Raw genomic sequence first — 115,343 nt, forward strand, 5'->3', positions numbered from 1 at the left:
TTGACACCGCCAAACCGGGCAGGTTGGCAGAGCCCGCCGACGCGGCGAGGGACCCAGAACCAACACCCCGCATGGTCCGGTCGGACACGACGAACCACGTGGCCGGCCGCGCTGGCCCGTCACCAACCCGGGCAAGCACAAGGGCCGGCCGCGCGGGCCGGCCCTTCGCGTGTCGTTCAGGCCTAAGCGGTCGCCACGCCTCCGTTGTCGCCGCCGGGCTGGACCGAGATGGCGCCCGACAGCACCGCCTGTGCCTCCGGGTGGCCTGCGGCCGCTGCGGCCTCGAACCACGGGAGGGCCGCCTCTGTCTTCCCGCTCTGCTGGAGCAGGACGGCGGAGTTCCACATCGCTGGGACGTGGCCGGCGTTGGCGGCGGCTAGGAATAGGCGTTCGGCGTCGATGAGGGCGCCGGTTTGGGCTGCTACGACGCCGAGTGCGTAGGCGCCTGAGGGGTCGCCGGCGTTCATTGCGCGCTGGAAGGCTTCTGCGGCTCCCTGCTGGTCGCCGGTCGCCAGGAGGACCTGGCCGTAGACGACCTCTGCGCCGGGGGCGTCGGATTCGCGGCCGCGTTCGGCTGCTGAGAGTGCCTCCTCGACCTCGCCGCGGGCTAGGGATAGGAGGGCGAAGTTCACCTGGGCGTGGCCGTCGCCGTCTTCGGCGCCGCGCTTGAAGCAGTCCATCGCTTCCTCGACCTCGCCCTGCATCAGGAGGACGTTGCCCAGGTTGTTCACCGCTCGGACTTCGCCGGCCTCGACTGCCTTGCGGTACCACTCGGCGGCTTGGGCCAGGTCGCCGCGGCGTTGGGCCAGGACGCCGATGTTCGCCATCGCTGAGCCGACTTCGGCTTCGGCGCCGCGGCGGTACCAGAACTCGGCCTCGGCCGGGTTGTCCCAGTGGTTCATGCGTCCCAGGTTCACCGCGGCTTCTGACGAGCCCAGGGCGACCGCCTGGCTCAGCCAGGCCACTGCGGCGTCGTTCTCGCCGCGGACCGCCAGGAGGGTGCCCAGGTTGTTCGCGGCCTCGGCTTCGCCGAGTTCGGCCGCTGCCGCGTACCAGCGGACTGCCTGGTCGAAGTCGTCACGGGCCTGATACACCAGGCCCAGGCCGAACATCGCTGCGCGGGTGCCGCCGGCGGCCGCCGGGGCGAACACCGCCTCGGCCGCCTCCAGGTTTCCGGCCTCGAAGGCCAGGAACCCCGCGGCCACCACCGGGTCGGCGTCGAACGCCGCGGAGGGCGCCTGCGTCTCCAGTTCCGTCACCGCATCGGCGCCACCGACCTGGAGCCCGTCGGCCTCTTCCGCCCCGCCGCCGAACTGCTGCTCTACCTCGGCCACGCTAGCCTCTCCCAAAATTCGAGCCACTATCCCCACCCGGCGACCCTCGCCGAGGAACCAGCAAAGAAAATCACACCGGCCGACAACCGGACGACAACGGGAGTATCCGGCACTACCCCCGCCGCACGCCAGTCACCACACCGGATCAAGTTCGGACCGCGGCCGTGCGGCGGGCCGCGCGCGTCCGACCTGGACCTTCGCCGAGCCCGGCGACGGCGCCGGTTCCGTTGCCTCAAGTACCGGCGCGTCACGCGCCGGACATCAGCCGGCCGTATCCGGGAAACCCGCGCGACATGCCTCGGTCGGCGCGCGCCGGCGCCGGGTGCCGCCGACCCTCACCGAGCGCCCTCGGCGGCGGCCCGAACCAGCGCTCTGACCTGCGCCGTTACCCCGCAAGAGTGCCAACCTGTCGTGTCGCACGACGAAGACCGTCAGGTCGTGGATGATATGCGCATGCGTTCCCCCGTCACGCTCCACGGCAACCTGTGCCGCCTGGAGCTCATGCGACCGGACCACATCGACGGTTTGCTGTTCGCGGCCACCGCCGACCGGTCCACGTACGACTTCACCTACGTGCCGCGCGACCACGACGCAGTCGTCCGGTACGTGGCCCTGGCGACCTCGGACTTCGCCGCCGGTGTCGCCGTCCCCTTCACCACCATCGCGATCGATCCGCTGACCGGCGAGGAACGCATCGTGGGCACCTCCCGCCTGCGCGAACTCGAATACTGGCGGGCCGGGGTCTGGCCGCCCCGGCACGGGCACGTCAATCCGGACGGCCGCCCGGACGCCGCCGAGATCGGCTCCACCTGGCTGCATCCCTCGGCCCAGCGCACCGGCATCAACACCGAGGCCAAGCTGATGATGCTCACCTACGCCTTCGAGACCTGGGACGTGCACCGCGTCAGCCTCAAGACCGACGTGCGCAACACCCGCAGCCGGGCCGCGATCAGCGCCCTGGGCGCGCAGTTCGAGGGCATCAAGCGGGCGCACTTCCCGGCCGCCGACGGAGGCGTGCGCGACAGCGCCCTGTTCTCCATCGTCCGCGCCGAGTGGCCGGCCGCCAAGGCCAACCTGGAGGCCCGCCTCCAGCGCTACCTGGACCGCGCCACCACCGCGGCCCTGGAGCCGACGCTGGAGCCGGCCCCGGCGGTCACGACCGTCGAGCCGCACCTGGTCGAACCGCTGCCGCTGGACACCACCGTCGAGACCGCCCCGGTCGCCCCGGTAGTACAAGCGCCAGCCATTCCGGCGGCTTAGAGCTCGACGCACCAGTAGCACGACCGGCGAGCCTCACAGAGGTCCGTCGGCCGGACAGCGGGCCTCAGACAGGCTCGTAGACGACCACCGACCACCCATCCGGCCCGGTCACCGAGAACCGCACCTCATGCGGACCGGCGACCGGGCCGGCGACGTCGTAGCCAGCTGCCGCCAGCCGCTCGGCGGTGCCCGCCGCGTCCGCGACCTTCACCATCACCTGCGCCGCCCCCGACGACTCGGCCCCGGAGGCCAGAGCCAGGCGCGCGCCGCCCAGGTCGAACTGGGCCCAGCGCTCGCCGTCCACGAAGGTCGGCTCGATGCCCAGCACCGCTGCCAGGAACCGCACGCCGTCCTCCAGCCGCGCCGCCGGGAACACCGACGCCACGCTCAGGGCCTTCTCGTCCGCCATCCCATTCTCCCTCTCTGACGGTGCGTCAGGTTAGCCGAACCGGCGTCACTTCGGAGCCCCCGGAATCCCGAGATAGTGCGCCCAGTACAGCCACCCGACGAAGGTCACGCTGTCGATCAGCCCGTGCGCCACCACCAGCGGCATCACCCGGCCCCAGCGCCGGTAGGCGCGGCAGAAGATCAACCCCATGACGAAGTTCCCGACGAACCCGCCGAAACCCTGGTAAAGGTGATACGACCCGCGCACCAGCGAGGACATGATCTCCGACCTGGTCCGGGAGAACCCCAGCTGCTCGAACCGGCGCAGCAGGTACCCCAGGACCACGACCTCCTCGGTGACCCCGTTCCGGAACGCGTCCAGCAGCAGGACCGGCACCCGCCACCACACGTCCGGCAGCGTGGTCGGGATCACCGTCGCGTTGAGGTTGAGGGCGTGCGCGACCACGTAAAGCCCCAGCCCCGCCGAGCCGATCCCGGCCGCCACCACCGCGCCGCGGGCCCAGTCCCGCCAGCCGCCGGCCAGGTCGAACCCGAGCGTGCGCAGCGAGGCGTTGTCCCGCAGCAGCAGGTACGCCACCAGCGCCACGATCGCGACGCTGAACCCGAGGTCGAGCACCTGGTAGGTGAAGTCCAGCCAGGGCCGCGAGGACTGCGAGGCGTTCAGCCCGGCCGCCTGCTGGTTCAGCGCCTGCTTCGCGGTCAGCTTCGCGATGATCGACACGAAGGAGTACACCGCGGACTGGCCGAACGACAGCGCCAGCACCACCAGGACCTCGAACCGCACCAGCGTCCGCCACCGCGCCTCGGACACCGGCCCGCCCCCCGTGGGCGCCACGCCCTCGTCCACCACCGCCACGCCGGCTCCTCACCCTCGTCCGCTGCGTCGTCTTCGACTGACGTAACGCATCATCGCAGCCGAACCGCTGAACGAGTCCGAACGGACCTGAACGGACCTGATCGGGCCGACGGGCGTGATCGGTAGACCTGACGTCACCGCGCACGGACCCACCGTTACCTTCAAGTAACAAAGTGGGCGCGGACAACCGGTAAAACCCGCTGTCTCTTGTCCGCCGGTTCACGGCCGAACTACTGTTCCGCAGCAGCGGCGCATATGCGGACGCACACCCCTTGACTAAAGCTCTGACCACGGGCTTGACCACACCGAAAGATCCGATGAAAGGCGCACCGATGCGGCGGCGGCGAACCGATCCGGACCCGGGCTCAGCCCGGCGTCCAGGTATGCGCCGGCGCGCCGGTGAGCATCAGGTCCGCATAGGCGATCGTCAGCCGCTCCAGGGCCGTGGCCCGCTCCACGCCCTCGCCGTCGACCAGCCGGTGGAACTCCCCGGACAGCCAGGTCGCCCCGTTGCGTCCGGTGACGCAGCGGCCCTCGATGATCCCCAGGAACTCGTCCCGGTCGCGCGGATCGATGCCCAGGGCGTCCAGCCCGCGCCGCGCCGCCGGCAGCAGCTCGGTGAGCACCAGCTCCCGCACCGGAACCGGGCCGCTGTACCGGTCCCGGCGCCAGGCGAGCTCGGCGGCCAGGCCGAAGCGCGCCGCATGGTGCAGGTTGCGCGCGGCGTCGTCGAAGTCCAGGTGCCCCCACACCGGGTCGGGGTCGTCCATCATCGCCGTCACGCAGCCGTAGAAGAACGCGGCGTTGGCCAGCACGTCCACGACCGTCGGGCCGGCCGGCAGCACCCGGTTCTCCACCCGCAGGTGCGGCTTGCCGCGGGCCACGTCGTAGATCGGCCGGTTCCAGCGGTACACCGTGCCGTTGTGCAGCTTGAGCTCCGGCAGATGCGGAATCCCGCCCTCGGCCAGCACCTTCTCGGGATCCTCGTCGGAGGACACCGGCAGCAGCGCCGTGAAGTACCGCAGGTTCTCCTCGAACAGGTCCAGCGGCGAGGAGATCCAGCGCTCCCCGAACCACACCCGCGGCCGCACGCCCTGCGCCGCCAGCTCCTCCACCCGGAAGTCGGTGGCCTGCTCGAACAGCGGGATCCGGGTCTCGGCCCACAGCTCCCGGCCGAACAGGAACGGCGAGTTCGCCCCGAGCGCCACCTGCACCCCGGCCAGGGCCTGCGCGGCGTTCCAGGCGGGAGCGAAGGTCTCCGGCGAGACCTGCAGGTGGAACTGCACCGAGGTGTTGCAGGCCTCCGGCATGATCGAGGCGAACGTGGTGCGCAGCCGCTCCACGCCGTCGATCTGGACCAGGAAGTCCTCGCCGCGGACCTGCGCTATCTCGTCGTTGAGCAGGAAGTAGCGGTCCTCGGCGGAGAAGTTCTCGACCACCATGTGCGCCTCGTCCAGGGTCGGCAGGATGCCGATCATCAGGATCCTGGCGCCGGCGGCGCGCGCCTGGCGGTCGGCGTAGGCCAGCGAGGTGCGCAGCTCCTCGGCCAGCTCGGAGAACACCGTGCCGACCAGCTTGTGCGGGGCGATGTTCACCTCCAGGTTGAACTGCCCCAGCTCGGTCTGGAAGTCGGGGCTGGCGATGCGCGCGAGCACGTCCTCGTTCACCATCACCGGCCGGCCGATCGGGTCCACCAGGTCCAGCTCCAGCTCCACGCCCATCAGCGTGCGGCCGCGCTCGAACCGGTCCTCGGCGAGCATGCGGCGGAACACTTCGAAGCCTGCGCGCAACCGTTCCCGGAATCTCGTCCGATCCGCCCCGGTGAATTCGGTCGCGACCACACGCTCGCCCACAGGCGCGCCCCTTTGCCGTCCAGGCCCGCAGTAGTAGCGCGGGACGCCGTCATCACACCGACATACCAACTCAGAAACTCAGACTACTGTCGGACATTCAGCAACGAAAGGGATCGTGACCCCCGTGGCAGGCAGGCACCGGTCCTATGAGGGCCCCAGCAACTCCTCCCGCGGCCGCGGGGGCGGCTCCGGCGGATCGTCGTTCCCGACCGGGCTCGTGGCGCTCGGGGCGGCGCTCGTGCTGGCCGCCGGCGGCGGATACGTGCTCTACACCAAGAAGCACAGCTCCACGAGCAACGCCGGCAGCGGTAACACCCCGCCGGCCTCCAGCAGCTCGTGCGGGACGCCGACCACGCTGAACGTGGACGCCAACCCCGACGTCTACACCGCGGTCAAGGCGGTCGCCGACGCGATGGCGGACCCCTGTGTGCACGTCAACGTCACCAGCGCCGAGGCCTCGGCCGTGGAGGCGTACCTGGCCGGCACCGCCAAGGGCGGCGACGTCACCAGCGCGCCGGACGTGTGGATCCCGGACAGCAGCATGTGGATCGACGTCGCGCACGGCAACGGCGTGAAGACGCTCGCGGCCAACCCCACGCCGATCGCGACCAGCCCGCTGGTGATCGGCATGCCCAAGCCGGTGGCCGCCGCGAACGGCTGGCCCGCCAAGCCGTTCGGCTGGAGCGACCTGCTCGCCAACTTCAAGAGCAACAAGCTCCAGAGCGCCGTTCCGGACCCCACCACCTCAGGGCCCGGTCTCGCCGCGATCACCATGCTGCGCGCCGCCGTCCTGGGCCCGGCCGGGGCCGACAAGACCAAGCAGGCGCAGGCTCTGCAGAACCTCACGCTGGTCTACCGGGTCATGAGCACCTCGGTGTCCAGCTCGATGAGCGCGCTGCTCACCAGCCTGCCGTCGGACGGCGCGACCGCCGCGGGCGCCGGCGGCGTGGCGGCCTTCCCGTCCACCGAGCAGAAGATCGCCGCCTACAACACGGCCAGCCCGGCCACCCCGCTGGTCGCCCTGTATCCCGCGGATCCGGGTCTGGGCACGATGATGATGGACTATCCGTACACCGCCAGCGCCAACCTGGACGCCGCGCACGCCAAGGCCGCGGCCGACTTCCAGAGCGTGCTGCAGAGCCCCGCGGCCGTCAACACCCTGCAGAAGGCGGGGTTCCGCGACCCGAAGGGCGCCGCGGCCGGCATCCTGACCGCCGCGAACGGCGTCAACCCGGCCGTGCCCGCGCTGGCCCCGGCCGACTCCACGCACACCGCGGCCGGCACCGCGCTGTCGGTGTGGAACGTGACCAGCGAGCAGACCCGCGGCCTGGTGGTCATGGACATCTCCGGCTCGATGGGGATGGCCGTGGCCGGCCAGGTCGACCCGAACACCCAGGCCCCGCTGACCCGGCTGCAGATCACGGCCGCGGCCTGCCTGGCCGGGCTGCCGCTGTTCGGCGACAGCTCCCAGCTGGGCCTGTGGACGTTCACCACCAAGGACACCGCCGACGGCGGCGGCACGGTGCACAACGAACTGGTCCCGATGGGCCCGCTGTCGGCGCCGGTGGGCAATTACCCGAACCGGCGCGCGGCGCTGAACGCGGCGCTGCAGCAGCTCGCGATCCAGCCGGGCAGCCGCAACGGGCTCTACGACACCATCCTGGACGCCTACAAGACGGTGCTGACCGGCTGGACGCCCAACGAGTCCAACGCGATCGTGGTGTTCACCGACGGCAAGGACGACGGCCTGAACTCGATGACCGCCGACCAGCTCATCGCCAAGCTCAACGCGCTCAAGACCGCCAACCCGAACCACCCGGTCCGGGTCATGATCGTGGCGCTGGGCAGCGGCGTGGACCTCACCACCCTGTCGAGGATCACCGCGGCCTCGAACGGCCAGGCGCTGCACGCCGACACGCCGGCGGACATCGGCTCGGCGGTCATCGCCGGCTTCGCGGGCCGACTGTCGGACCATTGAGCCACCCGATGAGCCACCGGATGAGCCATCCGGGGACACGCCGGGTGTCCGTCAGATAACCCAGGATCACCCTTAGGGAAGCCGTCCCTAAGAGCAAACACCGACCAGTAGAAAGCTCAAAGAGAGCTCAGAGCGACGAACCGCTGACAGCTCGGTCGCGTCTAGTCAGTAGTGACTACGTGACCGGGCCTCGGCGCCACACCAGAGCACTACATTCCCCGAATGCCCGAGTCACCTCGCCGGATTTCCCTGCGCTGAGCCGTGTGACGCGCGACACTAGGAGCACTGGTTCAGACCACAGGTACCAACCAAGGTTCAGACCACACCACGGCGGCCCCGCCGCAAGGCCGCCCCGAGAACGAAGAAGAACCACCATGACGACGATGACCGCCTCCCGACCCGGCTCCGCGCACGCGTGCCACCACCACCCCTGCTGTCCCGGCGCCGCCGCCAGCGACCGGGACGCCGCGCTGGTCGTGGTCGCGCACCCCGAGCAGGGCTGGTCGCTGCTGTGCAACGGGATCGTGCTGTTCGACGACACCGGCGAGCTGCTCCCCGACGGCCAGGCGATCGCGCCGCACCGCCCGACGGACCGCTTCGCGGCCTGAGGCCGCGTCGATCCACAGCGCGTTCCCGCTCGACCCATAGTTCGTTTCCGCGCACCACAGCTCGCCACAGCTCGCCACAGCTCGCCACAGCTCGCCACAGAGCAAGGACCTCCTCGGGGACATCCGGGTCCGGCCAGAGTCGGACCCGCAGCGCCCCCGATCGAGATCACACACCCTTCGAGGCCGCGCCGGGGCTCGACGCGCCGATCGCTCGCCCCGTGGATCGCTCGCCCCGTGGATCAGTGAACCGCCCACCCCTGGGGAACAATCGGGGGCATGGGGCGTGGGGCGGATCCTGTCGAGGTGGTACGGACCGAGGGCGCCCTCCGTTTCGCCTTCCTGGTCGGCAACGAGGGCTTCGCAGGACCCGAGCCCACCGAGCACGGACTCTCCTATCAGCGCGCTGACCTCCGCGTCGAGATCGGTTTCCACCATTCCAGCGGCCGCGATCTGGACGTCGCGACACGGCTCGTCGTGCGGTGCGAAGCCGGGTCGAGGCCTCGGAGCGTCGCGCTGGAGGCGGCCTACGTCACTTGCGGATTGGGATCGGCTCAGGACGTCCCGGGCGCCGCGCAGACGCTTCGCGCCCTGTCGAAACACCTCGCCGCGCAGGCCGTGGCATTGCGGAAGCTGATGGCAGTCCTGACGCCGGACCGCTCGCGAGAGGTGCTGTGCGCTTTGCGCCGCACCCGCACCGACCTTCAGCTGGCCCATCAGGCGGCGGACCGCGCCGACGCCATCGCGATGCGCCACTTCACCGCCGGCGACATGGCCTGGCAGCGGGCCAAGGCCGACGGCAGCCCCGTCACCGCCGCCGACCACGAGGTCGAACACACCGTTCGCACGCTGATCAACGAGGCCCGCCCCACGGACGCCTTCCTCGGCGAGGAGTTCGGCGCGCACGGCCGGTCCCGTCGGCGCTGGATCGTCGACCCGATCGACGGCACGGCCAGTTTCCTGGCCGGCGAGCCCGAGTGGGGCACGCTGATAGCCCTGGCCGACGGCGGCGTCGTGGTGCTCGGCATGGTCTCCGCGCCGGCCTGTGGGAGGCGATGGTGGGCCGCTCCCGGAGGCGGGGCCTGGACTGCCGCTCTGCCGACGGACTCGCCGCCCTCGTCGCCCTCGTCGCCCTCGTCGCCCTCGTCGCCCTCCAGGCTTGCCGTCACAGCCGCCACCAGCCTTCAGGACGCCGCCATCGGCATCTGGCCTCCGCCCGCGCGGCTGAGCGCTGACGACCGGCGGCTCGCCGCGGTCCTGGTCGCACAGGCCCGGACCACAGTTCCGGCGGTGGACTGGGACGGCCCGAACGCTTCTGCCTCCTCGGCCACCGTCCGCAAGCCGTCGACCGGGTCCGGGACCTGTCACGGTGCGCTGCTCGTCGCCACCGGCCGGCTCGACGCCTTCCTGCTCGTGGGCGCAGGACCCTGGGACGTCGCGGCCCTCGTGCCGATCGTCCGGGAAGCCGGCGGCGCCTACAGCGAGCTGTCAGAGGGCCGGGGCGGCGACACCATGACCGCGTTGTTCTCCGCCCCGAGCATTCATCAGCAGATCTTGGACATCGCAAACAGCTGCTGAAGGCGCTTGATGTGCGCGATGTTCCCCAGGTAGTAGCGGTCGTGGCCCTCGGCGACGTGCTGCGAGAACGCCGGATGGCCTGCGGCTGCCTGGCTGCGCATGAAGCCGACCAGGTGCTCCAGCCGGGCGATCGCGGTGTCGAGCAAGACGGCCCGATCGCGCGCGCCGAGGCCGTAGGCGTCGACGAACAGCGCCAAGCGCCGGGCCTGCTCCTCGGGCGGCGCGCCGTCCTCGACGAGTTGGACGAAGCGGTAGGCCGCGTAGGCGACGTCCCAGACGCGTGGCGCGGGGTGCGCGGTGTCGAAGTCGATGAACGCCACCGGACGGCCGTCGCGGAAGACGGTGTTGTAGGGCGCCACGTCTCCGTGGCAGATCACCTCGGACGGCTCGCGGGGCTCGAAATACCAAGTGGCTCCGGCCGGCGGGACGAAGCCGGCGGTCGCGTCGTGCAGGCCGCGCAGCAGGGCTCCGACCTCGGCCAACGCTTCGTCGGAGACGACGGCCTCGGAGCCCGGGACATCGCCGGGCACGAAATCGAGGATCTCGCGTCCTCCGGCGTCGAAGCCATGGGCTCGGGGCGCTCCGTGGAAGCTCTTGGCGGCCAGGTGCTCCAGCACGGCGTGCACGACCGGCGTCCACTCCCCCGCCGGCCGGTGGACGCGGTCACCGATGCGCAGGATGGTGTTCACGCCGCCTGTCATCGGTTCGCCGGTCATTCGAAGATCGTGCCACACCGCTGGGGCTCGACCCGGCGAGCTAGCGGCCACGAACAAAAAGATTCGCTTCGCCGCCGCGGTTCGCTATTCTCAGCACCATGTTCCACACCTCATGTGCGTAAGGACCCATGTCGACCGCCGCGGCCACCGGCCGTGACGCGGTCCGTCGGTGTCCCTGCACATGATCTCCCGGTGAGGAACCACTCCCTTGTCTTCGTACCTGGCGGTACTCCGCCTGCCCTTTGCCGCGCGCACTTTCGCCACGGCTCTCATTGGACGGCTGTCCTACGGCACGGTCGTCCTGTCCCTGACCCTCGCTCTGGCGTCCGGCCGCGGCTCGGTCGGCCGCGCCGGTGCGGTGGTGGCAGTCTTCGCGCTGTCGGTCGCGGCCCTGGCACCGGTACGTGCCCGGCTGATCGACCGCCACGGCATCCGCCCGACCCTGCTCCCCCTGGCGCTGACGTACGCCGGCGCGCTGCTGGGCCTGACCGCCGCCACCTGGCGTCCCGGCGCCCCGCTGTGGCTCCTGGAGGCCCTGGCCCTCGCGGCCGGTGCCACGGCTCCCCCGCTCGGCCCGACGATGCGCACCCTGTGGCGCACGATGTGCGGCGACGACCAGGCGCTGACGCAGCGCGCGTTCAGCCTGGACACCGTCGCCGAGGAGGTGATCGGCGTCAGCGGGCCGCTGCTGGTCGGGGGGCTGATCCTGGTCGCGGACCCGGCGTTCGGCGTGCTGCTGAGCGCGGTGCTGGTCGCCGTCGGGACGGTGGCGCTGATGACGTCCCCCGTGATCAGTACGGTCGCGGCACAGACCACTGCCACCAGCCCCACCAACCCCGCCGAGCCCGCTGGCGCGTCGCGGATCAGCCGGGCCGGCCGGCGCCGAGGCGACGAGCGCCGCACCCTGTCCCGCATCGCGGAGCCCGTCTTCGCCGCCACCGGCCTGGGCCTGGGCTTGGGCGCACAGAGCCTGGCCATCGTGGCGTTCGCGATGCGGCACCACCAACCGTCGGCGATCGCCTGGGCCGACGCCGGCATGTCCGTCGGCAGCATCCTCGGCGGCCTCGCCTACGGCACCGTCGCCTGGCGCGTCCCCAACCGCACCCGCCTGCCCCTGCTGACCGCCGCCCTCGGCCTGAGCGTGGCTGTAGCAGCCCTGGCCCCGAACGTCTGGGTCCTGACCGCTATCACCACCGCCTCAGGCGTCTTCGTCTCCCCCCTGATGACCTGCACCTACCTCGTCGCCGACGAACTAGCCACCACCCACACCCGCACCAGCGCCGGCATGTGGGTCAACAACGCCTTCAACGCCGGCTCCTCCGCCGGCTACGCGGCGATGGGCCCAGCCCTGGCCCGCCTCCCCCTCTCCGCCTGCTTCACCATCGCCGCCGCCCCCGTCCTGCTAGCCGCCACCCTCACCCGCGCCTGGCGCGCCCGAAGCACCGCCGCACAGCCACTCGACGCGCTCGAACCGAACAGCGACGCCGTGCCCCTGGCCGCCTAACGCACGTCGGAGGCCCGCACGCCCACACCAAAACGCCCCGCAGACCACGAACTCGGTCTGCGGGGCGCCAAGGGTTCGCCTTACGGGAACGCCACCGCGCTCACCGAACCAGCCTCAAGCCATCAGTCTCAAGCCATCAGCCCTCAAAAGCCTCCGGCGCCGGGCAAGAACACACCAGGTTCCGGTCCCCATAGGCACCGTCGATGCGTCGCACCGGCGGCCAGTACTTGTCCGCCGGGTTCACGCCGGCCGGGAACACCGCCTCGGCGCGCTCGTAGCCGTGCTTCCAGTCGCCGACCAGGGTGGCGGCGGTGTGCGGGGCCTGGCGGAGCGGGTTGTCTTCGCGGTCCAGGTCGCCGGCGGCGACGCGGTCGATCTCGCCCTTGATGGCGAGCATCGCGTCGCAGAAGCGGTCCAGCTCGGCCAGGTCCTCGCTCTCGGTGGGCTCGATCATCAGGGTGCCGGCCACCGGGAAGGACATCGTCGGGGCGTGGAAGCCGTAGTCGATCAGGCGCTTGGCCACGTCGTCGACGGTGACGCCGGTGTCCTTGGTGATCTGGCGCAGGTCGATGATGCACTCGTGCGCGACCAGGCCGTTCGGGCCGGTGTAGAGCACCGGGTAGTGCTCCGACAGGCGCTTGGCCACGTAGTTCGCCGCGAGGATCGCGTGCTGCGTCGCGCTGCGCAGGCCCTCGGCGCCCATCAGGCGGATGTACGCCCACGGGATCGGCAGGATGCCCGCCGAGCCCCACGGCGCCGCCGAGACCGGGCCGACGCCGCCACCCTCGGGACGCGGCCCCGCGATCGGGTGCAGGGGGTGATTCGGCAGGTACGGCGCCAGGTGCGCGCGGACGCCGACCGGGCCGACGCCCGGGCCGCCACCGCCATGCGGGATGCAGAAGGTCTTGTGCAGGTTCAGGTGCGAGACGTCGCCGCCGAAGGAGCCGGGCTTGGCCAGGCCGACCATGGCGTTCAGGTTCGCGCCGTCCACGTAGACCTGGCCGCCGGCGGCGTGCACCAGGTCGCAGATCTCGGTGACCTCCTCCTCGAACACGCCGTGCGTCGAGGGGTAGGTGATCATCAGCACGCTGAGCTGGTCGCGGTGCTTCTCGATCTTCGCCTTCAGGTCGGTGACGTCGACCGAGCCGTCCTCGCGGGCCGCCACGACCACCACGCGCATGCCGGCCATCACCGCGGAGGCGGCGTTGGTGCCGTGCGCCGAGGACGGGATCAGGCACACGTCGCGCTGCTCCTGCCCCTGGTCGCGGTGGTAGGCGCGCACGGCCAGCAGCCCGGCCAGCTCGCCCTGCGAGCCGGCGTTCGGCTGCACCGACACCCGCGCGTAGCCGGTGACCTCGGCCAGCCAGCCCTCCAGCTGCCCGATCAGCGACAGGTAGCCCGAGGCCTGGTCCAGCGGCGCGAAGGGGTGGATGGCCCCGAACTCCGGCCAGGTGATCGGCTCCATCTCGGTGGTCGCGTTCAGCTTCATCGTGCACGAGCCGAGCGGGATCATCGACCGGTCCAGCGCGATGTCGCGGTCGGCGAGCTTGCGCAGGTAGCGCAGCATCGCGGTCTCGGAGCGGTGCGCGTGGAAGACCGGGTGGGTCAGGAACGCGGTGCCGCGCACGTGCTCGCCGAGCGCGTCCTCGGTGCCGCGGTCGAGCTCGTGGACGCCCGAAGCCTCCTTACCGGTGACGCCGAAGGCCGACCACACGGCCCGCAGGTCGGCCCAGTCGGTGGTCTCGTCGCAGGACACGCCGACGGTGTCCTCGTCGACCAGCCGCAGGTTCACGCCCGCGGACAGCGCCGCGCGCCACACCTCGGCGGCCCGGCCCGGCACCCGCACCGTCAGGGTGTCGAAGAACGCGGTCGGCACGACCTCGACCCCGGCCTCGCGCAGCCCCGCGGCCAGCACCGCGGTGTAGCGGTGGGTGCGGCGGGCGATCGCGGTCAGGCCCTCGGGGCCGTGGTACACCGCGTACATCCCGGCGATCACGGCCAGCAGCACCTGCGCGGTACAGATGTTGGACGTCGCCTTCTCGCGGCGGATGTGCTGCTCGCGGGTCTGCAACGCGAGCCGCAGCGCCTGCTGACCGTCGACGTCCACGGACACCCCGACCAGGCGTCCGGGCAGCGAGCGGGACAGGTTCTCGCGCACCGCCATGTAGCCGGCGTGCGGGCCGCCGAAGCCCAGCGGCACGCCGAAGCGCTGCGTGGAGCCGACCGCGATGTCGGCGCCGGCCTCGCCGGGCGAGGTGAGCAGGGTCAGGGACAGGATGTCGGCGGCCACCGCGACCAGCGCGCCGCGCGCGTGCGCGGCCGCGGCGATCGCCTTGAGGTCGCGGACCTGGCCGGAGGCGCCGGGGTACTGCACCAGCACGCCATAGAACTCACCCTCGGGCAGAACGACGTCTGCCCCGCCGGACGACAAGTCGGCGAGCGCCAGCTCGATGCCCAGCGGCTCGGCGCGGGTCTGCAGCACGGCCAGGGTCTGCGGGAAGACGTCGGCGTCGACCAGGAAGCGGTGCGACTTGGACTTGGTGGACCGGCGGGCCAGGGTCATGGCCTCGGCGGCGGCGGTGGCCTCGTCCAGCAGGGAGGCGTTGGCCACCGGCAGCCCGGCCAGGTCGGCGACCACGGTCTGGAAGTTGAGCAGCGCCTCCAGCCGGCCCTGGGAGATCTCCGGCTGGTAGGGGGTGTAGGCGGTGTACCAGGCCGGGTTCTCCAACACGTTGCGCAGGATCACCGGCGGGGTGAAGGTGCCGTGGTAGCCCAGGCCGATCATGGGGCGGAAGACGCGGTTGCGGCCGGCGATGTCGCGCAGCTCGGTCAGCACCTCGGACTCCGAGCGCGCCGGCGGCAGGTTGAGGCGCTCGGTGAGGCGGATGGAGCCGGGCACGGCGGCCTCGGTCAGGGCGTCGAGCGAGTCGTAGCCGAGCAGGGAGAGCATGCGGCCGGCGGCCTCGGGGTCCGGGCCGATGTGCCGGTCGGCGAACGGGGAGCTCTGCTCCAGCTCGACCAGCGTGGGGCGCGCGGCGGCGGGGGCGGAAGTCGCGGCGGTGGTGGCGGTGGCAGCGGTGGTGGCGTGGGAGTCCTGGCCGGTCGCGGGCTGGGCCGGCACCGAACCACCGGAACCGGCGGCGGAGTCGTCTCCGGCCGCGCCGTGCAGATCCGTGAGCACTGCGGTCACTGTTGTGGCCTCTCAGGCGGACGCTCTTAGACGTCGGGTGGTGGATTCGCGCCTCCCGCGGATCCGGCCTCCCCCTCTGTCATGGAACCTGAGAGTTTCACCGGGGACGGGCAGTCCTGCCGCGCCCACGGTTTACACCTTCGGTGAGGGCTTCCCTGCTGCTCGGCCCTGCTTTCCAGAGTTGCCTGCTCGAACGGTCCGTTTGCCTGAGAGTTTCCGGGGAGGGTTGCTCCTTCGGCGCCCCACGGGGGGTCTCTCCCGTCCGAGGTAGTCGGCAGTTACGACGGTATCAGCGCCACCACCGCCTGTTCTAATCCCGTTAACCGTTTGCCGTAGCCCCCCGCCGGTGGTGGGCTGGCCCGGTGACCTCCCCCACCCCGGACAAGGACCTGCTCGCAACCTTCGACGTGCGCATGCGGGCCGCCGCCGAACCCGACGAACCCGGAGCCCGCGTCGAGAGAGTCGGCGGCATCGTCCGCCAGCTAGGCGCACGCCCCACGGACTGGCACGGAGTCCTCTACAGCGACCTGGACGCCACCACCGCCGACGCCGCGATCCAAGAACAGATCGCCTACTTCCGCACCCTCGGCGCCGACTTCGAATGGAAGCACTACCACCACGACGGACCCGCCGACCTGGACACGCGCCTGAGCGCCGCCGGCTTCGTCGCCGACGACCCCGAGACCCTGTTCGTGGCGGAGATCACACAGCTGTCCGCCGCCGGCCTGACGGTCACCCTCCCCGACGGCGTCACCCTCCGCCCGGTCACCACCGAATCCGACGCCGACCTGGTCGCCGAAGCCGCCGAAGCAGCCTTCGGCAGCGGCGGCGACCGAGCCCGCGCCCGCACCCTGGCCCGCCTGGCCGACGACCCGGAGACGGTCTGGACCTGGCTCGCCATGGCCGGCGACCGCCCGGTGAGCGCCGCCCGCATGCTCCTCCACCCCGGCACCGGCTTCGCCAGCCTCTGGGGCGGCGGCACCGCCCCGGACTGGCGCGGCCGCGGCATCTACCGCGCGCTGGTGGCACGACGGATGGAGGTGGCTATGGAGCTGGGGTGCGATTACCTGCAGGTGGACGCCTCGGACATGAGTCGGCCGATACTGGAGCGGCTTGGGTTCCGGGCTTTGAGCGTTACGACGCCTTACGAGTATCGGTTCTGACGCGCAGGCCAGACGTGGTAGGGGACGACGAGACACGGCTGGCCACGTTCAAGTCCGCAGTGGAGTCGCGCGCCGCCAGCATCGCCGAGGATCTGGAGCGGACCGGTAAGAGTCTGTTGTCCACTAGGTTTCCCCGACTCGCGGAGCGGGCGTTCGATGGAGCAGCCGACATCCACGCACGTTTCTGGGACGCGCAAGCCGAAGACCGCTGTACCTTCTTGACGCTGGTTGCCGTCCTCGGGTTCGCCGCCTACCTGCTGCATCTGCCGCGCAGTCCGGGAGCCACTCGCAGCGAGGGTCTCTTTGTGACAATCCAGAACTTCGTGAACCCGATAAGCTTTCGTGCTGCTCATTCGCAGGTGGTTCCGCCTGTGACGGCGAAGGGATCCGGATCCGCCGGTCTCTCCGGTCGGATTCGAGACGAAGCAGCCGAGCCGTTCGTCAACAACGACATAAGAATCCGCGGCTCGTCCCCGAAGTGATCGGCGCGCTCCCCGGTGTCCTTGAAGCCGAAATTCTCGTAGAGCCGGCGGGCTATCTTGTTCCTTGGGTCGACCAGCAGCCGGACCACATTCATGTCGTAGTCATCCAGACGATCGATGGTCGCCTTCAACAGAAGCTGTCCCCAGCCGAGTCGTCGGCGATCGGGATGAACGGCCATCCCGATGATCCACCCCACGGCCGGGTCCGCGGCGCGACTGTTGATCGAGTAACCCCAGATATCCTCGTCGTCCTCCGCCAGCATCCACAAGCCGTCCGACGGATCGAACATCACGTCGAGAGTGTTGCGCGGCAGGGCTTTGGCATCGAACGCGATCTTCTCCAACTCGGCGATCCTGCGCAGGTCATTCTTCTTGACGCCGCGCAGCCGCGGAGGGGGAAGCTCGTTCACGAAGTCTCTCCTCCAGGAGTCCTCATCCAGTGCCCAAACGATCTCCTCTCCGGGTGTACCCGATTCAGGCTTGCCGAAAGCGTCAGACGGGTTACTCCCGTCGGGATCTCGCGACGATGAGAGCTAAGACGCACGTCACGCGCCCCCTGAGGACCGCGCCGTTTTTGAAGGTGACTCACGGTCACGCGACCGGTAGAAGCAGGGTCAGTATCTTGCGACGCTCCCCGTCACCGAGGTCGCCGTCCTTCCACTGACCGGTGTCCTGGAAGCCGGCACGGATGTACATCTCGTACGCCGGCTTGTTGTGCGGCTTGACCGTAAGCTTGATCGTGCTGATCCCCTTGTTCTGCAATTCCAGGATGGACTCGTCCAGCAGTCGCAGGCCGATGTGCAGCCCCCGCCGCTCGGGATGTACTCCCAGCGCCAGGATCCACCCGACCTCGGGGTCGTCGGTGGCACGGACACTGAGCGAGTAGCCCCAGATGCCCTCCCTGTCGTCCGCCACCAGCCAGGTCACCCCCGTCGGACCGAAGAGCTGCATCAGAGTGCGTCCGTTAAAGCCCGTGCCCTCGAAGACGAGATCTTCGAGTTCTGCGATTCGCGGCAGATCCTGCTCGCGCGCATTCCGTACTGACAGCTGATCCCCCACCCCGTCCCCTGACTATCGAAGGAGCGCTATAGAACCTCCTTAAGCAGGGTCTCCTCGATGGCTTTTCGTGTCAACAGCGAAACTTTGTCCCTCACCCGAGTCAAAGTTGTCTGCCATTCCCAAGACAGTTGGGCCGCGTCTTCCAGCGCGTCCCAGAACCAGCGCATCGCATGGGGCAGGTGCGCCTTCGGGTTCCAGACATGCCCGAGATAGCTCAGCGCCGCGTCAAGTTCGCGCTCCGCGCTGAGCCCCGTCCGCGAGGAGCGGTCGAAGGCATTCTTCAGGGCGACCAGCAGCCAGTGGTGCAGTGCGAGAATCTCGCACATTTCCATGAAATCCGGCAACAACTCCGACGGCGTGGACATCTGGACCCGGAAGACGCCGTCGTCACCGGCCTCGACGTGGCCGTCCAGTTCGACGTCGTCCTGAATGTGCGCCGCCCACAGCAGCTTGTGGGTCTGGGTCTTGAGCCGGGCCTGTTTGTCGATCTGCGGCGCCTCCTCCAGGAGCGACATCACGTGCGCGCCGGTGTTGCCGAGGTCCAGAAGGGACTTCCCCGGCCGGTCCTGCAGGAATCCCGTCACGATGTCGGCGGGGTGGGCCTTGTTGATCGCCTCAGCGACCCCGGTGCGGGCCATGTAGTGGGACCAAGGCATGCGTCTTTTCGACGCGCCCAACAAGACGTCCACACGTGCCGAGCCTTGCAGGAAGTGCCCGGCGGTGAGGACCGCACGGGCCCGCGCGGTTCCGATGATCCTCGGTTGGGAACCGGAGCCTACGGACAGCCGGCAGTCCAAGCCGAAGTACAGATCAGGAGACACCACCTGCTCCACGGGATACTGCCGCCAGTCTGCTCGGACGCCGGGAACCAACGCCAGCGCCTGCCGGGCGGCATCCAAGGGAAGCGGCTCTGAGGTATTCAGCAGTCCGGTCGTCACCGCCCCGAGGACAACCTGCGGCTGGTGCGGCGGCGACGCATCAGATCGCGTCATCACTTCCCGCCCGGCAGGAAATGATGGCTCATCCGCTCGGAAACGATGGCCGGCATCGCAATGTTCTCCTGCTGCGCGCGTCCGTCCAGCTTGGCCACGACGTCCTGCTCGTAGAGGAAATGGTCGACGATGGTCCGCACCGCGGTCTCAATGGGCAGGAAGTTCTGCGGCATGATGCTCAGCGATTCATATGCGTAGAACGGCATGGCGTTGGGGTTCACCTTGATGATGTCGGGGAACTGGCTCCACTCCGCCTTCCACTCACCGTCGAAGTCGGTGACCTCCAACGCCGGGACGCCGTCCTTACGCAACAGTCCGAGCCGTACGAGCTGCCAGACCGCAGCCAGAAACGGGCAGGAGTACTGCCGCCGGCTCAGAACATCCTCGCGGTCCGCTCCCGGTTCCGCGTCGTCCCGCCACAGTTCGACGTCGACATAGATCGAGTGGTTGCGCTTGCCGTACTCCAGCGGCGCCTCCCAGGTGTGGGCCTCCATCGTGTTCAGGACGGTGGCCTCACGCGCGGGTCTGCCGTTGGAGAGCCATCCAGAGGTGATGGCAGGCGGACGGGCACCAGTGTCCTGATCCGGTTCTGGCTCTTCCAGCAGCCTAGTGGCCAGCAACTCGGCGACCGGGAAACCATCCTTGCGGCGCGCGCAGGCGGATTCCCTGGCGACATAGTCGATGGTGACTCCCGCTCGCCTCGACAGGCGCAGAAGCTTCTCCATGATCTCGGGGGCGTCCGGCCAGGACTGAAAGTAGTCGTCGATGAGATAGCACGTGCTGACGCGCGGCTTGCTACGCCCGGAGGCCGCCGACGCCTTGGCTGCTTCCAACCATGGTCTCAGTCGCTCGAACTGGGCAAGGATCGGCTCTTCGCCGTTCTCAAGGTCTTCCATATAAAAATGGCCGACCTCGACCGACAGATGAGAAAGCGACAGTTCCTTCGCCGTCGTGCCGCGATGGTGTTCGCGAAAGACCGGCTCTGGCGGCTCCCCGGCGCGGGACGGCGTATATATCACCATTTAGAAGCCTTCCCAGGCATGGTTGTCGATCACCTTTTGGGCCAGTTTGTCGAACGCGTCGGTCGTCGCCTGTTTGGCCAGGTTGCGCTTGACGTCCACATCCATGATCACCTGCTCTCGCCAGAGCAGCATGGGTTCCAGCGGCGTGGTGCCGGCGAGCAGGTCCTGCCCAAGGTGGCGCGACTTCGCCAGGCCTTTGAGGATGTCGTCGCTCTCGCGGAGCCAGGCTTCCTGTTCGGGCGCGGCTTTGTTGCCGAAGGCCGTGGCGTCGGGCACGGCGGTGCGGACGGTCCGGACCAGACCCGTGAATTCCGGCACGGTGAATCCCGCGTTGACCGCGCAAGAAACGATCCCGTTCTTTTCGAACAGGAGCCCGCTGGCCGCGATCACGTGTTGAGTGGTCCAGCGGTGGAACAGCAGCCACCGCACCGGATCGGCACTGCGCAGGCGGACGTTCGGGGAAATCGCCTGCAAAGACATGTCGAGCGCCGACGACCGTCCAGCGCTCAGGTCCACGATGCAGACATCGAATTCCCTCTCGACCTGATCGAAGAACGCTATAGCCCTTTTGATGTGCGGCTTCGTCAGAGCGAACTCCGCACCGCCCATGTCCCCGGGATACAACATCAGTCTACCCGAGCCCGGCGGCCGCGTCTTCATATCAGCGCGTTCTGTGGCAGCCCTGATATCCACACGCATCGGCTTTGCGACTCTACCGAGGATATAAGAGTGCAGACCGTCCTCGACAGTGCCGCGCTCCAGGCTGGAAATCTCGAAGATCGCGCCGGCGGTGGGCGATCCGAAGTCAAAATCCAGATAAGCCACGTCATAGCCCTGCAAGGACAGCCTGTAGGCCAGATTGCAGCTGGTCACCGACCGACCGGTGCCGCCCTTGTCGGACGAGGCGAAAACCATCATGTCAGCGGCTCCGTCCGGCATCGAGGCGAGCCACTTCCAGCGCGTCCAGCAGTCGCAGCGCGCGCTCGGCCAAGGAGATCGCGGTGCTCGTACGGCGTCTACTGAGCTCGCGGGCACGCCCGATAAGGGTTCCGATCTCCTCCAGGCGGTCGCGCAGTGCCGTCTTCTCGAAGACGTTCGACCGCAGGAGCTCCTGGTTGTAGACGTGGTCTGCCTCGTTGAGGAGCCTGAGTAGGTGGTCGTACATGACCGGACTGCGCGGCGGGGCCTGCTCGAACGCGATCGCGGTGGCGACCAGCGCGTCGACCACGCGCTCGGTGATGTACCACGACGGCTGGTCGAACCTGACGCCCTGTATGCCGGGGAAGGTACTGAGATCGTCCCAGAGCTCGATCGGGTCGCCGTTACGCGTCATGCGCCGCTCGTAGAGGTGGTCCATCGCCGACTCCGCGAGGGTCATGAGCGCCTCACGGGCCTCAACGTCGTCGGTCAGCTGCACGGCTTGGAGCGACCGTTTGATGATCAGCGGCGCGTAGTCCGCGGTGTACAACACGAGCGCGGTGCCGACGGCCTCGTCGCTGCCGCCAAGGCCCTGCGGCACACCCGGGTAGTGCAGCGCGAGCGCGTCGTCGCCCTCGCACATCCGGCGGGTGATCCGGCCACGTTGCGCCAACTCCTGGAGGATGCCCACCGCTTTGCGCAGGTCGGCGTCTGTGGCGGTTCTCGCGATCAGGTCCTGGATCAGCACCGACATGACCAGGAGGGAATAGTAGTCGGACTCCTGGCCGTCACTGGTGCGCCAGGGGATGTCTTCCAGCGGCCACTTCTCCGAGTCGAAGCGGGCGACGGTCGACCAGTACCGCTGCGTCAGCTCCCACCGCAGGGACAACGCATCGGCGAGACCGCGCTGGCCGTCGTCCATAACATTCAGGGCCGCGGCACGACGCGAGGTGAAGTCGACGATGCTGTCGAGCGCGTTCACGGTGAAGTACAGCCAGGGCCGGGACTGTGCGTAGCCAGTCTTCTGGGAGATCCTGAGTCCCCTGGCGTAGTCCTCCTCGATCGGCTTCGAACCGTTGGCGATACCCCAGGTCCACCCGCACTCGAAGAGCTGGTCCTTCTCAGGCTTCACGTCGTCGGACAGACCGAGGCGCAGGGAGGTGGTGATCTGGGTGCGCAGGCGCTCGAAGCGTTCGGCCAATCGCCTCGTCATCTCGGCGTCGGTGGTGTCCCCTTGCCGGAGCATTTCGATGATGGCGCGGCCCGGCTCGGAGTCGGCGATCACCGAGTTGATGACGAAACTGCGCAGCATGCCGATCATCGCCGCAGTCAGCCGCCGCGAGGCCCGACGTTGCAGGTCACGGAGATTCTCCCGGTGCTTGGCCTGAATCTCCAATTCCATGCGGGAGTCCACGAAGAACAGCAGCGACAGGCACAAGGTGATCGACATCGAATACGCGTCGACGACCTCAAGTTCCCTGGTCGCCTCGTCCGTCGGCACCTCGGCACCCGGGTCCAGAGCCTGGAGATAGCTGCCGGCCCCGAACCGGGGTTCGCCGTCCTCGTCGGTGTGGTTCTTGAAGTACTGGAGCGCGATCTCGACCAGCGTACGAGGGATCCGGGTCGCCTCACCCAGCGGACGCAGCGCGGCGGCGACGTCGGCCTGCGTCTCGTCGGAATCGTGCACGGCGAACGTCCCGATCTGGGTCATCGGCCAGAACAGGCACAGCAGCTGCTCGGCGTCGGCGATGGGATTGGACTTCGCACGGCCGCCCCAAACCCACTCGCCGTCGACGTAGCAGTACTCCAGCATGTAGCGCCAGATATCCAGAATCTGCTTCCGTGGTTCGATCCGCACCGCGGCCTCCCAGCCGAGAAGATCACCATGTCAGAGCTCTGTTTCCTGGTCACCATGCTATCCGCGCACGCCGCGGCCCCACGCGACTCGCCAGAATCCCGCCACCTGGATGTATCAGAACTCATCATCGTGGGTATGGGCTCTGGCTGGCAGACAACGCGGTGCTGATCCCGCATGCGACATGGGACCGAGCACGCGCAATCGGGGCAGGTCAGGGCAGGGGCGGAAGCTTTGAGAACGAACCCACGACAACACATCCTGGACACGTGGCGGGCTTTCGCGCGCGCGACGTTCAGCAGCGGGGAGTGGGCCTGGGGTGGTCGCTACGCCTCCAACAGCATCAGCGACGCCGAGCAGATCCTCGTCCTGCTCTACCCCGCCACCGAAGTCCCCGGCTTCCGCCTGGACCGTCCGGACGCCATCGAGGACGACATGCTCGCGGTGCTCAGGCCCATGGGCAGCGGCCTGGACATCCCGATGCGGTTGTTGGAGGCGCTGGAGACCTATATCGCGCGCTACACCAACGAGGACGGCCCGACGTTCAGCGGCGGTTCCTACCTGCTGACCGAGGAGCCGGGCGCCGAGGTGAAGCCCGAGCAGATGGACTTCGACGTCACCGAGTCGTACTCGATCTCCGTCACGCTCTGTCTGTCGGCGAAGGGCTTCCTGCGCGAATTCCAGCGCACGGTCGAGCGGCGCGACCTGCAGAGCCGGATCGACACCGCCATCCTGGCCATGGACACCCGCCTGACCGCGGCCATGGTGGGCCTGCTGCGCTCCTTCGTGGTCAACGTCCTGGACCCCGAGTCCACCGCCGAGGCCGTCCTGCTGCGCACGGTCAGCCAGGGCCGGGTGGTGGGCCGCACGCTGACCCAGGACCTGCGCGACCAGCTGCAGCCGGTGCGCGACAAGCTCCCGGAGCTGACCTTCGGTCTGCCGGCGGAGAACGAGCGGATGCTGCGCGACTACCCGGAGCGCTTCTTCGAGTGTGGTTGGGCCTGGGGGGTGGCGCAGGACGCCACCGACATCGAACTGCCGGCCGCCGAAGGCGTGAACCAGCCGCACGGCGTCGCCGAATCCCGTCCGGTCCTGCACTTCACAGTCAACGCCCTCGACGGTCTGTCCGACCTCTTCTCCGTCCGCACCACCCGCCAGGGGCTGTTGACGTCCGAGCAGCAGTCCCTGCGTGAGGCCTTGAGTCTGCGCTGGGGTCTGGCCCTGCAGTACTGGGCCACGATCGCGACCTTCGGCTCCGGCCCCCGCTGGCCGATCGAGGACGTGCCGTGGCAGTCCACCGACGGCCAGAGCTCGCCCTACTTCACCGAGCTGGTGCTCTCCATCGTCGCGTTGTCCCAGCAGGGCGGCGGCAACACCGGCACCATCGGGAAGAGCGTCGCGGTGCTGGAGGAACTGGGCCAGCGCGGTCTGGTCAGCCGGCGGGCGGCGGAGGACGACCGCGGTGTCCTGTTGCACGAACCCGGCGTCCTGATGGCCTTGAAGGGATCGGAGAAGGAAGGGCCGGCGCTGGCCTGGTCCTACAACGGCTTCGCCGCCACGCTGGGCAAGACCGCGCTGCGGGTCGCCAGGGTCAGCACCAGCCGGCGCAACCGGGCCCGCCTCATCGAGATCACGGACGCGGTGGTGGAGCACCTGCTCGCCCGACGGCACCAGCAGCCCGACGGGCTGTGGGACCACCCCGCCAACGTCTACCCCGGCGTCGCGACCGCGCCGGCAACGCCCGCCTGGGACATGACCGAGCGCGCCATCGAGGTCTTCGTCGCCGCCGCGAACCTGATCAGCGCCGCGCCGCTGGCCGACCAGGGTCAGGTCGACGAGGCCAACGCCAAGATCGCCGAAGCCCGGCACATCCTGGACCAGGAGCGGCTGACCACGCCGACGGCCGGCGGCTCCCAGGAACAGAAACTGCTGCGGGAGGCCGAGCAGTCGCTGAACCGGGCCGACCGGCTGATAGCCGAGCGGCCGGCCACCGCCTCGGCGCTGGCCGACAAGGTGCTCAGAGACCTGGACCAACTGGCCTTCGCCCGCCAGGCAGCGAGCAGGAGCGCATGACGTGCTGATATTCGCCACCTCCGACAAGGGAGGCACGGGGCGTTCGGTGACCAGTTGCAACATGGCCTACCGACGGGCGTTGCAAGGTGAGACGGTCGCCTATCTCGACTTCGACTTCGGATCGCCGACCGCCGGCGCGATCTTCGACGTCCCCAAGGCCGAGCGCGGCGTGGACGCCTCGGGTCTGCACTCGTACTTCACCAAGCACACCGAGGCCCAGCAGCTGGACACGGCCCTGCACTCCGACAGCGACACGCTGCGCGACCTGCCGCGCATCTCCGGAGCCGGCCGCCTGGTCCTGCTGCCCGGCGACAAGGACGGCGGGGAGTTCTCGATCAGCGCCGAGATGCCGGCCCGCTGCGCGCAGCTGTTCCTGAAGTTGGACCGGGAGTTCGACCTGTGCATCGTGGACCTGTCCGCGGGCCGCTCGTACGCCGTCGACCTGGTCCTGGAGGCCACCGCCCGGCCCGAACTCAAGGCCCTGACCAGCCGCTGGCTGGTCTTCCACCGCTGGACCAAGCAGCACATCCTGGCCGCGCACGGCCTGGTGTTCGGCGAGAAGGGGCTGCTCAAGGCCGGCGAGCGCCGTGGCCACGACCCCCTGAGACTGAACAACTCCGTTCGCTACGTCCGCACCGCCGTCGTGGACCTGGGAGTGGATCAGGAGTCGGTGACCCGCCCGGCGCAGGGCGCCTGGCTGCGCCGCTACGACCAGAGGCTGCGCGAGCAGGCCGACAAGCTCCGCATGGGCCGGGCCCGTCTGGCCGGGCAGATCCCCTACGACCCGATGCTCCAGTGGAGCGAGCAGGTGATCGACGACTCCGACGTCAGCGGACTGAAGATCGCCAACCAGGCCACCGTGCAGGCCTTCGAGGACCTCGCCGCGAAACTGTCGGACGAGAGATTCTGGGAAGGACTGTGACGGCCGTGGACGTGAGATACGACGAGGTGACCCAGAGCACGAAGGTGGAAGCGGTGCCGCTGGGTCACCTCTCGATCGAGACCGGGCACCTGTATCTGGACGACTTCGCCGACGGCGACCGCAAGATCGCCCGGCAGCTGGAGCAGGCCGCACCGTGGCTGGAGGCGGCGGGCAAGCGGATCCACAGGCGGTTCGGCCGCAACGCCCGCATCAGCACCTGCTTCCTGGTCGACGACTACACGCCGTCGAGTTCGAGCCTGGACCAGCCCAAGCCCTCGGAGGTGGTCGACATCGTCACCGCCGCCGCCGACCAGGCCGGATTCCGGATCGACTACCTGGCGCGGGAGGCCGGATGCGCGATCGCCTGCGAGCGGCCGCACTCCGGGCCGCGCGACCGGAGCGCGCTGGCGGACATCGTCGCCGGGCTGATCGTGGAGGAGGCCGCGGTCGGTGCCAACGGCTCCCGGCCGCCGACGGCCCAGACCGGCTGGCTGTCCAACGGCGAACGCTCCCCCGCCGTCGCGGTGGCGATGGATGCTCCGGACTGGGATCCGCCTGAGGAGTTCGGGAAGTACAAGCACTCGGTGTTCGTCGACATCGAGCTGTGGAGCGTCGACAAGTCCGTGCCGCAAGCCGAACGGCAGTACTCGTGTTCACTGCTTTCGGCGGTGTGGCAACTGCTGCGGCTGGGCCTGTTGCGCAACGCCGGTAAAGCGGTGGCCAAACCGTACCGGTTCGGATCCAACGAGGCCCTGCCGGAGCTGTGGTCGCAGCTGCCGAGCATCACCCAGCTGACGCCGGACGCGGCCCCGTTCGCCGCGTATCAGGTGCTCTCCCTACTCCCGCCGCACTTCCGGGCGGCCGAACACGCCGCCGAGATCATCGTCGACCACCTGCGGTTCGACGGAAAGGTCCTGAAGCAGACCGCCGACCGGGCCCGGGATGAGACGAATCCGGTCACATTACCCGACAATCCCGTCGGTCGGGTGAGCCACTTGTTCTTCGATGACGTCCATGTCACGCACAACGACTGATCGGGACCGGAGCCCGGCCGTCCACGACGACGGCACGCAGCCCTGGTTGGGCTTCGGCGAGGTGCGCACGTGCCTGATCCAGAACCTGGGCACGCTGTCCCCCTCGGCGAGCGTCGCCCTGATGCAGCTCACCCCGGGCTCCCCGGTGAGCAAGGTGGACCGGCCGGTCCGCCGCGTCGTCTCCCCGGAGCAGGTCACCGGCGTGGACTGTCGGCTGCACGTGGCCCGCGAGGGCCGGGGCCGGGCCATCGGCACGGTCCTGAGCCACGCGGTGGTCACCAACGGCCGGATCCTGCAGGGCACCGCGCATGTGGCGCTCACCGAGGCGACCTCCAAGGAACGCCGCGAGTGGCGGCACTACCTGCGGCACCAGGGTGTCGTGGAGGTCCTGGGCTCGCCGAGCCCGCACAACGTCATCGACGGCTACCTGGCCGACATCTCGCCGGCCCGCGGCCTGGACCTGGCCTCGATCAGCGACCGCGTCATCGACGACGTGCAGCAGAGCGACACCCTGAACCACACCACCGCGCTGCGGGCCGGCACCGCCGTGGTCCGGTGGGCCGCGACCCTGACGCCGGACGCCAAGCCGACGGTCGGCATAGCCAAGAGCGACCTGCCGAACTTCCACGTCATCCGGCTGACCGGCGCGCCGGAGGATCTCCCGACCCTGATCCGCTTCTGCGAGGAGTTCGCCCTGCACGAATGGCTGCTGACCACCGTGCAGGACGTCATCGTGCCCCGGGCCGAGACCGACATCGCCCGGGACCGCGACCCGCTGGACTCTCTCCTGTTCGCTCTTAACGAGTTGGTTCCACTTTGGATGCCGCCCACTCACCTCAACCCGGATATGAAGGCGTTGTGGGAAGCTATGGAGAGCCGGACACACTACACGCGGTTGTTCGAGCGTCAGGTCGCGCGGATCCGCGACCTCAGGGACCAGGTGAAGATCAGGCCGCCCCGGCGCTTCTAGGGGCGAGACGCTTGCGAACCAGGCGTGAGCCGAGCCACGGACACTGAAAAGAGTGACATCCCTACGCAGCGGTGCCGCGTGCCGGTAGCATGCCCTTGAAGGTGTGGTCCCATACCCTCTATCAGCGACCTGTAAACGTCCGACTTCAGACGAGGTGTGCGTGACCACCAACTCCGCGACGCATAGTTCTGTCGATCGCAACGTAAAGCTGCGTCCCGTCGCGGAGGACGACCTGGCCGCCCTTGAGATCCTCGACAAAGAGGTCTTCAAGGACGTGGCCTACTCGATGGTCTATCTGAGGTCGCTGTTCGTTCTGTTCAACAAGACTTGGCTGGTCGCGGAATACGAAGGCGACCTGGCCGGCTACGCCCTGGTGTGTCCGAACTCGGACAACACGCAGGCCTGGCTGATGGGCCTGGCGGTCAGCGAGCGGTACCAGGGCAGGGGCCTGGGGCGGCAGCTGATGCAGGGGGCGATGGAGCTGATGATGGAGGCAAAGGTCTCCGACGCCTACATCACTGTGCGGCCCGACAACAAAGCCGCCTACCACCTTTACCAGAGGTTCGGGTTCATCCAGCAGGGCGACGAGCGGCCGGACTACTACGGGACCGGCGAGCCCCGCAAGGTGCTGCACCGGTCGCTGGCGTCGAACCCCTACCCCGCTAGTCCCGGACGAGGAACGCGAAGAAGATTGACATCGAGATGGTTCCGACGTAGCTCTCGATGATCAGAAAAACCTGCGCCGCGCCGCTGAAGTTGGGGTCCAGGTCGCCGAACGTCAGCGGGTTCAGGAAGTCGATCAGGCACCCGTGTAACGACTTCACGTACCCGGGCCCACCGGACAGCCACACCACAAAGCTGAACACCGCCAGCGTGACGGCCATCCACCCCAGCATCCGGAACGGACGGTATCCGTACCCGCAGATGCCGTCGTAGATCCCTTCGAAGAAGCGCTGGAAGCCGCCGGGACGCGCCATGTGCTGGGCCCGGCGCCAGTTCAGCAGCGCGCGCTCACGCCGTGACTTCTGCTGGAGCGGCAGATACAGGTCGGCCGCGCTCTGATATGCCAGTGCCGCATGCCCCGGCATGCCGAGCGCTATGAACTCCTTGCCCATGGCGTCGAAGTGTTCGGCCAGGTGACTGTTCTGCGAGCGGCTGATGCGGAACTGGCCCCGGCGCTCGGTCTCCGTGGCGAGGAAGGAGCGGATCACGGCGGCGCGGCGGGTCTCGGGGTCACCGCTGGTGATCTTGCGCCACTCGTAGTACTCCTTGTCCAGGGCCAAGGCCCCCCTGCGCTCGCGCGGCGGGGGGACCTTGCTGTCGAAGGCGTAGACCAGGTCCGGCAGGTAGCTGTCGAGGAGTTCCAGAAGTTCCTCCTCGCTGTACTCCCCTTCCTCGGTGCGGTCGCGATATCTCAGTTCGTATTCGGCTATCGCGTCGATCAGGGACTCGACACCTGGGGAATTCGCGGTCGGCACATCGAAATTTTAATGACGATCCGGTAGCACGTCGATGACCTTCTCCTGGACAGCCAGGGTCCTTACCTGATTCTCAGGCCCCGAGATCACCGGTCCCGGCCCCCGGATCACCCGATCCCGGCCTCCTCGGCCGCCTCCACCGCCGTCCGCACGATCCCGATCCGCGTCTCCAGGTCGCCGAAGGCCGCCGCCACGCTCAGCGTGGTCACCCCGGCCTCCTTGTACGCCACCATGCGCTCGGCGATGCGCTCCTTCGGGCCGATCAGGCTGGTGCGGTCGATGAACTCGAACGGGACCGCCGCGGCGGCGCCGGCGTAGTCCTTGGCCAGGTACTTCTGCTGGACCTCGTCGGCTTCCTTCTCGTAGCCCATGCGGCAGGCGAGCTGGTTGTAGAAGTTCTGTTCCTTGCTGCCCATGCCGCCGATGTACAGGGCCGCGTACCAGCGGACCAGGTCCGCGCACAGCTGGACGTCGTCGCCGATCACGGTGGGGACGGTCGGGGCGATGTCGAAGCCGTCCAGGCCGGTCTTGCCGGCCTTGGCGCGGCCGGCCCTGATGTGTTCCAGGTGCTCGCCGGCGTGCTCGGGGCTGAAGAAGACCGGGAGCCAGCCGTCGCCGATCTCGCCGGTCAGCTCCAGGTTCTTCGGGCCGATCGCGGCCAGGTAGACCGGGATGGTCTCGCGGACCGGGTGGACGGTGAGCTTCACCGGCTTGCCGGGGCCGCCGGGCAGGGGCAGCGTGTAGTGCTTGCCGTCGTAGGTGAGGCGTTCGCGGGTCAGGGCCTTGCGGACGATGGCCACGTACTCGCGGGTGCGGCCCAGGGGCGCGGCGAAGGGGACGCCGTGCCAGCCCTCGGAGACCTGCGGGCCGGACACGCCCAGGCCCAGGCGGAAGCGGCCGTTCGACAGGGTGTCCAGGGTGGCGGCGGTCATCGCGGTCATGGCCGGGGTGCGGGCCGGGATCTGGAAGACCGCGGCGCCCACGTCCATCCGCTCGGTGTGGGCGGCGATCCAGGTCAGGACAGTCGCGGCGTCGCTGCCGTAGGCCTCGGCGGCCCAGCACACCGCGTACCCCAGCCGGTCGGCCTCCTTGGCCACCTGCAGGCTCTCGGCGTCGTTGCCCGCGCCCCAATAGCCCATGTTCACGCCGAGCTTCATCGCCCACTCCTGTCCGCTGGACCACCCGCCGGTGGCATGGTTCAGCCAGATTCGCCCCGGCACCCGCGATCGCGGCGCCGTCGCCGGTGATATTACTCGCCAGTAGGAAGCGGCGCGATGGTGACGCCGCCCACGCGGTGTCCCCGGCAACCGATAGCGTCACCTGTCATGGAGCAGCGACACCTGGGGCGGACGGGACTGCGGGTGTCCCGGCTGGGGCTGGGCACGATGACCTGGGGGCGGGACACCGACGAGCACGAGGCCGCCGACCAGCTCAAGACTTTCCTGGACGCCGGCGGCACGCTGATCGACACCGCCGACGTCTACGGGGACGGCGACGCCGAGTACATCGTCGGCCGCATGGTCGAGGGCATCCGCTCCGACGTGGTCATCGCCACCAAGGCGGTCAGCGTGCCGTTCGGCCCGCGCCGCTTCGACGCCTCCCGCCGCCACCTGCTGAACGCCCTGGACGGCTCGCTCAAGCGCCTGGGCACCGACTACGTCGACCTGTGGCAGCTGCACGCCTACGACGCCGCCACCCCGCTGGAGGAGACGCTGGCCGCGCTGGACGCCGCGGTGTCCTCCGGCAAAGCCCGCTACGTCGGCGTGTGCAACTACACCGGCTGGCAGCTGGCGCGCGCCGCGACCTGGCAGTCCGCCGACTTCAGCCGGGCGCCGATCGCCTCGGCGCAGATGGAGTACTCGCTGCTGCAGCGCGGAATCGAGCGCGAGGTGCAGCCGGCCGCCGTGGACCTGGGCATCGGGCTGCTCCCCTGGTCGCCGCTGGGCCGCGGGGTGCTGACCGGCAAGTACCGCGCCGGGGTGCCGGCCGACTCCCGGGCCGCCTCGGCGATGTTCGCGCCGTTCGTCGAGCCCTATCTGGACGGCCCCGGCGACGGCATCGTGGACGCGGTGATCATCGCCTCCGACGGCCTGGGGGTGGCACCGCTGGAGGTGGCGCTGGCCTGGGTGCGCGACCGGCCCGGCGTCACCGCCCCGATCGTCGGCCCGCGCACCGTGGCGCAGCTGCGCGGCTGCTTGAACGCCGAGCAGCTCACCCTGCCCCGCGAGATCAGCGAGGCGCTCGACGACGTCTCCGAGCCCGACATCGGGTACCCGGAGCACACCTGGCAACCGGCCCGCCCGCGGCTGGTCAACCAGCACACGCACAATCAGTGACAGCGCACTACCGCAGATACGGATGGAACGAGAAGTGACGATGACCGAACCGGACGCACCGTCCCTGGACCAGCTCCTGGCCTCCGCCGGGGCGCCGGGCGACCTGGCCCCGCGGGTGGCCGCGACGCTCGGCGAGCAGGCCGCGGCCCGGCTGGCCGCCGACCCGTGGCTGATCCTGTCGGTGCCCGGCGTGCGCCCCGAGGCCGCCGACGGCTTCGCGCGCAGCGTGCTCGGCGGCACCGCGGGCCCGCAGGACCCGCGGCGGGCGCGGGCGGTGCTGGCCTGGCTGCTGGACCGCGCGGCCCTGGACGGGCACACCGCGCAGCCGGCCGACGTGCTGTGCTCGGCGCTGAGCACGCTCGGCTTCGGCGACCCGGCCGGGGCGCTGCAGGCGGCGCTGGAGGAGGGCGACATGCTCGCGTTCTCCAACGCGGTCGAGGAGGAGGACGAGGAAGGCGACGGCGCCGGTCCCGCCGAGGAGCCCGGCGGCGCCTCCGGTCTGATGATCAGTCGGGAGCGCTACGCCTTCGCCGAGGAGGGCGTCGGCGAGGCGGTCCAGCGGCTGCTGGCCACGCCCGAGCCGCTCGGCGAGGACTGGGAGCGGCTGGACACCACCGGCGACCGCATCCACAGCGAGCTGCGCGACACCGTCGGGGCCTACGGCCTGACGCTGGTCGCGACCGCGCCGGGGATCGCCAAGACGGCGCAGATCGCCGGGTTCGCCGAGGCCGCGGCGGCGGCCGGGGTGCCGGTGGCGATAATCGGTGGGAACGCGGCCAGCGTGCGGACGCTGAACCGCGAGCTCGGCGGGACCGAGCTGACGGTGCTTTCGGTGCGGGAGTACCTGGCCTCGCTCGGGCGCGGGGAGGCTGCCGTTCCCGAACAGCGGGACGCGTCGGATGAAGAAGCCGCAGCCACCGAGTCGACGGTGGAGACGCCCGAGTCTGAGACCCCGGGTTCTGACACCACAGAGCCGGCGACTGAGACTGAGGCGGAAGCCGAAACCGCCGAACCCCCCGCCGTCGAGTTCGCCGACCCCCAGCCCGGCCTGGTCGTCGTCTCCGCGGCCCACCAGATCGACGCCGAGGACTTGGCCGCCCTGCTCGACGCGGTCCCCGAGGGCATGCGTGTGCTGCTGGCCGGCGACCCCGCCGAGCCCGGCCCGGCCGGCCCCGGCCAGCCGTTCCGCGACCTGATCGAGACCCGCTCGGACGCGCTCCTGGCGTACACCGCCGACGGCCGCGTCCCCCGCGTACGCGCCGCCGATTCCGAGCCGCATCCGTTGACGGACTTGCGATTCTCACTGCGTGAGGGCGAGCTGCCGCCGCCGGAGAACGACCCGGAGAAGCGGCTGGTGATCGTGCCGGTCCGCGACGCCTCGGAGGCCGTGGCGCGCGCCGTGCAGCTGGCCGCCGACTCGATCCCGCGCACCTTCGGCATGACCCCGGACGACATCCAGGTGGTAACCATCCGCGCCACCGGCGAGGCCGGCGCCGAGACGGTGACCCGGGCGCTGCGCGAGCGGCTGGGCACCGAGCAGGTCAGGGCCCTGACCGCGCGCGAGGCGATGGGCGGCACGTGGCCGGCGGCCGTGGTGGTGCTGGACGGCCCGTCCTCCGGCAGCCTGACCCGGGCCCTGGTCTACGGCCTGTGCGGGCTGGCCGAGCGGCACCTGTCGATCGTGCACGGCGCGGGCTCGGCGCTGCCGCAGGCCGTGGCGAACGTCCCGGACCGGCCGCGGCACACCCGGTTGCCGGCCGTCCTGCGGGACCTGTAGCCGCCGACGAAAGACCGGACAAAGGAACCGCGCCGGACCCAAGGGAGGGATCCGGCGCGGTTCTGCTATTCCGAGTGCGTACCCGCCTCAGCCGGTGACGGAGTCCATCGCCGGCAGGTAGCCGCCGGACTGGCCGGCGGACGTCGGGTGGTAGGACTCGGTGACGTCGCTGACGCTCACCGAGTGCAGCCACTCGTTGAAGAAGTCGCACAGTTCGTGGCCGGAGAAGTTGCCGCGCACGTCGGCGTAGGAGTCGCCGGCGTTCTGCGCCGCGGTCTGGATGACGCTGTCGAGCGTGTCGGCGGCGTTGTTCAGCGCGGTCCGGTCCGTGGTGGACAGGCCCGGGCAGAACCAGGAGTTGCCCAGGTCGTAGAGCTCGGGGTAGCCCATCACGACGACCTGCGCGTTGGGCGCGGCGTTGGCGATCGCGGAGAAGGTGTTCGCCAGCTTGCCCGGCAGCGTCGACCTGGCCGCCGCGGTGGCGGTGTTGATGGCGCTCAGGCAGGCGCTGTCGGACTGCAGGACGCAGGTCTGCATCACCGAGGAGAAGCCGACGTCGTTGCCGCCGATGGTGATCGACACCAGGTTGGTCGACGAGCTCAGCGCCGAGATCTGGTTGTTCAGCACGTCCGTGGTGGTGGCGCCGGAGCAGGCCACCGAGGTGTAACTGGCCGGGCTGTGGGCGTTGGCCCACAGCTGCGAGTACGCGAGCGTGCTGCGCAGGCAGTTGCCGGAGGACGAGATGTACGAACCGGAACCGACGCCGGAGGAGTAGGAGTCACCGAGCGCGACGTAGTTCACGCCGCTCGCGGCCGCGGCGTTGGTCGCCAACACGGTGGTGAAGGCGGTCGTCACCGCGGCCAGGACGAGCAGCGTCCGCTTGAGCACGGGGCGTCGCGTCCGCGTCCGCTTGTGGGGACGAGGGAGCACAGGAAACCTCCATGTGGGGGTGGATGGGGGTGCGCTGCGGAAGAGAATGGCACCCCATCAGGACCCTGTGAAGGCCAAGTTACCAACGAGTTTTGACGAGCGGGTAACTTCTTGGTTGGCAGGTCAGGACGTTTCGACGCAATCACGTCATCCCAGCCTGGGAATCAACCCCGTGATCCGGCTCCGCACCCGTCGCGTCAACTGCTCCACCTCGGCCACCCGCAGCGCCTTGGCTGCCAAAACGTAGACAACGACCAGAGCCGTGCCCCCGGCCGCGGCGGCCAGCATCGAGCCGGGGCGCGCGGTCCCGGCGAGCGCCCCCACGTCCTGCGCCACGGCGTAGGCGAGCACCCCGGCCACGGTCGCGGCCAGCAGCAGCCGGCGGTAGACCTGTGACACGCCCTTGCCGGGCACCGCCGCGGCCACCGAGTTCGCCGCCGAGGGTGACGCCGAGGACCCTGCCGACCCGGCCAGCCGGAGCCGCAGCCAGCGCACGGACCAGGCCAGCCCGATCGCCGAGGACAGCCCGGAACCGGCGGCCATCACCACGACCGGCCAGCGGGTGCCGCTCAAGGCCGCGGTGGCGCCGATGGCGATCGCGGCGTTCACCGTGCCGGTGATCAGGCCGATGGTGAACGGGGTCCGGGTGTCCCCGAAGGCGTAGAACCCGCGCAGGATCACGTACTGCGCGGAGAACGGGATCAGGCCGAGGCCGAACGCGGCGAGCATGTGGCCGATCCCGTGGGCCTGCGGCACGCTGGTCTGGCCGTAGCCGAACAGCACCACGGCGAACTGCGGGCCCAACGCCAGGAACGCGAAGGCGCACGGCACGATCGCCGCCCCCGAGACGCGCAGTCCGAGCGAGAGGTCGCGGCGCACCGCGGCCGGGTCGTCGTCGGCGGCCGCACGGCTCATCCGCGGCAGCAGCATGGTCAGCAGCGACACGGTGATGACCGACTGCGGCAGGATCCAGACCTGCTGGGCCTTGGAGTACGCGGCGTAGCCGACGGCGTCGTGCTTGTAGGCCTCGTCCACGGCGGTTGCCAGGTGCATCACCAGGATGTTGACCGCCTGCCCGACCAGCATGTACGCCAGCGTCCACTTCGCGGGAGCGGCGGCCTGCCCGAGTCCCGCGCCGCGCCAGTCGAAGCGGGGCCGGTAGCGCACCCCTGATCCGGCCAGGAACAGCACCACGACGGCCGCCTGCACCACGACCCCGGCGGTCGTCCCGACGCCGATGAACGTGCTCTGCGAGGCGCTGAGCGTGGGCCCGCCGTCAGGACCGGTCTTCGTCCCGCCGCCGACCGCGATGAACCCGGCGAACACCGCGACCACCACGAGGTTGTTCAGCACCGGCGCCCACGCGGTCGGCCCGAACCGGCCCCGCGCCCCGAGCACCTGGCCCACGACCGCGAAGACGCCGTAGAAGAAGATCTGCGGCATGCAGTAGCGCGCGAACGACGTGGCCAGCTCCCGGTGCGCGGAGTCCAGCCCGTCGGCCGAGGCCGCGACGATCCACGGCGCCGCGACGGTGGCCACCGCGGTGACCGCGAGCAGCGCGCAGAACACCAGCGTCAGCAGCCGGTTGATGTAGGCGGCGCCGCCGTCGGGGTCGCGCCGCATAGCCATGACCAGCTGCGGCATGAAGACCGCGTTCAGGGCGCCGCCGATGATCAGGAAGTAGATCATGTTCGGCAGGGTGTTGCCGACGGTGAAGGTGGTCGCCAGCACCCCGGACCCGAGCGCCGCGGCCTGCAGGAGCTGAGCGAGCATGCCGCCGACGCGGGAGACGACGGTCGCGGTGGCCATCGCGGTGGTGGAGCGCGCGCCGCTGGCGGCTTTGGTACGCCGGGGCAGGTCCGCGGTGACTCCAGCGGCTTGCTTTTCCGCTTCGGGCGCCTCAGCGGCCGGCCACCACAGGTCTTCCGCCAGAAGATCCAAGCGGTCCGCGCTAACCTGCCCCAGCACCGCCGGACCCTGCACCGGCCCGCGCCGCAACGGCATCAGCTCGGTGAGCCGGTTCGAATCGGTGATGACACGCAGCATCCCGGTGTCCCAGTCCCCTGGGACCGCCGGGACTTCGAACCGTCCCGCGTTGACAGCCGCGGCATGCGCGTAGTGGCGTGGGTCTGCCTCGGATTCGTTCACCGTACCTACTTACTCCTGCGGATACCGCTGAAGCACCTTTCCCTTCAGATCCGCGATGAGGTAGCCGCTGCGGTAGTCGTCGCCGAGGTAGACCTTCATGCTCAGAGTGTGATCGATGATGTCGGACTCGACGATCACGTAGTGGTACTTCGGGTTCTTCACGTTCAGCGAGCTGTCGGCGTCCTTGAGTAGCGCGGGCAGCGCGTCCCAGTTCACCGTCGTCGGGTCCAGGGCCGGCTCGCCCTGGTCCAGGGTGCTGCCGGTCATCGAGAAGGAGGCCCGGCCGTTGTTGAAGGAGTACGTGTCGTAGACGGTCGAGTCCGTCTTCTTGACCACGTCGAAGCTCGCGTGGTCGTCGTAGACGGTCATCGACACCACGCGGTTGCCGCCGCTGACCGCGAAGATCTTGCCGATCACCCCGCGCACGCCGGCCGGGGTCAGCAGCTGCCCCGTCGCGGTCGAGGAGCCGCTGTCGGCCGAGCCCTGCGATGAGGTCTGCGCCGAGGTCGGCCCGGACGGCGGCGTCGAGGAGCCGTCGGCCTGCACGTTCGGGAACGACGGCATCGAGAACGTCGGGGCGTTGTTCGCCGCCCCGTTACCGCCCTGCTGGTTGGCGTGGCTCTCGGCGCGCGTCGTGGCCCAGACCGAGAAGCCCATCACGCCCAGGACGGCGACCGTGGAGATGGTCGACAGCCGAAGCGCCTTCGAACGGTACTTCGCCGCCGCCTCGGCGCTCGCGCCGTCGCGGTAGGAGGAGCCGTTCCCATACGGATTGATCGGCGGGCGGCCGGGCGGGCCGCCCGGTATCTGGTCGGTGATCGGGACCTGGCCGGTGCCGCCGAGTTGCTGGGTCTGCGGCCACGCGTCGTAGCCCGGGGAGCCCGCGTAGCCTGCCGGGTAGCCGTGAGAGCCCGGCGCGGCCACGTTGCCGGTGCCCGACATGCCACCGGACACACCGCCCGGCATCCCGCCGTACATCCCGGCGCCGCCCGGCATCCGCGGCCCCGGAATCGGCGCCTGGAAAGCGGTCACGTTCTGCCCGGCCTCGACCTGCGCCAGCATCGCGTCCAGCTGCTCGGCCGACGGCCGCCGCGACGGGTCCGGCACCAGCAGCGCGGTCAGCACCGGGGCCATCGCGCCGGCGCGGAACGGCGGCGGGACGTACCCCTCGGAGACCGCCGCGATGGTCGCGATCGTCGTCTCCCGGCTGAGCGGGTTGCGGCCCTCCAGGCCGACGTACAGCATCAGCCCCAGCGACCACAGGTCCGAGGACGGGTTGCCCTCCACGCCGTGCACCCGCTCGGGCGCCATGTACTCCGGCGAGCCGATCAGCATCCCGGTCGCGGTGAGCCCCGGCGAGGCCTCCAGCGCGGCGATGCCGAAGTCGGTGAGCACCGGCGTGCCGTTCTCGCGCAGCAGCACGTTGGCCGGCTTCACGTCCCGGTGCTGGATCCCGGCCGCGTGCGCGGCCCGCAGCGCGCCCAGCACGCCCCGCCCGATGCGCAGCGCCTCGGGCACCGTCAGCAGCCGCTCGTCCAGCAGCGAGTCCAGCGACCCGCCGGTCACCAGCTCCATCACCAGCCAGGGGTGCGCCAGCTCGCGGGAGTCGACGATGTGGAAGATCGTGACGACGTTCGGGTGCTGCAACCGCGCCAGCGCCTGCGCCTCGCGCAGCACGCGCTCGCGCACCACGCGCTGCTCGGCCGGATCACTGCCGTGCACCGACGCGTCCGGCGTACGCACCTCCTTCAACGCCACCTCGCGCTGAAGCATCAGGTCGCGTGCCCGCCACACCAACCCCATACCGCCGCCGCCGAGCCGCTGCAGCAGCTCAAAGCGCCCGTCGATCACGTATCCGCCCTGGTCCCCACCGGTCATGTGCGGAAGTCTAGGGTCCGGGGCGGACAGTCCTTGTGGGTCTAAACATCGTCACCAAACCGAGATATACCGCCGCCAGTCCGCGAATTCGGGATGTATGCGAGCATGCGAACAGCCGGCCTCCCATCGGCGCGTCAGGCGTTCATAGCCTTCAAGCGCCCACAGGTTCGAGGCCGGCTGTTCGCACAGGGACCGTGCTAGACGACCTCGATCCCGTCGATCTCGTCCTCCGACCCGTCCTCGGCGAACGTATCGAAGTACTCGTCGTCCTCCTCGTCGCCGATCACGTCGAAGCGGCAGACGATCCGCTCCGGGTCGGCGTCGGAGAACGGGTCCTCGAACCACTGCTCGTCGGCGACCGCCTCGGGGTCGGTGGCCAGGACCCAGGTGGTGCCGTCGCCCGGGAGCAGGCCGAGCTCGTCGGAGCGGTTGTGGATCTCGTCGGGATCGAACACGTCGAACAGCGCCGCCAGGGAGCCCGCGACCGTGCTGATGTCCACCTCCGGGTCGACCGCGCCGGCGGCCAGCCCGCGGGCCGCGCCCAGCAGCCGCCCGGGGTGCTCGATCTGGTAGTCGCGGCGGATCAGCACACTGATCGCCTCCGGGTTGTCCGGGTCCGCGGCCACCTCGGCGTACTGGCTCGGGATCTCGAACGGCGTGACCTCGTTGTACGAGTCGTACAGCGCGTCGTCGTAGGACTCGGCGGCGGCGGCCATGGCCAGGAAGGCCGTGCGCACGGCTGGGTCGCTCTCGTCCGACCGGCCTTCCACCGCGGCCAGGTGGGCGTCGATCGCGGCTTTGAGGGCGTCGGCGGCCGAGCGGACGTCGGCGGCGGTGGGGGCGGTCGGTTCAGACATGAGGTAGACGGTATCCGGTCTTGGCCGTGTCGGCTCGCAATACCCGCGTGCGCGCTGGCAAGAAGGCATGCACTTGTCAGCCCCATGGACGACACGGCGAGGGCTCGGTAGCGTCGCTGCAGGCGAGGCGGTCGCCCGGCCGCCGGCGAAGCACAGGGGGCGCACATGCGCGCGTACCACGTCACCATCGGCGCATACGAGTTCGCGGCCACCGAAGAAGGCCCGCAGACCGGCCCCCCGGTGGTACTGCTGCACGGGTTCCCGCAGACCTCGGCCAGTTGGCAGGCGACCAGCAGGCTGCTGGCCGCCGAAGGCCTGCGCACCATCGCCCTGGACCAGCGCGGCTACTCCCCCGGCGCGCGCCCGGCCGAGGTCGCCGAATACCACGTCGACCGGCTCGTCGAGGACGTCGTCGGCCTGCTGGACGCCCTGCACCTGCCCAGCGCGCACCTGGTCGGGCACGACTGGGGCGCGATCGTCGCCTGGCACGCCGCGGTCGCGCACCCGGACCGTTTCAGGACGTTGACCGCCGTCTCGGTGCCGCACCTGCGCGGCTTCTACAAGGTCCTGGCCGCCGACACCCCCGAAGGCGAGGAACAGCGGCAGCGCTCGGCGTACGTGCAGCTGTTCCGCATGGAGGAAAAGGCGGAGGACGTGCTGCTGGCGAACAGCGCCCGCGCGCTGCACGACCTGTTCTCCCCGCTGCCGGAATCGGCGGTCCTGCCGCACTACGCGGCCCTGAGCCAGCGTCCGACGCTGACCGCCGCGCTGAACTGGTACCGCGCGATCGACGCCAAGCAGTCGGCGACGCTGGGGAACGTGCGGATCCCGACGACGTTCGTGTGGTCCACCGGGGACATCGCGATCGGCCGCGCCGTCGCCGAGGGCTGCGCGCGGAACGTCTCGGGCCCGTACCGCTTCGTGGAACTGGAGGGCGTCAGCCACTGGATCCCGGATCAGGCGCCGGTGGAGTTGGCGCGCGCCGTGGTCGAGCGCGTTCGCTCTGTGGAGAACTGAGAGCAAACGCCGCGCGAAGCGTGAATCCGGTCACAAACCCGTGCCTTGATTCGAGAATCGGTGGTGCGGCTTGGAAAACTGATGACCGTATGACTACGCCGACGAATGAGAACCGAGACACCGACCGCGCCGAAGGCACCGACAGCACCGCCCCCGAGGGGCGGCACAGACTCGACCTGTCGGTCACCAAGATCGCGGCCAGTGCCTGCGCCGCCGCCCTGGCCGCCGCGGTGGGTTCGCAACTCGGCGTGGCCGGCACGATCGCCGGCGCCGCGGTCGCCAGCGCCGTGGCGACGTCGGCCGGCGCACTGATCGGACACTCGTTGGAGCGTGGGAAGACCGCAGCCCGCAAGGCGATGCCGGCGCTGGATCCGGAACAGCTGGAGACCGCGATCCTGTCGCGAGCGCGCGGCGCGCGGGCTGAGCGGGTCGAGCGTGCTGAGCGGGCGGCGCGGGTCGCGGCGCCTGCACGGATCCATGAGCCGGCGGCATTGACCCGGGTCGACGAGACGCTGCTGATCCGACCGCTGACGGATCGGGCGGTCGCCGACCACGGGCTGGACGAGACGGTCGTGCTCGATCGCGGGACGCACGCCGCGACCGGCCCGTACGGCCCGATCGCACAGACCGTCCCGCTGCCGAGGATCACCACCGACCCGACCGACCCGAGCGACCCGACCGACCTGACCAACCCGAGCGACGCGGCGCGCACGTGGAAGGACCGCCTCCCGGGCCGCAAGCCGCTGATCGCGGCGGCGGTGGCGAGCTTCCTGATCGGCACCGGCGCGGTCACGGCGCTGGAGGTCGCTCGCAAGGGCGAGTTCCCCGGCTACCACAGCAACGTGTTCAGCAACGACCCCGGCCAGAGCGGCGGCTCGCACAACCAGCCGGCGCCGGAGAACCCCGGCGGGAACGGCTCGCACGAGGGCTCGACGCCGTCGCAGAAGCCGGACTCGTCGTCGAGCTCGTCGGGGTCCGGCAGCCAGACGCCGAGCACCACGCCCTCGACGCCGTCCACCTCCGGCTCGACGCCGAGCACGCCGAGCACACCCTCGACAACTCCGTCGACCGGCCCCACGGGGCCCTCGACCGCGCCGACGTCGCCGCCGACCAGCAACCCGAACCCGACGACGGCGCCGAGCAGCTCGGGCGCTTCGACGCCGGGCCAGTCGGCGACGGGGCTGGGGAAGGCCACGCCGAGCGGCGGGCCGACGGGCTGAGGCGCTCCCCTACCAGGGAGTTAGGCGGCCTGCGTCACGCCTCCGGAGTCGGCAGCCCGGCGGCCAGCACCTCCGCGACATGCCACACCCGGCGCTCGGCCACGGCCTGCTCGACCTGCGTCCGGCAGCTGAACCCGTCGGCGATGAGCAGCGTGTCGGCCGAGGCCGCGCGGATCGCCGGCAGCAGGCTCAGCTCGGCGACCGCCATCGACACCTCGTAGTGACCGTCGGTGACCCCGAAGTCCCCGGCCAGCCCGCAGCAGCCGGACACCACGCGTGCGTCCACCCCGGCGCGCGCCAGCAGATCCACCTCCGCCTCGCCGGTCGCGCCGCTCGCGTACTGGTGGCAGTGGATCTGGATCAGGGCCTTGTGGCCGCTCCACGGCGAGGCCGGCGGACGCCAGTCGGGCGCGTGCACCGCCAGGAACTGCGCCGGGCCGGTCACCAACTCCGCGGCGCGCGCCGCCAACGGATGCGACGGCAGCAGCTCGGTCAGCTCCTCCCGCAACGCCGCGGCGCAGCTTGGCTCGGGCACGATGATCGGCAACCCGGCCTCCACGGCAGGGCCCATAGCCTCCAGCGTCCGCGCCAGCACGCGCCGCGCCATGCCGAGCTGCCCGGTCGAGATCCACGTGAGGCCGCAGCACCCGGTACGCGGAGGCAGCAGAACGCGGAAGCCCGCCGAGCGGAGAACGGCGATCAGCGCCTCGCCGACCGACGGAGTGAAGTTCTCGGTGAACGTGTCGGCCCAGAGCACGACCGTCGGCGTGCCGGACAGCTCCCACAACGCGGACGCCGACCAGGCTCCGGCCTGGCCGGACGGGGCAACGCCGGCCGACACCCCAGGACCAAACGAGTTCGGCCCGCCGACAGCCAAGGAATCCGCCGCAGCCGCACCGACGCCCGCCTTCGAACCCACCGGCGCACCGGCACCATCCGAGCCCGGCCCGCCGGCCAAAGAACCCGCACCCGCGCCACCCGCACCCCGCCCGACAACACCCGACTGCCGCCCCGCACCATCCGAGCCCGGTCCGCCGGCCAAAGAACCCGCCGCCGCACCCGCACCATCCACACCCAGCCCGACGTCAACCGGCACTCCCGCAAGCTGCCCCGCGACATCCGGCCCCACCCCACCACCCGGCTTGAACCCCGCCGGACCGCCCGCCGTCACCGCCGCGGCCCCCGCCCCACCCGACCGCCGCCCGGCCCCACCAACCGCCGCCGCGGCATCCGCCACCCGTCGCGAAAAAGACCGCGCCGCGAACCGCGGCAACGCCCGCTCCGCCGCGATCCCCCCGGCCCGCTTCAGCACCGGCGCCAGCCGCGACCCCAGCACCCGGTTCACCACCCGCGGCGCGAACCCGGCCAGCCGCGCCCACACCGGCAGCCAGCCCAGCGAGTAGTGCGCCGCCGGCCGCAGCCGCCCGCGGTAGTGCTGGTACAGCACCTCCGTCTTGTACGCGGCCATGTCCACCCCGACCGGGCAGTCCGTCTTGCAGCCCTTGCACCCCAGGCACAGGTCCAGCGCGTCCAGCACCTCCGGCGCCCCGTAGCCGCCGCGCACACTCCGGCCGTCCAGCATCTCCTGCAGCACCCTGGCACGCCCGCGCGTCGAGTCCTTCTCGTCCCCGGTCGCCCGGAACGACGGGCACATCACCCCGCCGGCCGCGCTCCGGCACTTGCCCACCCCCACGCACCGCCGCACCGCGCGCCCGAAGTCCCCGTCGTCGGCCAGCAGCGCCAGCTCCGGCGGCGCCTCCTGCACCACCCCCGGCGCGCGCAGGTCGGCGGTGAAATCGCGCGGCGCCACCAGGATCCCGGGGTTCAGCACCCCGGCCGGGTCGAACGCCGCCTTGCACTCGGCGAACGCCTCCAGCAACTCAGCGCTGTACATCGCCGCCAGCAGTGCCGACCGCGCCTGCCCGTCCCCGTGCTCGCCGGACACGGACCCGCCGTGCGTGACCACCAACGCCGTCGCCGCCGCCGTGAACTCCGCGAACTGCTGCCGCCCGGAGACGGTCTGCAGGTCGTGGTCGATCCGCACGTGCAGACACCCCTCCCCGAAGTGCCCGAACACCGTCCCCTTGCGCCCGGCGCTGTGCATCAGCGCCTCGAACCCGCGCAGGTAGTCCGCCAACCGCTCCGGCGGCACCGCGGCGTCCTCGAACCCCGGCCACGCCTCGGCGCCCTCCGAGGTCCGCGTCGCCAGCCCCGCGCCGTCCTCCCGGATCCGCCACAGCTCCCGCTGCTCGCCGTCGGCGACGACCACCCGCGTGGCGTGCGCCCCCTCCAGGTCCGCGACGATCGCCGCCGCCTGGTCCGCCGTCGTCTCGATGAACAGCCATCCCCCGCCCGACGGCAGCGAGGACGGCAGCGGCCGCTTGCGCCGCGCCGCCCACACATCGGCCAGCTCCGCCCCCAGCCCCTCGATCGCCGAGGGCTGATGCGGCAGGACCCACGGCACGTCGGCCGCCGCCGTGACCATGTCCGGATACGCGGCCACCACCAGCACCCGCTCCCGCAGCACCGGGACCAGCCGCACCTCGGCCGCGAGCACCACCGCGAGCGTCCCCTCGGAGCCGACGAGCGCCTTGGCGACGTCGAACCCGTTCTCCGGCAGCAGATGTTGCAACGCGTAGCCCGACACCTGCCGCGGGAACCGGCCCAGCTCGCGCCGAATGGCCTCGCCGTGCCGCCGGACCAGCGCCCGCAGCCGCTCGTCGAGCGCTGCGACCCCGCTCGTCCCCCGCCGCGCCGTCGTGCGCGTGCCGTCCGCGAGCAGCAGCTCCAGCGCCAGCACGTTGTCCGCCGTCGTCCCGAACGCCAGCGACCGGGCCCCGCAGGCGTTGTTCCCGACCATCCCGCCGATCGTGCACCGCGAGGCCGTCGAAGGATCCGGCCCGAACCGCAGCCCGTGCGGAGCCGCCTGCGCCTGCAGCGCGTCCAGCACCACCCCCGGCTCCACCCGCGCGGTGCGCGTGCCCGGATCCAGCTCCAGAACCCGCCCGAAGTGCCGCGAGCAGTCCAGCACCAGCCCCTCGCCGATGGCGTTCCCGGCCACCGACGTGCCGCCGCCACGCAGCGTCACCGGCACGCCGTGCTCGGCGCAGATCCGGACCGCCGCCGCGACCTGTCCGGCGTCGCGCGGGAATCCCACGCCGCGCGGCACGTGCCGGTGGTTGGAGGCGTCGGCGCTGTACTCGGCCCGCCGCCGGGCGCCGAACCCGACGTCCAGCCCGGCGTCCGCCAGGGCCTGCCGCCACCGGCGTTCGGCCAGGTCGGAGGCACGGTTCGGGCCGGGCGCGGAGGACTTCGCCAAGGAAGATCGGTCAGGCACGCTCCCCAACGTAGCGCCCCGCCCCGCGACCGGGTGTGAGCCGCCGCATTCCGGGGGCGGAACCGGTCCCGGGCGAGTACGTTCGGAGACGAAAAACCCCGCAAACCCCGTCAGGCCGATCATGGCCGGGTTGAAGGAGGCTCCGCGATGAAGATGACAGAGTACGTCCCCGGGACGCCGTGTTGGGTGGACCTGGGGACCTCGGACCTGGACGGCGCCGCGACCTTCTACGGCGGCCTGTTCGGCTGGACCGCGCAGGTCGCCGAGGACCCCGCGGCCGGCGGCTACACCCTGTTCCTGCTCAACGGCGAACAGGTGGCCGGCGCCATGAAGACCATGTCCGCCGAGCAGCCGGTGGCCTGGAGCACCTACGTGGCGGTGACCGACGCCGACGCCACGATGGCCAAGGCCCAAGCCGCCGGCGCCCAGACGATCATGCCCGCGATGGACGTCACCGACGTCGGCCGCATGGCCTTGTTCGCCGACCCCACCGGCGCCGTCCTGGGCCTGTGGCAGCCGCGGTCGATGCGCGGTGCCGGCCTGGTCAACGAGCCCGGCACCCTGACCTGGGACGAGCTGAACACCCGCGACGCCGACACCGCCAAGGCGTTCTACACCGCGACCTTCGGCTGGGGCGCCGTGACCACCCCGATGGACGGAATGGAGTACACCGAGTTCCAGGTCGACGGCCGCACCGTCGCCGGCCTGATGGTGATGGACGACGAGCACTTCCCGAAGGAGACGCCCCCGCACTGGGCCGTGTACTTCGGCGTCGCCGACTGCGACGCCTCGGTGGCGAAGGTCGGCGAGCTCGGCGGCAAGGTCGTGGTACCCACGACGCCGATCCCGCCGGGACGGTTCGCGGTCTGCCAGGACCCGCAGGGCGGATTCTTCTCGCTGTTCGAGCCGAGCGGGGACCAGCCGGCTGAGGACGCGGCCAGCTGAGGTCTTCTGAGGACTTCTGAGGTCTTCTGAGGTCTTCTTGGGTCCGGTCAGGTGCGTGAGCACGCATCGGACGGGACCCTTGGCGTTTCACGCCCCCCGCGCCACCTCAGACGTCGGCGCCGCCCGACACCAGCAGGTCTTCGGCACGCAGGGAGGGCGCGGACTCGTCCACGATCAGCCCGTCCCGCAGGAAGACGATGCGGTCGGCCCAGCCCGCGTGCCGCGACTCGTGCGTGACCAGAACCCCGGCAGCGCCCTCGTCACAGCGCTTGCGCAGCAGCCGCAGCACCGCCTCCCCGGTCTCGGAGTCCAGCGCGCCGGTCGGCTCGTCGGTGAGGATCAGGCGGCGCGCGCCGATCAGGGCCCTGGCGATGGCGACACGCTGCTGCTGACCGCCGGACATCTCGTCCGGGAAGCGGTCGGCCTCGGCGCGCAGGCCGACTTCTTCGAGGGCTGCGAGGGCTTCCTGGCGGGCCTTGCGCGCCGACAGCCCGTCCAGCTCACGCGGCAGCGCCACGTTCTCGGCGGCCGTCAGCGCCGGGATCAGGTTGTAGTCCTGGAAGACGTAGCCGACTGAGCGCCGACGGATCGCAGCGAGCTGCGCCTTGCTCTGCGAGGCCAGGGTGGTGCCCTCGATACGCACCTCGCCGGTCGTCGGCATGTCGAGGCCGCCGGCCAGCGACAGCAGCGTCGACTTGCCCGAGCCCGAAGGCCCCATCACGGCCACCAGCTCGCCGGGCGCCACGGCCAGGTCGACGCCGCGCAGCGCGTGAACCTCAGCAGCCCCCTTGCCATGGACGCGTGTGACGGCGCGTAGTTCCAGTACCGGATCAGACTTCGTATCCCCGCTCATCGTGCTGTGCCCTCCCTGGTGGCTGCCTGCATCGAGGGTCGGACCGCCGGCTCGTGACGGCTGCCCGGCGTTCAACCTACCGGGACGCCCTAGCACCGCGCCTCGAAGCTGTCTCGGCCGGGGCCGTCTCCGCCGCGCTGGTGCGCCAGGAGATGCGGGGGCGCGCTGTCGCTGGCACGATCGCGGCGATCGTCGCTTCCGTCGCGCTCGGTTGGCTCGGGGCGACGCGGAGGTGGTCTACCCTCGCGGGGTGACCGGCCGACCTCGCACGCTTCGGACCGCGGCGGTGATCAGCGCTTCCGCCGCGCTGTTCGCCCTGTCCGCATGCGGCGGCACCAAGGCCTCGCCAGCTCCTACCAGCACCGATGGCGCCACCTCGGGTACGTCGGCGTCCGAGGCCCCCGCCGACTCGGCAGCGCTCGAACGGGTCGTCCCCGAACCGTCCGGCATTACGGCGGCCGCCGGGAGCTTCACCCTCACGGGTGCTACTGCGATCCATGCCTCCCCCAGCGCCGAACCGGTCGTGGCCGACCTCGCGGCGTACCTCAAGCAGCAGACCGGCCTGGCGCCGCAGACCACGCAGAGCGCCGACGCCCCGATCCAGCTCGTCCTTCAGTCCACCGGCGGTGACGCATCCCTGGGCGCCGAGGGCTACACACTCGCCATCACCGCGGCTTCGGTCACGCTCACCGCCGCCACCGACGCAGGACTCTTCCACGGCGTCCAGACCATCCGTCAGCTGCTCGTCGGCGCCAAGCTCCAGGCCGGCACGATCACCGACCACCCGCGCTTCGCGTATCGGGGCGTGATGCTGGACGTCGCGCGCCACTTCTACGGCGTGGCCGACGTGAAGGCCTACATCGACGCCGCCGCGCTGTACAAGGTCAACGAGTTCCACCTGCACCTGAGCGACGACCAGGGCTGGCGGTTCGTCGTGCCGGGCTGGCCGAAGCTGGCCACGGTCGGCGGCGCCACGCAGGTCGGCGGCGGTCCCGGTGGGTACTACACGGCGGCGGAGCTGAAGGAGATCGTCGACTACGCGGCGTCGCGGTACATGACGGTGATTCCGGAGATCGACATGCCCGGCCACGTCGGCGCGGCCGTGTCCGCGTACCCGACGCTGGCCTGCGACGGCCGCCACCACGGTCCCGTGACCACGGCGGCCCCCGGCTACGACGCACTGTGCACGACGAGTGAGTCAACATACAGATTTGTCGATTCAGCGACCAAGGCCGCAGCCGACGCCACCCCCGGCCCCTACCTCCACCTAGGCGGCGACGAGGCGCAGGCCCTGAACCTGACGCAGTACGACAGCTTCGTCCAGCGTGCGCAGAACCTCGTCGCCACCTACGGCCGCACACCGATCGCCTGGGCCGAGGCCGGCACCGCACCCCTGCTCCCCCAGACGGTGCTGGAGTACTGGAACACGGCGCAGCCGCAACCGTACGTCACGCAGGCCGCCGACAAGGGCACCAAGCTGATCATGGCCCCCGGCAACCACGCCTACCTGGACCAGCAGCCGACCCCAGACTTCCCCCTCGGCCTGCACTGGGCCGGCTACACCCCGGTGTCGAAGGCCTACGCCTGGGACCCGGTGACGGTCCTGCCCGGCATCGCGCCGTCATCAGTACTCGGCGTCGAAGCGCCGCTCTGGAGCGAGACCGTGAAGAACCTGAAGGACGCCGAAACCCTCGCCTTCCCCCGCCTCCCAGCCATCGCCGAAATCGGCTGGTCCACCCCGAACACCCACAACTGGCCGAAGTTCGCCCAGCGGCTCGCGGACCAAGCGCCGCTGTGGGACAAGCTGGGCATCGCCTACTACAAGTCGCCCGAGGTGCCATGGGACCAGAGCTGAGGCTGCCGGCCGACCATGCTTGCCGACGGATTCGCGCCGCACACGCCTGCCTGCCGGCCCTAGCCACGGCTCGCGCACCGGACGAACCGCTGGCCGCCACATCTGCCAGCAGATGTGCACCGCGCTCGCCCGCCGACTCTCGCCTACCGCCAGCGCGCCGGTCTTGAGCTCCGACTCGGGCGCCAGCCGCCTCCGCAAGCTCGAAATCCGCGCGGCTCTCGCCCGCCGGCTTTTGGCTATTACTTGCCGGCCGGCCCCGGCCCCGGCTGTGGCTCGGGCTAGCAAACGCAGGCGCTTGCCACCGCTGCCAGCTCGAAATCCGCGCGGCCCTCGCCCCCGGCTTTTGGCTACTGCTTACCGGCCGGCCCGGCCCCCGGCTGCGGCCCGGACTAGCAAACGCAGGCGGCCGCCGCCTCCGCCAGCTCGAAACTCGCGCGGCTCTCGCGCGCCGGCTTTTGACTGCTACTTGCCGGCTGGCCCCGGCTGCGGCTCGGGCCAGCAAACGCAGGCGGCCGCCACCCCTGCCAGCTTGTAGGTTTCGCGCCGCGCTGGCCGCCAGCTTTGGTTTTGCCTGCTTGCAGGCCCCGGCCCCCGCTCCCATGCAAGGCGAGCCGCCTGCCGCCCCGTCTACCTGAGGGTTCGCGCTGCGCCGGCCTCCGCATCGCCGTTGCCCGCATTCCCCCAGTTTCCCCGATAGTCGCGCGCAAGGCCAGTTATCTCCAGGCATTCCGCCGCCGCCCAAAGGATCTACGCATTCCGCACGATGCAGAGCTCGAACATACCCGGTATCCCTTGACCCCATGATCTGGAAGGTCGCCGTTCGCATCGCGCGCCGCGAAGCCCTGCGCCACAAGGGGCGGTCCGCGCTGGTCGCGGCGATGCTGGCGCTGCCGGTGGCCGGCGCCAGTGCGGCTGACACGCTTTATCACACCACCAAGCTCACGACTGTTGAGCAAGTGCGGCGGGACATCGGGCGGGCCGACGCCATGGTGTCCTTCGTCGCGCCCGCGCCGATCGAGCAGCTGCCCGACGGGAGCGTGCCGACCTCGCCGCAGGTCGACGGCATGCTGGCCGGGGCGCTGCAAGGTGTGCAGATCGCGTCGCCGGTCGATGGCGGGGCGCTGCCGGCGGGGTCGCGGGTCGTGCCGATGCCGGCGCCGCAGGAGATGCGCGTGAGCTCGCCGCGGGGTGCGTACTCGGTGCAGGCTGCTGAGCGCGACCTCGGTAATCCGCTGCTCGACGGGCTCTACGTCAAGAAGTCCGGCCGCGCGCCGGGCGCCAAGGGCGAGGTCACGCTCTCCAGCTCGCTGCTCTCCGCGCTCGACAAGCGCGTCGGCGACCGGCTCAGCGCCGAGTTCCTCAGCGCCGGCGAGGTGCCCGACCGGAGTGGCCGGTTGCCGGAGCACCAGCTCACCATCGTCGGGGAGTACGACGATCCCGCGCACCTGGACGCCGAGGAGATCGTCGCCTACCCCGGCACGCTGCCCACCGGGCCGAACGACCCCGGCCCGGCCAAGTGGCTCGCGCAGGTGCCCGGCGGCCTGAGCTGGGCCCAGGTCCAGAAGCTGAACCAGAACGGCTACTCCGCCGAGTCCCTCCTGGTCGCCCAGAACCCGCCGCCGGACTCCGCCGTCCCGCTGCTCCAGCACTACCGCGCCGCCTCGGCCGGCAACAGCCGCCTGGCGCAGGCGCTGCTCGCGGTCGGCGCCGTCGGTGTCGTCATGGCCCTGCTGGAGGTGGTGCTCCTGGCCGGACCGGCCTTCGCCGTCGGGGCCCGCAAGCGCCGCCGCGACTTCGGCCTGATGGGCGCCGCCGGAGCCGACCAGCGCATGGTCCGCGCCGTCGTGCTGGCCGACGGCCTGGTGCTCGGCGCGGTCGGCGGCATCGTCGGCGCCCTGGCCGGGATCGGGCTGGGACGGCTGGCGCTGCCGGAGGCGGTCACCCTCACGCACCGCGAGCCCGGCGCCTTCCGCATCGCGCCCGGCGACCTCGCGGGAGCGGCGCTGATCGGCGTGGTGACCGGCCTGATCGCGGCCCTGATCCCCGCCGTCATCACCGGACGCCAACAGGTCCTCCAGGCCCTGACCGGCGGCCGGCGCGGAGCCCGCGGCGTGCCGTGGAAGCTGGCGACGCTCGGCGTCGTCATCCTGGCCGCCGGCATCGCGGCCACCGGCTACGCGGTCTTCAAGCCCGGCATCCACACGCTCCCCCTGGTCGCGGGCATCGCAGTGTCCGAACTCGGCGTCGTCGCCTGCACCCCGCTGCTGGTGGCCCTGACCGGCAAGCTCGGCCGCCTGCTCCCGCTCACCGGCCGCATGGCCCTGCGCGACAGTGCGCGCAACCGGGGCCGCACCGCCCCGGCCGTCGCCGCGATCCTGGCCGCCGTGGCCGGATCCACCGCCGTGGCCACCATGCTCACCAGCACCGACGCCCGCGGGAAAGCGCAGTATCACAGCGCCCTGCGTCCCGGCCAGGTGGCGCTGATGTTCGGAAACACCGCCCAACAGCAGCTGAACGGCCTGCAGTTCGGCAATCCGAACAACGCGAACAACCCGACCACCCCGCCGATCGACCCCACCAAAGCCATCGCCGCGATCAGCGCCACCCTCCCGGTCCGCTCCGCGGCAGTGATCCCCACCCAGGACTACAACGGCTTCGTCCCGGTCAGCATCGTCGTCAAGCGCACCCTCGCCAACGACTGCCCCTTCTTCAACAACACAGACGGAGCCGTCCCCTTCCCCTCGGGCCAGGACACCGAGTCGATGATCCAGTCCGACCCGCGCTGCGTGGCCGCCTTCAGCGGCAGCCAGGTCGTCCCGGGCGACGCCGCCACCCTGCGCGCTCTCACCGGCACCGTCGACGCGCAGGCCGAGCAAACCCTCGCGGCCGGCGGCATGGTCGTGTTCAGCCCTTACGACCTCAACGGCACCGTCTCGTCGACGAGCACCGCCACCGGCGCGGCGACCGCCACCATCGCCCTGCAGCGCAGCTGCCCACCGGCCGGCGCGGACCTGCCCGACCCCATCCGCCAGCAGTTCGCCCCCTTCTGCAGCGGACCGGCCCCGGCCCCGATGACCCTGCCGGCGGCCGTCGCCAAGACCAAGGACGGCAGCGCCGTCAACGGAGTCCGGGCCCTGATCCCGCAGTCGGCAGCCGACCGCTACGGCGTGAAGTACACCCCGTCGATGATCCTGTTCGACACCACCCGCATGCCGACCAAGGCCGAGGAAGAACGCGCCAACGCCGCCGCCGAGACCCTGGGCACCACCGCGCTGCTGAAAGTCGAGCGCGGCTACCAGGGCGGCAACGACACCACGATGCTGGCGCTGGCCGCCGTCGCGGCGTTCGTGACCCTCGGCGCGGCGGCGATCTCGACCGGCCTGGCCATCACCGACAGCCAGGCCGACCTGGAGACCCTCGCCGCCGTCGGCGCGCGCCCACGCGTGCGCCGCACCCTGGCCGGATCGCAGGCCACGATCACCGCCACGATGGGCGCCGTCCTGGGCTCGGCGACCGGACTCGTCCCGGCGGTGGCGATCGTCGAGGCCCGGTCGCACAGCTTCGTTCAGTCCGCGTTCGACGGAGCGAGAGGCTCGCGCTTCGGCGGCTTCGGCGCGGCGCCGAGCGTCCACGCGCAGAGCTATCTGGCGATCCCGTGGTCATTCCTCATCGGCACGATCGTGATCGTTCCGATGCTCGCCGGGATCGGAGCGGCCCTGGTGACACGCTCGAAGGTAGAGATTCGGCGACGACGGGGATAGCGGGGCCCCGGCGCGGGCAATTGGAGAGCGGCCGGATGGCGCGCGCCTGGCGGGCGCGCCATCCGGCTCGGGCACTGAGGGGAATCAGGGGTGCGCGAGGGGTGATCGGAGGGGAAGCCCGGACCCTGCCGATCGGCGGTCCGTCAGGCCCCTGCCAACGACGGCGGAAGGTCCCGCACCACCACCTTGCCGGTGGCGTTGCGCGGCAGCGCGTCGACGAACACGACGTCGCGCGGCACCGCGTTGCCCGGCAGGTAGCGCGCGACGACTCCGCGCACCTGTGGCGCGGTCATCTCGGCGCCGGGCCGGACCACGACGTAGGCGGCGAAGCACTGCCCCTGGTCGGCGTCGGGCACCCCGACCACCGCGGCCTCGCGGATGTCCTGCACCGAGGCCAGCAGATCCTCGACCTCGCGCGGGAACAGCTCCTGCCCCGCGCTCACGATCATGTCCGCGTCGCGTCCCTGGACGAACAGCCGGCCGGAGGAGTCCAGATGGCCGCGGTCGTTCGTCGCCATGTATCCGGCGCGGTGTTCCTTGGTGCCGCCGTTGGTATAGCCCTCGAACAGCAGAGTGTTCCAGACGAAGATCCGGCCGGTGACGCCGCGCGGCACCACCTCGCCGCGGTCGTCGAGCACCTTCAGCCGGGAGTCCAGCGGCGGGCGCCCGGCGGTGTTCGGGGCGATGCGCAGATCGGCGGGTTCGGCGACGGCGGCCCAGGAGACCTCGGTGGAGCCGTAGAAGTTGTACAGGACGTCGCCGAAGACGTCCATGAACGAGATGACCACCGGCGTCGGGATCGCCGAGCCCGACGTGGCCACGATCCGCAGCGACGAGGTGTCGTAGGAGTCACGCAGCTCCGGCGGCAGCTCCATGATCCGCTGCAGGACCACCGGCACGCCGAACACCACCGCGCAGCGCCGTTCCTCGATCGCCTGCAGCGTCGCCTTGGGCTCGAAGCGCCGCTGCAACACCAGCGTGTTGCGCAGCGCCATGCCGATCTGCAGGGCGGCCAGGCCCCACATGTGGAACAGCGGCGTGGCCACGAGCACTGATTCGCAGGCACGCAGCGGTATTCGGGAGATCAGCCCGGCCGCGGCGGACAGCCCCGGCGGGTTCGCGCGCTGCGCGCCCTTCGGCGCGCCGGTGGTGCCGGAAGTCAGGACGATGATCCGGCCCGGGCGCTGGGGCGGGCGGCGCTTGGCGTCGGAGGCGGTGTCGATGACGTCGTCCACCGTGGCGGTGGCGGCCATCCGGTGCGCCGGCGGGCCGAACGGGCGTCCGGTGCCCGGGCCGGTGGCGTCCGGCCAGGCGACCAGGAACGGCACGCCGAGCCGGGCCGAGGCGACGTGGTCGGCGAACTCGGCGTCGGCGATCACCACGGCGGGCTCGTGCGCGCGCAGCACCTCGGCGGTGGCCCGCACGGACAGGCCGGTGTTCACCAGGACCACGTCCGCGCCGAGCTCGGCGGCGGCCAGCACCGCCTCGACGAACCAGGCGTGGTTCCGGCACAGCACGGCCACCCGGCTGCCCGGGGCGGCGCCGAGCCGCTCCAGGCCGTTGGCCAGCCGGACGGCGCGGCGGTGCACCTCGCGGTAGGTCACCGAGCGCCGCTCGTCGATCACCGCGATCCGGTGCGGCGAGCGGGCCGCGGCGGCGCGGTAGCCGCCGGCAACCGTGGCGCCCCAGCGGGCCAGGCTCAGCAGCTGGCGGACGGTGCGGTCCGGGCGCGCCGGGCGCAGGACCCCCGAGCGCGTCAGGATGCGCAGCACCCGAAGGCTGGTGCCTTTGGGGCCGGCGATCTCGCTGGGCTCGGCGCGGCTGGCGGACATGGCGGTGCCCTCCTGTCGGGGTGACGGATGGCTGTGCGTTCGTGGGGTTTGCAGTTTTCCGGTTCCGTTCCAGTAGCGGCCAGCCCCCGGCTGGATCGGCGAAGGTCGGCAGCCGCTATCCCGAAGCCCGCGCTTCATTCACGGTCGAACGATCACGATTCAGTCGGGCAGCAGCCGGTTCACGACCTTGCCCGTGGCGTTGCGCGGCAGTTCGTCCACGAAGTGCACGTCGCGGGGCACCGAGAAGCGCGCCAGGCCGGCCTTCACCAAGGCCTTGACCTCGTCCTCGGTCATCGACGCGCCGGGCAGCAGCGCGATGTAGGCGGCGAAGCGCTGGCCCCACTCGGCGTCCGGCACCCCGACCACGGCGCACTCGCGGACCCCGGGCTGCGCCGCGATCAGCTCCTCGACCTCGCGCGGGAAGACGTTCTCGCCGCCGGAGACGATCATGTCGTCGTCGCGGCCGGAGACGAACAGCAGGCCGTGCGCGTCGACGTAGCCGCGGTCGCCGGTGGCCATGTAGCCGTCGGCGGTCTCCTTGTTTGCACCGTTGGTGTAGCCCTCGAAGAGCATGTCGTTCCACACGAAGATGCGGCCGATGGTGCCGGTCGGGACCGGCTTGCCGGTGGCCACGTCGCGGATCACGATCTTGGAGCCCAGCGGCGGCCGGCCGGCCGTGGTCGGGGCCTGGCGCAGGTCCTTGGGGTCGGCGATGGAGGCCCAGGAGACCTCGGTGGAGCCATAGAAGTTGTAGAGCACCGGCCCGAAGGCATCCAGGAACTTCGTCACCGCCGCGGCCGGGATCGCCGAGCCGGACAACGCCACGATGCGCAGCGAGGAGGTGTCGTACTTCTTGATCACGTCCTCGCCGAGGTCCAGCATCCGCTGCACCATCACCGGCACCGCGAACATCGCCGTAGGGCGCTTGGTCTGGATCGCCTTGAGCGTGGCCTCCGGATCGAAGCGGCGCTGCATGATCAGCGTGGCCCGCAGCGGCATGCTGATCTGGAGGGCGGCCAGGCCCCAGGAGTGGAACATCGGCGCCGGAACCAGGATCCGCTCGCCGGCGTGCAGCGGGATCCGGCTCAGGATCGAGGCCGCGGCGCCGATGCCCGGCGGGTTCGGACGGCGCGCGCCCTTGGGGGCGCCGGTGGTACCCGAGGTGAGGACGATGATCCGGCCGGGCTTGACCGGGGGCTTGCGATGCGTGTCCGGCGCGCCGTCGATGATCTGGTCCAGCGTCAGCGCGACCGCCGCGCCCTCCTCCGGCCAGGCGTTGATCCGCAGCACCTCGGCCGGGCAGGCGGTGAGCACCGCGTCGAACTCCGAGTCCGCGATCACCGCCTTGGGCTGCTGCTCGGTGACCACCTGGGTCATCTGGCCGGCGGACAGGCCGGTGTTCAGCAGGACCGCGTCCACGCCGAGCTCGGCGCAGGCGATGAAGCAGATCACCATGCCGGCGTGGTTGCGGCACAGCAGCGCGACCTTGTCCCCGGGGGCGACGCCGCGCGCCTGCAGGCCGTTGGCCAGGCGGGTGGCGCGGGTGGTGAGCTGCTTGTAGGTGAGCACGACCCGCTCGTCGATCACCGCCTCGGCGTTCGGGGTGCGCGCCGCGGCGGCCCGGAAGCCGCCGGCGATCGTCGCACCCCAGGAGGCCAGCGCGCGCAGCTGCCCGACGCTGCGGTGCGGGGGTCCGGGACGGATCACGCCGGCCCGTACCAGGGTCGCGGCCACCGCCAGGTGGGAGCCGCCGCCGTCGATGGTCGCGCCTGCCGGGCCGGGCATGGTCGGTACCTGCTTTCGTCGCGATAACCGGGAGGGAACGGCCGGCGAAGAACTGCCGCTCGCTGAAAGTTACCCTCCGGTAAATTGGAGCTGGCGTCAATACCCGACCCGCGCTCCGGCACCCCCGGGGCCAGACGGGTGAATGTCATGGTGTTGAGAATGTACGGAAGCGCGTGCCGGGCCTAGAAAGGACACATGCGACCGGTTTTCCCCCGTCCTCGAACCCTGCGACGCCCGCTGCGACAGCGCGCGGCCCGGCTGCTGGCCGCGGCCCTGCTCGCCGGCCCCGCGACGCTCGCCGCGGCCCCCGCGCACGCGGCCGAGGCACCAGCCTTCTCCTCCGGTGTCAACGACTTCTCCTGCCAGCCGAGCGCCGAGCATCCACGGCCCCTGGTGCTGCTGCACGGGACCTTTCTGAACCCGACCGAACAGTGGCTGCTCGGCGGGCCCTACTTCGCCCATCTCGGATACTGCGTGTTCGAGCTCGACTACGGCCAGTACGCGGGAATCCCCCTGGTACACGGGATCGCGCCGATAGAGCAGTCGGGGCTTCAGTTGGCGGCATACGTCGACCGCGTGCTCGCGGCGACCGGCGCCGGCCAGGTGGACATCCTCGGCCACTCGCAGGGCGGCGGGGCGCTGCCGCGGTACTACCTGAAGTTCCTCGGCGGCGCGCCGAAGGTGCACGCGCTGGTCGGGATCGCGCCGACGAACCACGGCGGGACCGCCTCGGGCCTGTTCACCGTCGCGCAGCAGATCCCGGGCGCGACGCGGGTGATCGGGACGGCGTGCCCGGCGTGCGTGGAGCAGTTCGTGGGGTCGGCGTTCAACCGCCGGCTCGACGCCGGCGGGGACACCGTGCCGGGGGTGCGGTACACGACGATCGTGTCGCGGTTCGACGAACTGGTGACGCCGTACACGAACCAGTTCCTGGCCGGGCCGAACGTGCACAACGTGCTGGTGCAGGACCTGTGCCCGCTGGACGTGTCGGACCACGTGCTGATCGGGACGGTGGACGGCGTGGCGTTCCACGAGGCGGCGAACGCGCTGGACCCGGCACACGCGACGCCGACGACGTGCGCGGACCTGGTGACCGGGGTGGTCCGGTCCCTGATCTAGGCGGTCAGGAAGTCTAGGCTCGGCGTGTGGCTGATCCAGTGGCTGATGTGTGGGTGGTCGCCGGCGCGCCGGGAGCGGGGAAGTCGACGGTGGCCGCGCTGCTGGCCCAGCGTCTGGCCCCGGTCCCGGCGATCCTGGACAAGGACACCATGTACCGGGGCTTCGCCTCGGAAGTGCTCGCGGCGGCCGGGCGTCCGTTCGGCGAACGCGAGGGCGCTTGGTACGACGAGCACGTCAAAGCGCACGAATACGGCGGGATGACCGCGACCGCACGGGAGATCCGCTCCCACGGGTGTCCGGTGCTGCTGGTGGCACCGTTCACGTCGCAGATCCGCGATCCGGCGCGCTGGGAGCGCTGGTGCACCGAGCTCGGCGGCGGCACCGTACGCCTGGTGTGGGTGCGGTGCGACGTGGCGGTGCTGCGGTCGCGGATCGTGGCGCGCGGCCGGGATGAGGACGCCGCGAAGCTGGCAGCGTTCGAGACCTGGGCCGCCGCCATCCGCCCCGGCACTCCCCCGCCGGTTCCGCACCACGAGATCGACAACTCGCCGGACCAGCACGCGTCGCTGGTCGCGCAGATTTCGGCGCTCGCCGAACAGTCCGCCGCGTAGGGTTCGCGGTATGAGCCTGCTGACCCCCGAAGACCAGTACCGCCGCGCCGAGACCTTCGCCGCACTGCACGCCGGGCCGGACACGTTCGTGATCGCCAACGCCTGGGACGCCGGCACCGCGCAGATCTTCACCGCCCTCGGCTTCAAGGCCCTGGCCACCACCAGCGCCGGCATCGCGCACACCCTGGCCCGGCCGGACGGCGGCATCACGCGCGAGGAGAGTCTGGCCAACGCCGGCACTCTGGTCGCCGCCACGCACCTGCCGGTCGCGGCGGACCTGGAGGACGGCTACGGGACCACACCCGACGAGGTCGCAGAGACCATCCGGCGCTCCGCCGAGGTGGGCCTGGTCGGCGGCTCGGTCGAGGACGCGGTCGGCGACGGGATCATCCCGCTGGAAGCGGCCCTGGAGCGCCTGACGGCGGCGATCGAGGCGGCCCGCGCGCTCCCATTCCCCTACACGGTCACGGCGCGCGCCGAGAACTTCCTCTACGGCACCACGGATCTGAAGGACACCATCGCGCGCCTCCAGGCCTTCGAGGCCGCCGGCGCCGACGTGCTGTTCGCCCCGGGCCTCACCACCGAGGAGCAGATCCGTGCGGTGACCTCCGAGGTCGGCAAGCCGGTCAACGTCATCGCCGGCGGGCCCCGCCTGCACGCGACCGTCGAGCAGCTCGGCGAGTGGGGCGTGCGCCGCATCAGCCTCGGGTCGAACCTGTCGCGCGCCGCGATGACCGCCGCGATCGGCGCGGCGAAGGAGATCGCGGAGCGTGGGACGTTCGAGTTCGGGCGGGGTGCGGTGCTCTCGCACGCGGACATCGAGGGGTGGTACTTCGCAAAATAGCGGCAGCTAGAACAGCGTCGGCGTGTCATACAGCAACGGCCGCCGGCGCTCGGCAGTCCGCACACCGGCGACGCCGGCCTCGCCGGCCCCGGCAGCCTCGTCCGCGATCGGGACCGTGTGTCGCCCGGCGAGGAGCCGCGTGTCCAGCAGCAACGGCGTGCCGCCGTCCACCGCCAGGAACAGGTGCTTGCCGATCACCGCGCGCACCTCGCCGGCCAGGCTCCCGCTGTCGTCCAGCGCCTCGACCTCGCGGTAGGTCGCCGGAGCGCCGTCGCCGAGCCCGAAGAACGTCGTGTTGTCGACCAACGGACCGTCGGGGAAGGCGTCGAGGGTGTGGTCGGCAAGCATCCGCAGCGCCTTGGTCCGCCCCTCGCTGAGCGCCGAGCGCAGCCCCTCGGTCTCCGGCAGGCCCCACCACGCCTCGACCTTCGCCCGCGAGCGGTAGCGCTCCTTGGCCAGGCCCGAGGCCGACACCGTGATTTCAGCGCGCCGCGCGGCCGGGAGGGTTCCGGTGGCGATCACCGTGTAGCCGATGGCGCCCTGCTCCAACAGCCGGGCCACGCCGCGCTGCACGCCGGTGATGCCGACCTTCAGCATGCCGGGCGCGAACCACGCCAGGTAGAGCTGGTAGGAGCGGCCGTCGTCGGTGATCCGGTCGCGTGCGACGGCCAGGCCGTGGTCACGGTTCTGGCACGCGGGGCACTGCGCGAGCGTGGCCGCGCCGTCGATCTCCGCGTCCTCGGCGCACGGGGTGCGTCCGGTTCCGGGCGCGGTCCAGCCGACGCAGCGGCGGCGCCCGGACCAGGACAGCGCCAAACGCGTGCCGGGACTCAGCGCTTTGAGACGCAGATCGCCGCCCTCGACGGCGGTGAGGGCGGGCTTCTCCTCGAACCAGCTCAGGCCCGTACACAGGCGGTCAGGTGCCGGGGAAGGTGCGGGGACTGAGACAGGGTTCGGATTCGGTTGCACGTCTACCATTGTGTACGAGGCGCCGTGTGGTACGGCCACTCGTATTGCTGCCACGGCATCCCTGGCAGCTTGTCTCGGGAGGTCAGCCAGAGCAAGGTGGGCCAGGGCTCTGCGATTTCCGGGACGTCACGGAACAGCCGGAACAGTACCCGCTCCACAAGGCCGGGATCCGGCTCGAACGGGACCGCCATCGCCCGGGCGATCTCGGAGCCGAATGTGAGCACGTAGAGGCAGCCCGCCGCCGCGAAGCCCTCGACGTCGGCGTTGCCGAAGGCGTGGTAGCCGCGGGTGTCAGGGCTGGAATTGCGCAGCAGCAGCGCCAGCATCGTGGTCAGCGCGTCGAACGCCTCCAGCGTGCCGTCAACGCCTCGATCGCCGACGCGCGGCGCCAGCTTGAGGTCGATCGGCGCCAGGTCGGTCTGCGGCGGCGTCGCGTCCCGGACCCGGCCGCGCGCCGCCAGATGCACGACGAGCGGGAAGAGGAGGTCGAGAAGGTCGTTCAGGCGGGCACTGGCATACGTGACCTGTCCCCGGGTCGGGCGCCGCCACTGTTCCTCGGACGCCCCGGACACCGCCTGCGTCAGGGTCAGCACCGCCAGCTCGAAGTCGTCGGCCGTGACCGGGCCCTGGGCGCCTGCCACATAATCCGCCATGGTCAAGGACCTTAGACGACGGGTCCGACAAGCGACGCCGGGGCTACTCCCCCGAGCCGTCCGCGCAGGCCGCGCCGTCCGCGACCGGCTCCCGCGGCACCCGCATCCCCTCCAGCAGCACGTCCGCGATCAGCTTCGGGTTCCCGCCGGCCACGATCGCCTGCCCCATCCCGCACATCAGGGCGTCGAAGTCCTCCAGCGCCAGGTCGCCGCGCACCACGCCAGCCTCCTGCGCCTGCTTCACCATCGCCAGCTTCCGCTGGTGCAGGTCCTGCCGGTAGTACACACACTCGTCGAGCTGGTTGTCGGCCAGCACCTGCACCTCGAACGACTCGCGCAGTCCGACGTCCTCGCCCATCAGCACCGCCATGTCGATGATGAACCGGCGCACCGCGCTGGCCGGATCGCAGTCCCGCATGGTCTCCTCGGCGCGGCCGATCGTGCTCTCCACCCGGCACTGGACCAGCTCGACGGTCAGCGCCTCCTTGGTCGGGAAGTGCCGGTAGACGGTGCCGACCCCCAGGCCCGCGCGCTGTGCCACCTCGTCCATCTGCAGCGACATGCCGTCGACGCGGAACAGGTCGTCGGCGGCGGCGACGATCGCCTCCCGGTTGCGGCGGGCGTCGGCGCGCAGCGGTCGGCTCGTGGGCGGCTTCTGGGACAGGACCATGGTTGAACGGTACACCGATTCCCAGGTAACCGGAAGATGACCTCCGGTTCCACTTGACAACCGGAGGGACGTCTCCGGTACTGTCTCTGTCGTTAACCGGAACCGTATTTCACCTTCCGCTTTTAGGGGATGCCTCCAATGTCAGCTGCTGTACCCACCGCAGCCGCGGCCCCGCCGCACGGCGGCCGCGCGATCAACCGCGGGGCGGCCCTGGCGCTGCTCGCGGTCACGCAGTTCGTCCTGATCCTGGACGCCGGCATCGTCGGCGTCGCGCTGCCGTCCCTGGTCAAGGGCCTGGGCTTCCAGCAGGCCGACCTGTCCTGGGTCACCAACGCCTACACCTTGATGTTCGGCGGCTTCCTGCTCCTGGGCGGGCGGCTGGCCGACTACCTGGGCCGCCGCCGGATGTTCATGGGCGGCCTGATCCTGTTCTCCGTGGCCTCGCTGGCCGGCTCGCTGTCCCCGGACCCCGGCTTCCTGATCGGCGCCCGCGCCGTCCAGGGCTTCGCCGCGGCCGTGGTCTCGCCCGCCGCGCTGTCTTTGCTGCTGATCTCGTTCCCGGACTCCACCGACGAGGAGAAGGCCGAGCGCAACAAGGCCCTCGGCGTCTGGGGCGCCGTGGCCGGGGCCGGCGGTGCCGTCGGCCTGATCCTGGGCGGCATGCTGACCGACTGGTTCGGCTGGCAGGCCTGCTTCTGGGTGAACGTGCCGATCGGCGTCGCCGCGGCGCTGCTCGCGCCGCGCATCCTGCCGGTGGGCGCGCCCAGCGGCGAGCGCAACGGCTTCGACCTGGCCGGCGCCTTCACCGTCACCGCGGGTCTGGCCGGAATCGTGTTCGTGCTGGTCAACGCGCAGAAGGTGGGCTGGACCTCGCCGGAGACGCTGGGCCTGGGCGCGGTCGGCGTGCTGCTGCTGGTGGCCTTCGTGTTCATCGAGTCGCGGACCAAGCAGCCGCTGGTGCCGTTGTCGATCTTCAGGCGGCCGGTGCTGCGCGGGGCGAACGTCGCCTCGATGCTGCAGGTCATGGGCCTGATGCCGGCGTTCTTCTTCATGACCCTGTACACCCAGCAGGTCCTGGGCTACTCGCCGCTGAAGTCGGGCCTGTCCCTGGTGCCCATCGCGGTGTCGATCATGATCGCCGCCACGGCCGCCGGGCAGCTGGTGGCCAAGGTCGGGATCAAGGCCACCACCATCGCCGGCATGGTCGTGATGGCGGCCGGGCTGCTGTGGGTCAGCGGGATGCCGGCGAACGGCAGCTACGTCACCGACCTGCTCCTGCCGCAGATCGTCATCGGCCTGGGCGGCGGCATGGCCTGGGTGGCCCTGACCGTGGCCGGTACCGCAGGCGCCTCGGAGGCGGAGTCCGGCCTGGCCTCGGGCCTGCTGAACACCGCCCAGCAGATCGGCGGCGCCCTGGGCCTGGCGGTCCTGGCCGCGGTGGCCTCGGCCCGCACCACGCACCTGTTCGGCACCGGCGACAACCCGGCGCAGGCGCTGGCCGGCGGCTTCGGCACGGCGCTGCTGGCCGGCGCGGGGCTGGGCGTGCTGGCCGCGATCGCGACGGTGTTCCTGCTCCCGGGCAAGAACGCGATGCCGCTGGTCGACGAGCACGCGATCGAGCTCGCCGAGGAGACCGACCACGTCGCGATCCTGCCGGTGCACGCGGACGCGTGAGGCGGCGTGCGGTGAGATAGCCGCACGCTTTTCCTCCGGGCCCGGTGTCAGGGACGACCTGACACCGGGCCCGGAGGCGTTTCAGGACGGGCACCGCGCGCCTGCGGCGAGTACGGTCGCATCATGTTCGAGAACACGAAAGCCTTCAGCGGCTTCTCCGTGAACGACATCCCCGCCGCGAAGAAGTTCTACGGCGAGACGCTCGGCGTCCCCGTCACCGAGGCCAACGGCATGCTCCGCCTCCATGTCGGCGGAGACACCGAGATCCTGGTCTACCCCAAGGGCCCGGACCACGTGCCGGCCACCTTCACCATCCTGAACTTCCCCGTCGACGACATCGAGGCCGCGGTGAAGAGCCTGGGCGATCGCGGCGTGCGGTTCGAGCTGCTGCCGGGCGTCGACGAGGACGGGATCAGCCGGCGAGGCGGACCGATGATCGCCTGGTTCAAGGACCCGGCGGGGAACTGGCTGGCGGTGCTCCAAGAGTAAGGACACGAGATGTCCGATCACATCAGCAGCATGATCCCGGGATTCTCAGGGCGGGTCGTCACCCCCGCCGACCCCGACTACGACACGGTTCGCGCGGTCTGGAACGGCGCGATCGACCACCGGCCCGCACTGGTGGCCCGGTGTGAGAGCACGGAGGACGTCGCCGCGGCGCTGACGGCGGCGCGCGCCCGCGGTCTGGACGTGTCAGTACGCGGAGGCGCCCACAACTTCGCGGGCAACGCGGTCTGGCCGGACGCGCTCACGGTCGATCTGAGCGGCCTGCGCGCGGTGCGGGTCGACCCCGTCACACGAACGGCGTACTGCCAGGGCGGCGCGCTGCTGGCCGACCTCGACGCCGCCACGCAGGAGCACGGCCTCGCGGTGCCGGCCGGGACGATCAGCCACACCGGCGTCGGCGGGCTGACGCTCGGCGGCGGTTTCGGCTGGCTGACCGCGGGCCACGGCCTGTCGATCGACAATCTCGTTTCGGCGCAGGTGGTGCTGGCCGATGGCCGGACCGTTGAAGCGTCCCTGGACTCGCATCCGGAGTTGTTCTGGGCGCTCCGGGGCGCCGGGAGCAACTTCGGTGTCGTCACCGAGTTCCGGTTCGCGCTGCATCCGGTCGGGCCGATGGTGCAGATGGGGCTGTTGTTCTGGCCCGCAGAGCAGGGCATCCAGGCGCTTCGGACGATACGGGAGGCGGTCGCGAAGCTGCCGAGGGACATGGGCGCGCTGCTCGCCGTCGGATTGAACGCCCCGCCCGCGCCGTTCGTCCCGCAGGAGTACCACCTGGCGCCCGGACACGCGGTGATCATCGCGGGCTTCGGGGCGGCCGAGGATCACGCCGACGTCGTCGACGCCCTGCGCCGGGAGCTGCCGCCGCTGTTCGACGTCGTCACGCCGATGCCCTACACGGCGTTGCAGTCCATGCTCGACGACGCCGCGCCTCCCGGGATCCTGGCGTACGAGCGGGCGCTGTATCTGAACGAGCTCACCGATGACGTGGTCGAGGTGCTGGCCGAGTTCTCCGGAAAGAAGAGCTCTCCCCTGTCCTTCGCCCCGGTCTTCACGATCGACGGCGCCTACACCGACGTCGCCGACGACGCGACCGCGTTCGGCGGGCTCCGGCGTCCCGGCTACGTGGTGAACCTCGCCTGCGTCGCCCCGACCCCGGAGCTGCTGGCGGCGGACACCGCGTGGGTCAAGGAGTTCTGGGAGGCGCTGTTGCCGTTCGCCCGCGACACCGGGAGCTACGTGAACTTCATGGTGGAGCCCGACCAGGAGCGGATCGTGGCCGCCTACGGGGCGGACAAGTACCGGCGGCTGGCGAAGATCAAGGCCGAGTACGACCCGGAGAACGTGTTCCGCCACAACGCCAACATCAAGCCGGCCGCGTAGCCGGCTGACGCGCGTCGTCGAGCAGATGGCGCGCGACGACGCGCAGACGGCCCCCCGAGGCCCTCCGCGCGCCGTCGCGCCTATCAATGATCGACTACTTGCCGCCCGGAATCGCGAACCACCCCGCCACGGACGCGGCGAACATCATGTCGCCGCCGACCTTCAGCTTGCCCTTCAGGAACAGCTCGACACCGCCGGCACCGCCGGTGACCAGGCGCAGGAACGGCACGCCGTCCGCGGTGATGGTGGCCCGCGGGTGCTCGGTGAGCTCCTTGGACGTCGTGCAGACGCCGTCCTTGATGGACGCCTGGTAGGTGTCCTTGGCGCCGTCCGGGCCGCCGGTGATGACGAAGTGCACCGCGACGGTCTGGCCCTTGGCCTTGTCGGCGCGGAAGTGGTCGCCCATCCGGCGGAAGATCTCGTCGAGCACCTGGCCGCGCAGGGCGCCGTCGGCCAGCACCTCGCGCAGCTCGGCGTCGGAGAGCTGGCCGACCATGCCGGCCAGCTGGTTCGGGTCGGCGCCGGCGAGCTCGACGGGCAGGCCGGAAGTCCCGGAGGTGTCGGTCATGGTGAAGGTTCCCCTCTGGATCGTTACATCATTCTACGGTACGTTCAGTTGCGTCACAGTCTGATCCGGCAGCGCGGCGTCCGCAAGGGGGCAACGGAAATGAGCTTCAACCTGGAGGCGCTCGGCATCTGGACCGAGCAGAAGCACTTCACGGTCGAGCGGGAACGGATCGCCGCCTACGCCGCGGCGACCAACGACCCGATCGCCGAGCACCGCGCGGGCGACCTGGCCCCGCCGGTCTTCGCGGTGGTCCCGGCCTTCGAGTCCGGCGCCGAGGCGGTCCTGGCGGTGGCCCCGCCGGAACTGCTGATGATGCTGGTCCACGGCGAGCAGGACTTCTTCTACCACCGCCAGATCACCCCGGGCATGGAGCTGGTGACGCGCTCGGCACCGCTGGGCGTGCGCCAGACCTCGGCCGGCGTGGTGGTCGCGGTGAAGTCCGAGACCCGCACCCCCGACGGCAACCTGGTCAACGAGCAGTGGATGTCCACGTTCTTCCGCGGCGCGCAGGACGAGCAGAGCGCCGGCGAGCAGGCCCCGCCGCACGCCCTGGACGACACGCTGCGCGCCGAGACCCCGGTCGGCGAGGCGAAGCAGCACGTGGACGAGGACCAGACGGTCCGCTACGCCGAGCCGTCCGGCGATCACAACCCGATCCACCTGGACCCGGACTTCGCCCGGGCCGTCGGCCTGCCCGGCATCATCAACCACGGGCTGTGCACGATGGCGTTCGCCTCGCACGCCGTGATCTGTATTGCCCAAGAAAACCGTGTCGCCGAAGCCGACCCTCGCAACCTGGAGCGGCTCGCCGTACGCTTCGCCAGGCCGGTGCTGCCCGGGCAGGACATCAGCACCCGGGTATGGGCCGCGGCGGGGGCACAGGGTTTTGCCTTCGAAACATCCTCCGACGCCGGCCAAGTAGTGATCAAGGACGGCCTGGCGCTCTTCCGCCGCCCCTGAGCCTTATCAACACACAACCATCACCTCATCCACCAAGGAGCAGTACATGGGAGTCCTGGACGGCAAGGTCGCGATCGTCACCGGATCGGCGCGCGGCATCGGCCGTGCCACCGCCGACCTGCTGGCCGCACAGGGCGCCAGCGTCCTGATCAACGACCTGGACGGCGACGTCGCCGCCGCGACCGCGGCCGAGATCGCCAAGGCCCACGGCACCGACACCGCGGTGTTCGCCGGCGACCTCACCGCCGAAGGCGTCCCGGAGGCCCTGGTGGCGAAGGCGGCCGACACCTTCGGCAAGATCGACATCCTGGTCAACAACGCCGGCTACACCCTCGACAAGCCGATCCACACCATGAGCGACGACTGGTTCCAGCGCATGCTGGACATCCACACCGTCGTCCCCTTCCGCACGATCCGAGCCGCCGCGCCCTACTTCCGCGACCCGGCGAAGAAGGAACGCGAGCAGGGCATCGAGGTCTTCCGCAAGATCGTGAACGTCTCCTCGGTCAGCGGCACCATGGGCAACGCCGGCCAGGCGAACTACTCCTCGGCGAAGTCGGCGGTGGTCGGCCTGACCAAGACCCTGGCCAAGGAATGGGGCCAGTTCAAGGTCAACGTGAACGCCGTAGCCTTCGGCCACATCGAGACCCGCCTCACCGCCGCCAAGACCGACGACAACACCATGGAGATCGGCGGCGAGACGGTCCAGCTCGGTATTCCTGAGGCGATGGTCGGCGCCACCAGCTTCCTGATCCCCTTGGGCCGCCCGGGAACCCCGGAGGAGGCCGCCGGCGGGGTGTTCTACCTGTGCTCGCCGTGGTCGAACTACGTTTCGGGCCAGGTGCTGAACGTCACCGGCGGGCAGTGGATCGGGATGATGTCCTAGTTCTTCGGCTCGTTGCTTCGGGGCCGCCTTCCGGCGGCCCCTTCGCGCCTCATCCTCCGCTGACGCTGCTCGACACCAACCGCAACGGCATCGCACCGACGCTCCACACTGCGGCGTCCTGGTTCGCGAAGGTCTGGTTGGTCCCGGAGAGCTGGAGTTGGCCGTCGGTGATCGTCGAGGTGACGGTCGGCGCCTCGTAGACGACGTCGTCCAGGACGATGGCGAACCGGTTCGTGCCGTCGGAGTCCTGCCCGGCCGCCGCCGTGGCGCTCAGGGTGGCCATCGCCGAGGCTCCGGCGTCGTCGAGGGAGATGTCGACCTCCCAGGTGCCGTTGGACTGGCTGGCCTGGACGCTGCTGACGTCCTTGCCCGACACGGCCGCCGGGCCCATCAGGTACTTCTGGATTCCCACGTAACTGCCTGAGCTCTGCGCACACGCCGCGAGGTAGTCGCCGGCGGCGGCGAGCGGTTTAGTCGGGTCGCTCCAGGTGCAGTCCAGGGCGCCGAACGCGTCTTCGGCCTTCTTCTCGGCGGCACCGGAGGGCGTTGGCAGCGGTGTCTTGTCGCCGAGCACCGGCCGCAACAGCAGCGTTCCCTGACCTGCCAGCGCCTTCAGCTGCGCGGCCTGGTCGGCGGTCCCGGTCACCGTGATCTGTCCGTTCGCGCTGGTGATGGTGTCGGAGCCGCCGGCCATGCGGGCCGTTCGCACGCGCAGCACCGTGACGATCTGCTTCAGTACCGCGTCGGAGACCGGCTGCGCCGGGGCGAGCACGACGACCGCTTGGCCGCCCGGCGACGACGTGCCGCCCGCCGTGCTGACCGGTGCCGCGGGGGTGAGGAAGGCCGGCAGCGAGCTCGTCGCCGAATCCGCGGCACCGGAGGTTCCGGTCGCAGGCGCCTGCATTACCTGCGAGGTCGTTGAACCGGGCTGCGCGGACGTACCCGCCGACCCCGAACCCCCGCAGGCCGCGAGCGGTGCGGCGACTGCCAGGACCGCTACGCTTCGCACCATCCGTGCCAGTCGCACGCTACCCCCTGGGACCTTCGCTGAGCGCCGAGTCGGCGCTATTTGAACGTTCTTATGCCGACACGAGATTACCCGGGCACCGATGGCGACGCTGCCAGAGTTTCGCCACTTGCCTGTTGCGACACCCGGCTCAGCCCGAAGCCGAGCCCGAGCCCGAGCCCGAGCCCGAGCCCGAGCCCGAGGCAAGTACGCGCCGCTTCGCCGTCATCAGAGCCCGCACATCCTCGACCACCGCGATCAGCGCGGCGGCGTCGCCGGCCGCGATCGACGCCCGCACCGCCGGCTCGGCCTTCGCCAGCGTCCCGACCCGCGCCAGCTCCAGCGCCCACACGGCTTCCGGGCCGGTGGCCGCGGCGAGCGCCGCGTAGGCGAGGGTGCGGTGACTGGAGTCGACGGTCCTGATGACCGGGGCCAGGGCGGCGTGGATCTGTTCCGGATCGCCGGCGGCGAGGGCCGGGGCGACGGCGTCGGCGCCGGGAGCGGTCTTGCGCAGGTGGGCGGCCAGTACCGGGTGCAGGCCGCCGGCGGCGTGCGAGCGCATGAGCGCTGCCAGGCGCAGGTCGTCGGTGGCGCTGCGGCGGGTGAAGATCTCGGCGAGGACCCTCGTCTCGGCGGGTTCGCGGAGCACCAGGCGCCACAGCGTGTTCACGTGGGTCGCGGTGTTGTGCGCCAGGCTGCGTCGCATGTCCGGCGTGCCCTGCGGGCCGAACGCGAACTCGGTCAGGATCGGTGCCAGAGGGCTGCGATCGAGCATCTGTGCCACGGCGCCGGCGATGTACCGGTCGTCGGGCACCGCGCGCAGGATGTCCGCGAGCACGGCCGGCGGAGCCAGGGACACCAGGGCCACGACCGGGTCGACGGTGCGTGCCTGGCGCGTCGCCGAAGCCGGTGCCGACGGCTGCCGGCCGGGTGCCGCCGACGCGCCACCGGCCACCGACGCCACCAACTCCGGCAGGGTCCCGCTCCAGGACAGAGCCCTGCCCCACAGCGCGCCCCATGCCGCGGGCTCCTCCCCCAGGGCCGACAGGGCCGCTGCCGCCTGCGCGCGTATCCGGTCTGCCACCCATGCCAGCCCGGGCTCCGGTATCGCGTACCGTCCCAGGTCGAAGCAGTGATGCGCAGCGGTGTTGCCCGGTACCAGCAACGCCAGCGTCTCGGCGGCCGGCCGGACCGTCGCGACCACGTCGGCCGCGTCCAGCGACCCGGTCACCAGGCCGCGCCGCACGAGCTCGGCGAGCGCCGCGTGGCGGTCGATCGCCGGCAGCCGGTCCGCGGCGGCCAGGGCCCGGCGCAGGTCTTCGATGTCGGGCCGCGGCCTCAGCCACAGCGCGCGGGGGTAGCAGTCTTCGAGGACTGACCGCACCTGCGCGGGCATGTCGTCGCGCATCGCAGCCGCGTCCACGTCGAAGTCGCCGTGGGAATCCCAGGTGTAGCGGGCCGAGTCCAGAACGTCCTGTGCTCGACGGATCAGCGCGTCCCAATCCGGAGTCAGGCGGTGGAATCGGGTCCTGTCCTCCTCCTGCAACGCCTGGAAGAAGTCCCTCGTGCCGTAGCGCATGGATGCCAGTCCACCGCGCCGGATCGGGTCGGCCCCCTCACCCATCCGGAAGACCTGCTGCCAATTCATCTGCGCGGAGCTCGCCTTACCTCGGGCGTGCTGCTCGACTGCCGCGCGCACGCCGGGCCACACATCGCTCCGCAATCCGTTCTCGAACAGGGTGGCCAAGGCGTATTGCGCAGCCGACGGACGGCCCAGCCGGACCGCGGCATCCAGGGCGGCACGCGCCAGGGGCACATCGTCGGCGACGGCCGCGGCGTCCACCAGCTCGCCGGGCGGAACGCCGCCCCTGGGCCCGGCGTCCACCCGCGCATCGAGCGCCGTCAGGAGCAGCGCGGCCAGAAGCGTGTCGATGACCGGCCGCCCCTCCCGTCCCCGCCGGTCCACCATGATCGCGTATCGCGCCGGCCAGACGGCCGACGCCGGGGCGAGGAACAGGGTCCTGTCGACCTCGGGATTCACGAGGCGGAGCAGAGCCCTGATGATGGTGCCGGATCCCGCGACGGTCCGACCCGCCGGCGCGGCCTCCGCGAGCGCGACAACAGCTTCGGAGACAGAAGAGGCAGCGGAAGCAGCGGCGGCGAGCACGTGGTCGGTGACAGCGACCGCGAGGGGCAGCGTCGCGTCCCGGATCGCCGCGCCCAGCTCGCGATCGGGCAGGGTCGCGACGAACGCGCGGGCGTCCGTGTAGGGGACGGAGTGCAGCGCATCGAGGGTCGGCACAAGATCGGCCCGGCGGCGGCCGCCATCGGCCGGCTTCGCCGCCTCCGCGCCGTCCACCCCCGCGTCCCGCCGACGGATCTTGCGAAGCCTGATCATCCACAGCACTCTAGGGAGTACTTCCCGACGTCAATGCCGGTACAACTACCGTCGTCCCACGCCGCGCCCTGACAGGTATCGCGTGACAGGTAGTACCAGGGCCTCCCACACGGCGCATCGGGCGTGTTCGATGGCATTGAGATCGAAATGCGATCAAACTGGGAAGGCGGACACCGACATGGACAAGCGACTCCTGGGCAGCGGCGGGCTGGAGGTCTCCGCGGTCGGGCTGGGATGCATGAGCCTGCTCACGCGGGAAGACGCGCTGCCGGTGATTCGGCGAGCCGTCGATCTGGGTGTGACCTTCTTCGACACGGCTGAGGTATACGGGGCGTGGGCGAACGAGGAGTTCGTCGGGGAGGCGCTGGCGCCGGTGCGGGATCAGGTGAAGATCGCGACCAAGTTCGGGTTCGAGGTCGCGGATGGGCGGCCGGCGGGACTGAACGGGTTGAACAGTCGGCCCGAGCACATTCGGGAGGTCGTCGACGGGTCCCTGCGCCGGCTGCGCACCGATCACATCGACCTGCTCTACCAGCACCGGGTCGACCCCGAGGTGCCGATCGAGGACGTCGCGGGGACGGTCGGGGAGCTCATCGCGGCCGGCAAGGTCGGGCACTTCGGCCTGTCCGAGGTCGGGGTGGAGGTGGTGCGGCGGGCGCACGCCGTGCAGCCGGTAACCGCACTGCAGAGCGAGTACTCGCTGTGGTGGCGGGAGCCGGAGCAGGAGATCCTGCCGGTCCTGGCGGAGCTCGGCATCGGCTTCGTGCCGTTCAGCCCGCTGGGCAAGGGCTTCCTCACCGGGAGCATCACCTCGGCCGCCGACGTGTCCGGCGCGGGCGACCGCCGCACGATCTTCCCCCGCTTCACCGACGAGACGATCCAGGCCAGCCGGGGCCTCGTCGAGCTCCTCCGCGTCGTCGCCGAGCGCCACGACGCGACGCCCGGGCAGGTCGCGATCGCGTGGATCCTCGCCGTACAGCCGCACGCCGTGCCGATTCCCGGCACCCGACGCATCGAACGGCTGGAGGAGAACGTCGGCGGCGCCGAAGTCGCGCTCACCAGCGAGGACCTGGCCGAGATCCAGGACGCCGCCGCGGCGTTCGAGCTCACCGGCGACCGCTACCCGGAAGCCATGCAGAAGCTCATCAACCGCTGAGCTGCCGGCCGAATCAGCCCGGAGCCCGGCTGGTCGGCGGGCACTCCGGACCCGGCCGGGCCGACCGCCGGCTGAGGCTCCGGTAGCCGACCGGCGCGCATCCAGTAAGGATTGTTCTGTGTCGAACTGGAACAGCCGCGAACTGTCCGCCATCGGCGACGCCTCGCAGAAGTACGACCGCTACGGCCCCGGCCCGGTCGGCGCCGTCACCGGGCCGGCGACGTACCCGGTCACGCTGCGCGTCGTCCCCGACCGCGCGGCTGACTGACGTACCACCACCACCGCCGCCACCGCCGGTGTGCGACGACAACACCCCCGCGACAGCAAAGGACCCCCATGCAGTACACCCGCCTCGGAACCTCCGGCCTCCAAGTCAGCCGCATCGCCCTGGGCTGCATGAGCTTCGCCGCCGGCGGCGGCCGCCAAGGCGCCTGGATGCTCGACGCGGACCAGGCCGACCCGATCTTCCGGCAAGCCGTGGAGCTGGGCATCACCTTCTGGGACACCGCCAACGTCTACGGCCGCGGCTCCAGCGAGGAGATCACCGGCCAGGCGATCCGCCGGTACACCAAGCGCGAGGACGTCGTCCTGGCCACCAAGCTCTTCGCCCCGATGGGCGAGGGCCCCGGCGGCCGCGGCCTGTCCCGGCGCGCGGTGTTCGAGCAGGTCGACGCCTCGCTCAAGCGCCTGGACTCCGACTACATCGACCTGTACCAGATCCACCGCTTCGACCCGAACGTGCCGGTCGAGGAGACCATGGAGGCCCTGCACGACGTCGTCAAGGCCGGCAAGGCCCGCTACCTCGGCGCCTCCAGCATGTGGGCGTGGCAGTTCTCGAAGATGCAGTACACCGCCGAGCTGCACGGCTGGACCAGGTTCATCTCCATGCAGGACCAGTACAGCCTGATCATGCGCGAGGAGGAGCGCGAGATGTTCCCCCTGCTCGCCGACCAGGGCGTCGGCTCGATCCCGTGGTCGCCGCTGGCCGGCGGCCTGGTGACGCGGCCCTGGGGTGAGACGTCCACGACCCGCGGCCAGAGCAGCCCCAAGACCGACTCGATCGGCACGCCGCTGTTCCTGGACAGCGACCAGGGCACCGTCGACGCGGTCCAGAAGATCGCCGAGGCCCGCGACGTGCCGATGGCCCAGGTCGCGCTGGCCTGGGTGCTGCGCAACCCGGTCGTGGCCGCGCCGATCGTCGGGGCGACCAAGCCTCACCCTTCACCGACGCCGCCGCCGCTCTGGACCTCCGGCTCACCGACGATGAGGTAACCGCGCTCGAAGAGCACTACACGCCGCGCAAGCCCACGTACTACGGCACGCCGTCAGGCTACTGAGCTACTGAGTCGCCGCTACCGAGTCGCCTGAAGCGCTCTTACAGCCTGTTGATCACGTCAGTGAAGAGCCCGGCCGTGTCGGGAGCCGGAATCGCGTCCAAGCACAACTGATCCATGACTGTCGCGTAGACGTCGAGGTCTTCGGCCTTGTCCAGGTAGGTGGCGCTGGTGAGCTGCTCAAGATAGACGATGTCCGGCAGCGCCGCCTCCGGGAAACGCAGGATACTGAAAGGCCCGGCACCGGCGTCGGCGTAGCGCGGGCCGCGGTGCGACGGCACCACCTGCACCGTGACGTGCGGCAACCGGGACAGCTCCAGCAGATACTCCACCTGACCGCGCATCGGCTCGCCGCGCCCGCCCGGCGAGTGGCGCAGCACGGCCTCGTCGAGGACCGCCCACACCTTGGGCGGACGCGACCGTCGCAGCACCCTGGCACGGTTCATCCGCAACGCCACCCGGCGCTCGACCTCGACCGGATCGGCCGTCGGATTCCCCAGCCGGATCACGGTGCGGGCGTAGTCCTCGGTCTGCAACAGGCCGGGGACCAGGCGGGTCTGGTAGCAGCGGATGACCGAGGCCGCGTCCTCCAGGCCGAGGTACGCCTCGAACCAGGTGGGAACGACGTCGGCGAACGCGTGCCACCAGCTCTGCGCGTTCGCCTGGTCCATGAGCTCCAGCAGCATGGCGCGCTCGGACTCGTCGCAGACCCCGTACAAAGTCAGCAGGTCCGCGACATCGCGCGGCTTGAAGCTGATCCGCCCCAACTCCATGCGGCTGATCTTCGAATCAGAGCCGCGTATCGCATAGCCCGCCGCGCCCCTGCTGATGCCTGCGGCCGTGCGCAGACGGCGCAACTCGGCCCCCAACAGGATCCGAGGGACCGTCGGGTTTCCCAGGCTGTTGTCAAGGGCCTGTTCACCGCGATCGGCCGCCATCTGCGCCCCCTTCCGTGCACGCACCACTGTACCCACAACCCCTCAACCCACGAACACGCACGGCGCCGGGAATCTGTGTTAGGAATAAGAGTGTCAGAGCCCGGAGATAGAAAGAAGCCACGATGACCGGCGAGCCCGAGATCCCTGAGGCGCAGGACATACCCAGGATCGACACCACCGTGCCGCACTCGGCGCGGGTCTGGAACTACTGGCTGGGCGGCAAGGACCACTACGCGGTGGACCGTGAGGCCGGCGACCAGTTCGCCGCCGTCTATCCGGGGATCTTCGACCTGGCCCGGCTCTCCCGGTACTTCCTCGGGCGCGTCATCCGGCATCTCGCCGGCGAAGTGGGCATCCGCCAGTTCCTGGACATCGGCACCGGCCTGCCCACCGCCGACAACACCCACGAGGTCGCCCAGCGCGTCGACCCCGAGGCCCGCATCGTCTACGTCGACAACGATCCCCTGATCCTGGCGCACGCGAACGCGCTGCTGATCAGCGACCCGCGCGGGGCGACCGCGTACATCGAGGCGGACCTGCTCGACCCCGACACGATCATCCGCGAGGCGCGCAAGACCCTCGACTTCGACGAGCCGGTCGCGCTGATCCTGATGCAGGTCCTCGGCCACGTGTCGAACGCCGACGGCGACGCCCAGGCCAGGTCGATCGTCAACACCCTGATGCAAGCGCTGCCGCCGGGCAGCTATCTGGCGCTGAACGAGAGCGCCGTCACCAACGAGGCGAACGCGAAGGCCACCGCGCTCTACAACGAGAGCGGCGGCGCGCCGTACTACCTGCGCGAGCCCGAGCAGATCGTCGGACTGTTCGACGGGCTGGATGTGGTGGAGCCCGGCATCGTGCCGATCCAGCTGTGGCGGCCGGATCCCAACCCGTTCGGCGAGCCCACCGATGTCGGGGTCTGGGGCGGGACGGCCCGGAAGCGGGACTAGGGCCGCATCAGACGACGTTCGCCCCGTCAGTAGTCTAGCCGGGACCCTGGACGCAGGTATTTCTGCACGGCGGCTGGCACGCTCCTGCGAGCGCGCCCAGGAAGAACGCCGAAGCCAGCACGAATGCGGCAATCACGATCATGGCCAGTCCGGGCGACCCGTTGAACAGCCAGCTGACCGGCCTGAAGAAGAACGCCACGCGCTTGCGCCGCTTCTCCTGCCTGCGCCACTTGCGCAGTAGCTCGTCGGTGCCATCGCGGTCCCACTTGGCCATGCCGGGCCTCCAGGCTCGGGCGGCCCACCGGACGATCGCCACCCCGCCCGGGGTGATACCCGCCCCGCATCGATGCAGAACCCTGCCACCGCGCGGGGCTCGCCGAACCCGGCGACCCGCCTCACCGACCCACCACTTCGCCGCTCTCTGCACGAAAAACGTGTAAGGATCCTTGACAGGAATTCCCTGAGCGGATACATCGTATATCGTATGGCGATTCCGTCGACGTGTCGGAAGGGTCCTGATATGCGAAGATCCAGACTCCGTGTTCTACGACAGTCCCTGCTCATGCTCCTGGCCACCGTCCTTGCCGCCGCCGGCGCGGTGCCGGCCCGGGCCGCGGCGACCACCGACTGGTCGGTGGCCGTGGTCAAGTCCACGATGCAGCGCTTCACCCCGGCCTCCATCGGCGGCTGGTCGTACCCCGTCGGGCTGTACCTGTACGGCCAGTACCAGGTCTACCTGCGCACCCACGATGCGTCGTATCTGACGTATCTGAAGAGCTGGGTCGACCGCTTCGTCTCCTCGAACGGCACCATCAACCAGAGCTTCAACAGCCTGGACAGCATGCTCGCCGGCCGGCTGCTGATCATCCTGCACCACGAGACCGGCCAGTCCCGCTACGCGGTCGCGGCGGCGACGATCCGGCACCGCCTGGACAGCTACCCGCGCACCGCCGACGGCGGGTTCTGGCACGCCGACACCTCCTCCCGCGCGCACCAGCTGTGGGACGACGGCCTGTACATGGTCGTGCCCTTCCTCGTCGAGTACGGCAAGGAGTTCAACGACCCGTCCAGCGAGGCCGAGGGGGTCAAGCAGCTCACCGTCTACGCGAACCACCTCCAGCAGCCCGACGGCCTGCTCCAGCACGCCTACGACGAGTCCAAGACCGCGAGCTGGGCCAACCGGACCACCGGCCTGTCGGCGGAGCAGTGGTGCCGCGCGAACGGCTGGTACGGCATGGCGGTGGTCACCGCCCTGGACGACGTCCCGACCACCCAACCGGGCCGGGCCACGCTGCTCACCGACCTGAACCGCTTCGCCGCGGGCCTGCAGAACTACCAGGACCCGGCGACAGGCCGCTGGTTCCAGGTCATCGACAAGCCCACCGGCGCCGGCAACTGGACCGAGACCTCGTGTTCCAGCATGAACGCCTACACACTCTCGCGAGGCGCCCAACAGGGCTACATCGACTCGCACTACGCCGCGCTGGCCCAGAAGGCCTACCACGGCGTGCTCGCGCGGCTCTCGATCGGGAGCAACGGCTTGACGAACCTGACGACGATCTCGATCGGGACGAATGTCGGCAACTACGCGTACTACATCGGGCGAACACAGGCCACGAACGACTTCCACGGTCTTGGCTCGTTCCTGATCATGAATGAGCAGCTGCGGTCACCAACAGGATCCTGATACACGCCGAAGCCCTCCGACCGGTACCGAGCAGTGGCTCGGTACCGGTCGGAGGTGCGCGTCACCGCCGCGAAGCGAGCCCCAGCATCAGGCCCTTCACATCGGTCGCCGCGAACCCCTCCCGTTCGAACTCCGGCCGCGAACACAACAGCACCGGACCGTCCTCCGCGCTGTCCGGCAACCGGCCGTGCGACCCGCGCACCGCCGAGGCGTCGAGCCCGACGACATCCATCCGGTACCGCAGCCCCGCCTTCTTGCGGGCCAGCGCCTTCGCGGCACGCATCCGGGCCGCGTTCGGGTTCTCCGGGTCGAAGAAGAGTTCCATCGGGTCGTAGCCAGGCTTGCGGTGGATCTCGACCGTCTGCGCGAAGTCCGGAGCCCGGTCGTCGTGCTGCCAGTAGTAGTACGTGAACCAGGCGTCAGGCTCGGCGACGGCGATGAGCTCGCCGGCGCGCTTGTGGTCGATCCGCAACTTCTCCTTGCCCACCGCGCCGTGTACCTCGTCGACGCCGTCGAGCTCCGCGACGACGGCGCGGGCCCGTGCCAGGTCTGCGGCGTCGGCGACGTAGATGTGCGCTATCTGGTGGTCGGCGACCGCGAAGGCGCGGGATGTCCACGGATCCAAGTACTCCATGCCGTCCTGCGTGTGCACCTCCAGCAGCCCGGCGGCGCGCAGGGCCCGGTTGACGTGCACCGGCCTGGAGGCCGGCGTGATGCCGTACTCGGAGACACACAGCAGGTCGTCCCCCCGCGCGCGACAGGCCTCGATCAGTGGTCTGACAGCCCCGTCGACCTCGCGCGCGGCGGCGACAGCCCGAGGATCGTCGGGCCCGTAGCGCTGGAGGTCGTAGTCCAGATGCGGGACGTACACCAGCAGCACGTCGGGCCGATGCGCCAGCAGGATGCGCCCCGCCGCTGCCACGATCCACCGGGTGGACTTGATCGACGCGGTCGGCCCCCAGTAGTGGAACAGCGGGAAGTCCCCGAGCCGCCTGGTCAGCTCGTCGTGCAGCTCGGGCGGCCGCGCGTAGAAGTCAGGGTCCTTGCGTCCGTCGGCGCGGTAGACCGGCCGTGGCGTGACCGTCCAGTCCGTCGCGGCACCCATGGCGTACCACCAGCAGACGTTCGCCACGGTCGCCACGGGCCGCTCCCGGCGCAGCGCGTCCCAGAAGAGCTCGCCGCCGACGAGCCGGTTGTGCTGCCGCCACAACAGCGGCTCCCCGAGCTCGCGGAAGTACCAGCCGTTGCCCACGATGCCGTGCTCCGCCGGCTCCGCCCCGGTCAGCATCCCCGCCTGCACGCTGCACGTCACCGCCGGGAACGACGGCGTCAACCGCGCCTGGAACCCGGTGTCGGCCACCGACCGCAGCGCCGGCGTGTGCCGGAGCAGCCGGGGCGTCAGCCCGACGACGTCGAGCACCACCAGCGTCACGACTCCGCCTCCAACCCGGCCCGCACGAGCTCGGCCCGCGCCCACGCCACCTCCGCGGCGATCCCCAGCGCCAGCTCCAGGTCGTTTCCAGGGCGCGAGCCGGCCGGCAGCACCTGCCACGTGTAGGTCTCGACTTCGACGTGGTCGGTCACCGCCGTGTCGCTGCCGAACAACTCCGTCAGTGTTCTGATCAGCACCTCGTGCGTCCCGGCCAGCGGTGGGGCGACCTCGGCGTGCAGCGGAACGTGGAAGTGCACCCGCCACGGAGCCGCCCTGGGCAGGCGGTCGCCGCGCAACGCCTCATCGAGATCGTCGGTGCCGCGCAGTCGGCCGGCCACCGACTCACGGGTCTGGTGCAGATAGCGCGGCTCGGCGAAGCACGCCAAGGCGCTCAGCGTCGCCGGATCAGAGGGCTGCGACGCCTCCAGCGCGGCCGACGCCTGAAGCTTCACCACCGGGATCCCGGCATCGGCCAGCATCTTCAACGCCAGAGCGGGATCCTCGTGCGCGACCGCCAGATGAGCGGTGTCGACGCAGACGCCGAAGTGCGCCGGATCGAACCCGGCCAGCGCCGTCACCGCCTCCTCCGTCCGCTCGATCACGCAGCCCGGCTCCGGCTCGAACCCGACGCGGATCACCGCGCCGGTACGCGCGGCCAGGTCCGCGAGGTGGTCGCCGACCAGGTCCACGTGCCGCCGGGCCGCATCCCGCGCCGAATCAGGCCACGGATCCCGCCACGCCAGCGGCAGCGTCGAGATCGACCCCCGGGCCGCGTCGCCGGGCAGCAGCCCGGCCAGGACCGTGGCCAGGTCGGCGGTGTACTCGGCACGTCGGGGATCCGACCAGTCCGGCTGGTAGACCCGGTACTTCACCGCCGCGTCCCCGAACCCCGAATAGGGGAAGCCGTTGAGCGTCACGACCTCCAAGCCGCGCGCGGCGAGCTCGGCGGCCAGCCGCGCGGTCGCGCCGGAATCCGCGGCCAGTCCGGCGGCGACGTCCCGGGCCAGCCACAACCCGATACCCAGCCGATCGGCCCCGAGCGAGAGCCGCACGGGCTCGGCATACACCGCGAGCTGTGCCAGGACACCGGCGACGTCCTCGACGGGGTGCACGTTCGCGCAGTACCCGAGATGCACGGCAGTGCCGTCGGCATGACGCAAGCGCACCGCTACTCCCCCACCTCTCCACGCCGCACCGAGCTGCCCAGGAAGCTCTCGGCCACCGGATCCGGCTCCTCGTCGAGCACCAGGCGACCGCTCTGGCCGTAGAACTCAACCGGATTGCGCCACAGCACCCGGTCCACGTCCTTGTCGTCGAATCCGGCGGCGAGCATCGCCTCGGCGGTGCGGACGGTCTTGAGCGGATCGCTGCGTCCCCAGTCGGCGGCGGAGTTCACCAGGATCCGCTCGGTCCCGTGTTCCCGCAGGACCGCGACCATCCGGCGCTCGTCCATCTTGGTGTCCGGATAGATCGAGAACCCGGCCCAGCACCCCGCCTCCAGCACCGGCGCGACCGTCAGTTCATTGAGATGGTCGAGCAGCACCCGTTCCGGCGGCAGCCCCGACTCGCGCACGACGTCCAGGCTGCGCAGGGTCCCGGCCCGCTTGTCCCGGTGCGGTGTGTGCACGAGCACCGGCAGGTCGTGCCGCCGGGCCTTGTCGAGCTGGATCGCGAACACCTCGTCCTCCTGCGGCGTCATCGAGTCGTAGCCGACCTCCCCGACCGCGACCACCCGGTCCTTGGCCAGGTAGCGGTCGAGCACGTCGAGCACCTCCCGGCAGCGGGGATCGTTGGCCTCCTTGGGATTCAGCGCCAGCGCGCAGTGATGCCGCACGCCGAAACCCGCGGCGCGGAACGGCTCCCAGCCGAGCAGCCCGTCGAAGTAGTCGACGAAGCTGCCGACCGAGGTCCGCGGCTGACCGAGCCAGAACGCGGGTTCGACCAGCGCCCGGATGCCGGCCGCCGCCATCGCCTGGTAGTCGTCGGTGGTCCGCGAAGTCATGTGGATGTGCGGATCGAAGATGCGCATCAGCGGCTCCTAAGGCAAGGGAGTCAGGGGTCTCAGGGAAGTCAGGGGAATCGAGCGAGAATCGACCGCACGTCGTCGGGAACGGCGCGCCCGGCCACGGACCGCTCCCGGACGAAGTCCTCCAGCATCTGGGCCAGCTCCGCGTCGGCGCGATCATCCAGCCCGGACACCGCGGCCAGCGGGATGCCGCAGAACACGCACTTGAGGACCGCCTGCCGATACGCGGCCGGCGTCAGGCGCGATGCCCCGTGGCGACCGAGGGATGCGGTGATGAGCCTGGTGTCGTTGGTGCGCAACGCGTCCTCGACGATCGCGAGCCCGCCGTCACCGATCTCGATGAAGTCCAGGGCCAGCAGGACCGCGCGCTTCTCGTCGGCGTCGCCGTGGTCGTAGAGGCCGCGAAGCTCGTCGAGGTCCGGCCACGCCATCGCGGCCAGCACGAGCACGCGGGCTGCGTCGTCGGTACTCCAACCGTCCGACAACGGCAGCGGCGCGCGACCGCAGGCCCGGGCGGCAACGGGGAACAGCATCTGAAGTTCGCCCCGGTCGCGGGCAACCTGCCGACGCGCGCAGGCGAGCCATTCCCGCGCACGGTCCGGCGCGCCGACCGAGAACGCGGCTTCGAGATCGTGCACTGATATCGGCGCCGTCATCCATCCGCCTTCCGCAGGAACGTCAGCGATTCGGCCGCCACGCGCACAGCGGCGTGGGAATGGCGTGGCAGCTCGACGGAGACCAGGCCGGTGTATCCGGCCTCTGACAAAGCCCGCAGTACCGGCGGGAAGTCGATCTCCCCCTGGCCGAACTCCAGATGCTCGTGCACGCCTCGGCGCATGTCGTCGATCTGCACATTGACCAGGAAGTCAGCGACCCACCCGACACAGTCGGCCACCTGGACCGGCTCCAGGCACCGGCAGTGGCCGATGTCCAACGTCACGCCGAACCCGTCGGGGCGGCCGAGGACCTCGCGCAGTTCGGCGAACCGGTCGAGGGTGTCGACGGCCATGCCCGGTTCCGGTTCGAAGCCGAGGACGACGCCCGCGTCCTGAGCCACGGCGAGCACCGTCTCGCAGCCCGCTGCCAACCGGTCGAGGGCGGTCGCGCTGTCGCAATCCCCTGATGCGGCCCCGCTCCAGAACGACACCGCCTGCGCACCGAGATCGGCGGCGATCCGCACCGCGCGGGTCAGCAGATCGACGCGCGCCGCCCGGCCTTCGGGCTCCGCGGACACCAGCGTCGGCTGGTGCTTGTGCCACGGATCGAGCAGGTAGCGCGCACCGGTCTCAATAACGACGTCGAGCCCCAACCGGTCCAGGAGCCGGGTCAGCGCCGAGACGCGCGCGGCGAGGCCGTCGGCGTAGGGGTCCAGGTGTTGGTGGTCCAGGGTCAGCGCGACACCGTCGTAGCCGAGGTCGGCCAGGATCGCCAGGGCGTCTTCGAGGCGGTGGTCGGCGAAGCCGTTGGTGCCGTAGCCGAAGCGCGTCACGTCGGGGACACCTTGCGGGCCAGGCGGCGCGCGAGCGGGCCGGCCGCGGCGACCGGGAGCGCGGCGAGGGGTTGGCCGCGACCGGCGATGAGAGATGCCTGCAGCGGCATCAGGCTCATGATTCCCGCGCCCACGGCCTTCCGGACGACGTCGGCGCGGCCGTCTCGGACGACCGCGGCCTGCGCGCCGCCGAAACGCCACGCGTACAGACCAGCAAGCGCCGTGGCGAGAGCACGCTGAGGTCGCGGCGTGGATCGTCGGCCGCGACCGAGCACGGCCATCGCGCCGCCGGCCGCCGTGCCGCTCAAGGCCCCCGTGGTCGCGACGACACGCCGGGACGCGCCGTGCACCTCGCCGCGGCTGAGCACGGTGACGGCCAGGGTGTGCGCGCCGACGACGGCCGCAGCCGGTGCCGCGGCCCGCAGCGCTCCGACGCCCGCGCCCATGAGCACGTCCAGGCTCCGGGCGGCGGCCATCACGGCCGGGCCGCAGGTCCGGTCCTTGAAGGCCAGGTCGTATCCCCATACAGCTCCGGCCAGCGGGACGGCGACCGTCAGTGTTCGCACTCCCCCGGACAGCGCCGCTATGCCGAGTCCGGCGGCGGTCAGGCCCCCGGCGATCGCCAGGGCGGTCGCGGGCCGGACGCGCCCGGACGGCAGCGGCCGCTCGGGCCGTTCGAACACGTCGACGAACCGGTCGGCATGGTCGTTGAGCGCCATCCCGGCCCAGTACAGGCACACCGAGGCGGCCGCAGTGCCACAGGCCCGCGCGCCGATCGGCCGCCCGGCCGCGGCGGCTCCGGCGAACACGTCGCCGGGCACGCTGAACGCCGCCGGGGCCCGGAGCAGCTCGACCAGTGCCCTGATATCGACGGCCTTGACGCTGGCCGCCTTGACGCCAGCCGCCCTGGTGCCAGCCGCCCTGGTGCCAGCCGCCCTGGTGCCAGCCGCCCTGGTGCCAGCCGCCCTGATGCTGGCCGCCCTGATGCTGGCCGCCTTGACGCCAGCCGCCCTGACGCCAGCCGCCCTGACGCCGGCCGCCCTGACGCCGGGTGCCCTGACGCCGGCCGCCTTGACGCCAGCCGCCCTGATGCCGGCTGCTCTGATGCCGGCCGCCCTAATGCCGGCCGCCTTGATGCGAGCCGCCCTGATGCTGGCTGCCTTGATGCTGGCCGCCTTGACGCCGGCCGCCCTGATCTCGGCCGCCCGGTTATCGACCATCAGCAGCCCGCCACCGACGCGGCCCACGCCAGCAGCGCGTCGTACTGGCTCGCCAGCCGGTACTCGACATCCTCCCCCGGGCCGGCCGGCACCGGGTCCTTGAAGAAAAACGCGGCTGGGGCGAACGCGCCGACCGCGCCGCTGTCGTGGGCCCTGGCCAGCAGCCGCGCCAAGTCCAGCACCAGCGGCGCGGCCAGCGCCGAGTCGCAGCCCTGCCAGGTGAGCTGCATCGTCATCCGGACGCCGCCGAAGCCCTCGAACCCGATGTGGTCCCACGCGGTCTTCCATCCGCCCTGCGTGGGGACATTGTCGATGTGCGTGCGGCCCTCGACCGGCGCGCCGAGCAGCCGGTCCAGGCCGCGGCGTTTCGAGACGGTCTTGCTCGCCGCGGCTCCGGCGTCGGCGAGGGTCGCCCCGTCGCCGCCGCCGAGCAGGTTGGTCCCGGACCACGAGCGGACGCGCAGGGCGCGCGCGGTGAACATCGGCGCGAGCGCGGAGACGAGCAGCGTCTCGCCGGTCTTGGCGTCGCTGCCGGCGTAGGGGACGCCGACCGACCGGGCCAACTCGTCCAGGGCGGGCGGTCGCGCGCCGGTCGACGGCGTGAAGTCCACGTAGGAACAGCCGGCCCGCATCGCGGCGTAGGCGTACTGCGTGCTCGGCGCGAGCTCCGCCACGTCCCGGTCCAGCGCGGCTTCCAGCTCGGCCAGGCTGTGGTGCCAGGGCTGCTCCGGACTCGGCGGCTCGGTCGAGGCCACGTTGACGACCACGATCCGGCGCATCCGCCGGGCGTCCCGGAACTCCTCGATGTCGGCGATCAGGCCCCTGATGCGCTCCCGGACCGGCCGGACGTCGTCGGCGGGCAGCGGCACGGACCGGATCGCGGCATCGGCCGCGCGCAGCCCGTCGGCGACCGCCTCGGGGATCCCGGCTGGGAGCACGCCGTCGGCGACGAGCTCCTCGGCCTGTTTCAGGACACTGACGCCGCTGATGTCGTGCCCGCCGAACACCAGGTCCGCGTAGTCGGGCAGCCCGGCCGCGGCGAACTCCGGCGCCGCCGTCACGCAGCCGATCGGCTCCAGCAGCCCGGCCCGCGGCGCGGCGGCCCCGGCGATCGCGGTCACCGCGACCGAGCCGCGGGCGCCCACCAGCCAGACACCGATCGCCGCCGGGATCTCGTCCGCGTCCGAGAACGTCATCGTCGCACCCTCCGACAGCCCTCCGATTGATAGTTAGGTAACTTTCCTAACCAGATGGCACGGTAGCGCCGCCCTCCAGACCCGTCAACGCCCGATAAGCGCCACCGGAGCAGGCGAATCAGACCCTTGACGGACCAGGAGGTATCTCATATATTTCCCAGCGCTTCTCGTTAGTAATCTTTCCTAACTCGTCGGAACCCACCGGGTGAGGAGATCGGAACGTGAAAAGGCCAAGGCTGGAAAGACCCCGGATGACAGGCCTGCTCCTGAGATCGGCGCTGGCTGCGGCCCTGACGCTGCTCGGGGTGTACGCCGTGGCGGGGAACGCGGTCGCGACGCCGCCGACCGGCTTCTCCGACACCGTCGTCGCCACCGTCACGCTGCCGGTCGGGCTGAGCTTCACCCCCGACGGCCGCATGCTCGTCACCACGAAGCCGGGCCAGCTCTACGCGTACAGCACGGCCGGCGTCCAGACGCTCGCGCTCGACGGATCCGGCTTCGTCTGCGCCAAGCAGCCCGGCCAGGACGAGCGCGGGATGCTCGGCGTCGCGGTCGATCCCGCGTTCGCCACGAACGACTTCGTCTACGTGTACTACAGCCACAGCACCAACGGCAGCTGCTTCAACCGCGTCTCGCGGTTCACCCTGGACGCCACGAACCACGTCGTGGCGGGCAGCGAGAAGGTGCTCATCGACGGTATCCAGGGCGACGGCTTCCACAACGGCGGCGACCTGGTCTTCGGCAAGGACGGCGACCTGTACGTCTCGGTCGGCGACGGGCACTGCCTGGAGGGCTGCGACCCCTCGAACCAGGCCGCGCAGGACCTGACCAAGCTCAACGGCAAGATCCTGCGGATCAAGCCGGACGGCTCGATCCCGGCCGGGAACCCGTTCAGCGGCTCGGGTACGGCCCGCTGCAATGCCGGTCCCATCACCTCCGGCAAGTGCCAGGAGATCTACGCCTACGGCTTCCGCAACCCGTTCCGGATCGCCCAGGACCCGAACGCCTCCGGGACGCGGATCTTCGTGAACGACGTCGGCGAGAACACCACCGAGGAGATCGACCTGCTGAAGGCCGGCGGGAACTACGGCTGGCCGAACTGCGAGGGGCCGTGCAACCCGTCGAACCCGAAGTACGTCGACCCGTACTTCTCCTACCCCGACAACATGGGCGGCGGCCGCGCGTCCATCACCGGCGGCGCGTTCGTGCCGAACGGGGCGTGGAACGCGTCCTACAACGGTGACTACCTGTTCAGCGACTACGTGAAGAAGAACCAGTACCTGATCAACGCCACCGGGACCAGCGGCACCGGGTTGAAGACGTTCTCGGCCGGAGCGGCCGGGATCTCGATGTGGTTCGGACCGCAGAACCCGGGCGGGACCGGCACGCAGCAGGCGCTGTACTACACCGACCTGATCGGCGGCACCGTGCACAAGGTGACGTCGGGGACGACGACGCCGAACGCCTCGTTCACCACCAACGCGGCCACCGGATTGCTCAACTACTGCTCAACCCACGCCACCACCGCGGGCAAGCCGCCGTTCACCGTGTCCTTCGACGGCTCGGCGAGCAGCGACCCCAACGGCCGCGCGCTCACCTACAAGTGGGACTTCGGCGACGGCGCCACGGCGACCACCACCACGCCGACGACCTCCCACACGTACACCACGGTCGGCAACTTCACGCCGAAACTGACGGTGACCAACAGTGCCGGCGGCACGTCCGCGCCGGCGACCGGCACGGTCCGCACCGACGACGCGCCACCGGCGCTGACCATAGCCTCGCCGACCCCGACCAGCACCTTCACCGTCGGCCAGACCTACACCCCGTCCGGTTCCGCCGTCGCCGGCGACGGCACCACCCTCCCCGCTTCAGCGCTGACCTGGCAGGTGTGGCTGTTCCACATCAACCACGTGCACCCGGTGCTGGACCCGGTGGCCGGGGACGGGGCGACCTCGTTCGTCGCACCGCCGGCGGAGCAGTTCTCGGCGATCAAGGGGAACAGCCGGCTGCTGGTCTGTCTGTCCGGGACCGACTCCAACGGCGTGACGCAGACGATCGAGCAGGACTTCAATCCGCAGCTGGTGCACATCAGCCTCGCCTCGCAGCCGTCGGGGCTGAAGATCGGGATCGCTGAGGACGACGTGGATCCCGGCGGCGCGGTCACCACCCCGGCGACCGTCACCTCGTGGGCCGGCTACCAGCTGCACCTGACCGCGCCGAACCAGACCGACGCCTCAGGCACGGCGCAGACCTTCGCCTCCTGGTCCGACGGCGGCGCGCAGACGCACGCCGTCACCCCGACCGCCGACACGACGTACACCGCGACGTTCACGCCGAGCACGTGCTCGTCGGCGCAGCTGCTGACGAACCCGGGCTTCGAGTCCGGGGCGACCGGCTGGGCGCAGACCTCGACCCTGAACCTCAGCCCGATCACCAAGGCCACGTCGGCGGAACCGGCTCACTCGGGTTCCTATGTGGCGTGGTTCGACGGGAACGGGAGCAAGGACACCGACAGCATCTCGCAGACCGTCGCGGTCCCCTCCGGATGCAAGGCGACGCTGTCCTACTGGCTGCACGTCGACACGACCGAGAAGACCACGACCGCCAAACCCGACACCTTCACGGTGCAGGCCCTGAACCCGGCCGGCACGGTGCTCGGCACGCTCGGCACCTTCTCCAACCTGAACAAGGCCTCGGGCTACACGCAGCACACCGCGGATCTGTCCGCCTACGCGGGACAGAGCATCACGCTGAAGTTCACCGGCACAGAGACCGACAAGAACGGAGGCACCACCAACTTCGTCCTCGACGACACGGCACTCACCACCCAGTGACGCCCGCTTGAGCAGGCATGACCGGCGTCCGCCGCGTGCGGGCGCCGGTAGTGCTGTGCCGATCGAGACCCTCGCAATACCCTGACGGTTCGGCACGAGTCGCTATTTCGGTGCGACCCGGATCGACGCCTTCCGCAGCCAACGCGAAGACACCCGCCGCGCTGTGACCACCGGCGCGAAGGGCCGTTTCGGGGCCGCCAGTGGCAAGTCAACCGATGTCTGCGGCCCCGGCCGGGTCGTGCCGTTGATCTCGGCGATGTAGTCCTCGAACACCGCCGCCCACAGCGCGCGCTGGATGAGCTGCTCGTCGTTGTGGTCGCCGCTCCCGTCGAGCATCGCCCGCCAGGTCGACAGCACCGCAGCCTGGTCGTAGGCGTCGGTCCAGGCGCCACCCGCGGCCAGGATCCGGCCGACGCGGTCCCGATCCGGCGCGCGGCCGAGCCGCGGCCGCAAGGGTGCCTCGACCACGCCGGGCGGCGGTTGGTAAAAGGGCTGATTCGCCCACTGCGGCACCAGCTGCGCGATGAGCGTGGTGTGCAGCGCGTCCTGCCGGCGTTGCGCGGCGGTCAGGCCGAAGCCGGCCTGGACGAACTCCGGGACCAGCAGCGGGACGACGGTGCCGATACGTTCCGGTACCGTGCCCCACTTCCGGGTCCGTTCGGCGGCGTAGAAGTAGTCGAGCATGCGCGCGTCGGCAATCCCGGCGGACATGGCGGCCAACAGATCCGCGCGGACCGCTGACTCAGAGGTCTGCAACGCCCCCGCCGATATCCCGGGTCGGCGCAGGATCCGTTTGGAGAGCTTGGCAGCGTACGCATCCAGCCGCTGCGCGGTCGGCAGCGCGGCGATCTCCTGATGGTCCGGCGGATAGAAGTAGCCGCGGGCGATCTCCCCGGCGGCACCGCTGACCGCGATGTAGTCGGCACGCGTCAAACCCGAGGGCGCGCCAGTGGCCAGCGACGTCGCGGGCCGCAAACCGTCCTGCGCCCGATGCCAGCGCAGCACGTTGGGGACGAGTTCGGCCTCGTCGGCCACCACGTGCACCTGACCGGCGGCCCCGAGCTGCGGCCGGTTCACGATGTGCTCCGGCCGCATCTCCGCCGGCAGCAAGGAGACCAAGTGCTCTGCGACGTCTGCCTCCCCCGGCTCGGCGCCGTTGGTCTGCAGCCGGACGTCCACGCCGGCAGCCAGCATCGCGGCGGCGACCAGCCGCGAGTCACGGCCTCCCGACAGCCCGATGCTGACGCCGCCGTCATGCATCCGCCGCAGCGAGCGCCCGAACCCGCGCAGCGCCTCGGCGGCCGCCTCGACCCGGTCCGGCCGCAGCGCGTCGCCGCGACCGGCCTCCGCCCACGCCGCGACCGCGTCCAGCCGCGTGACCTGCCGGCCTCCGGCGTCGGGCCGGTAGCGGACCACGGCGCCGCCGGGCACGGCGGTCACCTCGTCGAACGGCGTGCTGTCCCCCATGAACCAGCCGGAGGCGGCGAACGTGCGCCAGCCCGCGCGATCCGGCTCGGCGTGCACCCCGGCGAACCGCACCGCGGCCGCCGGGCGGTTCGACCACACCCAACCGCCGGGGAACCGCAGCTCGAACAACCGCCCCACACCGACGGCGTCAGTGTGCACCGACAGCTCACCGCTGACCGGATCGAGCGCCGCGACGACGAAGGGCGGCGTCAGCTCCAGCACTGCGGCAGGCCGGGCGCCCAACGCGGCAGCCAGCGGCAACGCGGCCTCCGAGGGCTCCAGGTCACCGACGACGCGCTCGTAGCCGAGCGGCAGATACAACGTCGCGGCGCACAGGTCGGCGCGCTCGGCCCAGGACGGCCACCGCCACCGCGACTCGGCCTCGTCGAAGACGTAGAGGCCGGTGCGGCCGCCGGCGCGACCACGGCGCCGCACCGGAGCCGGCCACAGCGGATCGTAGTGCTCTGCGACGCGCTTCAAGCCCGCGCCGGCCTCCTCAGCCGCCCTCGCCCCCTCGTCGAACGCGTACGCCAGCAATGTCTGCATGCGGAAGCCTCCCCGTGTCCGAGCCCATCTCGATAGCTCGATGCTCGATATATATCGAGTACGAGTCCATTGAGTCAACGGCCGGTTGCGGGGGACGGCTAACATGGCCGGATGATCGAGGTCCGGTTGGCCGTCCCGGCGGACGGGGACGCGCTCGGGCGGATTCACTCCGCCTCCTGGGCGGTCGCCTACGCCCCCTTCTTCGATCCCGAGTTCGCCGAACGAGGCGTCGAGGACCGGCTGGAGCGCTGGCACGACCGGATCACCGACGAGCACGGCACGTTGCTGGTCGCATCCGTCGACGGCCGACCACTCGCCCTCTCGTACTCCGTACCGTCGCCGACCCGGCCGGGATTCGCGGAGATCTTCAGCTTCTACAGCCACCCGGACGGCTGGGGCACCGGCGTGGCCGCCGAACTGATGACCCACACCTTGCACCACCTGCGCGAACGCGGATTCACCCACGTCCATCTGTGGACCTTGCGGGACACTCCGCAGTCCCGCCGGTTCTACAGCAAGTCCGGGTTCGCCGAGACCGGCGCCGTGACCACGCACGACTTCGGCGACGGGAGTCCGCTGGAACAGGTGGAATATCAGCGGGCCTGCTCCTGACACCCGCCGCGAGACGATCTTTCGCACCCGCGCCGGAGTGTGATCGAATCAAGCGGCATGAGGGGATTCATCACCGACCCGACCGGCCGTGCCGGGCTACGTCTGAGCGTTGATCTGCCCGAACCGACGCCGAAGCCGAACGAAGCTTTGGTGGAGGTGCGCGCGTACGCGGTGAACAACGACGAGACCACCTTGATCGCCCGCCGGCCGGACGGCTGGCGCCCCGGCCAGGACGCCGCCGGGGTCGTGGTCCGGGCGGCCGCCGACGGCAGCGGTCCGGCGCCCGGTGCCCGGGTGGCCTGCTACCTGGACCAGGAAGGCTGGGCCGAGCGCGTCGCGGTGCCGACCCACTGCGTCGCCGAGCTCGACGACGCGGTGTCCTTCGAGCAGGCCGCCGCGCTGCCCATCGCCGGGCTCACCGCGCTGCGGGCGCTGCGGGTCGGCGGCGCGGTGCTGGGCCGGCAGGTGCTGGTCACCGGTGCCACCGGCGGGGTCGGGCAGTTCGCGGTGCAGCTGGCGGTGGCCGCCGGCGCGACGGTGACCGCGCTGGTCAGCGGCCCGGAACGGATCGAGGACGCGCGGGCGCTGGGTGCGCACCGGGTCGTGACGTCGCTGGACGACGCCACCCTCGGACCGTTCCACCTGGTACTGGAAGGAGTCGGCGGCGACGTCCTGGCCGCGGCGGTCCGGCACGTGGTCCCCGGCGGGTACGTGGCCTGGTACGGCAACCCGGGACGGCGCACCACCGAGATCAGCATCGCCGACTTCTACGCACAGGGCTGGAACGCGCACATCGTCGGCTTCATCAGCCCGCACCCCGAACAGACCAAGGGCGAGGACCTGGCGATCCTGGCGGCCCTGGTCGCCGACGGCCGCCTGACGACCCCGCGGATCGGCCTGGTCCTGGACTGGGAGCGCACCCCCGAAGTGTTCGAGCAGATGGCCGCCCGGGCGTTCCGCGGCAAGGCGGTGCTGACCCTGGCCAGCAAACCCACCAGCGTTCGGTAGGACGGGATCACCTATGCACCCTCATCAGGCCCAGCACGACGGCAAAGAAGGCATCTGGCTCCGGTTCCTGTCCGGCCCGGACGTCGAGGAACTGGGCATCGGCCAGGCGGAGATCATCGACGCCGTCGAGAACGTCGTCGCCGCGCACGGCCGCGGCGAGACCGTGTTCGAGCCGCGCACGCACCTCGTCCCCAACAACGGCGGCGTCGGCCACTTCAACGTCCTGCGCGGCCACGTCTCCACCCTCGGCGACCACGGCGTCAGCGGCGTGAAGGTGGTCGGCGACTTCGTACCGAACTTCCAGCTCGGGCTGCCCAGCGAACTGGCGCTGCTCACCCTCTACGACCCCACCAACGGCATCCCGCGCGCCATCATCGACGCCACCTTCATCACCGAGGCCCGCACCGGCGCCATGACCGCGGTCGGCGCGCGGCACCTGGCCCGCCCCGACGCCCGGGTGCTCGGCCACGTCGGCGCGCGCGGCACCGCGTTCTCCAACGTCAGCATGCTCGACTCGCTGTTCGACCTGGACGAGATCCGGGTGACGAGCCGGCGTCCCGAGTCGCGCGAGGCCTTCGCCGACCAGCTGCGCGCGGCCACCGACACACCGGTGCGCGTCGTCGACAGCGCCGCCGAGGCGTTCGACGGCGCGGACATCCTGGTCGAGGCCACGCGGCTCACCGAGCCGTCGCCGCTGCTGCATCCGGGGCTGGTGAAGCGGGGGACGTTCGTCGTGCCGTACGGGACGGTCAGCGCCGTGTCCGAGGACCTGCTCGACGTCATGGACAAGGTCGTCGTCGACGACTGGCGCGAGGCCCAGTCCGGCCGGTTCGGTGCGCTGCGGCATCACGTGGACACCGGCAAGCTGTCCGAGCAGACGCTTTACGCCGAGCTCGGCGCGGTGGTCTCGGGCCAGAAGCCCGGGCGAGAGAACCCGGAGGAGCGGATCTTGTTGTGGCACCGCGGGCTGTCCATTCTCGACGTCGCGGTCGGCCAGCTGATTCTGGAACGGGCTCAGCAGGCTGACATCGGCACGATGCTGCGGTATCGCTGACATGACGCGCCACCGCCTCAGTATCGCCTCGGCCGCCGACCTCGGAGCACCTGAGGTCCTGCGGATCGCCCGCGCAGGCGCCGTCCCGGAGCTGTCCGCGGAGCTGACCGACCGGATCGCAGCGCGCCGAGCGCAAGTCAGGCACGCGCTGGAGTCCGGGGACCCCGTGTACGGCGTCAACACCGGCATGGGAGCGCTCAGCGAGCGCCGGCTCGGCGAGGCGGAGCAGGCGCGGCATCAGGAGGCGTTGATGCTCGCGCGGTCTGCGGGCGGCGCTCCGTGGCTGACGCGGGAGGAGACGCGAGCGGTCCTCGCGGTGCGGCTGCGGACGTTCCTCAACAACGACAGCGGCGTCAGCGCAGCCCTGTGTGAGCAGCTCGCCGCGATGGTCGCGCACGATGTCCTTCCGGCGATTCCGCGCAGCGGCCTGGGCAGCGCCGGCGAGATCCTGGCGTTGGCGCACTTGGCCGCGCCGATCAGCGGCCGGGGCCTGGTCCTGCCCGATCCTCGCCTCGGGGCAGCCGCCATGGAGCCGGTCCCGGCCGAGACGGCGCTCGCGGCTGCCGGTCTCGCGCCGCTGCGGCTGGGCCCGAAGGAGGGTGTGGCGCTGATTCAGGGCGTGCCGGTGACGACGGCGTTGGCGATCCTGCGTGCCGAGGATGCCCGCGCGCTGCTGCGTCAGAGCTTGGCGATCGTGGCGGCGGAGTTCGCGGTGACCGGCGCGGCGTACGACGCGATCGACCCCGTGTTGGCGCGGGGAGACGAGGTGCTGGAGCGGGTGAGCGCCGAGCTGTTCGCGCTGGCCGGTACCCAGGCGGCACCGCGTGCTCTCCAACCGCCGGTGTCGTTCCGGGTCTCCGCGCAGGTGCTGGCTCACCTGGACCGCGCGGTAACGATGCTGGACGCGGCCGTTCTGCGCGCGCTGGAGGGCATCACCGACTCCCCGGCGTATGTGGAGCAGGAGGACGGCAGCGGCCGATTCCTGGGCACGGCGGGCTTTCACGGCTACGACCTCGCGGCGCACCTGCACATCCTGACGGTGGCCGTGATCGGGGCCGCGGAGCTCGGGGCGACCCGGCTGCACCGGATGCTCGATCCCAAGACGAGCGGCCTGAACGCGCAGCTCTCCCCCGACCCCGGCCCGCACACCGGGCTGTCGCCGGTACACAAGCGGGCGGTCGGCGTGGTCCACGCGCTGCGCCGCCTCGCCGTGCCCTCGACCATCGGCACGATGGAGACGTCGGCGGGCCAGGAGGACGCGCAGACGTTCTCGGTCGAGGCCGCGGAGGACTGCCGCCTGGCGAGCGAGGGCCTGCGCGACGTGCTGGCGTGCGAGGTACTGGCGTTGCATCAAGCCCGGGCCCTGGGTGCCCGGCTCCCGCACGACGCGGGCCGGCTGGCCGGGGCGCTGGACGAGGCGGCGGCCGTGCTGCCGTCCGGGACCGAGGACCGGTTCTTCGGGCCGGACGTCACCAGGTTGGTGGAGCTGCTGGCGCGTGGCTGGCCGGGCTTATCAGGGCTGGACGAAGCGGTAGCCGGCTTCGAGGAGCTGCGGCAGGAACCTCTGTAGCGCGGTGACTGTTTGGGAGCGGTCGCCGCCGCCGTCGTGTTCCAGGATGATCGAGCCGGTCTTGGTGTGGCCCATGACGGTCGACACGATGTGGTCGGTGCCGGGGCGGGACCAGTCGCGCGGATCGACGGACCAGTCCAGGGGCCGCAGGCCGAGCTTGGCGCAGACCTGGAACACCGTCGGTGACCAGTTGCCGCCGGGGGCGCGGAACAGGACCGGCTGCTTGGCGCCGCCCTTGGTGATCGCGTCGTTGGTGCGCTCTATCTCGGCGGTCACGTGCGCGGCTGTCATCTTGGACAGGTTCGGGTGGGTCCAGGTGTGGTTCGCCACCAGGTGACCCGCGGCGCTGACTTCGGCCACCAGCGAGGCGTGCTTCTCGGCACTCTCACCGATCATGCAGAAGGTCGCCGGGATCTTGTACTGCGCCAGCAACTCCAACACCTGCGGGGTGTACTTCGAGCTGGGGCCGTCGTCGATGGTCAGGGCTATCGCCTTGTCGCCCTCGTGCACATAGAACTGCGGATGGCCCGCCACCGGCGGCGCGTCGCCGGTGTGGGTGCCGGACGCACTGCTGGAGGTGTCGGAGCCGCTGGGGCTCTGGCCCGGGAACGGCGCGCCGCCGGTGCTCAGACGGGACGTCGGGGCGCTGCCGGACGGGCTGCTGGACCCGGTCGGGGTGCCAGCGCCGGGCGTCGTGGAGCCGCCCGGATTCGTGGCACCGGCCAGGCCCGTGGCCGCCGACGTGGCTCCCTTGGAGGCGCATCCGCCCAGCACCATCACTCCGCCGAAGCCCAACAACAACCGCCGGGACATACCGCCCCCGATCGGAAGCCGGGCGTCGCCGGGGAGCTGGAGAGGATCACGACCCGAAACGTTCATGCCAATGGGACGCGCCGACCCCACGCCGGGTTGAGTTCGATGACAACTTTCTCGGGAAGTTCGGTGCCGGCGACTTTCGACGTTCTGTCAGGGTCAGGCCACCGGGTCGAGGCTGGCTGAGGCCCAGGCTTGCTGGACCGTCCGGATATCGTCGTCAGTCGGTCTGCCTGCGGTGATGGGGAAAAATCGGGCGGTGACGATGACGCGGCGTAGCTTGGCAAGCATGTCGGAGAACGCGGGCTCGGTCTTGGTGGTGTACCAGGGCGCACGGTGACGCCGCTCGGCGGCGTCGTTGGGGTGGTGGCCGTGCAGCGTGTACCAGATCACGGTGATCGTGTAGCAGTACAAGCTGAACGGGACGGTGCGGCGTATCGCGTTCTCGGTGCGGTTGCGGGCCTGGCCGACGCCGAGCAGGTCGCGGGCCTCGGCGAAGGTGACCTCGATGGACCAGCGCCAGGCGTACCGGCCGATCAGCGCTGCCGGGCTGCTGTGTAGGTCGGTGGTGACCAGGGCGAGGTCGTAGCCGGACTCGGTGCTAGCGTCGCGCAGCAGGATCACGCGCACGGTCCGGGTGTGGAAGGACCCGTACCATAGGCAGCTGATCTCGGCCAGGTACACGGCGTCGGTGCGGCCGCGGCGGCCGGTGCGCGGCGGCGCGAGGTCGTACAGCACCGCATTGGCCGGCAGACGGGTGGTGACGATGACGTTGCCGCGCAGTTTTCGCAGGGCTTTGCCGTGGTAGGCGGCGTCGGCCACGACGTGCAGCGTCCGCTGGTGGTGGCACACGGCCAACAGACGGATCATGGAGGCGGCCATCTCGACCTTGGATGGGCCAGTCTCAGGTCGCCACAGCCGGGCCATCACCGGCAGGCACACCGGTCGGGTACAGAACGGCAGCTCCACAATGATGCCGACAACGACGAAGCAGGTCCCGCGCCCGACCGGTTTGGGACCCTTAGCCGCGCCAGCGTGTCGTCCACCGCCACCGTCATCACGGCTGCCTCGGACAGCAGTGTCCTTGCGATCAGGTGGGACAGCACCAGCCCCAGGATCTCGGGGTTCCAGGACGCACGGGAGAAGAACGCGTGCGCACGGTCGTGCGACCAGGCACGGGACAGCCCGGCCGCGGTCAGCATCCCAGTCACCGTACGCTTACCGGTCGCCGCGACCAGCCCGGTCACCAGCAGGGCGAACGTCCGCAGACTCGGAGCGGTGAACGTGCCCATCTTCTCCAGCAGCGCCATCAGCGATGGCGGTACCGTCGAATCAGGAAGCATCGGAGGACCCCCTCCCCGGAGGCGGTGTGAATACCTCCGATGCTTCTTTCGCTGCCCGGGCAAGTCAGCCCTCTTCACTGCAAACCACTCGACACGGCGAAGCCCACAACCTGGCCAGAACATCAAAGTCGCGATCTCTAGCGAGCGTCATAACTGGTGCCGCACCAAGCATCTAGCCGAGATCTCCCCGCTCCCCGATACTTGCTGACCAGGATCGGCGAAAGAGGCGGGGGATATGAGGACTCGGCGATGGTGGGCTTCGGCCGCCTTGGCAGCGGCCGCGGTCGCGGCGCTGACCACGTGGAGGGCCCTCAGCGACGACACGGTGACGCTGATCCTGCGGCCGGGCCCGAGGGCGACGTCACCGGGACCCCTCGCCGACGCGGTACGGCAGCGTGTCGCCATCGCGGGGCTGTCCGGGGTCACGGTCACCGACATCCCCGACGGCGTCCGCGTCAAGGTGCGCAACTCGGACCGGCAACGACTGCTTGACCTCACCGCCACCGCTGGCGAGATGCAGATCCGGCCGACGCTGGATTACGTGGCCTACGACCCGCGCGTCCAAGGCCCGCCGATCGCGCAGTGCCAGCAACAGGCGCGTTGGGAACCCAACCCTGCCGCACCCGCCTTCCTCTGCATGGATGTCAGGTTCATGAAGCGAAGCCCGTCCTGGGGTGAGGCCCGAACCGACGTGGCGCGCTTCACCCATCCGAGCATCCTGGCGGCACGTGCCGTGAACGACAACGGCGCATGGCTCGTCGACGTGACGTTCGACCCGGTCGTCCGCGACGCGATCAAGCAGTTCACCGCCGATCAAATCCAGGCGCACAGCTCTGTCATGTACGCCGTTGACGGCATTGTCTACGAGCAGCAACTACCCCTACGACTCCTCGACCTCAAGCTGACGATCGGGCAGAACGACCAGCGCACCGCGTCGTTCCTCGCCGCCGTTCTGTCGGTCTCGATGCCCTCGCTCGGACCCAGCACCGTCTAACCGCTGCCCTCGCCAAATGTAATCTACGCGGGACACCGGACAACCGTCCCGGCGATGCCGCCGCCCGGGGGACGCCGTAGGCCGCCAAGCTCCGCCGCGTGATCGTCGCTGCCTGATTTCTCCGGCTCACCGTTGGTAGGCCGCCTACACCGAAACCCGCTTCGTCCAGCACGCCTGGGTCCAAGCAGGACTGGATCTGGCGGATCTGACCACATCACCCCTGCGAAAACGTCGAAAGCCGAGGGTACCGGCGACCGTTTCAAAAGACTCGGCAAATTCAAAAGTCTTCGCGCCGAAACCCCACATGCCCCCGAAGCATCAAGGCTCGAAGCCCGACCGTCGCAGGCTCTTGGAAACCCGCTCACACGGCGAGTATCCCGTTGCGGGCTTCCGATCCGGCCTCTAACGTGCCATCGCGTAAAACAGTGCTCGTATTCACATCGGACGGGGTGTTCGCGTGCGTGCCGTGATCTCTCGATGGATCGTGCCTTTTCTGTCGTCTGTACTGATTCTCGTCGGGGTTCAGGCGCCCGCCGCGTTGGCCGGTCCTGCGGCCGGCGGGCATTCGGGAACCTCTGGTTCGACGAGCCAAGCGAGTCATCAGGCCAAGCCCGGTGCGCCTGCGCCACCGCCTCCGGTGCCGATGACGTTGGCGCAGCGGCAGGCGCAGGTCAGCAAGCAGCTCGGCGGGCTGACGCCGGTGCAGGCGGCCCAGCGGGACAAGGCGTTCGCGGCGCATCCGACGCCGCCGGTGCATTCCAAGCCGGGGATCGCGCGGCCTTCACTGCCGCGGCATGTGGCCGCCGGGGTGGTGTCGCCGAACGTGGTGCCGCCGGATCCGGACGAGGTGGTCGGCGCGTCGTTGGTGTATCCGGGCGAGATCACGCTGGACGTGGACACGCACATCCCGGCCGGTACCACCGCGGCCAGTCTGCAGGAGTTCGCGGTGCTGGTGTACGACTCGACCGGGACGCTGGTCTACAGCCAGGAGATCCCGGCCAACGTCGATCCCACCACCTACAACGGGCAGCCCTCGGGCGGGTACTGCTACGGCTGGTGGCCGCCGTCGAAGTATCCGCAGGACTGGTGTTTCTGGTCGTTGGGGAACGCTCCGGGCGGTCCGTTGAAGGACGGCCAGGTCTACTTCGCGCAGGTGCTGTTCGAGTCCACCTCCGGTGACTTCAGCCCGAACGGCACGTACTCCAACAACGTCACCGTCTTCTACACCCCGAACATCCCCGGCGCCGAGACCGGGATCTGCACCTGCTACGCGCAGAACAGCAAGGCCGACCCGGTGAACACCGCCACCGGCGCGTACTACCAGCAGGCCACTGATGTGAAGCTGACCGGGGCGGGCACGCCGTTCGCGCTGACCCGGAACTACCGCTCGGATCGCACCGCGACCGGGTTGCTGGGCACCGGCTGGTCGACGCAGTTCGACGCGTCTTTGGCGGCCGGGACCGGCACCGAGACCCTGTCCGACAGCGACGGCTCGCAGATCGTGTTCACGCAGAACCCTGCCGGCACCTACAGTCCACCGGCCGGGGTGCACCTGAGCCTGGTGAAGACCGGCTCGGGCTTCACGGTCTCCGCTTTGGATCACACCAGCCGCACGTTCAACAGCACCGGCCGGCTGACCGGGATCCTGGACGCCTCCGGCCACGGCCTGACAGAGGCCTACGACGCCTCCGGGCACCTGGCCACGGTGACCGACGCCGCCGGGCGGGTGGTGACGCTCACCGTCGGCAGCACCGGTTTGCTGACCAAGGCGGCGTTGCCGGACGGACGCTCGGTGTCCTACGCCTACACCGGCACCGACCTGACCGGCGTGACCGATGTGCGGGGCGGGGTCACCGCCTACACCTACGACGGCAGCAACCGTCTGCTGACGGTCAAGGACGCTCTCGGGCACACGGTGGTCACCAACACCTACGACGCCACCACTGGCCGTGTCAGCAGCCAGACCGACGGGGTCGGGGCCAAGACCACGTTCGTGTGGAAGCCGGCGACGCAGGAGTCGGACATGACCGACCCGAACGGCGGGGTCTGGACCGACATCTACGCCAACAACGTGCTGACGCAGAGCATCGACCCGTTCGGCAACTCGGTGTCCTACACCTATGACAAGGCCCTGAATCAGATCGGGATCACCGACCGGCTCGGCAACACCACGTCGATGACCTACGACACGGCCGGCAACATGCTCACCCGGACCGCGCCGTCCCCGCTGAACTACGCCGAGTCCTGGACCTACGACGCCGCCGCGAACATCACCTCGCACACCGACGGCAACAACCACAAGACCAGCTACACCTACGACTCCCTGGGCCGGCTGTCCTCCACCACCGACCCCAAGGGCGGCGTGGCCGGCCGGACCTACACCTCCCTCGGCGAGCTGGCCACGACCACCACGCCGCGCGGGGACACCACGACCTACGGCTACGACGCCGCAGGCAACCGCACCTCGGTGACCACCCCGGCCGGGGAGAAGACCACCTTCACCTACGACGGCTCCGGGCGCGTACTGACCAAGACCGATCCGCGCGGCAACCTGACCGGCGCCAACGCGGCCGCGTATACGACCACGTACACCTACAACCCGGCGGATCTGCTCGCCACGGCCAAGGACCCGGCAGGCAACACCACCACCTTCGGCTACGACGCCGACGCCCAGCAGACCACTGTGACCGATCCGCTGGGCCACACCTCCACCACCGCCTACGACGCCGACGGCCGGGTCACCAGCGTCACCGACGCCACCGGCAAGTCCGTCACCAAGGCCTACGACCTCAACGGCAACCTGCTGTCCGCCACCGACCCCCTGGGTGACAAGACCAGCAGCACCTACGACAAGGCCAACCGCAAGCTCACCTCGGTGTCGGCGCGCGGCAACGTCACGGGCGCCAACGCCGCCGCTTACACCACGACCTTCGGCTACGACGCCGACAACAACCAAACCACCGTCACCGATCCGACCGGCGCGGTGACCACGATCGCCTACGACGCGATCAACCGGCCGGTCACCGTCACCGACGCGCTGGGCCTGGTGACGACGACCGCCTACGACGCGACCGCCGAGGTCACCTCCACCACCGATCCGCTCGGGCACGCCGCCACCGCCACCTATGACGCGCTGGGGCATGTGCTGACCAGCGTCGACCGCGACGGCAACACCACCACCTCCGCCTACGACGCCGACGGCAACCGCGTCTCGCAGACCACGGCGGCCGGTGAGACGACGAAGTGGACCTACGACGCCGACGAGCGGATGGCCACGGTCGTCGATCCGCGCGGCACCGTCACCGGCGGCAACCCCGCGGCCTACACCACCACCTACGCCTACGACGCGGCCGGGAACCTCAGCACGGTGACCGATCCGCTCGGCGGCGTCCGGTCGGCGGTCTACGACGGCGACAACCGGCAGACCTCGACGACCGACCCGATGGGCGCCGTCACCTCGTTCGGCTACGACGCGGGCAGCCGGCTGACCGGCGTCACCGCGCCCGACGGCGGCGCGACCGCGTACGGCTACGACACGGTCGGCAACCTGACCACCCGGACCGACGCGAACACCCACGTCACCACGTACGCCTACGACGCCGCGCACCGGACCACCGGCGTCACCGACCCGCTGAACCACACGGTCGGCTACACCTACGACGCCGACGGCCACGCGACCGTCGTCACCGACGCCCGCGGCCAGACCACCACCCGCAGCTACGACGGCCGCGGCCTGCTCACCAACACCGCCTACTCCGACGGCACCCCGACGGTCGCGCAGACCTTCGACAAGGACGGCCGGCTGACCGGCATCACCGACTCCACCGGCAGCCGGACCCTGGCCTACGACAACGCCAGCCGACTCACCGGGGTCACCGGCACCTCGCCGGAGGCAGGGTTCTCCTACACCTACGACAACGCCGGCAACGTCACCTCGCGCACCTACCCGGACGGCGAGAAGGCCACCGCCACCTACAACGCCGACAACCTGCAGGCGACGCAGACCGCCGACGCCGCCACGACCACCTACGGCTATGACGCCGCCGGGCACCTGACCTCGGCTGCTCTGCCCTCGACCGTCGGCTACACCGAGACCCGGACGTTCGACGCGGCCGGGCGCCTGACCGCCGCCAAGGACGCCACGAGCACATCCACGCTGGGGTCCTGGAACCTGACGCTGGACAAGGACGGCCGGCCGACGTCCGTCGCGGTCGTACACAGCGGCGCGGCCTCGACGCTCACCTACGGCTACGACGCCGCCGGCCGCCTGACCAGCGCCTGCACCACCGCGTCGACGACGACCGGCTGCCCGGCCGGGTCCACGGTCACCTCCTACACCTACGACAAGGTCGGCAACCGGCAGACGAAGGTCGCCGGCGGGACCACGACGACGTACGCGTACAACGCCGCGGACGAGCTCACCTCGTCCGTCGCCGGCACGACCACGACCTCGTACACGTACGACGCCGACGGGAACCAGACCTCCGCCGGGAGCGACACCTTCACCTACAACGCCGCCGGCGAGCTCTCCGGCGGCACCATCGGCGGATACGCCAAGACCTTCACCTACGACGCCGCCGGCAACCGGGTGAAGACCAACTTCGGCACCAGCACGAACCGGGTCGAGGTGTGGGACTCGAACAACGCGGTGCCGCAGCTGGCCACCATGACCGCCGCCGGCGGGGCGCTGACCGGGGACTACCACTACGACCCGCTGGGCACCATCGCCTCCGAGCACACCACCGCCGGCGCCTTCTACGACACCCACGACTACCTCGGCTCGGTCACCGACCTGTTGTCCGGGACCGGGGTCGACCAGGTCGCGTACACCTACGACGCCTTCGGCGCGCAGTCGGCCAAGGGTCTGGTCACCACGCCGCCCACGCAGCCGTTCGGCTTCACCGGCGGCCTGAACGACCAGAGCATCAGCGGCAAGGTCGACCTGCGGGCCCGCGTCGTGGACGTGGCCACCGGCCGGTTCACCAGCCGCGACCCGCACTCCCCCGGAACCGGCGACCCGTACGTCTCCGCCTACGCCTACGTCGCCGACGGGCCCACCTACCTGACCGACCCCACCGGCAAGGACATCTTCGACTGGCTGGGCAACGCGTGGGACCAGTTCTCCAGCGGCTTCGTCACCGGCGTCAAGGCCCCCTTCAAGTTCGTCGGCGACGTCTACGACGCCGCCACCGGCCAGAACGGCGGCTGGGGCAACTTCTTCGACACCTACGTCCCCATCCGCCCGGCCTACCGGCTCTACCACATCGCCGACCTGCTCCGGCAGGAAGGCTGCCCGCAGCTCGCCGACCTCTACAGCGCGGCCGCGGATCAGCTCGCGGGACAGATCGCCGTCGACGGCATCAGCGGCCTCACCGGCTGGGAACGCGACGCGGCGGCGGCGGACGCCGCGGAGGCGGGCGGCGGAGGCGGCGGGGCCGCCTCGCGGTTCGCAGCGGCGAGCGGTGAGGACGGGCCGCCGTACCCGAACCTGGAATACGACATGAAGGACCTGGACCTGGAGGACCAGGAGGCGTCCGGATTCTCTCCGGCGCTGGTGGGTTCGTCCGCGTTCGACAGCCAGCTCGCCCACGACAGTGGACAGGTGATCTACGGTCTGAAGCTGAACGGCGACCTGGTCACGCTGCCGAGGTACGCCGTCCCGGGCGACGACTCGACGGCGCTGAGCCACGGCGCGCTCAACGGGGACGTGCCGGAGAGCCAGGACCTTCTGAACGGCGCGGGACAGGCGCTCATCGTCAAGACGGACAAGGGCTACGTCGGCGAGTGGATCAATCTTCGGAGCGGCCACTTCCATCCGACCCCCGCGAGCATCGACGCGGTGCTCGCCGCGTTCAAAAGGGCCGGGATCACGTTCAAGACGGTGTACACCGACTGGACCACTCCTGGGGGATGATGCGTAGCGGGTCGTCGGTAGGCGTGAGCGGAAGCGGTAACGGGAGGTGACATGGGAACCGGATACGTTCCGCAGTGGTACGACGAGTTCGAGGACCACCTGGACGGGATGCTCGCCGTCCTCCGTCCCGAGTGGCACCTGCCCGAACAGCCGCCCGCTCACGCCTTCAACCGGCCCGAGTCCATGTCGCGCTGGCGGACCAACGCCAAGAGGTCGGCGCTGGGCTCCCACGTGCGCGAGCATCCGGCGCAGGCCCGGGCGCACCTGCCCGGGCTGCTGGACGCGGTCGTCCACGACCTGAACGCGAGCTTCAACGAGTTCCTGATCCTGCCGATCATCGCGGCCGTCGGACACCGGCCGGTCCACGAGGGAATCATCGAGCGCCTGGCGCGCGGCACCTTCATCGAGCAGCTCGGGGCCGTCGCGGCGTGGTACACGGCCCAGCCGGGCCTGCACTACCGCAGCGCCGACGACCTGCGGCGCGGGGAACCGGCGCAGGACAGCGTCCGGCCCTACACGGAGTGGCTGGACGTGCTGCCCCGCTACCAGGAGGCCTGCCGGAGCGCTGTCGAGCGGTGCGACGACCCGGAGCGGCGCGCGTACCTCAGCCGGCGGGTCGCCGCGAGCTGCAACGGCGGCGTGAGCATCGGGACGCCTCCGCAGGAGTGATCGGCGGCTTCGGGCGGAGGTGGTGCTCAGCCGGGGATCGGGAGGTGGTGTGGGCGGGGCTGGGTTCTTTCTGATGCGATATGAGGAGTTCGAGGCCCTTGGCCGCTCAACTGAGACGCCGGGCAGGTGACCTTCCGCCAGTGAGCTCCGCGCACCTGACGTCCATCAGCTCCAGCGAGGTCTCCTCGCTGGAGCTGGGGTTCACCGTCGAGCACGGCAGGACCGTGTCCTACACCTTTTCCGTCGACGAGCTCAACGATGCCGGATACGGCTCGTGGTGGCTCGTCCGCGGGTCCGAGGAGTTCTACGAGGTCTGCCATCCGTCGGTCGCGGAGAGCTCCTACGCGATGCGTGCCGCCGCGGCGTACTCGTCGCTGTTCGGCGAGGCGTGGCGGCCGGTGGAGCTTCGCGTCGTCGGGGAGCTTCATCACCGGATGGTGCTGCGGCATGCTGCGACCGGCTCCGAGGCGGTGGTCGACGTGGTCCTGCCGAAGCACGGGGAAGCCGCCGGCGGGGAGCGTGTCACCGTGGCCCGACGATCTCCGGGAAGGGATGAGGCACTGGATCAGGGGCCTGCTCCGGAACTGGATCAGGCTCTGCTGAATGAGGTGGCGCGGGTCGTGCGGCTGTTCGACGTGCAGGCGGCGGAACCGCTGGAGTTCGCGGCGTAGGCGTCGGCGCTCTCCCGATCGGCGAAATGCGGTTGCCGCAGCGCGCTCCAAGCATCACGCTCCGTCAGTACTCACCGTTAGAGTCTGCCTCCATCCACGTGTGCCCGGAGCCGCCATGTCGATCGCAGCAGAGGAAGCCCCCGCCGACGCCACCCCGCCCGGAGACCAGCCGACGTCCCGCCTCGGCCGTATCAAAGCCCTGTTCTCCCCGGACGCGGTCCCCCGCTATGAGATCGACGATCTCGCCGCCGACCCCTACGTCGCGACCTGGACGCGCGGCTACGCCGAGGTCGCGGCGGCCAGCTTCTGGAGCAACGCGCGCCGGATGCCGGAGCTGTTGCGGCTGACGCTGCGCACCGCGGCCGAGGTGTCGCGATGGCGCGTGGTCACCCTGCTGGTGCTGCAGGTGTTCTCCGGGGTGTTCCAGGCCTTGGGGCTGCTGGCGACCACCGGGGTGCTGGCGGCGTTGTTCACCGGTCGTCCGACGCCGGATCGGATCGCCTCGGCACTGCCGTCGTTGATCCTCATCGCCGCCTTCACCGCCGCCACCGCGCTCGCCTCCAACATCAGTTCCCTGATGCAGTCGCAACTGAGTCCGGCGATGGACTCCGCGGCGCTGGCGCGGATCCAGGAGCTGTGTACCGGGGTGGAGCTGGTGGCCTTCGACCAGGCGGGCTGGTTCGACGAGGAGAACGCGGCCGAGCGTGGCGCGGTCTCCCCGCACTTCATGTTGCAGGCCACCGTGCGGATCCTGGCCGCGCTGGCCACCGTCGGGTCGGCGATCCTGGTGGTGGCGTTCGTGAACCCGCTGCTGCTGCCGCTGATCCTGGTCACGATCGTGCCGCGCTGGTGGGCCGCGGTCCGGGTGGCGCGCATGGACTACAAGGTGTTCGTCCGCCAGGCCGAGGGACGCCGCCGCGTCAACCAGATCGCCTACATCGGCCAGTCCATCAGCCAGGCCGCCGAGGTCCGCGCGCTGAGCATGTCGCCCTACCTGACCGGCCGCTACCGGCACATCTCCCGGCGCATCCTGGCGGAGAACATCGCTCTGCAACGCGCCGAGACGATGTCCCAGATCCTCGGCGACACCGTCGCCGGCATCGCGGTGGCGGCGGTGTACACCGTGCTGGGGCTGCTGCTGTGGAAGAGCGAGATCCCGCTGGCCGCCGGCGGAACCGCCGTCATCGCCATCGGCCGGGCCCAGGCCTCCCTGATGCAGATGATCACGAGCGTCAACTCCCTGTTCGCCGAGGGCCTGTACTTCGACGGCTACGTGAAGTTCTGCCGGAAGGCCGAGACGCTCCTGCCCGCGACCGGCGCCGTCGCGGTCCCCGAGGACTTCAAGACCATCACGGTCGAGGATGTGACCTTCAGCTACGAAGGAGCCGAGAAACCCGCGCTGAGCAACGCCTCGCTGACCATTGCCCGGGGTCAAGTCGTCGCTCTGGTCGGGGAGAACGGCGCGGCCAAGACCACGCTGGCCAAGCTGCTGGGCCGCGGCTACCTCCCGGACGCCGGCACGATCCGCTGGGACGGCCTGGACACCGCGGAGATGGACCCGAACCAGCTCCGCCAGCGCATCGCCTACATCGGCCAGGACGGCGCGCGCTTCCCGTTCACGGCCCGGGAGAACATCCGCGTCGGCGACTGGACCCGCACCGACGACCAGGCCGCCATCGAGTCCGCGGCCGAAGCCTCCGGCGCCCACGAGTTCATCAGCGCCCTGCCCAACGGCTACGCCACCCTGATGGACCGCTCCCTGTCCTGGGGCACGAACGTCTCCGGCGGCCAACACCAGCGCATCAACCTCGCGCGCGGCTTCTACCGCCAAGGCGTCCTGGTCATCGCCGACGAACCGACCTCCAACCTCGACGCCGCGGCCGAGATCGACTTCTACAACCGGCTCCGCTCCTACGGCGGCACCATCGTCATGGTCACCCACCGCCTGAACGCCGTCCAAGCCTGCGCCGACCACATCTACGTGCTGGAACACGGCCGCATCTCCGCGCACGGCACCCACACCGAACTCATGGCCGATCCGGCGGGCGGCTGGTATCGCGACAGCTACCTGCTCCAGCAGAACTCCTTCACCAGCCGCGCCGGAGAGTCCGGGAAGGCCGCGACGGCCGGCTAGAAGAACGCCGCCAGCCGGCCATCCACCCCGCGGTGAGCACCGTCGCTCCCCCGGCGACAGCCATGGCCCGACCGGTGCCGGCCAGGCTCGCGACCGCGCCGACCAGCACCGGCCCGAGCCCTTGCAGCGTCATGAGCCCGGAGCTCAGCAGCCCGAAAGCCTGGCCCTGACTGCCGGCCGGCAGCGCCTCCAAGAAGGGCCGTTGCAGGCCGATCGCGTAGGAGAAGCCTGTCGACGAAGCGAGGAGAAGCAGAGCACAGACAGCCGCGGACGGATCAGCGGCGAGGCCGAGCAGCGGCAGGCCCATCACGACGACCAGCGGCACGACCAGGGCCTCGCGCACGCTCGGGCGCAGCAGGCGTCCGACGACGAGGTCGCCGAGCAGCATCCCGGTGGGGCCGCACGCCATCAGCAGGCCGTAGGTCCCTACCGAGAAGCCCCGCTGGCCCGCGTAGGACACGACCAGGCTCTCGGCTCCGGCGACGAAGCCGCACGGCAGCCACTGGGCCAGCGACAGCCGACGCACCGTCCGGTCGCGCATCAGCCGCCCGGCGCCGGACCAGCTGGCCGACAGCACCGCGCCGGGCGGGCTGCCCGGGGCCGGCAGGTCGGACAGGCGGAGCCAGATAGCCGCCGCGCAGCAGGCGTTCAGGACCGCGGCCACCACCAGCGCTTGCCCGGTACCCAACGCCGCGATGACCGCGCCGCCCACGGCCAGGGCGACCAGCTGCGCGCCCGAGGACGCCATGTTCATCAGCGAGCGGCCCAGGACGTAGGCGTCTCCGGTCAGCAGGTCGGAGGCCAGGCGGCTCGTCGCGCCGCCGAACACCGGCGTCAGGACGGCGACGGCCGCGACCACCCCGAGCGCCGCCGCCGTCGGCATCCGCAGCAGCCCCAGGACCGCCGCCGCAGCGCACTGGAGGAGGAACCCGACGGTGAGCAGCGGTCGGGGGCGGAGCCGGTCGGCCAGGGCGCCGAGCAGCATCGAGCCCGGGAGCTGCGGGAGGAAGCCGACGCCGAAGGCCAGCGCGCTCAGCAACGGGGAGTGCGAGGCTCGGAAGATCAGGACGGACAGCGTGGTGATGCGCAGCGTCTCGGCGCTGATGCCCAGCACACGGGTCGAGAACAGGAGCCGGAACTGCGGCTGGGCCAGGACTTCGCGGTAGGTGGTGCGGTGCGTCGCGGGGGTCGGGGCGACGGTGGTTGTAGTTGCAGCTGGGGCTGTGGCGGCTTCCATGTCGGCAGACTGGCCCGGCACCGGGTCCGGGAGCGAGAGATTCGTCCCTGGACGTAAACACGCGGCCCTGAGACGTAGCCTGGTGCCTGTGATCCGCTTCGAGGTCGGCACCGAGGACCTGCTCCACAGCCGCTTCGCGATCTCCCCGGTGTTCGAGCTCGATTCGCTGCTGCGCCTGCTCGCACGCGGCGGAAGGCTGCCGACGTCGTCTGCGTCCCGATTGCGCTCGGCCTTCGAGAGCCTGCGCCGCGAGACCGACCTCGACATGGTCCTGGCCCTACAGTCCGAGCGGATCGGTGCGGACTTCGTCGCGCCCCCTCCGGCCGGACTGGCCCAGACCTGGGAGGACGACCTCGCCGTGATCCGGGCGACGCCGCTGCCGCAGGCGCGCGCCGAGATCGCCTACTGCCTGGCCGCACAACCCGCACCCGCCGCCGATGCGGTGATGCGCGCGCTCGACGCCCCCGACGTGGTCGCGCGCCTGGCCGAGGCGCTGGACCGGGCCTGGCGCGTACTGCTGGCACCGGACTGGCTGCACCTGCGGGCGATCTGCGAGCGCGACGTCGTGCACCGCGCGGGCGTCCTGGGCCGCGCCGGATGGAGCGCGGCCATCGCGGACCTGCACACCGCCCTGCGCTGGCACGACGACGGCATCGAGGTGTCCGGCATCTCGGCGGAGCAACAGGTGATCCCGCTCGACGGAAGCGGCCTGCTACTGGTGCCCTCGGCCTACATCTGGCCGCACGCCGCCGCCCACACCTCCGGCGACTGGCCCAAGACCCTGATCTACCCGGCCCGAGGCATCGCAGCACTCTGGGAGACCCCCGAATCACAGGCCCCCGGCGCCCTGACGGACCTACTGGGCCGCAGCCGCGCACTCATCCTCGCCGCCCTGGAGAGCCCGGCCGGCACCACGCACCTGGCGCGCTCGCTGCGCATGACGACCGGCGCCGTCGGCGACCACCTGGCAGTGCTCCGGCGCGCCGGCCTCGTGCAGCGGGCCCGCGACGGCCGGGTCGTGCTGTACGCGCGGACCCCGGTCGGGGACGCTTTGGTCGCCGCGACGAACGGCTGAGCGCCGGTCATCAGGCTGATGCCGGCGCTTCCCTGGTGCTTCCCCGGCGGCACGGCGGCAGCGCGGCGGCACGGCGGCGGCGCGGCAGTGCGGCAGGCCGTCAGCGGCGAGCTTCGATAGTCGGGCTGATGCCCACGCTCCCCGGCGCCTCCGGCGAGGTTCCGCAGTTCTCGGCGCCCGGCTGTGCGGCAGGCTGTCAGGGCGTGAGCTTCGATGGTCAGCCTGATGCCCGCTCCCCAGGCGCCGGGCTGTGCGGTCGTGCCTCAGGCAGTCAGCGCCGGGCCTCGATGGTCAGCCCGCCGCCGTCCGGCTCGACCAGGAACGGCGTGACGCGCGCGCCGCGTTCGGCAGCTTCCCTTTGGAAAGCAACCAGGTGAGAGGCCAGTTCAGGGAGCCTTTTTGTCCGTCATCAGCAATCCGGCCAGCGCTGCCGCCGAGAGCACCAGGATGAACACGGTGTAGCCGCGGGCGGTGTCGATGAGCCCTCCGCCGTGGACGACCAGCACCCCGGCGATGACTGAGGGTACTGCCATCCCGAGGTAGCAGATGATGTAGAGGACGGACAGCACGCCGGATCGCTCGTGCGGCGCCGCGCGCAGGACGACCGTGCGGATGCCGCCCTGGAAGCCCGCGCCGAAGCCGAGGCCGGCGACCAGCGTGCTGGCGAAGAAGCCGAGCGTCGAGCCGCTGCTGATCGCGACCAGCGTGGCCACCGCGGAAGCCGCGAGCACCACGATGCCCAGCACCATGACCCGGCGCGGCGGGGTGCGGTCGAGGACGAGCGCGGACAGCGACCCGGTCACGGCCAGCAGGAAGAGGCCGAGGCCGGCCACGACCGTCGATGTGGAGCCGGACAGGTGTCGGGCGAGCGCCGGGCCAAGCGATCCGTAGAAGCCGGCCAGCGCCCAGACGGCGAACAGGATCGGCGCCGCCGCGAGCAGGGGGCCGCGCAGCCCGGAGGGCACGGCCAGTTCCGGGCGGAGCGCCGCGCGTGCTCCGGGCTTGCGGCTCACGGTCTCCGGCATGCGGATCACGGCGACGCCCTGGACGACGGACACGGCGATGAGCACCAGGTACACCAGGTGCGTCGGCGCCGGCGCGTACTGGACGAGCCACCCGGACAGCAGCGCGCCGACCCCGGTGCCGATGCCGGGCGCGGCGGCGTTGGCGAGGGTGCCGCGGCCGCGGTCGACGTCGAGCATCGCCGCTCCCAGCGCGCCGATGGCGCCGCCGGTGGCGATGCCCTGCAGGACGCGTCCGAGCAGCAGCGTTCCGACGCCTCCGGCCGTGGTCAGCACGAGCGCCGCGGCGACCTGCAGCACGAGTGCGGCGAGCAGGACGGGGCGCCGGCCGGTGTGGTCGGACAGGCGGCCGGCGATCAGGAGGGACAGGAGGACGGCGATCGCGTAGATGCCGAAGACGATGGTCGTGGTGATCGGCGAGAAGTGCCATTCCGCCGCGTAGGTCGCGTAGAGCGGGGTCGGGGCGCTGGAGGCGGCGAGGAACGAGACGACGATCGAGGCCAGCAGGATCAGGGTGGCGATGCCGGGGCGGTGTGCGGGGCTGGCGGTGGGGGTTCTGGTGCCGGCTCTGGCGCCGGTCCGGGTGCTGCTTTCGGCGCGCTGTTCGATGGAAGAGGTCACGCTTCTAGCCTGCTGACGTCGGCAGATCGTCACGAGTGGCAGAAGTGCCTATCTTCGTTAGAATACCGCCATGATCCTCCACCGAGTCGCTGTCCTGGCGCTGGACGGGATGGCCCCGCTCGACCTCGCCATCCCGCTCCAGGTCTTCGGCTCGCGCGCGCAGAACGCCTATCAGGTCTCGGTCTGCGGACCGACCAGTTCCGTCTCCGGGACCGGCGGCCTCTCGGTGGCGGTCGCCGGAGGCCTGGAGGTGCTGGACGCGGCGGACACGGTGATCGTCCCGGGCTTCGACCCGGAACCCGGCGCGCCGCGCGAGCCGTTGCCGCCGGCCGTGGCCGAGGCGCTGGCCGCGGCACGCGACCGGGGCCGCCGGGTGGTGTCGATCTGCACCGGCGCGTTCGCCCTGGCCGAGGTCGGCCTTCTCGACGGGCTCCACGCCACCACGCACTGGCAGCACACTGATGAGCTTGAGCAGCGCTACCCGGCCGTGCACGTAGAGCGCGACGTGCTCTACGTCGACGAGGGCGACATCCTCACCTCGGCCGGAGTGTGCTGCGGCATCGACCTGTGCCTGCACATCGTGCGGCGGGATCTGGGCGCCGGCGTGGCCAACGAGATCGCGCGCCGCATGGTCGCCGCTCCGCACCGCGAGGGCGGCCAGGCGCAGTACGTGCCCGCACCCGTCGCGGACGCCGGCGACACGGGACTGGCTGACACCCGAGCGTGGGCCCTGGAGCACCTCGACGAGCCGCTGAGCGTCACCCGTCTCGCGAGGCACGCCGCCATGTCCGAGCGCTCGTTCCTGCGCCGCTTCGTCGAGGAGACGGGCACGACCCCGCTGCAGTGGCTCGTGGGCGCACGCCTCAGCCTGGCCCGCGAACTGCTGGAGACCACCGACCACTCCATCGACCTGGTCGCGCACGACTGCGGCCTGGGCTCGGCCGCCAACCTGCGCCTGCACTTCCGGCGTGCGCTGAACACGACGCCGACCGCGTACCGCCGGGCTTTCAGCCGCGCGGTCGCGGGAGCAAATGGGGATGCGGGGTGATCCAGTCCCCTGGCACACTCCCGGGAATGGACTGGTCCAGAGACTTCTACTCGACCACCGGGCGCTGGTGGGGGCCCGCGGAATCAGGCGTCACACAGCGGGACCACGAGCGCGTGGCGCTGGTACAGGCAGCCACGGCCGAGGCCACGACCATGCTTGAGCTCGGCTGCGGCTACGGGAGCACAGCGGCGCTCGCAGCGCGGAGCGGCTTTCAGGTCCTCGGCGTCGATATCAGCGACCGCCTTCAGTTCGCGCGGCGTTACCTGGACGAGGCGGCGCCGGACACGCTGGGCTTCGCGTACGCGGACTTCTACCGCTTCGCCGCGCGCCGACGGTTCGACGTCGTCTGCTACTGGAACGGGTTCGGCATCGGGACGGACGCCGACCAACGTGTCCTGCTGCGGCGGATCGCGCAGGAGTGGCTGGCCCCCGGCGGCGTGGCGCTCATCGACGTCGCCAACCCGCTGGTGTGGGCCCGCTGGGCCGGCGAGGTCGAGCACAAGGCGGCGCGGCCACAGGACGGGTACCGGTACGCGCTGACCGAGCGCTTCGACTTCGACCCGATCGGCTGCCGCTACATCGACACCTGGTGGGAGCAGGACCACCCCGAGCAGGCCCACACGCAGACGGGACGCTGCTATACGCCCGCCGATTTCGCGTTGCTGCTGGCCGGCACCGGGCTGACGCTCAGCGCGGCTTACGTCGGTGACGCGCCGATCGGCGACGGCGGCGACGCTGCTTCGCGGGCGGGTCTGCTGACCGAACGCCACGAATGGCTCGCCGTGCTGCGTGCAGGCGATGCGGGCGACGCAGGCGATGCGCGCGACGCAGGCGATGCGCGCGACGCAGGCGATGCGCGCGACGCAGGCGATGCGCGCGACGCAGGCGATGCGCGCGACGCAGGCGACTGACACTCACGAACGTAGCTGCGCCGCGACCCACATCAGCGCCCAGCATCACCCCAGCCGCGCAGCAAGCTCCCCCACCACATCCCCGAACCGATCGACCACCAGCGAGAGGTGCCCCTCTGCCGGCCGCAGCCGCTCGGCGGCGCCGGAAACATGGCTCGCCAGCCAGCGGCCGTGGGCGAAGGGGACCATGCGGTCCTCGGCGCCCTGCCAGATGGCGACCGGGGTCTGGACGGCCGCCAGGTCGAAGCCCCAGTCGGCGATGAAGGCCAGGTCGTCGTCGCGCCAGCCGGCGACGCCTGCGGAGACCGACTTGCGGAAGGCCGCGGCCGCGTAGTCCGCGAAGGCGTCGGTCAGGGCCTTGCGATCGACGTCGGTGATCAGGTCGCCGAGGGCCGCCGCGACCTGGGCCCCCTGCACATGGGCCAGGCCGGCCGCCTGCTCGCTCAGGTAGGCGGTCAGCGGCTCCGCGCCGGCGGTGGCCGCGGCGAACTCCTCGACGTTCTCCGTACCCATCCCGTCCAGCCAGTCCAGCCCCTCGGCGCGGTACGGCGCGACGCCGGCCACCGTCGCCGCCGCCACGCAGCGCCCGGGCAGCAGGGCGGCGCACGCCAAGGCGTGCGGGCCGCCGCCGGACCAGCCGACGGTCACGAACCGCTCGGCCCCCAGCTCGGCCAGCAGCGCGGCGGTGTCCTCGGCCGCCGAGGCGACCGTCCGGCCGGGCTGCGGCGACGAACCGGCGTACCCGGGGCGGCTGTAGACGACGGTCCGCAAACCGTGCCGGGCCGCGGCCTCGACCAGCGGATCGAACACGATCGCCGCGAACGGTGTGCCGTGGTGGAAGACGAGCGGCGTCCCGTCCTCGGGGCCCGCCACCAGGTACTCCAGGGTCCGACCGTCAGCAAGGCGAAGATTGTTCATGCTGAGGAAACTACCTCAGATTTCGGGCAACGGAACCGGGATACTCGGACCCCCAGCGAGCGGAGAACAGGAACCGCTGCGCCCCGACGAAACCGAAGTCGGGAGCGCAGCGGCATCCAGCGCGTCCAGCGCTACTGAACCGTCGCTACTGAACCGCGCTACTTAACCGTGTAGTGGTACGGGAAAGCGGCGAGCTCATCGCCGGTCGGCGACGGGCCGTTGTTGCTCAGCGCCTTGGAGTCGTCGAGATACACCACCCCGGACACCGCGCTTCCCGCCGCCTGACTCGGCGTCACCGTCAGCGTCAGGGTGGCCTCGCCGCCCGGCTGCACGACCACCGGCGTGAACGCGGCGTTCGGATTCACCCCGAGCTGCCACAAGTCCCCGGTGTTCGACACCGCGTCGGCGTTGAACGCCTGACTCACAGCCGTCATCGACACCGTCGCAGTGGAGTTCGCGGTGCCGCTCGTGCCGCCGAACGCCCCGCTCGGCTGCGGGACGACGTCCCAGTCCCCCTGCGTGACGCTCCCGCCGAGCCGCGGAGCCTGGTAGCTCGCGAACGCATCGTCGCCGACGGCCGTGGACCCGACGTCCGGCTCGCCGTTGAACGGCGACGAGTCGAACTGGACCGGCGCCGTCGACGTGACCGCCGTCGAGAGCTGACTCGTCCGCGTCGGCACGATCCACTGCGGCACCGGCGCGACCGACGACAACGGCAGCGTCAGGTTCGCCGACGGCGTCGTCGAGGCCAGCGGCATGGTGACGTACTGGTCCAGCCGCGGGTCCAGGAAGTAGGACTCAATACCCTGGGACGAGTTGTGGACGGTGAAGCTCATCGTCACCGGCTTGCCGGCGGCGATGACTCCGCCCTGCGGAACGCCACCGGCCACCGCACCGACGCCGTGGAAGTCGACCTCCCCGTCGAACGTCGTGTCCAGGGCGTCGCCGGTGACCGGGTTGGTGAAGGTGACGATGATCGTCCACTGACCGGCCTGCGGAGTCAGCACACTGAGCTGAGCCCCGGGACTCGCGACAGTATGCTGACTCGCCCCGCTGCCCTCCAGCGTGATGTTCGAGGCGCGCGCTGGGTTCTGGCCGTCAGGCGACACCAGGTAGACGAAGTACGGGTCCGTCCGGTGACCGGCCAACACAGTGCGGACATCCAGCGCGGGCTTCCCGGCCGGGACGTTCACGACGAAGAACTCGCTCTGCGCCGGAACACCACCGCGGCCGTTCCCGCCCTGGATGTCCGAGGAGAAGACCCCCACCCCACCGTTCGTCGCGACCACAGACCGCAGCGTCATCGGAATGGAGCTGCGCCCCGACTGCGGCGAGCTGATCGCCAGCGACGCGCTCAGATCCCCGGCACGCGCCGGCGTCTTCGCGCTCACGGCTATGTTCATGGACTGACCCGGTCGCAGCGTCACGGTGGACGGACTCACCTGGCCGAAGGGCACGAACCGCGAGACCGCGGCGTTGAACAGCACCTTTCCGGTGTAGCCGCTCGCGGTGTTGTCGTCGGAGATCACCGCGGTCCACGTGCCCGGCACAGGATTGTGCACGTCCACATGACCGTGGTTGCCGTTCCCGTTCGGCAGGCTGTTGGCGGTGAACTTGCCGCTCGGGTCGAGCAGCACCAGATTCACCGGATCCTGCTGAACTCCGGGCCAGGCTATGTTCGAGTCCAGACGATCCTGCCCCGGCGGCACCTGGAACGTCACCTTGACGTAGTTGTTCGTGACGCCGGACTGGTCCACGTAGGTCGAGCCGCCGTTCGCCAGCCGCGCGGTCCGGTTCGCCACGACGTCGATCGGGCTGAGCGTGCGCCCGGCCAGGCTGACGGTCTGCGTGCTGGTGCCGGTGTTCGTCAGGCTGGTCGTGAAGTGCTGCACCGTCCCGGGCGCCGCAGTGGCGTCGAACTGGTCGGCGCTCATCATCAGGGTATTGCCACTGGCGGCACCGTTGCCGTCCGGGGTGTGCACGGACTTGGCCGCCTCGACCGCGCGGTAGGCGTCCACCAGCCCCGAGCCCTGCTCGGAACCGACCACGTCCAGGTCGTCCGCGGTGCTCTCGATCAGCTGGTCCACCAGCGCCGGGGTCGGGCTGGCGCCGGCGTGGCCGGCGCGATAGGCCTGGATGACGAGCGCCGCGACGCCCGCCACGAGCGGACCGGCCTCGCTGGTCCCGCCCTCCTGCAGCACCGGGCTCGGCTTTCGCAGGGTGTTCAGACAGTCGGGCGCGATGGTCTTGTCCGCGGTACAGATCATCCAGTCCAGGTCACCGGGCGCGACGACGGAGATACTACGGCCCTGCTCGGTGGCGCCGCCGGAAGACAGGGAGCTGATGTTGTCGCTGACGTACCCGGTCGCCCCGATGTCGTCGTAGCCGTTGGAGTCGGCCTGCGCGTAGGAGCGGAAGGTGGTCGAGGCCCCGACCGCGATGACGCCGGGCTGCGAGGCCGGCGACCAGATCGTGTTCTGGTTCCCCGCGTCGTACGACGGCACGGTGATGGTCACGCCGGCGGCCATCGCGGCCGCGTTGGCGGCCTTGATCAGGTCGGCGCTGGTGTCCGGCATCGGGAAGCTGCCGGCCTCCTCGTTCAGGACGTTGACATGGTCGACGGTGACCGCGTGGTCGATGGCCTCCAGGAACGCCGACGTCGTGGTGAGGTCGTTCTCGCCGTAGACCTTGTACGCGTCCAGGGTCACGCCGGGGGCGACGCCCTCCAGGCGGATGAGGCAGGGCTTGCCGAGTGCCGAGGAGGTGTAGTCCTGCAGGTTGTAGACGTGGTCGCCCTGCGCCGCGATCATCCCGTCATCGAGCAGGGACTCGATCTCGTTGCCGGCGAAGACCGTCCCGCCCTCGCCGGTGAAGTCCTGGTAGTCGGCGATGACGTGCGAACCGTCGGGCCGGATCAGGTCCGGGGTGTTGACGTCCATCTCGGCGGCGATGTCGCCGACCGTGACCCCGGCGCCGGTGTAGCCGAGCGAGCGGGCGGTCTTCGCGCCGGGCACGTCGGAGTCGGCCTTGATGGACTCCAGCGCCTCCGGATCCAGCTGCACGCCGCCGTTGGCCGCACAGGTCCCCGACGGGAGGGTCGGGAGGGTCACGGACGCCGCGCGGGCCGGTCCGCCGCCCTTGGCCGCGCCTTTGGCTACGGCCGAGGGCAGACCCGGCAGAGTCAGGCCGCTGCGCACCTTGATCGCCGCGTCGGGCACGACCTCCGCGACGTTCGGATCGCTGCGCAGCACCTGCTCCTCCGCCGGCGAGACGGTCGCACTCAGGGCATTGATGACGCTCAGCGACCGCACGTTCCGGCCGCCGGAAGACTTGAGCGATCTGAGCAACGGCGCCTGCGCGGAATCGGCCGCCGCCCGGTCGGCGGCGTGCGACGCCATGACCACGATCACCGGCAGGCCCACGGT

At 70.7% G+C, this 115,343-nt stretch carries 88 protein-coding genes, 1 pseudogene and 2 riboswitches (1 of these 91 running past the window's edge); of the genes and pseudogenes, 44 read left to right on the forward strand and 45 right to left on the reverse strand.

The features are described 5' to 3' along the window. Nucleotides 1-182: 182 nt before the first annotated feature. Nucleotides 183-1,334, reverse strand: coding sequence for a tetratricopeptide repeat protein (locus ABH935_RS00005; RefSeq protein ID WP_370375635.1), 1,152 nt, complete (start codon nucleotides 1,332-1,334; stop codon nucleotides 183-185). Nucleotides 1,335-1,787: 453 nt separating this feature from the next. Between ABH935_RS00005 and ABH935_RS00010 the strand changes: the two genes are divergently transcribed. After that, complete coding sequence (locus tag ABH935_RS00010; protein WP_370375636.1) at nucleotides 1,788-2,594, forward strand: GNAT family N-acetyltransferase; 807 nt, start codon at nucleotides 1,788-1,790, stop codon at nucleotides 2,592-2,594. Nucleotides 2,595-2,658: 64 nt separating this feature from the next. Here ABH935_RS00010 and ABH935_RS00015 read toward each other — a convergent pair whose 3' ends face one another. From ABH935_RS00015 to ABH935_RS00025, 3 genes are all read right to left on the reverse strand, one after another. Further along, the gene (locus tag ABH935_RS00015) at nucleotides 2,659-3,003 is read right to left on the reverse strand and encodes a VOC family protein (RefSeq protein WP_370375637.1); all 345 of its coding nucleotides are present in this window, start codon (nucleotides 3,001-3,003) and stop codon (nucleotides 2,659-2,661) included. A 45-nt stretch (nucleotides 3,004-3,048) separates the two neighbouring features. Continuing rightward, complete coding sequence (locus ABH935_RS00020; RefSeq protein WP_370376100.1) at nucleotides 3,049-3,849, reverse strand: CPBP family intramembrane glutamic endopeptidase; 801 nt, start codon at nucleotides 3,847-3,849, stop codon at nucleotides 3,049-3,051. Nucleotides 3,850-4,223: 374 nt separating this feature from the next. Next, the gene (locus tag ABH935_RS00025; protein WP_370375638.1) at nucleotides 4,224-5,711 is read right to left on the reverse strand and encodes a glutamate-cysteine ligase family protein; all 1,488 of its coding nucleotides are present in this window, start codon (nucleotides 5,709-5,711) and stop codon (nucleotides 4,224-4,226) included. A 124-nt stretch (nucleotides 5,712-5,835) separates the two neighbouring features. Between ABH935_RS00025 and ABH935_RS00030 the strand changes: the two genes are divergently transcribed. The 3 genes from ABH935_RS00030 (at nucleotide 5,836) to ABH935_RS00040 (ending at nucleotide 9,872) form a co-directional block, all read left to right on the forward strand. Continuing rightward, entirely contained in the window at nucleotides 5,836-7,689 is a 1,854-nt protein-coding gene (locus ABH935_RS00030; protein ID WP_370375639.1) for a substrate-binding and VWA domain-containing protein, read from the forward strand. A 374-nt stretch (nucleotides 7,690-8,063) separates the two neighbouring features. Next, entirely contained in the window at nucleotides 8,064-8,297 is a 234-nt protein-coding gene (locus tag ABH935_RS00035; RefSeq protein ID WP_370375640.1) for a DUF5999 family protein, read from the forward strand. A gap of 276 nt (nucleotides 8,298-8,573) precedes the next feature. Then, nucleotides 8,574-9,872: an inositol monophosphatase gene (locus ABH935_RS00040; protein ID WP_370375641.1), complete on the forward strand. Its 1,299-nt coding sequence runs from the start codon at nucleotides 8,574-8,576 to the stop codon at nucleotides 9,870-9,872. On the opposite strand, the gene ABH935_RS00045 is transcribed toward ABH935_RS00040, so the two are convergent. Further along, nucleotides 9,839-10,588 (reverse strand): phosphotransferase enzyme family protein, encoded by a 750-nt coding sequence (locus tag ABH935_RS00045; protein ID WP_370375642.1) that lies wholly within the window; start codon nucleotides 10,586-10,588, stop codon nucleotides 9,839-9,841. The two genes, ABH935_RS00040 and ABH935_RS00045, sit on opposite strands and share 34 nt — an antisense overlap. 208 nt (nucleotides 10,589-10,796) lie before the next feature. Here ABH935_RS00045 and ABH935_RS00050 point away from each other — a divergent pair, with 208 nt between their 5' ends. Further along, entirely contained in the window at nucleotides 10,797-12,092 is a 1,296-nt protein-coding gene (locus ABH935_RS00050; protein WP_370375643.1) for an MFS transporter, read from the forward strand. A 136-nt stretch (nucleotides 12,093-12,228) separates the two neighbouring features. On the opposite strand, the gene gcvP is transcribed toward ABH935_RS00050, so the two are convergent. Further along, the gene (gene gcvP / locus ABH935_RS00055) at nucleotides 12,229-15,114 is read right to left on the reverse strand and encodes an aminomethyl-transferring glycine dehydrogenase (protein WP_370376101.1); all 2,886 of its coding nucleotides are present in this window, start codon (nucleotides 15,112-15,114) and stop codon (nucleotides 12,229-12,231) included. A gap of 237 nt (nucleotides 15,115-15,351) precedes the next feature. Continuing rightward, a riboswitch (glycine riboswitch) is annotated at nucleotides 15,352-15,466 on the reverse strand. After that, a riboswitch (glycine riboswitch) is annotated at nucleotides 15,467-15,553 on the reverse strand. Nucleotides 15,554-15,644: 91 nt separating this feature from the next. Between gcvP and ABH935_RS00060 the strand changes: the two genes are divergently transcribed. After that, a complete protein-coding gene (locus ABH935_RS00060) occupies nucleotides 15,645-16,445 on the forward strand; it encodes a GNAT family N-acetyltransferase (protein ID WP_370375644.1) in 801 nt (266 codons plus the stop codon). A gap of 349 nt (nucleotides 16,446-16,794) precedes the next feature. Here ABH935_RS00060 and ABH935_RS00065 read toward each other — a convergent pair whose 3' ends face one another. From ABH935_RS00065 to ABH935_RS00090, 6 genes are all read right to left on the reverse strand, one after another. Beyond that, nucleotides 16,795-17,337 (reverse strand): GNAT family N-acetyltransferase, encoded by a 543-nt coding sequence (locus ABH935_RS00065; protein WP_370375645.1) that lies wholly within the window; start codon nucleotides 17,335-17,337, stop codon nucleotides 16,795-16,797. A gap of 181 nt (nucleotides 17,338-17,518) precedes the next feature. Beyond that, nucleotides 17,519-17,878 (reverse strand): GNAT family N-acetyltransferase, encoded by a 360-nt coding sequence (locus ABH935_RS00070; RefSeq protein WP_370375646.1) that lies wholly within the window; start codon nucleotides 17,876-17,878, stop codon nucleotides 17,519-17,521. Between the two features lie 134 nt (nucleotides 17,879-18,012). Continuing rightward, on the reverse strand, nucleotides 18,013-18,924 hold the full coding sequence (locus tag ABH935_RS00075; protein WP_370375647.1) for an SCO2521 family protein: 912 nt from the start codon (nucleotides 18,922-18,924) through the stop codon (nucleotides 18,013-18,015). Between the two features lie 53 nt (nucleotides 18,925-18,977). Then, nucleotides 18,978-20,000, reverse strand: coding sequence for an SCO2522 family protein (locus ABH935_RS00080; RefSeq protein ID WP_370375648.1), 1,023 nt, complete (start codon nucleotides 19,998-20,000; stop codon nucleotides 18,978-18,980). Further along, entirely contained in the window at nucleotides 20,001-20,918 is a 918-nt protein-coding gene (locus ABH935_RS00085) for an SCO2523 family variant P-loop protein (RefSeq protein ID WP_370375649.1), read from the reverse strand. Between the two features lies 1 nt (nucleotide 20,919). Next, nucleotides 20,920-22,776, reverse strand: coding sequence for an SCO2524 family protein (locus ABH935_RS00090; RefSeq protein WP_370375650.1), 1,857 nt, complete (start codon nucleotides 22,774-22,776; stop codon nucleotides 20,920-20,922). Between the two features lie 231 nt (nucleotides 22,777-23,007). Between ABH935_RS00090 and ABH935_RS00095 the strand changes: the two genes are divergently transcribed. The 5 genes from ABH935_RS00095 (at nucleotide 23,008) to ABH935_RS00115 (ending at nucleotide 28,499) form a co-directional block, all read left to right on the forward strand. Next, nucleotides 23,008-24,846 (forward strand): SCO2524 family protein, encoded by a 1,839-nt coding sequence (locus ABH935_RS00095; RefSeq protein WP_370375651.1) that lies wholly within the window; start codon nucleotides 23,008-23,010, stop codon nucleotides 24,844-24,846. A gap of 1 nt (nucleotide 24,847) precedes the next feature. Further along, complete coding sequence (locus ABH935_RS00100) at nucleotides 24,848-25,768, forward strand: SCO2523 family variant P-loop protein (protein WP_370375652.1); 921 nt, start codon at nucleotides 24,848-24,850, stop codon at nucleotides 25,766-25,768. Between the two features lie 5 nt (nucleotides 25,769-25,773). Next, nucleotides 25,774-26,802, forward strand: a complete 1,029-nt coding sequence (locus ABH935_RS00105; RefSeq protein ID WP_370375653.1) for an SCO2522 family protein — start codon at nucleotides 25,774-25,776, stop codon at nucleotides 26,800-26,802. Then, complete coding sequence (locus tag ABH935_RS00110) at nucleotides 26,783-27,772, forward strand: SCO2521 family protein (RefSeq protein ID WP_370375654.1); 990 nt, start codon at nucleotides 26,783-26,785, stop codon at nucleotides 27,770-27,772. Before ABH935_RS00105 ends, ABH935_RS00110 begins: the two co-directional genes overlap by 20 nt. 160 nt (nucleotides 27,773-27,932) lie before the next feature. Then, a complete protein-coding gene (locus ABH935_RS00115; protein WP_370375655.1) occupies nucleotides 27,933-28,499 on the forward strand; it encodes a GNAT family N-acetyltransferase in 567 nt (188 codons plus the stop codon). Here the strand turns inward: ABH935_RS00115 and ABH935_RS00120 are convergent. After that, entirely contained in the window at nucleotides 28,435-29,250 is an 816-nt protein-coding gene (locus tag ABH935_RS00120; RefSeq protein WP_370375656.1) for a hypothetical protein, read from the reverse strand. The genes ABH935_RS00115 and ABH935_RS00120 overlap by 65 nt on opposite strands. Nucleotides 29,251-29,357: 107 nt before the next feature. Then, complete coding sequence (locus ABH935_RS00125; protein ID WP_370375657.1) at nucleotides 29,358-30,407, reverse strand: LLM class F420-dependent oxidoreductase; 1,050 nt, start codon at nucleotides 30,405-30,407, stop codon at nucleotides 29,358-29,360. A gap of 168 nt (nucleotides 30,408-30,575) precedes the next feature. Here ABH935_RS00125 and ABH935_RS00130 point away from each other — a divergent pair, with 168 nt between their 5' ends. Together ABH935_RS00130 and ABH935_RS00135 are read left to right on the forward strand one after the other, a co-directional pair. Continuing rightward, a complete protein-coding gene (locus ABH935_RS00130) occupies nucleotides 30,576-31,586 on the forward strand; it encodes an aldo/keto reductase (protein WP_370375658.1) in 1,011 nt (336 codons plus the stop codon). 40 nt (nucleotides 31,587-31,626) lie between these two features. After that, nucleotides 31,627-33,363, forward strand: coding sequence for a helix-hairpin-helix domain-containing protein (locus ABH935_RS00135; RefSeq protein WP_370375659.1), 1,737 nt, complete (start codon nucleotides 31,627-31,629; stop codon nucleotides 33,361-33,363). A gap of 87 nt (nucleotides 33,364-33,450) precedes the next feature. Here ABH935_RS00135 and ABH935_RS00140 read toward each other — a convergent pair whose 3' ends face one another. From ABH935_RS00140 to ABH935_RS00155, 4 genes are all read right to left on the reverse strand, one after another. Further along, complete coding sequence (locus ABH935_RS00140; RefSeq protein ID WP_370375660.1) at nucleotides 33,451-34,293, reverse strand: SGNH/GDSL hydrolase family protein; 843 nt, start codon at nucleotides 34,291-34,293, stop codon at nucleotides 33,451-33,453. Between the two features lie 147 nt (nucleotides 34,294-34,440). Further along, the gene (gene murJ / locus ABH935_RS00145) at nucleotides 34,441-36,441 is read right to left on the reverse strand and encodes a murein biosynthesis integral membrane protein MurJ (RefSeq protein ID WP_370375661.1); all 2,001 of its coding nucleotides are present in this window, start codon (nucleotides 36,439-36,441) and stop codon (nucleotides 34,441-34,443) included. 9 nt (nucleotides 36,442-36,450) lie between these two features. Then, on the reverse strand, nucleotides 36,451-38,319 hold the full coding sequence (locus ABH935_RS00150; protein ID WP_370375662.1) for a serine/threonine-protein kinase: 1,869 nt from the start codon (nucleotides 38,317-38,319) through the stop codon (nucleotides 36,451-36,453). Nucleotides 38,320-38,516: 197 nt separating this feature from the next. Continuing rightward, a complete protein-coding gene (locus ABH935_RS00155; protein WP_370375663.1) occupies nucleotides 38,517-39,176 on the reverse strand; it encodes a hypothetical protein in 660 nt (219 codons plus the stop codon). Between the two features lie 165 nt (nucleotides 39,177-39,341). On the opposite strand from ABH935_RS00155, the gene ABH935_RS00160 reads away from it, so the two are divergent. Further along, entirely contained in the window at nucleotides 39,342-40,193 is an 852-nt protein-coding gene (locus ABH935_RS00160) for an alpha/beta fold hydrolase (RefSeq protein ID WP_370375664.1), read from the forward strand. Nucleotides 40,194-40,282: 89 nt separating this feature from the next. Further along, the gene (locus tag ABH935_RS00165) at nucleotides 40,283-41,413 is read left to right on the forward strand and encodes a hypothetical protein (RefSeq protein WP_370375665.1); all 1,131 of its coding nucleotides are present in this window, start codon (nucleotides 40,283-40,285) and stop codon (nucleotides 41,411-41,413) included. 34 nt (nucleotides 41,414-41,447) lie between these two features. Here ABH935_RS00165 and ABH935_RS00170 read toward each other — a convergent pair whose 3' ends face one another. Beyond that, the gene (locus tag ABH935_RS00170; RefSeq protein WP_370375666.1) at nucleotides 41,448-44,750 is read right to left on the reverse strand and encodes an FAD-binding and (Fe-S)-binding domain-containing protein; all 3,303 of its coding nucleotides are present in this window, start codon (nucleotides 44,748-44,750) and stop codon (nucleotides 41,448-41,450) included. A gap of 147 nt (nucleotides 44,751-44,897) precedes the next feature. On the opposite strand from ABH935_RS00170, the gene ABH935_RS00175 reads away from it, so the two are divergent. Further along, nucleotides 44,898-45,695: a VOC family protein gene (locus ABH935_RS00175; protein ID WP_370375667.1), complete on the forward strand. Its 798-nt coding sequence runs from the start codon at nucleotides 44,898-44,900 to the stop codon at nucleotides 45,693-45,695. A gap of 106 nt (nucleotides 45,696-45,801) precedes the next feature. Here the strand turns inward: ABH935_RS00175 and ABH935_RS00180 are convergent, their stop codons facing one another. Next, nucleotides 45,802-46,548 carry an ABC transporter ATP-binding protein gene (locus ABH935_RS00180; RefSeq protein ID WP_370375668.1) on the reverse strand — a complete coding sequence of 249 codons (747 nt, stop codon included), beginning with the start codon at nucleotides 46,546-46,548 and terminating at the stop codon, nucleotides 45,802-45,804. A 250-nt stretch (nucleotides 46,549-46,798) separates the two neighbouring features. On the opposite strand from ABH935_RS00180, the gene ABH935_RS00185 reads away from it, so the two are divergent. Both ABH935_RS00185 and ABH935_RS00190 read left to right on the forward strand, forming a co-directional pair. Then, nucleotides 46,799-48,403: a beta-N-acetylhexosaminidase gene (locus tag ABH935_RS00185; protein WP_370375669.1), complete on the forward strand. Its 1,605-nt coding sequence runs from the start codon at nucleotides 46,799-46,801 to the stop codon at nucleotides 48,401-48,403. Nucleotides 48,404-49,203: 800 nt separating this feature from the next. Further along, entirely contained in the window at nucleotides 49,204-52,164 is a 2,961-nt protein-coding gene (locus ABH935_RS00190; protein ID WP_370375670.1) for an FtsX-like permease family protein, read from the forward strand. A gap of 143 nt (nucleotides 52,165-52,307) precedes the next feature. On the opposite strand, the gene ABH935_RS00195 is transcribed toward ABH935_RS00190, so the two are convergent. Then, nucleotides 52,308-53,996, reverse strand: coding sequence for an AMP-binding protein (locus tag ABH935_RS00195; protein WP_370375671.1), 1,689 nt, complete (start codon nucleotides 53,994-53,996; stop codon nucleotides 52,308-52,310). 159 nt (nucleotides 53,997-54,155) lie between these two features. Further along, nucleotides 54,156-55,781, reverse strand: a complete 1,626-nt coding sequence (locus ABH935_RS00200; protein WP_370375672.1) for an AMP-binding protein — start codon at nucleotides 55,779-55,781, stop codon at nucleotides 54,156-54,158. A gap of 195 nt (nucleotides 55,782-55,976) precedes the next feature. On the opposite strand from ABH935_RS00200, the gene ABH935_RS00205 reads away from it, so the two are divergent. The 3 genes from ABH935_RS00205 to ABH935_RS00215 are packed head-to-tail and all read left to right on the forward strand — an operon-like array spanning nucleotide 55,977 to nucleotide 58,355. Beyond that, nucleotides 55,977-56,900, forward strand: a complete 924-nt coding sequence (locus tag ABH935_RS00205) for an esterase/lipase family protein (protein WP_370375673.1) — start codon at nucleotides 55,977-55,979, stop codon at nucleotides 56,898-56,900. Between the two features lie 26 nt (nucleotides 56,901-56,926). Beyond that, nucleotides 56,927-57,511, forward strand: a complete 585-nt coding sequence (locus ABH935_RS00210) for an AAA family ATPase (protein ID WP_370375674.1) — start codon at nucleotides 56,927-56,929, stop codon at nucleotides 57,509-57,511. Between the two features lie 10 nt (nucleotides 57,512-57,521). Next, nucleotides 57,522-58,355 (forward strand): isocitrate lyase/phosphoenolpyruvate mutase family protein, encoded by an 834-nt coding sequence (locus ABH935_RS00215; RefSeq protein ID WP_370375675.1) that lies wholly within the window; start codon nucleotides 57,522-57,524, stop codon nucleotides 58,353-58,355. Between the two features lie 6 nt (nucleotides 58,356-58,361). On the opposite strand, the gene ABH935_RS00220 is transcribed toward ABH935_RS00215, so the two are convergent. The 3 genes from ABH935_RS00220 to ABH935_RS00230 are packed head-to-tail and all read right to left on the reverse strand — an operon-like array spanning nucleotide 58,362 to nucleotide 60,647. Continuing rightward, nucleotides 58,362-59,324, reverse strand: coding sequence for a DUF2797 domain-containing protein (locus ABH935_RS00220; RefSeq protein ID WP_370375676.1), 963 nt, complete (start codon nucleotides 59,322-59,324; stop codon nucleotides 58,362-58,364). A gap of 2 nt (nucleotides 59,325-59,326) precedes the next feature. Then, the gene (locus ABH935_RS00225; RefSeq protein WP_370375677.1) at nucleotides 59,327-59,977 is read right to left on the reverse strand and encodes a hypothetical protein; all 651 of its coding nucleotides are present in this window, start codon (nucleotides 59,975-59,977) and stop codon (nucleotides 59,327-59,329) included. A 43-nt stretch (nucleotides 59,978-60,020) separates the two neighbouring features. Beyond that, nucleotides 60,021-60,647 (reverse strand): TetR/AcrR family transcriptional regulator, encoded by a 627-nt coding sequence (locus ABH935_RS00230; RefSeq protein WP_370375678.1) that lies wholly within the window; start codon nucleotides 60,645-60,647, stop codon nucleotides 60,021-60,023. A gap of 138 nt (nucleotides 60,648-60,785) precedes the next feature. Between ABH935_RS00230 and ABH935_RS00235 the strand changes: the two genes are divergently transcribed. The 3 genes from ABH935_RS00235 (at nucleotide 60,786) to ABH935_RS00245 (ending at nucleotide 64,208) form a co-directional block, all read left to right on the forward strand. Then, on the forward strand, nucleotides 60,786-62,321 hold the full coding sequence (locus tag ABH935_RS00235) for an MFS transporter (RefSeq protein ID WP_370375679.1): 1,536 nt from the start codon (nucleotides 60,786-60,788) through the stop codon (nucleotides 62,319-62,321). 123 nt (nucleotides 62,322-62,444) lie between these two features. After that, complete coding sequence (locus ABH935_RS00240; RefSeq protein WP_370375680.1) at nucleotides 62,445-62,810, forward strand: VOC family protein; 366 nt, start codon at nucleotides 62,445-62,447, stop codon at nucleotides 62,808-62,810. 9 nt (nucleotides 62,811-62,819) lie between these two features. Beyond that, a complete protein-coding gene (locus ABH935_RS00245) occupies nucleotides 62,820-64,208 on the forward strand; it encodes an FAD-binding oxidoreductase (protein ID WP_370375681.1) in 1,389 nt (462 codons plus the stop codon). Between the two features lie 94 nt (nucleotides 64,209-64,302). On the opposite strand, the gene ABH935_RS00250 is transcribed toward ABH935_RS00245, so the two are convergent. Beyond that, entirely contained in the window at nucleotides 64,303-64,776 is a 474-nt protein-coding gene (locus ABH935_RS00250; protein ID WP_370375682.1) for an SCP2 sterol-binding domain-containing protein, read from the reverse strand. 99 nt (nucleotides 64,777-64,875) lie between these two features. Between ABH935_RS00250 and ABH935_RS00255 the strand changes: the two genes are divergently transcribed. After that, complete coding sequence (locus ABH935_RS00255) at nucleotides 64,876-65,736, forward strand: MaoC/PaaZ C-terminal domain-containing protein (protein WP_370375683.1); 861 nt, start codon at nucleotides 64,876-64,878, stop codon at nucleotides 65,734-65,736. Between the two features lie 46 nt (nucleotides 65,737-65,782). Then, a complete protein-coding gene (locus ABH935_RS00260; RefSeq protein WP_370375684.1) occupies nucleotides 65,783-66,622 on the forward strand; it encodes an SDR family NAD(P)-dependent oxidoreductase in 840 nt (279 codons plus the stop codon). 49 nt (nucleotides 66,623-66,671) lie between these two features. On the opposite strand, the gene ABH935_RS00265 is transcribed toward ABH935_RS00260, so the two are convergent. After that, the gene (locus tag ABH935_RS00265) at nucleotides 66,672-67,526 is read right to left on the reverse strand and encodes a hypothetical protein (protein ID WP_370375685.1); all 855 of its coding nucleotides are present in this window, start codon (nucleotides 67,524-67,526) and stop codon (nucleotides 66,672-66,674) included. Between the two features lie 253 nt (nucleotides 67,527-67,779). Next, nucleotides 67,780-70,026 (reverse strand): hypothetical protein, encoded by a 2,247-nt coding sequence (locus ABH935_RS00270; RefSeq protein WP_370375686.1) that lies wholly within the window; start codon nucleotides 70,024-70,026, stop codon nucleotides 67,780-67,782. Nucleotides 70,027-70,204: 178 nt separating this feature from the next. Here ABH935_RS00270 and ABH935_RS00275 point away from each other — a divergent pair, with 178 nt between their 5' ends. The 3 genes and pseudogenes from ABH935_RS00275 to ABH935_RS00285 all read left to right on the forward strand — a co-directional run bounded on the left by ABH935_RS00275 (nucleotide 70,205) and on the right by ABH935_RS00285 (nucleotide 72,519). Continuing rightward, complete coding sequence (locus tag ABH935_RS00275) at nucleotides 70,205-71,182, forward strand: aldo/keto reductase (protein WP_370375687.1); 978 nt, start codon at nucleotides 70,205-70,207, stop codon at nucleotides 71,180-71,182. A gap of 118 nt (nucleotides 71,183-71,300) precedes the next feature. Next, a complete protein-coding gene (locus ABH935_RS00280) occupies nucleotides 71,301-71,450 on the forward strand; it encodes a hypothetical protein (protein ID WP_370375688.1) in 150 nt (49 codons plus the stop codon). 68 nt (nucleotides 71,451-71,518) lie between these two features. After that, nucleotides 71,519-72,519 (forward strand): annotated as a pseudogene (locus ABH935_RS00285) (aldo/keto reductase). A 38-nt stretch (nucleotides 72,520-72,557) separates the two neighbouring features. Here the strand turns inward: ABH935_RS00285 and ABH935_RS00290 are convergent. Beyond that, a complete protein-coding gene (locus ABH935_RS00290) occupies nucleotides 72,558-73,454 on the reverse strand; it encodes a helix-turn-helix domain-containing protein (protein ID WP_370375689.1) in 897 nt (298 codons plus the stop codon). A gap of 122 nt (nucleotides 73,455-73,576) precedes the next feature. Between ABH935_RS00290 and ABH935_RS00295 the strand changes: the two genes are divergently transcribed. Continuing rightward, entirely contained in the window at nucleotides 73,577-74,404 is an 828-nt protein-coding gene (locus ABH935_RS00295; protein ID WP_370375690.1) for an SAM-dependent methyltransferase, read from the forward strand. Between the two features lie 34 nt (nucleotides 74,405-74,438). Here the strand turns inward: ABH935_RS00295 and ABH935_RS00300 are convergent, their stop codons facing one another. Next, a complete protein-coding gene (locus ABH935_RS00300) occupies nucleotides 74,439-74,678 on the reverse strand; it encodes a hypothetical protein (protein WP_370375691.1) in 240 nt (79 codons plus the stop codon). Between the two features lie 246 nt (nucleotides 74,679-74,924). Here ABH935_RS00300 and ABH935_RS00305 point away from each other — a divergent pair, with 246 nt between their 5' ends. Continuing rightward, nucleotides 74,925-76,091: a glycoside hydrolase family 105 protein gene (locus ABH935_RS00305; protein ID WP_370375692.1), complete on the forward strand. Its 1,167-nt coding sequence runs from the start codon at nucleotides 74,925-74,927 to the stop codon at nucleotides 76,089-76,091. Nucleotides 76,092-76,152: 61 nt separating this feature from the next. On the opposite strand, the gene ABH935_RS00310 is transcribed toward ABH935_RS00305, so the two are convergent. The 7 genes from ABH935_RS00310 to ABH935_RS00340 are packed head-to-tail and all read right to left on the reverse strand — an operon-like array spanning nucleotide 76,153 to nucleotide 83,454. After that, nucleotides 76,153-77,523, reverse strand: a complete 1,371-nt coding sequence (locus tag ABH935_RS00310) for an alkaline phosphatase family protein (protein WP_370375693.1) — start codon at nucleotides 77,521-77,523, stop codon at nucleotides 76,153-76,155. Next, nucleotides 77,520-78,689, reverse strand: coding sequence for a metabolite traffic protein EboE (gene eboE, locus ABH935_RS00315; RefSeq protein WP_370375694.1), 1,170 nt, complete (start codon nucleotides 78,687-78,689; stop codon nucleotides 77,520-77,522). Before eboE ends, ABH935_RS00310 begins: the two co-directional genes overlap by 4 nt. Nucleotides 78,690-78,691: 2 nt before the next feature. Further along, on the reverse strand, nucleotides 78,692-79,552 hold the full coding sequence (locus tag ABH935_RS00320) for a TatD family hydrolase (RefSeq protein WP_370375695.1): 861 nt from the start codon (nucleotides 79,550-79,552) through the stop codon (nucleotides 78,692-78,694). Between the two features lie 41 nt (nucleotides 79,553-79,593). Next, on the reverse strand, nucleotides 79,594-80,205 hold the full coding sequence (locus ABH935_RS00325; RefSeq protein WP_370375696.1) for an EboA domain-containing protein: 612 nt from the start codon (nucleotides 80,203-80,205) through the stop codon (nucleotides 79,594-79,596). Beyond that, complete coding sequence (locus tag ABH935_RS00330) at nucleotides 80,202-81,038, reverse strand: sugar phosphate isomerase/epimerase family protein (RefSeq protein ID WP_370375697.1); 837 nt, start codon at nucleotides 81,036-81,038, stop codon at nucleotides 80,202-80,204. Before ABH935_RS00330 ends, ABH935_RS00325 begins: the two co-directional genes overlap by 4 nt. Continuing rightward, nucleotides 81,035-82,258 (reverse strand): SCO3242 family prenyltransferase, encoded by a 1,224-nt coding sequence (locus ABH935_RS00335; protein WP_370375698.1) that lies wholly within the window; start codon nucleotides 82,256-82,258, stop codon nucleotides 81,035-81,037. The genes ABH935_RS00330 and ABH935_RS00335 overlap by 4 nt, the downstream gene beginning before the upstream one ends. After that, a complete protein-coding gene (locus ABH935_RS00340; protein ID WP_370375699.1) occupies nucleotides 82,258-83,454 on the reverse strand; it encodes an inositol-3-phosphate synthase in 1,197 nt (398 codons plus the stop codon). The genes ABH935_RS00335 and ABH935_RS00340 overlap by 1 nt, the downstream gene beginning before the upstream one ends. Nucleotides 83,455-83,705: 251 nt before the next feature. Between ABH935_RS00340 and ABH935_RS00345 the strand changes: the two genes are divergently transcribed. After that, the gene (locus ABH935_RS00345) at nucleotides 83,706-86,291 is read left to right on the forward strand and encodes a PQQ-dependent sugar dehydrogenase (protein WP_370375700.1); all 2,586 of its coding nucleotides are present in this window, start codon (nucleotides 83,706-83,708) and stop codon (nucleotides 86,289-86,291) included. A gap of 102 nt (nucleotides 86,292-86,393) precedes the next feature. On the opposite strand, the gene ABH935_RS00350 is transcribed toward ABH935_RS00345, so the two are convergent. After that, entirely contained in the window at nucleotides 86,394-88,304 is a 1,911-nt protein-coding gene (locus ABH935_RS00350; RefSeq protein WP_370375701.1) for a hypothetical protein, read from the reverse strand. A 111-nt stretch (nucleotides 88,305-88,415) separates the two neighbouring features. Between ABH935_RS00350 and ABH935_RS00355 the strand changes: the two genes are divergently transcribed. Genes ABH935_RS00355 through ABH935_RS00370 form a run of 4 tightly spaced genes read left to right on the forward strand, consistent with a single transcriptional unit; the run spans nucleotide 88,416 to nucleotide 92,548 of the window. Beyond that, nucleotides 88,416-88,916 carry an N-acetyltransferase family protein gene (locus ABH935_RS00355; RefSeq protein WP_370375702.1) on the forward strand — a complete coding sequence of 167 codons (501 nt, stop codon included), beginning with the start codon at nucleotides 88,416-88,418 and terminating at the stop codon, nucleotides 88,914-88,916. Nucleotides 88,917-88,973: 57 nt separating this feature from the next. Further along, nucleotides 88,974-89,924 (forward strand): zinc-binding dehydrogenase, encoded by a 951-nt coding sequence (locus ABH935_RS00360; RefSeq protein WP_370375703.1) that lies wholly within the window; start codon nucleotides 88,974-88,976, stop codon nucleotides 89,922-89,924. Nucleotides 89,925-89,937: 13 nt separating this feature from the next. Further along, nucleotides 89,938-90,978, forward strand: coding sequence for an ornithine cyclodeaminase family protein (locus ABH935_RS00365; protein WP_370375704.1), 1,041 nt, complete (start codon nucleotides 89,938-89,940; stop codon nucleotides 90,976-90,978). Nucleotide 90,979: 1 nt separating this feature from the next. Next, the gene (locus tag ABH935_RS00370; RefSeq protein ID WP_370375705.1) at nucleotides 90,980-92,548 is read left to right on the forward strand and encodes an aromatic amino acid lyase; all 1,569 of its coding nucleotides are present in this window, start codon (nucleotides 90,980-90,982) and stop codon (nucleotides 92,546-92,548) included. Here the strand turns inward: ABH935_RS00370 and ABH935_RS00375 are convergent. The 3 genes from ABH935_RS00375 to ABH935_RS00385 all read right to left on the reverse strand — a co-directional run bounded on the left by ABH935_RS00375 (nucleotide 92,492) and on the right by ABH935_RS00385 (nucleotide 94,704). Continuing rightward, nucleotides 92,492-93,427 (reverse strand): polysaccharide deacetylase family protein, encoded by a 936-nt coding sequence (locus ABH935_RS00375; RefSeq protein ID WP_370375706.1) that lies wholly within the window; start codon nucleotides 93,425-93,427, stop codon nucleotides 92,492-92,494. The two genes, ABH935_RS00370 and ABH935_RS00375, sit on opposite strands and share 57 nt — an antisense overlap. A gap of 93 nt (nucleotides 93,428-93,520) precedes the next feature. After that, nucleotides 93,521-94,231 (reverse strand): transposase, encoded by a 711-nt coding sequence (locus ABH935_RS00380; RefSeq protein ID WP_370375707.1) that lies wholly within the window; start codon nucleotides 94,229-94,231, stop codon nucleotides 93,521-93,523. 56 nt (nucleotides 94,232-94,287) lie between these two features. After that, nucleotides 94,288-94,704 (reverse strand): transposase, encoded by a 417-nt coding sequence (locus tag ABH935_RS00385; protein WP_370375708.1) that lies wholly within the window; start codon nucleotides 94,702-94,704, stop codon nucleotides 94,288-94,290. A 268-nt stretch (nucleotides 94,705-94,972) separates the two neighbouring features. Here ABH935_RS00385 and ABH935_RS00390 point away from each other — a divergent pair, with 268 nt between their 5' ends. From ABH935_RS00390 to ABH935_RS00410, 5 genes are all read left to right on the forward strand, one after another. After that, nucleotides 94,973-95,698: a hypothetical protein gene (locus tag ABH935_RS00390; RefSeq protein ID WP_370375709.1), complete on the forward strand. Its 726-nt coding sequence runs from the start codon at nucleotides 94,973-94,975 to the stop codon at nucleotides 95,696-95,698. Nucleotides 95,699-96,341: 643 nt separating this feature from the next. Further along, nucleotides 96,342-101,612 carry a DUF6531 domain-containing protein gene (locus tag ABH935_RS00395; RefSeq protein WP_370375710.1) on the forward strand — a complete coding sequence of 1,757 codons (5,271 nt, stop codon included), beginning with the start codon at nucleotides 96,342-96,344 and terminating at the stop codon, nucleotides 101,610-101,612. A 51-nt stretch (nucleotides 101,613-101,663) separates the two neighbouring features. Continuing rightward, entirely contained in the window at nucleotides 101,664-102,281 is a 618-nt protein-coding gene (locus tag ABH935_RS00400; RefSeq protein ID WP_370375711.1) for a hypothetical protein, read from the forward strand. A 140-nt stretch (nucleotides 102,282-102,421) separates the two neighbouring features. Beyond that, the gene (locus ABH935_RS00405) at nucleotides 102,422-102,952 is read left to right on the forward strand and encodes a hypothetical protein (protein ID WP_370375712.1); all 531 of its coding nucleotides are present in this window, start codon (nucleotides 102,422-102,424) and stop codon (nucleotides 102,950-102,952) included. 115 nt (nucleotides 102,953-103,067) lie between these two features. Beyond that, complete coding sequence (locus tag ABH935_RS00410) at nucleotides 103,068-105,086, forward strand: ABC transporter ATP-binding protein (protein ID WP_370375713.1); 2,019 nt, start codon at nucleotides 103,068-103,070, stop codon at nucleotides 105,084-105,086. Here the strand turns inward: ABH935_RS00410 and ABH935_RS00415 are convergent. Beyond that, on the reverse strand, nucleotides 105,040-106,323 hold the full coding sequence (locus ABH935_RS00415) for an MFS transporter (RefSeq protein WP_370375714.1): 1,284 nt from the start codon (nucleotides 106,321-106,323) through the stop codon (nucleotides 105,040-105,042). The two genes, ABH935_RS00410 and ABH935_RS00415, sit on opposite strands and share 47 nt — an antisense overlap. Nucleotides 106,324-106,411: 88 nt before the next feature. On the opposite strand from ABH935_RS00415, the gene ABH935_RS00420 reads away from it, so the two are divergent. Next, nucleotides 106,412-107,398, forward strand: a complete 987-nt coding sequence (locus ABH935_RS00420; RefSeq protein WP_370375715.1) for a winged helix-turn-helix domain-containing protein — start codon at nucleotides 106,412-106,414, stop codon at nucleotides 107,396-107,398. Nucleotides 107,399-107,784: 386 nt separating this feature from the next. Here ABH935_RS00420 and ABH935_RS00425 read toward each other — a convergent pair whose 3' ends face one another. Beyond that, nucleotides 107,785-109,041, reverse strand: a complete 1,257-nt coding sequence (locus ABH935_RS00425) for an MFS transporter (RefSeq protein WP_370375716.1) — start codon at nucleotides 109,039-109,041, stop codon at nucleotides 107,785-107,787. 70 nt (nucleotides 109,042-109,111) lie between these two features. Between ABH935_RS00425 and ABH935_RS00430 the strand changes: the two genes are divergently transcribed. Beyond that, nucleotides 109,112-110,089: a GlxA family transcriptional regulator gene (locus ABH935_RS00430; RefSeq protein ID WP_370375717.1), complete on the forward strand. Its 978-nt coding sequence runs from the start codon at nucleotides 109,112-109,114 to the stop codon at nucleotides 110,087-110,089. 113 nt (nucleotides 110,090-110,202) lie between these two features. Next, a complete protein-coding gene (locus ABH935_RS00435; RefSeq protein ID WP_370375718.1) occupies nucleotides 110,203-111,000 on the forward strand; it encodes a class I SAM-dependent methyltransferase in 798 nt (265 codons plus the stop codon). A 45-nt stretch (nucleotides 111,001-111,045) separates the two neighbouring features. Here the strand turns inward: ABH935_RS00435 and ABH935_RS00440 are convergent, their stop codons facing one another. Both ABH935_RS00440 and ABH935_RS00445 read right to left on the reverse strand, forming a co-directional pair. Then, a complete protein-coding gene (locus tag ABH935_RS00440; protein WP_370375719.1) occupies nucleotides 111,046-111,918 on the reverse strand; it encodes an alpha/beta fold hydrolase in 873 nt (290 codons plus the stop codon). A 158-nt stretch (nucleotides 111,919-112,076) separates the two neighbouring features. After that, on the reverse strand, nucleotides 112,077-115,343 hold the 3' portion of the coding sequence (locus ABH935_RS00445; protein ID WP_370375720.1) for a S8 family serine peptidase. Its footprint extends 36 nt past the window's final position; only the last 3,267 of its 3,303 coding nucleotides appear in the window; its start codon lies beyond the right edge, outside the window; it ends in the stop codon at nucleotides 112,077-112,079.

Origin of the sequence: Catenulispora sp. GAS73, assembly GCF_041262085.1 — a bacterium.
Taxonomy (GTDB): Bacteria; Actinomycetota; Actinomycetes; order Streptomycetales; family Catenulisporaceae; genus Catenulispora.

Bases quoted from the DNA above. Each gene is read 5' to 3' on its own strand.
- ABH935_RS00045 (WP_370375642.1), bottom strand. From the start codon at position 10,588: ATGACCGGCGAACCGATGACAGGCGGCGTGAACACCATCCTGCGCATC.
- ABH935_RS00430 (WP_370375717.1), top strand. From the start codon at position 109,112: ATGATCCTCCACCGAGTCGCTGTCCTGGCGCTGGACGGGATGGCCCCG.
- ABH935_RS00355 (WP_370375702.1), top strand. From the start codon at position 88,416: ATGATCGAGGTCCGGTTGGCCGTCCCGGCGGACGGGGACGCGCTCGGG.
- ABH935_RS00400 (WP_370375711.1), top strand. From the start codon at position 101,664: ATGGGAACCGGATACGTTCCGCAGTGGTACGACGAGTTCGAGGACCAC.
- ABH935_RS00010 (WP_370375636.1), top strand. From the start codon at position 1,788: ATGCGTTCCCCCGTCACGCTCCACGGCAACCTGTGCCGCCTGGAGCTC.
- ABH935_RS00085 (WP_370375649.1), bottom strand. From the start codon at position 20,918: ATGATGGTTTTCGCCTCGTCCGACAAGGGCGGCACCGGTCGGTCGGTG.
- ABH935_RS00265 (WP_370375685.1), bottom strand. From the start codon at position 67,526: ATGCAGGCGCCTGCGACCGGAACCTCCGGTGCCGCGGATTCGGCGACG.
- ABH935_RS00270 (WP_370375686.1), bottom strand. From the start codon at position 70,026: ATGATCAGGCTTCGCAAGATCCGTCGGCGGGACGCGGGGGTGGACGGC.
- ABH935_RS00080 (WP_370375648.1), bottom strand. From the start codon at position 20,000: ATGGTGATATATACGCCGTCCCGCGCCGGGGAGCCGCCAGAGCCGGTC.
- ABH935_RS00245 (WP_370375681.1), top strand. From the start codon at position 62,820: ATGTCCGATCACATCAGCAGCATGATCCCGGGATTCTCAGGGCGGGTC.
- ABH935_RS00130 (WP_370375658.1), top strand. From the start codon at position 30,576: ATGGAGCAGCGACACCTGGGGCGGACGGGACTGCGGGTGTCCCGGCTG.
- ABH935_RS00125 (WP_370375657.1), bottom strand. From the start codon at position 30,407: ATGAAGCTCGGCGTGAACATGGGCTATTGGGGCGCGGGCAACGACGCC.
- ABH935_RS00370 (WP_370375705.1), top strand. From the start codon at position 90,980: ATGACGCGCCACCGCCTCAGTATCGCCTCGGCCGCCGACCTCGGAGCA.
- ABH935_RS00155 (WP_370375663.1), bottom strand. From the start codon at position 39,176: ATGTCTGAACCGACCGCCCCCACCGCCGCCGACGTCCGCTCGGCCGCC.
- ABH935_RS00260 (WP_370375684.1), top strand. From the start codon at position 65,783: ATGGGAGTCCTGGACGGCAAGGTCGCGATCGTCACCGGATCGGCGCGC.
- ABH935_RS00225 (WP_370375677.1), bottom strand. From the start codon at position 59,977: ATGGCGGATTATGTGGCAGGCGCCCAGGGCCCGGTCACGGCCGACGAC.
- ABH935_RS00235 (WP_370375679.1), top strand. From the start codon at position 60,786: ATGTCAGCTGCTGTACCCACCGCAGCCGCGGCCCCGCCGCACGGCGGC.
- ABH935_RS00015 (WP_370375637.1), bottom strand. From the start codon at position 3,003: ATGGCGGACGAGAAGGCCCTGAGCGTGGCGTCGGTGTTCCCGGCGGCG.
- ABH935_RS00035 (WP_370375640.1), top strand. From the start codon at position 8,064: ATGACGACGATGACCGCCTCCCGACCCGGCTCCGCGCACGCGTGCCAC.
- ABH935_RS00290 (WP_370375689.1), bottom strand. From the start codon at position 73,454: ATGGCGGCCGATCGCGGTGAACAGGCCCTTGACAACAGCCTGGGAAAC.
- ABH935_RS00110 (WP_370375654.1), top strand. From the start codon at position 26,783: ATGTCACGCACAACGACTGATCGGGACCGGAGCCCGGCCGTCCACGAC.
- ABH935_RS00320 (WP_370375695.1), bottom strand. From the start codon at position 79,552: ATGCGCATCTTCGATCCGCACATCCACATGACTTCGCGGACCACCGAC.
- ABH935_RS00440 (WP_370375719.1), bottom strand. From the start codon at position 111,918: ATGAACAATCTTCGCCTTGCTGACGGTCGGACCCTGGAGTACCTGGTG.
- ABH935_RS00325 (WP_370375696.1), bottom strand. From the start codon at position 80,205: ATGACGGCGCCGATATCAGTGCACGATCTCGAAGCCGCGTTCTCGGTC.
- ABH935_RS00410 (WP_370375713.1), top strand. From the start codon at position 103,068: ATGTCGATCGCAGCAGAGGAAGCCCCCGCCGACGCCACCCCGCCCGGA.
- ABH935_RS00360 (WP_370375703.1), top strand. From the start codon at position 88,974: ATGAGGGGATTCATCACCGACCCGACCGGCCGTGCCGGGCTACGTCTG.
- ABH935_RS00135 (WP_370375659.1), top strand. From the start codon at position 31,627: ATGACCGAACCGGACGCACCGTCCCTGGACCAGCTCCTGGCCTCCGCC.
- ABH935_RS00195 (WP_370375671.1), bottom strand. From the start codon at position 53,996: ATGTCCGCCAGCCGCGCCGAGCCCAGCGAGATCGCCGGCCCCAAAGGC.
- ABH935_RS00180 (WP_370375668.1), bottom strand. From the start codon at position 46,548: ATGAGCGGGGATACGAAGTCTGATCCGGTACTGGAACTACGCGCCGTC.
- ABH935_RS00345 (WP_370375700.1), top strand. From the start codon at position 83,706: ATGACAGGCCTGCTCCTGAGATCGGCGCTGGCTGCGGCCCTGACGCTG.
- ABH935_RS00380 (WP_370375707.1), bottom strand. From the start codon at position 94,231: ATGATCCGTCTGTTGGCCGTGTGCCACCACCAGCGGACGCTGCACGTC.
- ABH935_RS00300 (WP_370375691.1), bottom strand. From the start codon at position 74,678: ATGGCCAAGTGGGACCGCGATGGCACCGACGAGCTACTGCGCAAGTGG.
- ABH935_RS00040 (WP_370375641.1), top strand. From the start codon at position 8,574: ATGGGGCGTGGGGCGGATCCTGTCGAGGTGGTACGGACCGAGGGCGCC.
- ABH935_RS00240 (WP_370375680.1), top strand. From the start codon at position 62,445: ATGTTCGAGAACACGAAAGCCTTCAGCGGCTTCTCCGTGAACGACATC.
- ABH935_RS00395 (WP_370375710.1), top strand. From the start codon at position 96,342: ATGACGTTGGCGCAGCGGCAGGCGCAGGTCAGCAAGCAGCTCGGCGGG.
- ABH935_RS00385 (WP_370375708.1), bottom strand. From the start codon at position 94,704: ATGCTTCCTGATTCGACGGTACCGCCATCGCTGATGGCGCTGCTGGAG.
- ABH935_RS00250 (WP_370375682.1), bottom strand. From the start codon at position 64,776: ATGACCGACACCTCCGGGACTTCCGGCCTGCCCGTCGAGCTCGCCGGC.
- ABH935_RS00295 (WP_370375690.1), top strand. From the start codon at position 73,577: ATGACCGGCGAGCCCGAGATCCCTGAGGCGCAGGACATACCCAGGATC.
- ABH935_RS00165 (WP_370375665.1), top strand. From the start codon at position 40,283: ATGACTACGCCGACGAATGAGAACCGAGACACCGACCGCGCCGAAGGC.
- ABH935_RS00305 (WP_370375692.1), top strand. From the start codon at position 74,925: ATGCGAAGATCCAGACTCCGTGTTCTACGACAGTCCCTGCTCATGCTC.
- ABH935_RS00160 (WP_370375664.1), top strand. From the start codon at position 39,342: ATGCGCGCGTACCACGTCACCATCGGCGCATACGAGTTCGCGGCCACC.
- ABH935_RS00205 (WP_370375673.1), top strand. From the start codon at position 55,977: ATGCGACCGGTTTTCCCCCGTCCTCGAACCCTGCGACGCCCGCTGCGA.
- ABH935_RS00150 (WP_370375662.1), bottom strand. From the start codon at position 38,319: ATGACCGGTGGGGACCAGGGCGGATACGTGATCGACGGGCGCTTTGAG.
- ABH935_RS00335 (WP_370375698.1), bottom strand. From the start codon at position 82,258: ATGGTCGATAACCGGGCGGCCGAGATCAGGGCGGCCGGCGTCAAGGCG.
- ABH935_RS00365 (WP_370375704.1), top strand. From the start codon at position 89,938: ATGCACCCTCATCAGGCCCAGCACGACGGCAAAGAAGGCATCTGGCTC.
- ABH935_RS00415 (WP_370375714.1), bottom strand. From the start codon at position 106,323: ATGGAAGCCGCCACAGCCCCAGCTGCAACTACAACCACCGTCGCCCCG.
- ABH935_RS00230 (WP_370375678.1), bottom strand. From the start codon at position 60,647: ATGGTCCTGTCCCAGAAGCCGCCCACGAGCCGACCGCTGCGCGCCGAC.
- ABH935_RS00200 (WP_370375672.1), bottom strand. From the start codon at position 55,781: ATGCCCGGCCCGGCAGGCGCGACCATCGACGGCGGCGGCTCCCACCTG.
- ABH935_RS00215 (WP_370375675.1), top strand. From the start codon at position 57,522: ATGAGCCTGCTGACCCCCGAAGACCAGTACCGCCGCGCCGAGACCTTC.
- ABH935_RS00070 (WP_370375646.1), bottom strand. From the start codon at position 17,878: ATGCAGCTCTTCGGTCCGACGGGGGTGACCTGGCTGGTGGCGGACGAC.
- ABH935_RS00175 (WP_370375667.1), top strand. From the start codon at position 44,898: ATGAAGATGACAGAGTACGTCCCCGGGACGCCGTGTTGGGTGGACCTG.
- ABH935_RS00375 (WP_370375706.1), bottom strand. From the start codon at position 93,427: ATGAACGTTTCGGGTCGTGATCCTCTCCAGCTCCCCGGCGACGCCCGG.
- ABH935_RS00255 (WP_370375683.1), top strand. From the start codon at position 64,876: ATGAGCTTCAACCTGGAGGCGCTCGGCATCTGGACCGAGCAGAAGCAC.
- ABH935_RS00275 (WP_370375687.1), top strand. From the start codon at position 70,205: ATGGACAAGCGACTCCTGGGCAGCGGCGGGCTGGAGGTCTCCGCGGTC.
- ABH935_RS00350 (WP_370375701.1), bottom strand. From the start codon at position 88,304: ATGCAGACATTGCTGGCGTACGCGTTCGACGAGGGGGCGAGGGCGGCT.
- ABH935_RS00190 (WP_370375670.1), top strand. From the start codon at position 49,204: ATGATCTGGAAGGTCGCCGTTCGCATCGCGCGCCGCGAAGCCCTGCGC.
- ABH935_RS00340 (WP_370375699.1), bottom strand. From the start codon at position 83,454: ATGACGTTCTCGGACGCGGACGAGATCCCGGCGGCGATCGGTGTCTGG.